The sequence below is a fragment of the Microbacterium sp. genome (assembly GCF_026393345.1).
GTDB lineage: Bacteria > Actinomycetota > Actinomycetes > Actinomycetales > Microbacteriaceae > Microbacterium.
Map to the genome: position 1 here is coordinate 1 of NZ_JAPLAI010000030.1, position 99,597 is coordinate 99,597.

102 protein-coding genes and 3 pseudogenes are annotated in these 99,597 nt (G+C 67.8%); 61 read left to right on the forward strand and 44 right to left on the reverse strand.

All coding sequences use genetic code 11. The features are described 5' to 3' along the window. Positions 1-417: 417 nt before the first annotated feature. From NT132_RS03720 to NT132_RS03735, 4 genes are all read left to right on the forward strand, one after another. Positions 418-996, forward strand: a complete 579-nt coding sequence (locus NT132_RS03720; RefSeq protein WP_297784968.1) for a TetR family transcriptional regulator — start codon at positions 418-420, stop codon at positions 994-996. Between the two features lie 67 nt (positions 997-1,063). Then, complete coding sequence (locus NT132_RS03725; RefSeq protein WP_297784970.1) at positions 1,064-1,870, forward strand: alpha/beta hydrolase; 807 nt, start codon at positions 1,064-1,066, stop codon at positions 1,868-1,870. 53 nt (positions 1,871-1,923) lie between these two features. Next, positions 1,924-2,670, forward strand: a complete 747-nt coding sequence (locus tag NT132_RS03730) for a glucose 1-dehydrogenase (RefSeq protein ID WP_297784973.1) — start codon at positions 1,924-1,926, stop codon at positions 2,668-2,670. A 139-nt stretch (positions 2,671-2,809) separates the two neighbouring features. Then, positions 2,810-3,163 carry a VOC family protein gene (locus NT132_RS03735; protein ID WP_297784975.1) on the forward strand — a complete coding sequence of 118 codons (354 nt, stop codon included), beginning with the start codon at positions 2,810-2,812 and terminating at the stop codon, positions 3,161-3,163. Positions 3,164-3,182: 19 nt separating this feature from the next. On the opposite strand, the gene NT132_RS03740 is transcribed toward NT132_RS03735, so the two are convergent. Further along, entirely contained in the window at positions 3,183-5,408 is a 2,226-nt protein-coding gene (locus tag NT132_RS03740) for an LLM class flavin-dependent oxidoreductase (RefSeq protein ID WP_297784977.1), read from the reverse strand. A gap of 104 nt (positions 5,409-5,512) precedes the next feature. Between NT132_RS03740 and NT132_RS03745 the strand changes: the two genes are divergently transcribed. The 5 genes from NT132_RS03745 (at position 5,513) to NT132_RS03765 (ending at position 8,222) form a co-directional block, all read left to right on the forward strand. Beyond that, a complete protein-coding gene (locus NT132_RS03745) occupies positions 5,513-5,848 on the forward strand; it encodes a helix-turn-helix domain-containing protein (protein ID WP_297784979.1) in 336 nt (111 codons plus the stop codon). A gap of 109 nt (positions 5,849-5,957) precedes the next feature. After that, a complete protein-coding gene (locus NT132_RS03750) occupies positions 5,958-6,119 on the forward strand; it encodes a hypothetical protein (protein WP_297784981.1) in 162 nt (53 codons plus the stop codon). A gap of 137 nt (positions 6,120-6,256) precedes the next feature. After that, positions 6,257-7,021 carry an ABC transporter permease gene (locus tag NT132_RS03755; RefSeq protein ID WP_297784983.1) on the forward strand — a complete coding sequence of 255 codons (765 nt, stop codon included), beginning with the start codon at positions 6,257-6,259 and terminating at the stop codon, positions 7,019-7,021. Positions 7,022-7,042: 21 nt separating this feature from the next. Continuing rightward, the gene (locus NT132_RS03760; protein WP_297784985.1) at positions 7,043-7,744 is read left to right on the forward strand and encodes a YafY family protein; all 702 of its coding nucleotides are present in this window, start codon (positions 7,043-7,045) and stop codon (positions 7,742-7,744) included. A 106-nt stretch (positions 7,745-7,850) separates the two neighbouring features. Then, the gene (locus tag NT132_RS03765) at positions 7,851-8,222 is read left to right on the forward strand and encodes a VOC family protein (RefSeq protein ID WP_297784988.1); all 372 of its coding nucleotides are present in this window, start codon (positions 7,851-7,853) and stop codon (positions 8,220-8,222) included. A gap of 39 nt (positions 8,223-8,261) precedes the next feature. Here NT132_RS03765 and NT132_RS03770 read toward each other — a convergent pair whose 3' ends face one another. Then, the gene (locus NT132_RS03770) at positions 8,262-9,536 is read right to left on the reverse strand and encodes an FAD-dependent oxidoreductase (protein WP_297784991.1); all 1,275 of its coding nucleotides are present in this window, start codon (positions 9,534-9,536) and stop codon (positions 8,262-8,264) included. Between the two features lie 83 nt (positions 9,537-9,619). On the opposite strand from NT132_RS03770, the gene NT132_RS03775 reads away from it, so the two are divergent. The 4 genes from NT132_RS03775 (at position 9,620) to NT132_RS03790 (ending at position 11,582) form a co-directional block, all read left to right on the forward strand. Beyond that, positions 9,620-9,964: a metalloregulator ArsR/SmtB family transcription factor gene (locus NT132_RS03775; protein WP_297784994.1), complete on the forward strand. Its 345-nt coding sequence runs from the start codon at positions 9,620-9,622 to the stop codon at positions 9,962-9,964. Continuing rightward, positions 9,961-10,488, forward strand: coding sequence for a GNAT family N-acetyltransferase (locus NT132_RS03780; protein WP_297784997.1), 528 nt, complete (start codon positions 9,961-9,963; stop codon positions 10,486-10,488). Before NT132_RS03775 ends, NT132_RS03780 begins: the two co-directional genes overlap by 4 nt. A gap of 265 nt (positions 10,489-10,753) precedes the next feature. After that, positions 10,754-10,906 carry a hypothetical protein gene (locus NT132_RS03785; RefSeq protein WP_297785000.1) on the forward strand — a complete coding sequence of 51 codons (153 nt, stop codon included), beginning with the start codon at positions 10,754-10,756 and terminating at the stop codon, positions 10,904-10,906. Position 10,907: 1 nt separating this feature from the next. Next, positions 10,908-11,582, forward strand: coding sequence for a DUF6766 family protein (locus tag NT132_RS03790; protein WP_297785004.1), 675 nt, complete (start codon positions 10,908-10,910; stop codon positions 11,580-11,582). A 13-nt stretch (positions 11,583-11,595) separates the two neighbouring features. Here NT132_RS03790 and NT132_RS03795 read toward each other — a convergent pair whose 3' ends face one another. Beyond that, a complete protein-coding gene (locus NT132_RS03795) occupies positions 11,596-12,627 on the reverse strand; it encodes a response regulator transcription factor (protein ID WP_297785008.1) in 1,032 nt (343 codons plus the stop codon). A 112-nt stretch (positions 12,628-12,739) separates the two neighbouring features. Further along, positions 12,740-13,768 carry a glycoside hydrolase family 6 protein gene (locus NT132_RS03800; protein ID WP_297785011.1) on the reverse strand — a complete coding sequence of 343 codons (1,029 nt, stop codon included), beginning with the start codon at positions 13,766-13,768 and terminating at the stop codon, positions 12,740-12,742. A gap of 116 nt (positions 13,769-13,884) precedes the next feature. On the opposite strand from NT132_RS03800, the gene NT132_RS03805 reads away from it, so the two are divergent. From NT132_RS03805 to NT132_RS03820, 4 genes are all read left to right on the forward strand, one after another. Then, positions 13,885-14,373 carry a VanZ family protein gene (locus NT132_RS03805; RefSeq protein ID WP_297785014.1) on the forward strand — a complete coding sequence of 163 codons (489 nt, stop codon included), beginning with the start codon at positions 13,885-13,887 and terminating at the stop codon, positions 14,371-14,373. A gap of 30 nt (positions 14,374-14,403) precedes the next feature. Continuing rightward, the gene (locus NT132_RS03810; RefSeq protein WP_297785017.1) at positions 14,404-15,234 is read left to right on the forward strand and encodes a universal stress protein; all 831 of its coding nucleotides are present in this window, start codon (positions 14,404-14,406) and stop codon (positions 15,232-15,234) included. A 109-nt stretch (positions 15,235-15,343) separates the two neighbouring features. Then, positions 15,344-15,565, forward strand: a complete 222-nt coding sequence (locus NT132_RS03815; RefSeq protein WP_297785020.1) for a hypothetical protein — start codon at positions 15,344-15,346, stop codon at positions 15,563-15,565. Positions 15,566-16,001: 436 nt separating this feature from the next. After that, a complete protein-coding gene (locus NT132_RS03820) occupies positions 16,002-16,139 on the forward strand; it encodes a hypothetical protein (RefSeq protein WP_297785023.1) in 138 nt (45 codons plus the stop codon). A gap of 18 nt (positions 16,140-16,157) precedes the next feature. Here NT132_RS03820 and NT132_RS03825 read toward each other — a convergent pair whose 3' ends face one another. Together NT132_RS03825 and NT132_RS03830 are read right to left on the reverse strand one after the other, a co-directional pair. Then, complete coding sequence (locus tag NT132_RS03825; protein ID WP_297785026.1) at positions 16,158-16,352, reverse strand: hypothetical protein; 195 nt, start codon at positions 16,350-16,352, stop codon at positions 16,158-16,160. A gap of 21 nt (positions 16,353-16,373) precedes the next feature. Then, positions 16,374-18,386 carry an ATP-binding protein gene (locus NT132_RS03830; RefSeq protein ID WP_297785029.1) on the reverse strand — a complete coding sequence of 671 codons (2,013 nt, stop codon included), beginning with the start codon at positions 18,384-18,386 and terminating at the stop codon, positions 16,374-16,376. 106 nt (positions 18,387-18,492) lie between these two features. On the opposite strand from NT132_RS03830, the gene NT132_RS03835 reads away from it, so the two are divergent. Continuing rightward, complete coding sequence (locus tag NT132_RS03835) at positions 18,493-18,855, forward strand: response regulator (protein WP_297785032.1); 363 nt, start codon at positions 18,493-18,495, stop codon at positions 18,853-18,855. A gap of 1 nt (position 18,856) precedes the next feature. On the opposite strand, the gene NT132_RS03840 is transcribed toward NT132_RS03835, so the two are convergent. The 3 genes from NT132_RS03840 to NT132_RS03850 all read right to left on the reverse strand — a co-directional run bounded on the left by NT132_RS03840 (position 18,857) and on the right by NT132_RS03850 (position 20,597). Further along, complete coding sequence (locus NT132_RS03840) at positions 18,857-19,852, reverse strand: TerC family protein (protein WP_297785035.1); 996 nt, start codon at positions 19,850-19,852, stop codon at positions 18,857-18,859. Between the two features lie 159 nt (positions 19,853-20,011). Then, positions 20,012-20,215: a hypothetical protein gene (locus NT132_RS03845; protein ID WP_297785038.1), complete on the reverse strand. Its 204-nt coding sequence runs from the start codon at positions 20,213-20,215 to the stop codon at positions 20,012-20,014. A gap of 31 nt (positions 20,216-20,246) precedes the next feature. Further along, a complete protein-coding gene (locus tag NT132_RS03850) occupies positions 20,247-20,597 on the reverse strand; it encodes a hypothetical protein (protein ID WP_297785041.1) in 351 nt (116 codons plus the stop codon). Positions 20,598-20,773: 176 nt separating this feature from the next. Between NT132_RS03850 and NT132_RS03855 the strand changes: the two genes are divergently transcribed. Beyond that, a complete protein-coding gene (locus NT132_RS03855) occupies positions 20,774-21,292 on the forward strand; it encodes a MarR family transcriptional regulator (protein WP_297785044.1) in 519 nt (172 codons plus the stop codon). 157 nt (positions 21,293-21,449) lie between these two features. On the opposite strand, the gene NT132_RS03860 is transcribed toward NT132_RS03855, so the two are convergent. Together NT132_RS03860 and NT132_RS03865 are read right to left on the reverse strand one after the other, a co-directional pair. Beyond that, positions 21,450-22,742, reverse strand: a complete 1,293-nt coding sequence (locus NT132_RS03860; RefSeq protein WP_297785047.1) for a cell division initiation protein — start codon at positions 22,740-22,742, stop codon at positions 21,450-21,452. A gap of 47 nt (positions 22,743-22,789) precedes the next feature. Then, the gene (locus NT132_RS03865) at positions 22,790-23,260 is read right to left on the reverse strand and encodes a pyridoxamine 5'-phosphate oxidase family protein (RefSeq protein WP_297785050.1); all 471 of its coding nucleotides are present in this window, start codon (positions 23,258-23,260) and stop codon (positions 22,790-22,792) included. 127 nt (positions 23,261-23,387) lie between these two features. Between NT132_RS03865 and NT132_RS03870 the strand changes: the two genes are divergently transcribed. Both NT132_RS03870 and NT132_RS03875 read left to right on the forward strand, forming a co-directional pair. Continuing rightward, positions 23,388-23,546 carry a hypothetical protein gene (locus NT132_RS03870; RefSeq protein WP_297785052.1) on the forward strand — a complete coding sequence of 53 codons (159 nt, stop codon included), beginning with the start codon at positions 23,388-23,390 and terminating at the stop codon, positions 23,544-23,546. Positions 23,547-23,584: 38 nt separating this feature from the next. Beyond that, positions 23,585-24,382, forward strand: coding sequence for an alpha/beta hydrolase (locus NT132_RS03875; RefSeq protein WP_297785055.1), 798 nt, complete (start codon positions 23,585-23,587; stop codon positions 24,380-24,382). A 9-nt stretch (positions 24,383-24,391) separates the two neighbouring features. Here the strand turns inward: NT132_RS03875 and NT132_RS03880 are convergent, their stop codons facing one another. Continuing rightward, positions 24,392-24,715, reverse strand: a complete 324-nt coding sequence (locus NT132_RS03880; RefSeq protein ID WP_297785057.1) for a hypothetical protein — start codon at positions 24,713-24,715, stop codon at positions 24,392-24,394. 231 nt (positions 24,716-24,946) lie between these two features. After that, a complete protein-coding gene (locus NT132_RS03885; protein ID WP_297785060.1) occupies positions 24,947-25,627 on the reverse strand; it encodes a TetR/AcrR family transcriptional regulator in 681 nt (226 codons plus the stop codon). 195 nt (positions 25,628-25,822) lie between these two features. Here NT132_RS03885 and NT132_RS03890 point away from each other — a divergent pair, with 195 nt between their 5' ends. Then, complete coding sequence (locus NT132_RS03890; RefSeq protein WP_297785064.1) at positions 25,823-25,993, forward strand: hypothetical protein; 171 nt, start codon at positions 25,823-25,825, stop codon at positions 25,991-25,993. Between the two features lie 3 nt (positions 25,994-25,996). Here NT132_RS03890 and NT132_RS03895 read toward each other — a convergent pair whose 3' ends face one another. Further along, positions 25,997-26,971 (reverse strand): linear amide C-N hydrolase, encoded by a 975-nt coding sequence (locus NT132_RS03895; protein WP_297785067.1) that lies wholly within the window; start codon positions 26,969-26,971, stop codon positions 25,997-25,999. A 38-nt stretch (positions 26,972-27,009) separates the two neighbouring features. Here NT132_RS03895 and NT132_RS03900 point away from each other — a divergent pair, with 38 nt between their 5' ends. The 3 genes from NT132_RS03900 (at position 27,010) to NT132_RS03910 (ending at position 28,233) form a co-directional block, all read left to right on the forward strand. Further along, positions 27,010-27,504: a metallophosphoesterase family protein gene (locus NT132_RS03900; RefSeq protein ID WP_297785070.1), complete on the forward strand. Its 495-nt coding sequence runs from the start codon at positions 27,010-27,012 to the stop codon at positions 27,502-27,504. Positions 27,505-27,622: 118 nt separating this feature from the next. Next, positions 27,623-28,078, forward strand: a complete 456-nt coding sequence (locus tag NT132_RS03905) for an SRPBCC family protein (protein ID WP_297785072.1) — start codon at positions 27,623-27,625, stop codon at positions 28,076-28,078. 26 nt (positions 28,079-28,104) lie between these two features. Next, on the forward strand, positions 28,105-28,233 hold the full coding sequence (locus tag NT132_RS03910; protein ID WP_297785075.1) for a hypothetical protein: 129 nt from the start codon (positions 28,105-28,107) through the stop codon (positions 28,231-28,233). 6 nt (positions 28,234-28,239) lie between these two features. Here the strand turns inward: NT132_RS03910 and NT132_RS03915 are convergent, their stop codons facing one another. The 3 genes from NT132_RS03915 to NT132_RS03925 are packed head-to-tail and all read right to left on the reverse strand — an operon-like array spanning position 28,240 to position 28,751. Further along, the gene (locus NT132_RS03915; protein ID WP_297785078.1) at positions 28,240-28,392 is read right to left on the reverse strand and encodes a hypothetical protein; all 153 of its coding nucleotides are present in this window, start codon (positions 28,390-28,392) and stop codon (positions 28,240-28,242) included. Between the two features lie 4 nt (positions 28,393-28,396). Next, positions 28,397-28,543: a hypothetical protein gene (locus NT132_RS03920; protein ID WP_297785081.1), complete on the reverse strand. Its 147-nt coding sequence runs from the start codon at positions 28,541-28,543 to the stop codon at positions 28,397-28,399. A gap of 49 nt (positions 28,544-28,592) precedes the next feature. After that, complete coding sequence (locus tag NT132_RS03925; RefSeq protein WP_297785085.1) at positions 28,593-28,751, reverse strand: hypothetical protein; 159 nt, start codon at positions 28,749-28,751, stop codon at positions 28,593-28,595. A 105-nt stretch (positions 28,752-28,856) separates the two neighbouring features. Here NT132_RS03925 and NT132_RS03930 point away from each other — a divergent pair, with 105 nt between their 5' ends. From NT132_RS03930 to NT132_RS03945, 4 genes are all read left to right on the forward strand, one after another. Next, complete coding sequence (locus NT132_RS03930) at positions 28,857-29,312, forward strand: hotdog domain-containing protein (RefSeq protein ID WP_297785089.1); 456 nt, start codon at positions 28,857-28,859, stop codon at positions 29,310-29,312. A gap of 340 nt (positions 29,313-29,652) precedes the next feature. Next, a complete protein-coding gene (locus NT132_RS03935) occupies positions 29,653-31,638 on the forward strand; it encodes an ATP-binding protein (RefSeq protein ID WP_297785092.1) in 1,986 nt (661 codons plus the stop codon). Positions 31,639-31,839: 201 nt separating this feature from the next. Continuing rightward, positions 31,840-33,282 (forward strand): hypothetical protein, encoded by a 1,443-nt coding sequence (locus NT132_RS03940; RefSeq protein ID WP_297785095.1) that lies wholly within the window; start codon positions 31,840-31,842, stop codon positions 33,280-33,282. 47 nt (positions 33,283-33,329) lie between these two features. After that, positions 33,330-33,944: a DUF1275 family protein gene (locus NT132_RS03945; protein ID WP_297785098.1), complete on the forward strand. Its 615-nt coding sequence runs from the start codon at positions 33,330-33,332 to the stop codon at positions 33,942-33,944. A gap of 21 nt (positions 33,945-33,965) precedes the next feature. Here the strand turns inward: NT132_RS03945 and NT132_RS03950 are convergent, their stop codons facing one another. Further along, positions 33,966-34,181: a hypothetical protein gene (locus NT132_RS03950; RefSeq protein WP_297785101.1), complete on the reverse strand. Its 216-nt coding sequence runs from the start codon at positions 34,179-34,181 to the stop codon at positions 33,966-33,968. Between the two features lie 118 nt (positions 34,182-34,299). Here NT132_RS03950 and NT132_RS03955 point away from each other — a divergent pair, with 118 nt between their 5' ends. Next, the gene (locus tag NT132_RS03955) at positions 34,300-34,527 is read left to right on the forward strand and encodes a DUF1653 domain-containing protein (protein WP_297785104.1); all 228 of its coding nucleotides are present in this window, start codon (positions 34,300-34,302) and stop codon (positions 34,525-34,527) included. A 3-nt stretch (positions 34,528-34,530) separates the two neighbouring features. Here the strand turns inward: NT132_RS03955 and NT132_RS03960 are convergent, their stop codons facing one another. The 4 genes from NT132_RS03960 to NT132_RS03975 all read right to left on the reverse strand — a co-directional run bounded on the left by NT132_RS03960 (position 34,531) and on the right by NT132_RS03975 (position 39,960). Continuing rightward, positions 34,531-35,145, reverse strand: coding sequence for a peptidase M23 (locus NT132_RS03960; protein WP_297785107.1), 615 nt, complete (start codon positions 35,143-35,145; stop codon positions 34,531-34,533). Between the two features lie 175 nt (positions 35,146-35,320). Next, the gene (locus NT132_RS03965; protein ID WP_297785110.1) at positions 35,321-37,636 is read right to left on the reverse strand and encodes a right-handed parallel beta-helix repeat-containing protein; all 2,316 of its coding nucleotides are present in this window, start codon (positions 37,634-37,636) and stop codon (positions 35,321-35,323) included. Next, positions 37,633-38,895 (reverse strand): glycosyltransferase, encoded by a 1,263-nt coding sequence (locus NT132_RS03970; RefSeq protein WP_297785114.1) that lies wholly within the window; start codon positions 38,893-38,895, stop codon positions 37,633-37,635. The genes NT132_RS03965 and NT132_RS03970 overlap by 4 nt, the downstream gene beginning before the upstream one ends. A 78-nt stretch (positions 38,896-38,973) precedes the next feature. Continuing rightward, positions 38,974-39,960 (reverse strand): right-handed parallel beta-helix repeat-containing protein, encoded by a 987-nt coding sequence (locus tag NT132_RS03975; RefSeq protein WP_297785117.1) that lies wholly within the window; start codon positions 39,958-39,960, stop codon positions 38,974-38,976. A 94-nt stretch (positions 39,961-40,054) separates the two neighbouring features. On the opposite strand from NT132_RS03975, the gene NT132_RS03980 reads away from it, so the two are divergent. Continuing rightward, positions 40,055-40,990 (forward strand): nucleoside hydrolase, encoded by a 936-nt coding sequence (locus NT132_RS03980; RefSeq protein ID WP_297785120.1) that lies wholly within the window; start codon positions 40,055-40,057, stop codon positions 40,988-40,990. Further along, positions 40,987-41,742 carry a GntR family transcriptional regulator gene (locus tag NT132_RS03985; RefSeq protein WP_297785122.1) on the forward strand — a complete coding sequence of 252 codons (756 nt, stop codon included), beginning with the start codon at positions 40,987-40,989 and terminating at the stop codon, positions 41,740-41,742. Before NT132_RS03980 ends, NT132_RS03985 begins: the two co-directional genes overlap by 4 nt. A gap of 134 nt (positions 41,743-41,876) precedes the next feature. Here NT132_RS03985 and NT132_RS03990 read toward each other — a convergent pair whose 3' ends face one another. The 3 genes from NT132_RS03990 to NT132_RS04000 form a co-directional block, all read right to left on the reverse strand. Then, positions 41,877-43,439, reverse strand: a complete 1,563-nt coding sequence (locus NT132_RS03990) for an HNH endonuclease signature motif containing protein (RefSeq protein ID WP_297785125.1) — start codon at positions 43,437-43,439, stop codon at positions 41,877-41,879. A gap of 130 nt (positions 43,440-43,569) precedes the next feature. After that, positions 43,570-43,989 carry a hypothetical protein gene (locus tag NT132_RS03995; protein ID WP_297785128.1) on the reverse strand — a complete coding sequence of 140 codons (420 nt, stop codon included), beginning with the start codon at positions 43,987-43,989 and terminating at the stop codon, positions 43,570-43,572. A gap of 87 nt (positions 43,990-44,076) precedes the next feature. Beyond that, complete coding sequence (locus NT132_RS04000) at positions 44,077-44,853, reverse strand: DUF2690 domain-containing protein (protein ID WP_297785131.1); 777 nt, start codon at positions 44,851-44,853, stop codon at positions 44,077-44,079. A gap of 309 nt (positions 44,854-45,162) precedes the next feature. On the opposite strand from NT132_RS04000, the gene NT132_RS04005 reads away from it, so the two are divergent. The 16 genes from NT132_RS04005 (at position 45,163) to NT132_RS04080 (ending at position 70,262) form a co-directional block, all read left to right on the forward strand. After that, on the forward strand, positions 45,163-51,156 hold the full coding sequence (locus NT132_RS04005) for an Ig-like domain-containing protein (RefSeq protein ID WP_297785134.1): 5,994 nt from the start codon (positions 45,163-45,165) through the stop codon (positions 51,154-51,156). Positions 51,157-51,196: 40 nt separating this feature from the next. After that, on the forward strand, positions 51,197-52,171 hold the full coding sequence (locus tag NT132_RS04010) for a MoxR family ATPase (protein WP_297785137.1): 975 nt from the start codon (positions 51,197-51,199) through the stop codon (positions 52,169-52,171). After that, entirely contained in the window at positions 52,168-53,382 is a 1,215-nt protein-coding gene (locus NT132_RS04015; RefSeq protein ID WP_297785140.1) for a DUF58 domain-containing protein, read from the forward strand. Before NT132_RS04010 ends, NT132_RS04015 begins: the two co-directional genes overlap by 4 nt. Next, positions 53,379-55,667: a transglutaminase domain-containing protein gene (locus NT132_RS04020; RefSeq protein ID WP_297785143.1), complete on the forward strand. Its 2,289-nt coding sequence runs from the start codon at positions 53,379-53,381 to the stop codon at positions 55,665-55,667. The genes NT132_RS04015 and NT132_RS04020 overlap by 4 nt, the downstream gene beginning before the upstream one ends. Continuing rightward, a complete protein-coding gene (locus tag NT132_RS04025; protein WP_297785145.1) occupies positions 55,664-56,503 on the forward strand; it encodes a protein phosphatase 2C domain-containing protein in 840 nt (279 codons plus the stop codon). The genes NT132_RS04020 and NT132_RS04025 overlap by 4 nt, the downstream gene beginning before the upstream one ends. Positions 56,504-56,549: 46 nt before the next feature. Continuing rightward, on the forward strand, positions 56,550-57,752 hold the full coding sequence (locus NT132_RS04030) for an FHA domain-containing protein (RefSeq protein ID WP_297785148.1): 1,203 nt from the start codon (positions 56,550-56,552) through the stop codon (positions 57,750-57,752). Continuing rightward, positions 57,752-59,353 (forward strand): serine/threonine-protein kinase, encoded by a 1,602-nt coding sequence (locus NT132_RS04035; protein WP_297785151.1) that lies wholly within the window; start codon positions 57,752-57,754, stop codon positions 59,351-59,353. The genes NT132_RS04030 and NT132_RS04035 overlap by 1 nt, the downstream gene beginning before the upstream one ends. Continuing rightward, positions 59,350-60,093, forward strand: a complete 744-nt coding sequence (locus NT132_RS04040) for a hypothetical protein (RefSeq protein WP_297785154.1) — start codon at positions 59,350-59,352, stop codon at positions 60,091-60,093. The genes NT132_RS04035 and NT132_RS04040 overlap by 4 nt, the downstream gene beginning before the upstream one ends. After that, positions 60,090-64,526 (forward strand): FtsK/SpoIIIE domain-containing protein, encoded by a 4,437-nt coding sequence (locus tag NT132_RS04045; protein WP_297785157.1) that lies wholly within the window; start codon positions 60,090-60,092, stop codon positions 64,524-64,526. Before NT132_RS04040 ends, NT132_RS04045 begins: the two co-directional genes overlap by 4 nt. Positions 64,527-64,666: 140 nt before the next feature. Next, positions 64,667-64,933, forward strand: a complete 267-nt coding sequence (locus NT132_RS04050) for a WXG100 family type VII secretion target (protein WP_297785160.1) — start codon at positions 64,667-64,669, stop codon at positions 64,931-64,933. A 61-nt stretch (positions 64,934-64,994) separates the two neighbouring features. Further along, positions 64,995-65,792 (forward strand): hypothetical protein, encoded by a 798-nt coding sequence (locus NT132_RS04055; RefSeq protein ID WP_297785163.1) that lies wholly within the window; start codon positions 64,995-64,997, stop codon positions 65,790-65,792. A gap of 27 nt (positions 65,793-65,819) precedes the next feature. Then, positions 65,820-66,437 carry a hypothetical protein gene (locus tag NT132_RS04060; protein WP_297785166.1) on the forward strand — a complete coding sequence of 206 codons (618 nt, stop codon included), beginning with the start codon at positions 65,820-65,822 and terminating at the stop codon, positions 66,435-66,437. A 33-nt stretch (positions 66,438-66,470) separates the two neighbouring features. Continuing rightward, positions 66,471-67,673 carry an FHA domain-containing protein gene (locus NT132_RS04065; RefSeq protein WP_297785170.1) on the forward strand — a complete coding sequence of 401 codons (1,203 nt, stop codon included), beginning with the start codon at positions 66,471-66,473 and terminating at the stop codon, positions 67,671-67,673. 1 nt (position 67,674) lies between these two features. After that, positions 67,675-68,226: a hypothetical protein gene (locus NT132_RS04070; protein ID WP_297785172.1), complete on the forward strand. Its 552-nt coding sequence runs from the start codon at positions 67,675-67,677 to the stop codon at positions 68,224-68,226. After that, complete coding sequence (locus tag NT132_RS04075) at positions 68,223-69,173, forward strand: DUF805 domain-containing protein (protein WP_297785174.1); 951 nt, start codon at positions 68,223-68,225, stop codon at positions 69,171-69,173. Before NT132_RS04070 ends, NT132_RS04075 begins: the two co-directional genes overlap by 4 nt. A 15-nt stretch (positions 69,174-69,188) precedes the next feature. Further along, positions 69,189-70,262 carry a hypothetical protein gene (locus NT132_RS04080; RefSeq protein WP_297785176.1) on the forward strand — a complete coding sequence of 358 codons (1,074 nt, stop codon included), beginning with the start codon at positions 69,189-69,191 and terminating at the stop codon, positions 70,260-70,262. A 7-nt stretch (positions 70,263-70,269) separates the two neighbouring features. Here NT132_RS04080 and NT132_RS04085 read toward each other — a convergent pair whose 3' ends face one another. Continuing rightward, positions 70,270-72,270, reverse strand: coding sequence for a VWA domain-containing protein (locus NT132_RS04085; protein ID WP_297785178.1), 2,001 nt, complete (start codon positions 72,268-72,270; stop codon positions 70,270-70,272). 181 nt (positions 72,271-72,451) lie between these two features. Between NT132_RS04085 and NT132_RS04090 the strand changes: the two genes are divergently transcribed. Next, positions 72,452-72,841 carry a hypothetical protein gene (locus NT132_RS04090; RefSeq protein WP_297785181.1) on the forward strand — a complete coding sequence of 130 codons (390 nt, stop codon included), beginning with the start codon at positions 72,452-72,454 and terminating at the stop codon, positions 72,839-72,841. A 38-nt stretch (positions 72,842-72,879) separates the two neighbouring features. Beyond that, positions 72,880-73,023: a hypothetical protein gene (locus NT132_RS04095; protein WP_297785184.1), complete on the forward strand. Its 144-nt coding sequence runs from the start codon at positions 72,880-72,882 to the stop codon at positions 73,021-73,023. Between the two features lie 131 nt (positions 73,024-73,154). Here NT132_RS04095 and NT132_RS04100 read toward each other — a convergent pair whose 3' ends face one another. Continuing rightward, complete coding sequence (locus tag NT132_RS04100) at positions 73,155-73,775, reverse strand: hypothetical protein (protein ID WP_297785187.1); 621 nt, start codon at positions 73,773-73,775, stop codon at positions 73,155-73,157. A 182-nt stretch (positions 73,776-73,957) separates the two neighbouring features. On the opposite strand from NT132_RS04100, the gene NT132_RS04105 reads away from it, so the two are divergent. Further along, positions 73,958-74,719 (forward strand): endo alpha-1,4 polygalactosaminidase, encoded by a 762-nt coding sequence (locus tag NT132_RS04105; RefSeq protein WP_297785246.1) that lies wholly within the window; start codon positions 73,958-73,960, stop codon positions 74,717-74,719. Positions 74,720-74,803: 84 nt separating this feature from the next. Here the strand turns inward: NT132_RS04105 and NT132_RS04110 are convergent, their stop codons facing one another. The 5 genes from NT132_RS04110 to NT132_RS04130 form a co-directional block, all read right to left on the reverse strand. After that, entirely contained in the window at positions 74,804-76,108 is a 1,305-nt protein-coding gene (locus NT132_RS04110) for an HNH endonuclease signature motif containing protein (RefSeq protein WP_297785190.1), read from the reverse strand. A gap of 211 nt (positions 76,109-76,319) precedes the next feature. After that, the gene (gene galU / locus NT132_RS04115) at positions 76,320-77,213 is read right to left on the reverse strand and encodes a UTP--glucose-1-phosphate uridylyltransferase GalU (RefSeq protein WP_297785249.1); all 894 of its coding nucleotides are present in this window, start codon (positions 77,211-77,213) and stop codon (positions 76,320-76,322) included. 103 nt (positions 77,214-77,316) lie between these two features. Next, positions 77,317-77,730 carry a hypothetical protein gene (locus NT132_RS04120; RefSeq protein ID WP_297785192.1) on the reverse strand — a complete coding sequence of 138 codons (414 nt, stop codon included), beginning with the start codon at positions 77,728-77,730 and terminating at the stop codon, positions 77,317-77,319. A gap of 241 nt (positions 77,731-77,971) precedes the next feature. Next, the gene (locus tag NT132_RS04125; RefSeq protein ID WP_297785195.1) at positions 77,972-78,364 is read right to left on the reverse strand and encodes a hypothetical protein; all 393 of its coding nucleotides are present in this window, start codon (positions 78,362-78,364) and stop codon (positions 77,972-77,974) included. Next, positions 78,361-79,671 (reverse strand): UDP-glucose/GDP-mannose dehydrogenase family protein, encoded by a 1,311-nt coding sequence (locus NT132_RS04130; protein WP_297785198.1) that lies wholly within the window; start codon positions 79,669-79,671, stop codon positions 78,361-78,363. Before NT132_RS04130 ends, NT132_RS04125 begins: the two co-directional genes overlap by 4 nt. Before the next feature lie 91 nt (positions 79,672-79,762). On the opposite strand from NT132_RS04130, the gene NT132_RS04135 reads away from it, so the two are divergent. After that, positions 79,763-80,254 carry a DUF4916 domain-containing protein gene (locus NT132_RS04135; protein WP_297785201.1) on the forward strand — a complete coding sequence of 164 codons (492 nt, stop codon included), beginning with the start codon at positions 79,763-79,765 and terminating at the stop codon, positions 80,252-80,254. A gap of 10 nt (positions 80,255-80,264) precedes the next feature. Here the strand turns inward: NT132_RS04135 and NT132_RS04140 are convergent, their stop codons facing one another. Genes NT132_RS04140 through gmd form a run of 3 tightly spaced genes read right to left on the reverse strand, consistent with a single transcriptional unit; the run spans position 80,265 to position 82,558 of the window. Continuing rightward, a complete protein-coding gene (locus NT132_RS04140) occupies positions 80,265-80,531 on the reverse strand; it encodes a Dabb family protein (protein WP_297785204.1) in 267 nt (88 codons plus the stop codon). An 18-nt stretch (positions 80,532-80,549) separates the two neighbouring features. Beyond that, complete coding sequence (locus tag NT132_RS04145; RefSeq protein WP_297785207.1) at positions 80,550-81,533, reverse strand: GDP-L-fucose synthase; 984 nt, start codon at positions 81,531-81,533, stop codon at positions 80,550-80,552. Next, a complete protein-coding gene (gene gmd / locus NT132_RS04150; protein ID WP_297785210.1) occupies positions 81,530-82,558 on the reverse strand; it encodes a GDP-mannose 4,6-dehydratase in 1,029 nt (342 codons plus the stop codon). The genes NT132_RS04145 and gmd overlap by 4 nt, the downstream gene beginning before the upstream one ends. A 195-nt stretch (positions 82,559-82,753) precedes the next feature. Between gmd and NT132_RS14350 the strand changes: the two genes are divergently transcribed. From NT132_RS14350 to NT132_RS14355, 3 genes are all read left to right on the forward strand, one after another. Next, positions 82,754-83,068, forward strand: coding sequence for a transposase (locus NT132_RS14350; RefSeq protein WP_366940357.1), 315 nt, complete (start codon positions 82,754-82,756; stop codon positions 83,066-83,068). 478 nt (positions 83,069-83,546) lie between these two features. Next, the gene (locus NT132_RS04160; RefSeq protein WP_297785252.1) at positions 83,547-83,759 is read left to right on the forward strand and encodes a DapH/DapD/GlmU-related protein; all 213 of its coding nucleotides are present in this window, start codon (positions 83,547-83,549) and stop codon (positions 83,757-83,759) included. Then, on the forward strand, positions 83,756-84,703 hold the full coding sequence (locus NT132_RS14355) for a glycosyltransferase (protein ID WP_366940353.1): 948 nt from the start codon (positions 83,756-83,758) through the stop codon (positions 84,701-84,703). Before NT132_RS04160 ends, NT132_RS14355 begins: the two co-directional genes overlap by 4 nt. 61 nt (positions 84,704-84,764) lie before the next feature. Here the strand turns inward: NT132_RS14355 and NT132_RS04165 are convergent. Together NT132_RS04165 and NT132_RS04170 are read right to left on the reverse strand one after the other, a co-directional pair. Next, positions 84,765-84,958 (reverse strand): annotated as a pseudogene (locus NT132_RS04165) (transposase); the annotation flags it as partial. A gap of 32 nt (positions 84,959-84,990) precedes the next feature. Beyond that, positions 84,991-85,200: pseudogene (locus NT132_RS04170) on the reverse strand (IS3 family transposase); the annotation flags it as partial. A 195-nt stretch (positions 85,201-85,395) separates the two neighbouring features. Between NT132_RS04170 and NT132_RS04175 the strand changes: the two are divergent. Further along, positions 85,396-87,108: a sialate O-acetylesterase gene (locus NT132_RS04175; RefSeq protein ID WP_297785255.1), complete on the forward strand. Its 1,713-nt coding sequence runs from the start codon at positions 85,396-85,398 to the stop codon at positions 87,106-87,108. Positions 87,109-87,454: 346 nt separating this feature from the next. Here NT132_RS04175 and NT132_RS04180 read toward each other — a convergent pair whose 3' ends face one another. The 4 genes from NT132_RS04180 to NT132_RS04195 all read right to left on the reverse strand — a co-directional run bounded on the left by NT132_RS04180 (position 87,455) and on the right by NT132_RS04195 (position 91,311). Continuing rightward, the gene (locus NT132_RS04180) at positions 87,455-88,846 is read right to left on the reverse strand and encodes an O-antigen ligase family protein (protein WP_297785216.1); all 1,392 of its coding nucleotides are present in this window, start codon (positions 88,844-88,846) and stop codon (positions 87,455-87,457) included. 17 nt (positions 88,847-88,863) lie between these two features. Further along, positions 88,864-89,070, reverse strand: coding sequence for a hypothetical protein (locus tag NT132_RS04185; protein ID WP_297785219.1), 207 nt, complete (start codon positions 89,068-89,070; stop codon positions 88,864-88,866). A gap of 265 nt (positions 89,071-89,335) precedes the next feature. Next, complete coding sequence (locus tag NT132_RS04190; protein ID WP_297785222.1) at positions 89,336-90,421, reverse strand: alkene reductase; 1,086 nt, start codon at positions 90,419-90,421, stop codon at positions 89,336-89,338. 59 nt (positions 90,422-90,480) lie between these two features. Continuing rightward, a complete protein-coding gene (locus NT132_RS04195; RefSeq protein ID WP_297785225.1) occupies positions 90,481-91,311 on the reverse strand; it encodes an aldo/keto reductase in 831 nt (276 codons plus the stop codon). Positions 91,312-91,739: 428 nt separating this feature from the next. Here NT132_RS04195 and NT132_RS04200 point away from each other — a divergent pair, with 428 nt between their 5' ends. The 5 genes from NT132_RS04200 to NT132_RS04220 all read left to right on the forward strand — a co-directional run bounded on the left by NT132_RS04200 (position 91,740) and on the right by NT132_RS04220 (position 97,774). Further along, positions 91,740-93,143 (forward strand): sugar transferase, encoded by a 1,404-nt coding sequence (locus tag NT132_RS04200; protein ID WP_297785228.1) that lies wholly within the window; start codon positions 91,740-91,742, stop codon positions 93,141-93,143. A 153-nt stretch (positions 93,144-93,296) separates the two neighbouring features. Continuing rightward, positions 93,297-94,124 (forward strand): glycosyltransferase family 2 protein, encoded by an 828-nt coding sequence (locus NT132_RS04205; RefSeq protein ID WP_297785231.1) that lies wholly within the window; start codon positions 93,297-93,299, stop codon positions 94,122-94,124. Then, entirely contained in the window at positions 94,121-95,161 is a 1,041-nt protein-coding gene (locus NT132_RS04210; RefSeq protein ID WP_297785234.1) for a glycosyltransferase, read from the forward strand. Before NT132_RS04205 ends, NT132_RS04210 begins: the two co-directional genes overlap by 4 nt. Positions 95,162-95,208: 47 nt before the next feature. After that, positions 95,209-96,336 (forward strand): glycosyltransferase family 4 protein, encoded by a 1,128-nt coding sequence (locus NT132_RS04215; RefSeq protein WP_297785258.1) that lies wholly within the window; start codon positions 95,209-95,211, stop codon positions 96,334-96,336. Further along, the gene (locus NT132_RS04220; RefSeq protein ID WP_297785237.1) at positions 96,329-97,774 is read left to right on the forward strand and encodes an oligosaccharide flippase family protein; all 1,446 of its coding nucleotides are present in this window, start codon (positions 96,329-96,331) and stop codon (positions 97,772-97,774) included. The genes NT132_RS04215 and NT132_RS04220 overlap by 8 nt, the downstream gene beginning before the upstream one ends. Positions 97,775-98,117: 343 nt before the next feature. Here NT132_RS04220 and NT132_RS04225 read toward each other — a convergent pair. The 3 genes and pseudogenes from NT132_RS04225 to NT132_RS04235 all read right to left on the reverse strand — a co-directional run. Beyond that, positions 98,118-98,327, reverse strand: a pseudogene (locus NT132_RS04225) (IS3 family transposase); the annotation flags it as partial. Between the two features lie 65 nt (positions 98,328-98,392). Then, positions 98,393-99,220: an IS21-like element helper ATPase IstB gene (gene istB, locus NT132_RS04230; protein WP_297785240.1), complete on the reverse strand. Its 828-nt coding sequence runs from the start codon at positions 99,218-99,220 to the stop codon at positions 98,393-98,395. Beyond that, entirely contained in the window at positions 99,217-99,483 is a 267-nt protein-coding gene (locus tag NT132_RS04235) for a hypothetical protein (RefSeq protein ID WP_297785243.1), read from the reverse strand. The genes istB and NT132_RS04235 overlap by 4 nt, the downstream gene beginning before the upstream one ends. Between the last annotated feature and the right edge of the window lie 114 nt (positions 99,484-99,597).

Sequence of the window (99,597 nt, forward strand, 5' to 3'; positions counted from 1 at the left end):
CAAGGCAGACTGGTTGTGGGTCATCGTGGGATCACTTTCTTGCTTCTTGGCGGAACAATTGGGTCTCCCACGATGACCCCCTCTACGTCAACGACGACGACGGGCCAGCGGGGAATTGACACCACGATATGGGACGCACCCTGTCCGCAGCACGGCGGCTGAGCTCGCGGCGCTCACCGGGCGTTAGTCAGGCGGCAGTCGCACAGCGGAAGCGCACCCTGCCCCGATCGGGCGGGCTGCGCTTCCGCTGCCGCGTGGAGCGGATCATGACCCCGGAACACCACTGCGTTCCCGGGATTCATCCTCGAGACGCCGCTTCCCTCCCGCACCGTACGCCGCCTCCTCCGTGCGTGTTCTAGGGTGCTCCCTATGGGGAGCGATCGGAAGGTGAGCGTGGGGCGCCCTCGCGCTGCGTCCGTGCACGATGTCGCGGCTACCGCGCTTCGGCTGTTCGAGCGCAACGGATACGAGGCGACCACGATGCAGCAGATCGCGACCGCCGCAGGGATCAGTCGGCCCACGCTGTTCCGCTATTTCGGGGGCAAGAGCGACATCGTCTGGGACCGCTACGACGACCAAACCGTCGAGTTGCGGGAATTGCTGGCCAACGCCGACGTGGCGCTTTCCCCCCTCGATGTGCTCGCCGTTGCGTTGCCGCGGATCCTCAATTACGACGCCGGCGATCTCGATCTGCTTCGCACGCAGGTGAAGATCATCGCCAGCGTCCCCGAACTGCGCATCCACTCGGAACAGCGTGCCGCCGACCGGATCGCCATCATTGCCGAATTCATCGCGGACCGATCAGGCTGCGCTCCCGACGACCTGTATCCGCTGGTGATGAGCCGGTGCGTGTGGAGTGCGGGATGGAGCGCGCTGACCTCCTGGGCGTCGGGTCATGCGCAGAGCCCTGCCGATACGCTCGCCGCCGGGTTCGAGGTGCTGCGCTCGGGATTCGCGCTACCCGCGCCGACGGATCAGCCCCGAAGGCCCGCCTGACCCGCCCGCCTGCCCCTATTTCGAGATAGAGTTTCAATATCTGATCCGTGGTGGCGAAGGAGCCGTTGTGACTGCCGAATCCCTCCCCGAGACACAGCGCGTCCGCGTTCGGGGTATTGATGTCGCCTACTCCGACGAAGGATCGGGGCCCGTCGTCCTCAGTGCCCATGGGCTGAGCTCAAGTCGCGAGAACAACCGTCGGATGGGGCTCGCGGAGTTCAGGGAGGTGGCGGGCAGCCACCGGCTGATCTCCTACGACGCCCGGGGCCACGGCGAGACCGAGGGCACTGCCGACGAGGCCGACTATCACTGGTCGAATCTGGCTGAGGATCTGCTCGCGCTCGCCGATTTCTTCTCACCCGATGCTCCGGTGTCGGCCATCGGCTCATCGATGGGCACCGGCACCGTGCTGCACGCCGTCACCTCACGACCGGACCGGTTCGACCGACTCGTTCTGACGGCACCGCCGACGGCATGGCAGACGCGTGCCGCACAAGCATCCGGGTACCGCTCGCTGGCCGACCTGATCGAGAACGGCGAACCGGGCGCGTGGCAGGACCTGGTCGCGCGGATGCCGATACCGGCGATCTTCCAGGGCCTACCCGGTTACCCTCAGCCGCCCGCTGTTGCGGCGGACCTGACCCCGACCGTGTTCCGCGGCGCCGCGGGCGCAGATCTCCCCCCGCTGGACGTGATCGGCGAACGCGTCACGCATCCGACGCTGATCATCGCCTGGGCGGGCGACCCGGGCCACCCGGTCTCGACCGCCGAAGCGCTGCACGCGGCGATCGACGGTTCCGTCCTGCACGTGAGCGAGACACAGGGCGACCTCATGACATGGGGCGCGCGCGCCGCCGAGTTCCTCGTCGCCTGACCATCACCACCACGGCGCGCGCGGCGTGCTGGAACACAGAAAAGGACGGCATCATGCTGCTTGAAGGAAAGACTGCTCTGATCACCGGGGCGAGCTCCGGTATCGGCGAGACCACGGCGAAGCGGATCGCGACGGAGGGGGCATCCGTCCTCGTCGCAGACGTGAACGAGGAGGGCGGCCGACGTGTCGTCGATGAGATCACGGCCGCCGGCGGCGTCGCGACGTTCCTCCGCGTCGATGTCACGGACGCTGACCAGGTCGACGCGATGGTGGCCGAGGTCGTGGCGAAGTGGGGTCGTCTCGACCTTGCCGTGAACAACGCGGGTCTCGCGGAACAGCCCGGCGCCATGCACGAGCTCGCCCTCGACGCGTGGAACAAGACGATCGGGATCGACCTGACCGGCACCTTCCTGTGCATGCGGGCGGAGCTGCGGCAGTTCGTCTCGCAGGGTGGGGGTGTGATCGTCAACACCGCGTCCGGTGCGGGACTCAAGGCGACCCCGAACCTGACGGCGTACTCGGCGGCGAAGCACGGCGTGGTCGGACTCACCCGCACCGCGGCGATCGAGTACATCACGCAGAACATCCGCGTGAACGCGGTCGCCCCCGGCACGATCCTCACCCCCGCAATGCAGAACTTCGGGGATGAGCAGCTGAAGGAATGGTCGGCCTTGATGCCCACCGGCCGGCTCGGCACCACCGACGAGGTCGCGGCCGGGATCGTCTGGTTGCTGTCGGACCAGGCGTCCTACACGACCGGAACCGTGCTCGAGATCGATGGCGGATACATGCAGGTCTGATTCGAAATGCTGGCGAGGGGGCGTGCCCGGGTGGAGCGCCCCCTCGCTCACATCCGCCGCTTCCCACCCGGCACGAAGGCCCCGTTGACGCGCCGTCCCGCCTCCGGCAAAGATGAACTCCGGCAGGGAGGCGCGACGCATGGGCGTGAACGGGATTGGTGGGCTCTTCTTCCGCAGCCGTGACCCGGAGGCCAGAGCGACCTGGTACCGCGACCACCTCGGCATCGAGGCGGGGCAGGACGGGCTGTGGCAGCAGGATGCGGGGATGACGGTGTTCGCGCCGTTCCCCGCGGACAGCGACTACTTCGCCGCCGACCAGTCGTTCATGCTGAACCTGCGCGTCGACGACCTGGCCGCGCTCATCGCAGGACTCGAGATCGCGGGCGTCCGGGTGGAACGCCGGCCGGAGTGGGAGACCACCGAGTACGGCTCCTTCGCGCGGGTGCACGACCCCGAGGGACTGCCGATCGAGCTGTGGCAGCCGCCGGACTGAGCCCCGCCGCGGCGACGACCTAGGCAGCGGACTCCGCGCGATCGATCACCGGGAAGTTGTCGCGGAACACGAGGTCCGGGTCGTAACGAGCCTTCAGGGTCCGCAGGCGCTCCAGCGTCGCGGGCGGGAATGCGTTCGCGAGCTGGCGGTCACCCCGTCGTGTCTCGAAGCTGAGATAAAGCCCCTCGAACTGGGACTCGAGCTCGTTCCACAGCATCTCGAACGTCGCCGACGCCCCGATCGCGGTCACCGAGAAGTTCGCTCCGCGGTGGGCGTAGGCGGTGGCATCCGGGGCGACGTCGGAGATCGCGCCGCCGACCGCGCGCACCTGGAACCACGGCGCGCTGCCGGAGGTGACCAGGTGCGCCGCCGCGGTGGCGGCGGTGGCATCGATATGGGTCAGGAATCCCGACCGGAACCGAGGCTCGCCGCGGCCGTCGTGCGGACCGTCGGGGGCGTTCGCCATGACCGCCGCGTAGGAGGCGAGCTGCACGGACTGCTCGAGCAACGGCCCGAGGGCGAGGAACGGCGTCAGCCGGGAGATGATCGTGTCTGGATCGGCCGCGTCCACCACCCCATACATGCGGGCGACGGGCGGAGCGCCCGCGCTCCCGGGTCCGAGGATGAGGAACATGGTGACGTCGCGCGGTGCCGCCTCCATCAGCGTGCCGAAACGCTCGAGTAGCCCGGCGGTGTCGGTCGCGTCGAAGGTGAGTTGCACCCAGCCGAGGTCGCCCACCGGATGCGCGTCGAACTCGAAGGAGACGACGACGCCCATGTTCGCGCCCGCGCCCCGGATGGCCCAGAACAGGTCCGGGTTCTCGTCCGCGCTGGCGCGCACCACGCGACCATCGGCGAGGAGCACGTCGGCGGCGACGAGGCTGTCGATGGTCAGCCCGTGCTCCCGTCCGAGGAAGCCGATCCCGCCGGCGGTGGCAAGGCCCCCGACGCCCACGCCGCCGTAGTCACCGCTGGAGATCGCCCAGCCGTGCGGCGCGAGCGCCGCGGCGACATCCTGCCACCGGGCCCCCGGACCCACCCGCACGCGCCGGGTGTCCGCATCCACGATGTCGATGTCGTTCATCGCTTTCAGATCGATCACGATGCCGCCGTCGTTGGTGCTGCGACCGCTGATGCCGTGCCCGCCGCTGCGGATGCCGAGTGGCAGGTTCGGATGCCGGCGGGCGAAGGCCAGCGCCTCCCGAGCCTCGGCCACGTCCCGCGGCTGCAGCACGAGCCCGGGCCGGCCGCCGCGCATATAGGTGGAGCGCACCGTCCGGTAGGCGAAGTCGCCCGGCTCGATCGCGATCTCGCGAAGGGATGCGGGCAGCTCGTCGTAGGCGATGCCGTCGCGGCGGAGCGCCCGCGCGCGGGCGGAGCGGGTCTGTGTCACCACACCCGCCGCCGCGCGCTCGGCGGCGACGATCTCCCGGGTGCGCGGCAGTACCTCGGCCGCGAACCGCTGCAGCAGGGTCGGGTCGTCGGCGGCGACGATGAACGTGCCGAAGCCGTGTTCCAGCGCCAGCTCCGCGATCCGCTCCGGGTCCTCGTGGCCGGAGATGTTGAGCAGACGCCGCACCTCGGCGGGCGAACGGCCGGAATCGGTGGCCGCGGCATCGATGCGTGCGTTGCCGTCCTCGATGTCGCCGGGCTTCATGTACGCCAGGCTCGGGAGCCACCCGTCCGCCTTCGCGCCGGTGAGGCGCAGCATCCGCGGCTTGTACGCGCCCAGCCAGATGGGGATGTCGTGCGCGGGAACGGGCCCTCGCTTCGCGCCGCGCACCGGGTAGTACTCGCCGCCCCGGAGCGGAGCGCGATCGTCGGTGTTCCAGGTGGCACGGATGAGGTCGATCGCCTCCGACAGGGCGTCCACGGCCTGCCCCGGCGTGAGGCGCCGACCGCCCATCGCCTCGATCGCATCCCAGAACCCGCCGGCGCCGAGGCCGAGGTTGAAGCGGCCTCCGCTGAGCAGATCAAGCGAGGCGGCGGCGCGGGCGACGACCGGCGCTGGGCGCAGCGGCAGGTTGAGCACGTTGGGGGAGAGCTGGATGCTGGTGGTGGCCGCCGCGACGTAGGAGAGCAGCGTCCACGTGTCGTGGAACGCCGCCTGGTACGGGTGGTCCTGGAACGTCACCAGGTCGTAGCCGAGCTCCTCGCTCAGCCGGGCGAGCGCGACCGGTGCCTGCGGCTGCGCGTTCGAGGGCGTGATGAATGTGCCGAACTGCAACGGATGCCCGTAGTCCATGACCGACCTTCCTGGAGTGGCCCGACAGGTTCGGGTCACCCTCTCCACTGTGATCGCCCGGCTCGGGGCTGGCAAACCACGCGTGAGTGACTTATTCTTCGTAAGTGACAACCACGCAGACCCGGACGACTATTCCGGAGCACGAGTGCCGGGTGTTCCAGCACGCCGCCGAACTCACCGGCAAGAAGTGGAGCGCCGCCATCCTTCTGGCCATGCAGCGCGGGGCCGACAGGTTCTCCGAGATCCGCGGATCGGTGACCGGACTCTCCGACCGGATGCTGGCCGTGCGGCTGCGCGAGCTCGAAGAGCATGCTCTGGTGCGCCGCACCGTGATCCCCACGGTCCCGACGACCGTGCAGTACACGCTGACACCCGCGGGGGATGAGCTCATCCGCATCCTGCAGCCGCTCGTCGACTGGGCGCATCGCTGGGAGACCTGACTCCGCAACCCCTATCCCGCGGGACGCACCTGGGCGTAGCCTGCGAAGGTCGGCGACACGTCCGTCGTCCCCTCGACCCGGGCAGCCGATGCGGGAAGAGGACAGAGCAATGTGGACCGTGCTGATCATCCTGCTCGTCGCGTGGGTGGTGCTCTCCATCGTGGGCTTCGCCTTCGAGGGCCTGCTCTGGCTCGGCGTGATCGGAATCGTGCTGTTCGTCGGCACCGTGATCTTCGGCATCATCCGGCAGCGCGCCCGCCGCACGCCCTAGGTCGCCGGGTCGGCTGGTCAGAGGGCGGTCGCGACGCTCACGACCCACCGGGTGGTTCCCCTGACCGCGGTCAGCTCACCTCGTAGGCGGTGTAGCGCCGTGGTCGGCCGCAGCGAGCCCCCCCGCCAGGAGCCGTCATGACCACCACGCACCTCCTCGCCGACACCGCCGTGCTCACCGGACGCACGATGCGGCACGTCACCCGCAGTCTCGACACCGTCATCACCACCGCGATCATGCCGGTCGGCATCATGCTGCTGTTCGTCTACGTCTTCGGTGGCGCGATCGATACCGGGACCGCCTCGTACATCGACTACATGCTGCCCGGGATCCTGCTCATCACGATCGCCTCCGGCATCTCGTACACGTCGTACCGGCTGTTCATGGACCTGAAAAGCGGCATCTTCGAGCGCTTCCAGTCGCTGCCGATCGCCGGCTCCAGCGTGCTGTGGGCGCACGTGCTCACCTCGGTGCTCGCGAACATGGTCTCGCTCGTCGTGGTCGTGGCGGTTGCCCTCCTCATGGGCTTCCGCACCGGCGCCGGCGTCCTCGACTGGCTCGCTGTGACCGGAATCCTCGTCCTGTTCACGCTGGCGCTGACGTGGATCGCGGTCATCGCGGGGCTGTCCGCCCACACCATCGAGGGTGCGAGCGTGTTCGCCTACCCGCTCATCTTCCTGCCGTTCGTGAGCTCCGCTTTCGTCCCGACGGCGACCATGCCGGGACCGGTGGCCTGGTTCGCCGAGCACCAGCCGGTCACCTCGATCGTCGACAGCATCCGGGCCCTGTTCGCTGGGGAGAGCGTCGGCGCCGACATCTGGATCGCGCTGGCCTGGTGCGTCGGCATCCTCGCCGCGGCCAGCGTGGGGGCGATGGTGGTCTACCGGCGGAGATTCCGCTGAGCCGCGGCTAGGGTCGGAGCCGTGAACCGCACCGACCGCCTCTACGCCCTGGTGGAGGAGCTGCGGGCGGTGGCCCCGCGGCCCCGGAGCGCGCGATGGCTGTCCGAGCGGTTCGAGGTGAGTTCGCGCACGGTCGAACGCGATCTGTCCGCGCTGCAGCAGGCGGGCGTACCGATCTATGCAGAGCCCGGCCGGACCGGCGGGTACTGCATCGACGCGGCACTCACCCTGCCGCCCCTCGGGCTCACGGTGGACGAGGCGCTCGCCGTGTCGATCGGACTCGGGATGCTGGACGGGAGCCCGTTTCGGCGGGCCGCCTCGTCGGCCCTCCGAAAGATGGCAGCCGTCACCGGCGAGGTCGAGGCGGGCCGCACCACCGAACTCGCGTCGCGGGTGTTCCTCCTGGACGACGAGGACGCACCCGCGGAGGCGCCGACGCTCCTGGCGGACGCCTTGCGGGAGAGCGCGGTGCTGCGTCTGGTCTACCGCGCCCGCGAGGGGGCGGAGACGACCCGGGACGTGGAACCGGTGGGCTTCGTCGGCCGTGGCAGGCAGTGGTACCTCGTTGGATGGTGCCGGCTGCGCGACGGACTCCGGCCGTTCCGGGGCGACCGAATCGTCTCGGCGGTCCCGACCGGCGAGCGGGTGGCGCGCCGCGACCTCACCGCGGCGGACATCGCCATCGTCTACGGGAGGCTGCGCACCGTCTCCCGCGGCGACTGAGCGTCACTTTCCGGAATCACTCTCGGAAACACCGACAGGACGCTGTCGCGACGGGGTTCGAGCATGGGGATAACGGGCCCGTCCGGGCCTGCAGAAAGGCACTGCCATGGAGTTCGCATCCGTCCGCATCATCACCAACGACGTCGACCGCCTCGCCGACTTCTATGGTCGCCTCACCCAGACGACGCCGCTCCGCCCGGCTCCCGTGTTTGCCGAGATCCGCACCGGCGGCGGGGTGCTCGCGATCGGCAGTACCGCGACGGTCGCGATGCTCGGCGAGAACGCCCCGCAGCCGGGCCGGAACGACTCGGTCATGATCGAGTTCCAGGTGGCCGACGTCGATGCCGAGTTCGCGCGGCTGCAGCCGGATGAGGTCGTGCTGGCACCGACGACCATGCCGTGGGGCAACCGCTCCGCGCTGATCCGCGACCCCGACGGAAACGTCGTGAATCTGTTCAGCCGGCCTGCCTCCGCCTAGACCCGTTCAGTCAGCTCCGTGCGGCCGGGATGCGGCGGGTCAGCCGCGCACCCGGATCTGCAGCACCGGCGCAGCACAGCAGCTGCCGCCGTCGAACGCTCCGGCGCCGCCGCACACCCCGGTCTCCGGAAGCACGAGGTCGTTCCGGGCTGCGGCCGCGTGGTCGCCGGCGAGGTGGGCGACCACGCTCCGCACCTGCTCGTACCCCGTGAGGGCGAGGAACGTCGGGGCGCGGCCGTAGCTCTTGGCGCCGACGATGAAGAATCCCGGTTCGGGGTGCGCGAGCTCGCGTGCCCCGGTCGCCGCAACCGAGCCGCAGGAGTGGATGTTCGGATCGATCTCGGCGGCGATCCCCGCGACCGCCTCCAGCGCCGGATCCAGATCGAGGCGTAGTTCTGACAGCATCCCGAGATCGGGTCGGAACCCGGTGTGCGCGAACACCTGCGCGACCCCGGTCACGGTGCGGCCGTCCTCCGCGACCACGGTGAACGTGTCGCCGTCGCCTCGGAACTCCGCCACCCGGAAGCCGGTCACGAGCGTGACGAGCCCTTCACCGATGAGCCGTTCCGCGCGCGCGCCGAGGGCGGCGCGTTCGGGTAGGTCATCGTCTGCGCCGCCGCCGAACAGAGCGGTCGCCGCGGGTCGGCGCAGCGCCCAGGTGACGGTGGTGCCGGGTTCACGGCGGACGAGTTCGGCCAGCCGCAGGACGGTGTGCGTCGCGGAGTGGCCGGCGCCGACCACGAGGATGTGGCGTCCGGCGAAGCGGCTGACGTCATCCGGGATGCGGTGGGCCACGGCCGCGGCCGTCTCGCCGACCGCGGGGAGACCGTCGGCGCCGGCCGGTCCGGGGTGCGCCCAGGTGCCGCTCGCATCGAGTACGGCACGAGCGAGGAGGCGCTCCTCGTGCCCAGAGGTGTCCCTCGTGTGAACGACGAAGGGCTGCATGTGACGGCCTCCCTCGACGACCTTGTCGCGGCCGAGACGGCTGATCCCGGTCACTGCGACGCCCGTGCGCACCCGATCGCCCAGCGCCGCCGCGAGAGGTGCCAGATATCCCCGCACCCACTGCGCGCCGGTCGGATAGCCCGCATCCGGCTCGCGCCACGCCGTCCGCGCGAGGAGGCGTCGGGAAGCAGAGTCGATGAGCTCCGGCCATCCGGAGAACAGGCGCACGTGACCCCATTCGGCGACGGCCGCGCCGGCGACCGCGCCGCGCTCGAGCACGACGGCATCCATGCCGCGTTCGGTCAGGTGTGCGGCGGCGGCGAGGCCCTGCGGCCCGGCTCCGACGACCACAACGGGAAGTTCCGCCATCACTCCTCCTCGCATCGAAAAACATCAATACGAGAACTGTGCGGGATCTATCGATGGTTGTCAATGCGTGCGAGACTGGCGGTATGAGCCTGCCGGTCACCCTCGCCTCCGGTGCGTCGTGCTGCACTCCGCGGCGCGCTCCGGCCCTCAGCGTCTCGGAGGCCGAGCGCATCGCGCACGTCTTCAAGGCGCTCGGAGACCCGACGCGGGTGCGCCTGCTTTCGCTGATCGCCGGCGCAGACCGTGGAGAGGCCTGCATCTGCGATCTGACCGAACCGGTCGGACTCAGTCAGGGCACGGTGTCGCATCATATGAAGCTCCTCGCCGATGCCGGCCTCGTGACCCGGGAGCAGCGCGGCCGGTGGGCCTACTATGCGGTCACCGCTGGCGCGCTGGATGCGGCGGCCGAGGCGCTCCACCGGGTATGAGCGTGCTCCGCATCCGCCCGCTCGAAAACTGTGACTGGCCCGCCGTCGAGGCTATCTACCGGGAGGGAATTGCGACCGGGCACGCCACGTTCGAGGCGGAGCCACCGAGCTGGGACGCGTTCACCGCATCCCGCTGCCCGGATCTGCGACTCGTCGCCGTTGATGTCGCCGACCGTGTCACCGGGGGTGAGGGGGAGCGGGTGCTCGGGTGGGCGGCAGCATCGCCGATCTCCGCTCGTGCCGTGTACCGCGGGGTCGTGGAGCACTCGGTGTACGTGGCACAGGATGCGCGCCGCGCCGGAGTCGCGCGCGCACTTCTCGATGCGCTCCTCACGGCGGCGGATGCCGGCGGCTACTGGACCGTCCAGTCGAGCATCTTCCCGGAGAACACCGCCAGCCTCGCCCTGCACGAGCGAGCGGGGTTCCGGCCGGTCGGGACCCGGGAGCGCATCGCGCTCATGACCTACGGCCCTCGCGCTGGCACCTGGCGCGACACGATCCTGGTGGAGCGCCGACGGCCCTGAGCGCCGGCGCGGCCATTCCTGCTCATGCCACGTCGACCGGAAACGACAGCGGATCGATCCTGCCGCTCGTCGGGCCTCGCGCGGACACAACTCCTCACATTCTTTGCCGCCGCCCCTTGCGTCGGGCGCCTGGATCGGTGTCTGAGGAGTTGTGTCCGCCGCCGGCCGCGTATTGGCCGACCTGCCAGGATCTCGCCCGCACGGGTTCCCTTGCCGCGTGTCAAGGGAGTACCGGCGTCGTCCGTGGCTGCGGCAAGGTGAGGCAGTGGAGCAGAAGGAGGAGGTGCCGGTCGTGGCGAGGATGACGCCCGAAGAAGAAGGCCCGCGCGCGGGCGAACGGATCGTCTTCTGGGCCTGGAGCGCCGTGCTCGCCGCCGGACTGATCGTGATGATCGTGATCCCGCTCGGGGAGATGTGAGATGCGCGCGATCCGCGACAACGGACTCAGTATCCTGTTCGGTGCGCTATTCCTCCTTGCCCTGTGCGGTCAGGCGATCGCCGGGTACGCCACCGAGGTGCAGGAGGTGACACGGCACGGGCAGCAGGCGCCCGCTTTCTGGGCGTTCGTGTTCTCCTCCGACTTCCTCGTCGACGTGGCTGAGAACTGGCAGTCGGAGTTCCTGCAGTTCTTCCTGTTCATCCTCGCCACCGTATGGCTGGTGCAGCGAGGGTCGCCGGAGTCCAAGAAGCCCGGAGACGAGGGGCCCGGTAACGATGCCGAGCAGCAGATCGGCGCATACGCGCGGGCGGACGCGCCGGCATGGGCACGCGCTCGAGGCATCCGACAGACCGTGTTCTCCAACTCGCTCCTGCTCGCGATGGGAACGGTGTTCGTGCTGTCGTGGCTGGCGCAGTCGCTCGCCGGTGTCGTGGTCTTCAATGCGGAAAGCGCCGAGCACGGCGAAGCCGCGATCAGCTGGCTCTCCTATCTCGGCAGTTCCGACTTCTGGAACCGTACACTGCAGAACTGGCAGTCCGAGTTCCTCGCCGTCGGCACGATGATCGCGTTCTCGATCTTCTTGCGCCAGCGCGGGTCGAGCGAATCCAAGCCGGTCGGCACACCGCACGAGCGGAGCGCCGTAGAGTCGGAGTAGCCGACCGGGAAGGTTACGGGGCGAGGAGCTCGGTGGTCAGCCGGTAGCCGACGCCGCGAACGGTCTCGATGTAGCGGGGGTTGCTCGGATTGTCGGCGAGCTTGCGACGCAGGTTCGTCATATGCGCCTCGACGGCGCGCTTGTCGGCCTCGCCCACGTAGTACGAGGTGACGTACGACTCACCGCGGAGCACAAGCGTGAGATCCGCCTTGCTGCGCACGCGCCGCTTCGACTCCATGAGGGTCGCCAGCAGGTCGAACTCGGTGCGGGTGAGTTCGACCTCGTTCCCGCCGATGAGCACGATGCGGGTGTCGGGATTCAGCTGCAGGTCGCGGTGGGTGATCCAGTAGCCGCCGCCGGGAACGACGGCACGGGATGCGGGCACGGCAACCTCGGCGCCCGAGAACGCGGGAGGCGCGACCCCCTGCGCCGGGGGGAGTGCCGGCGACGGGTAGGCGGCCGGCACCTGCGCGGGAGGGGCGTACGCAGGCGGGGTGTAGGGGGGCGGCGCCTGGTTCGGCATCGCGGCCTCGGCGGGGAAGTCCCGCGGTGCCGGGTAGTCCTGGCCGGGCATCGTCGGCATGACGCCGGTCGGGGCGGTGCCGCGGGCGCCGGGGAACGAGGGCCCGGAGGACTCCTGACGCGGCTGGGCGCCCGAGCCCGCTTCTGGACGCGGGCGACGCAGCAGCGCCTCGACCCGGGCGCGGAACTCGCGCGGGCGGAAGGGCTTGACGATGTACTCGTCGGCGCCGGCGCCGAGTCCGAGGACCACATCGGCTTCGTCGGCGAGCCCGGTGAGCATGACGATGAACGTGTTGCTCTTCTCGCGGATACGGCGGGCGGCGTTGAAGCCGTCGATCCCGGGCACGTCGAGGGTCGTGATCAGCGGCTGGTACGCGAGGACGGCGCGGACGCCATCGATGCCGTTGCCGACCGAGACGGTCGAGAAACCGGCGGCCTCGAGGACCTCCACCAGCAGGTGGCGCACATCGGGATCGTCCTCGACGATGACGGCGGTCTTCTGTCCCTCTAGAGCATCGCTCATGTATTCAAGGCCTCGGCTTCACGGAGTACGACTGCGGCGCCACATCCATGGGTGCTCCGCGTGTCGCCATTGTTCCACACTTGGCACGCGCACCCGGGGCGCCGCGCTTTCATCAGCGGATGGCATCCCGGGTGAGCTCCACCGAACCGGCCGGCCACCACGCGCCCGCGACAGGGCCACCGTTGCACTCGCCGTCGCTTTCGCCCGGGGGCTTCACCCACAGATTCGTGTCCACCACGTCATCGCCGTAGGTGCCGCCGCTGTCGCCGGTGAGGCGGCCGGACGGGTTGCACCAGACGGCGCCGTCGGGTCCGGCACCGTTGCGGGAGGTGTCGACGATGGCGTGCCCGTGTCCGAGGACCCCGGCGATCTCGTGTGCGTAGGCGAACTCGTCCGACGTGGTGTTGTAGTTCGATACGTTGACCGCGAAGCCACGCACGGTCGTTCCGCGCTCGACGCGTGCGATGAGCGCCGCCTGATCCTCGGCCGTGCGCCAGTTCGAGTGCCCGCCGTCAAGGTAGATCCAGGTGCCGGCCCCGGCGATGCGGTCGACGGCCTGGCGCAGCTGCACGACGCGCTCGTCGACGTTGCCGCAGTCGGGCGCCTGCGCCAGGCTGTCCGGCTCGAGGATCACGATCTTCTGCAGGTCCTTGAGGCTCGCGAGCGCCTCGCCGATCTGCCCGGTCCAGGTGTCGTAGTCGGCGTCGTCGAGTCCGCCGGCGGAGTGCTCGGAGCTGCAGTCGCGTTCCGGGAGGCCGTAGACGACGACCGCCACCGCCGCGTTCTGCTCGCGTGCTTCGGCGGCGAGGTTCAGGATGCGCGTGCCCACCTCTCCCACCGGATCGATCTCCGGGGTGAGCCAGTAGGCGGTCGGTTGCACCGCGAGGTATTCGGCGGCGGACTGCTCGTCGCCGCTCAGCGTCCCGGCGGCGGCGGCCTTCGCGGCCTTGGACTCGTCCGGGGCGACGATGGTCGTGCCGACCCCGGGCGGTGTCGCGGCGAGCGCCTGCAGTCCGGTTGTCACGAACCACCCCACTGTCCCGATGATGGTGAGGACGACGACGCCACCGAGGGCGATGAGGACGATCAGCATCCGTTTCCGGAACTGACGTCGTCGGCGCAGCGAGTGCGAAAGGCTCACCCCAGCGACTCTAGTGGCGCGGCCGCCGCTGCTCGTGCGCCCGGCCCGCACTCGCCGTACACTTCCAGGTCATAGCTGTGCGCGGCGATGGTGCGGCGCTCCGAGAGGAGGCCTGCGTGGAACCGCGCGAGAGCACCGGCCCGTCGCCGGTCGAACCCGCCCTGGGGGAGCCGCTGCGTCGTGCCCTCCGTTCCCCCCGCGTGCTGCTCGTCGTCTACGGCGTCGCGTTGGCGCTGATCGCGGTGTGGCCGGTGCCCGTCGACCGGGGAGCGAGCCGCTACCTGGCGTTCCTCACCCGGCTTGTGCCGCAGCTCACATACGACCGGATCGAGTTCGGCGCCAATATCCTGCTGTTCCTGCCGCTCGGCGTGCTCCTCCCGCTCATCCTCCATCGCTCCCGCTACCTCGTGCTGCCGCTGGCCTTCCTGATCACCGTGGCGATCGAGTCGATTCAGGCGCTGCTGCTCGATCAGCGCACCCCGAGCGTGCTCGACATCATCGCCAACACGGCCGGCGCCTGCCTCGGCATGGTGCTGCTCGCTGCGGCGCAGGCGTCGCGGCGAGCCCGCCGCGAGCAGGAGCGCTCGCACCCACCGGCGCGCTAGCCTGGCCCTGTTCACCGAGAGGGGTTGGCCATGTCGGACACGATCATCGTCGGATTGACGGATGCGGCGGCATCACATCGCGCCGTGCAGTGGGCGGCGCGCCGCGCACACGATCTCGGGCAGCGGCTCGTCCTGTTCTCGGTGGTCGGTGGCGCGGTCGGCGCCGTCGGCGAGGACGCCGTGGTGCAACGGGTCGTTGCCGCGGCCACGGAGCGGGTGGCGGTGACGGTCGCCGAACTCACCGCATCCGGGCTCGAGGTCGAGAGCCGCGTGACCCACGGCGACCCGGTCGCCCTCCTGGTCGAGGCATCGAAGGATGCGGCTCTTCTCGTGATCGGCGGGGAGCCGCGCGGCCGCGGCCGTCGCGGTCAGCACGGCGCGCGGCTCGCCGCCGGTGCGCACTGCCCCGTCGTCGTCGTCCCAGAGGTCGGCGGGGTCGACCGGCACGGCGTGATCGTCGGTGTCGACGGTTCCGAGACCTCGAACGCCGCCATCGCATTCGCCGCGGCGGAGGCGGAGCGACTGCGGCAGCCGCTGCGGGTCGTCGCGGCCTGGATGCCGGTGGCGGTGCCCGGTGACTTCGGGGTGTACCCCGACGTGTACCTCTCCGATCTGCAGGGCATCACCCAGGAGAACGTCGACCGCGTGGTCGAAGCGGTCGCCGCGGACCACCCGACTCTCGAGGTGACGGCAGAGGTGTCGGAGGGTGACCCCGCCGGCGTGATCGGCGATCACGCCGCGCACGCGACGCTCGTCGTCGTCGGGTCCCATGGCCGCAGCGGTTTTGCGCGCTTCCTGTTGGGCTCGGTGAGCGAAGAGGTGCTGTCGCACCTCGTCGCGGTGACCGCCGTGGTGCGCTGACCGCGGAGAAGTTTCCACAGACTCCGTGATCCTCCCCGCGGAGCGGTGAGGGACGCCTATGCTCGTGTGCCAAGTACCGTGCGCACCACCGAAGGACAAGGGAGTCCTCATGGGTCGTGGAGTTCAGATATCCGTCGCCATCCTGCTCGCGCTCGAAATCGTGCTGCTCGCCGCCTGGGCGGCGACGTTGCTCGCCGGCGCCGGGTCGGGGTACGACCTCCGGCTGCCCGGGGTCGTGCTGTTTCTCGCCGCCACCGCAACGGTCATCGCGGCGATCGCCGTGGCCGCGGCTCGGCCGCACTGGCGAACGCGCAGCCGCATCCGTCGCTGACACGCGGACGCGTTGACGGAGGGCGCCGGGGGACGAAGCGGCCCCCGGCACTGGGTGGTTGCCGGAGGCCGCGGGCGCCGCCAGCCCCGGCGTGAGCCGAGGCCTAGGGTTTGGCGGATCTACCGCGTTGACTGTACCGCGCCGACGCCCCAGGGTGCACCACCGCGGTCGGACACGGTGCACGCCCGTGCCCGCGCGCAGCAGAGATCCCCTCCCGGCTGGGGGACCGGAAGGGGATCTCGTACGCGGGGCTTGCGCCTCGCCGCGTCTTCACTCGCCGCCATGACCCGAACACTTTGGCGTGTGGTGTTGCTGCATTCAGTATGCGAGAGGGTGGTCTGTCCCCGCAGAGGCTTGACAGGCCTCGCAGGGCGGAGGTAGACGGGGCGGTGGGTTGTGTCACATCGGCCGGGGAATGTGCCGATAGCATGTGCGCATGACGCGCGACGACATCCGCGACCCGAATGGCGGGCGCTCGAGGTGGCTCATCTACATCGGTGTCGCTCTGCTGACGTTGGGCGTCGCGGCGCTGGTCTACGCGTCGATCATCAGTTATCTCAACGCGATCCTCTGACGCGTCGAGCGTCGCCGATCAGCGCACGTAGCGGGTCGGCGGGTGCCGGTTCTCGGTGAGCTCCTGGACCAGGTCGGTCAGCTGGCTGACGGCATCCTGCAGCGCGTCGAGCGCAGACACCACCGGCGCATCCGGATACATGACGCGGGCGTCCTCGATGTGTGCCAGGGCGGTGCTCAGTCCCTGGCGGATCGGGTACATCCGCTTTTCCATGCCCCTACTATGCCTCGTCGGTCAGGCGCGGATGTCCGCGGTGCCGCGGCCGACGGCATCGGCGAACACCAGGACGGCGACGAGCCCGCCCGAGGGCGGACACTCCAGGCGCACGGTACCGCCGTTGCGTTCGGCGAGTTGCCGGGCGATGGCGAGCCCCAGGCCCGTCCCGGGTGTGTTGGCCTGCACGGCATCGTGCCCGCGGTAGAAGCGGTCGAACGCCTGCGCGAGGCTCTCGGCCGGCATTCCGGGACCGGTGTCGCTGACGGCGAGGGCGATGCGGCCGTCGTGCTCGGCCGTGGCGACCCGCACCGTCCCGCCGGGCGGCGTGAACTTCACCGCGTTCGAGATGAGGTTGCCGAGCGCGCGCGCCGCGTCGTCGGCGGCGCAGTGGGCGACGGCGTCCTGGTCGACGGCGAGGGCGAGCCGGATGCGACGGGCATCCGCCATCGGGCGCTCGACGTCGAGCACCTCGCCGGCCAGTCCACGTAGGCTCAAGGGTTCCAGGGACGCGGCCGGGATCCCGGAGCGCCCGAGCGTCAACAGGTCCTCGACCAGGGTGGTCAGCCGGGCGGTGTTCCGGATGATGATCTGAACCCAGGAGCGCTCGGCGGAGGAGAGGGCGGCCGACTCGGAGAGCAGCTCCGCGTAGCCCGCGATGCTCGTGACCGGGGTCCGCAGCTCATGACTGGTCGTCGCCACGAAGTCGTCGCGCTGACGCTCCAGGTCGACGAGGGTGGAGTGGGCGGCGGCGCGTTCCCGTTCCGCGTCGTGGTGGGCCTGGGCCGCGCGGATCGTCGCACCGACGTCGACCAGCTGGGCCGAGACGCGGGTGATGTCGCCGGGGATGCGGGTGGCCAGCACGCTGATGGTCGTCCCCGCATCGAGATCCTCGTGCATCACCTCGATGCCCTCCTCGATCGAGGTCAGGGCATTCCGGGCGAGCGGGCCCGACCAGACACCGTCCGGTGCGAGCTCGGCGTCGATGGCGGACACCGCGGCCCGGTTCGCCCACAGCACCGTGATGGCGCCGTGGTCCTCCGCTGCGATGATGAGCCCGACCCGGGACGCGACGAAGCCGCCGGTGATCAGCTGCGAGACGCTCAGCGAGGTGCGCGTGGCCTCGCGCGCCTCGTAGCGCGCCGCGATCATCATGATCGTGATCACCCCGAGCACGATCATGTACAGCTCGACGACGAGGACCAATGCGGAGGTGTTGAGCCCCCCGTTGCTGAACGGACCGCCACCGGCGATGGTGAGGGCGAGCACCGCAACCGACGCGACGAGGGCCTCGGTGAGGGCGAGGTGCACCGGGAAGCGGAACGCCGCCCACACGATGAAGGCGAACGGGAGGAACGAGAGCGGCAGGTCCATGCCCGGTGCGAAGACAAACGCGACGGTGAGCGAAACGAGCGCAGTCTGGGCCACCATCTCGGCGCGGGGGGCGGCGTCCGACAGGTGCCGCGGCACCACGGCGAACGAGGCGATGAGCAGGACCGCCGAGACGTGGGATGCGGTCGCGTGGAGCGCCGTGTCGAGGAACGACAGCGTGAGCAGTCCGGTGCCGCCCGGGAACAGGGCGAGGGCGCCGGCGGCCCAGAACCCTGCCGCGAGGCCGCCGACGGCGCACGCCAGGACGAAGCGCAGCGCATCGCGCGCGGTGGACATACGGAAGGTCGGACGGGAGCGGTGCAGCATCAGCGAGACGATCAGCGTCTCGAGCGCGTTCCCGGCGCCGAGGAGACCGCCATGCAGCAGGTCGCGCCCGCCGAGGGCGTTACCGATCGCCGTCGCGACCAGGACGAGCGCGACGACCCGCCACCGGGAATCCCGTCCCGCGCGGAGCATCAGCCACACCGCGACGCCGGCTGCCGGCCACCAGGCGGCGAGGGCGACGCCCGCCGGTTTCAGATGCACCCCGCCCGCGGCCAGCGCCACCATCACCAGTGCGGCGATGAGCCAGCCGTAGCCGGGAAGAGGGCGGGGCGCGGGATCTGGGACGGCCAGCCGTTCGGGTCGGAAAGCACGCTCCATATACGCACCGTATACCGGGCAGGGCGACACCCCGGCCCGGGTCTCGTGATGCATCGGCCCGCCGGGCGCGATACGGTCTGGGTACCAATCAGCGAAGGAGGGGTCGGTGGCCAGCATTCTCGTGGTCGAGGACGACGCCGACGTGGCGGGCCTCATCCGGCTGCGCCTCTCCTCATCCGGGCATCGGGTGGCGGTCGCCCCGGACGGTGAGGCCGGCATCGCCGCGGCGCGTGCCGAGGTCCCCGATCTCGTCATCCTGGACTGGATGATGCCGCGCAAATCCGGGATCGAGGTGTGCGCGGAGCTGCGCGCGGACGAGCGCTTCACCGGCACCAAGATCATGATGCTCACCGCCCGCGCCAAGGACAGCGACGTCGAGCGGGCGTACACCGCCGGTGCGGACGACTACGTCACCAAGCCCTTCTCGGCGCGGGAGCTGTTGTCGCGCGTCGAGAAGCTGGTCGCCTGAGTCAGCGCACGGCCTTCGCCGCATCCCGTGCCGCGCTCCGCCGTGTCTTGGCGAGACTCGCCACCGTCGCGACGAGGACGGTCACGCCGATGAACGTCAGCGAGAACCAGATCGGGATCTCCGGCGCCCACGCCACGCTCTCCCCGCCGTTGATGAACGGCACCTCGTTCACATGTAGCGCGTGGAGCACCAGCTTCACCCCGATGAATGCGAGGATGACGGCCAGTCCCTGCGCCAGGTAGACGAGACGCTCCAGCAGGCCGCCGACGAGGAAGTAGAGCTGACGCAGACCCATCAGGGCGAACGCGTTCGCGGTGAACACGAGATAGGCCTCGTTGGTCAGGCCGTAGATCGCGGGGATCGAGTCGAGCGCGAAGACGAGGTCGATGAAGCCGATCGCGACGATCGTCAGCACCATGGGCGTGACGAAGCGCTTGCCGTTGATCACGGTCGTCAGCCGGTCGCGGTCGTAGTCATCGGTCACGGGCAGGATGCGGCGGGCGGCCCGGACGAGGATGTTCCGGGTGGGGTCGGGTTCGTGTCCGTGGCTCGCGACCTGGCGCCAGGCGAGCAGGAGCAGCAGGGCGCCGAAGACGTAGAACACCCAGGCGAAGTTCTCGATGAGCGCGGCGCCCACCGCGATGAAGATGCCGCGCATGATGAGGGCGATGACGATCCCGATCATCAGTACCTTCTGCTGATAAGCGCGCGGAACCGCGAACCCGGTCATCACGATGAGGAACACGAAGAGGTTGTCGATCGACAGCGCCTTCTCGGTCAGATACCCGGCGAAGTACTCCCCGCCGAACGTCCACCCGGAGAAGACGCCGACGCCGATGCCGAAGAGCACCGCCAGGCCGATGTAGAACACCGACCACCGGGCAGACTCTCGGATCGTCGGCTCATGCGGGCGCCGTACGTGGGCGAAGAACTCGTAGACGAAGAACGCGATCGTCACGACGATCGTGATGATCCAGATCACAGGGGTGATGTTCATGGAAGCTCCCAGGGGCATCGAACGGTGTCCCAAGGTCTCCTCCACCCGTGATGCGGGCCGGTGGACCGGGATGCCATGAAGCATCCGTATTGACGGCCCGACCGCGTGGGAGTACTCCCCTTGCGGTGTCCACCCTACGGCATCGCGTGGACGCGAGTGTCAGAGCAGATGGTCGAGCACGGCGCGCTGCGCCTCGGCGAACGTGGCGAACGTGCCGATGTGCGCTGCCTGGCCGTCCCGGGCGAGGTAGCGTCCACGCGAGGTGCGGTCGACGGATCCGAGGAAGTGACCGTCGGTCGAGGCGACGTAGAAGCCGCGATCGACCTGCGCCCAGGTGGGGGTGATGGATGCGGTGGTGCTCATGATGGTGCTTTCGGGTGAAGAAGCGGGCGGCTCACGCGGCGACGGGCCGGCGCATGGCCGGGGCGGTCACGACGGAGGGGGCGACCTGCTCCTCGACGACGTCCGTGATGTTCAATGCCAGGTTGCCCGCCACGTTGGCCGCTTTCGCGAGCCGCGAGAGCAGCTCCGGGTCGAGCGACTCGGGCTCCGGCGTGCTGAACACGAAACGCAGCGGGATCGACTGCTGGATCCAGATGGACTCGCGTCCGGTTTCGCTCGCCCAGCTGAGCGTGAACGCTTCGCCGCGCCGCAGCTTGGTGGCCATGACGACCTTGACGTGGGCCAGCAGGCGGTCCGGAATCTCAATCGGCGACGAGCTGCTGCCGTAGAACAATTTCCCCATTGCGTTTTCCCCTCGATCAGGCTTCCTATACGGGAACTTACTCACTAAGCTAGCTACATTGCAATCGGGTAATCATGAGAGTCGCCTCATATTAGGGTTCGAGTGACATGTGGACTGAGATCGAGACAACCGCCTGGGATCACACCGATCGCGTCGCCGCGAGAGGGCAACGCGTGATGCACGCATTGCGCCGCTTCGAGGTCGCGGAGGCCGCGATGCGCGAGCGCAGCGCACAGACGATGCAGGTCAGTGAGAACGAGCTCCTGGCGCTGCGCTACGTCATACGCAGGCAACGCGACGGCGAGCCGGTGACGCCGACGGACATCGCGCACTACCTAGGGACCAAGTCGGCCGCGGTGACGATCATGATCGACCACCTCGAGCGCGCAGGTCACCTGCAGCGGCGCCCGCATCCCACCGACCGGCGCAGTCTCGTGCTCGAGGCGACCGAGACGGCGAGCGCCCGGATCGATGAGATCTTCGGCGCCATGTACGACACCATGATGGGTGTCGCCCGACAGCTGGAGGGGCAGGAGGCGGACCGGATCATGGAATTCCTCGACGGTCTGGCCACCTCGCTCGACGGCTTCGTCGCCGACGGCGAGCCCACCCCGCGTCGGCACACCGCGGAGGCGGTCGATGCGGATGCGGCTGCCGAGGCGGCGGTGAGCTCCGGGCAGGCGCTCGCTTCGTAAGTTTCCGCACTGCCGCAGGGAAAAAAGGTGTGGCGCGGCGGCCTCATGATGAGCCAGAATGTGCTCGAGCCGGTACCCCGCGAAGGCCACCGGCTCAGGGGACTACGACACCCACAGAGGGCCCGACAGAGATGTCGGGCCCTCTGGTCGTGTGAGCTCAGCCCTCCTGCGGGTCGTCCCCCGCCTGATCCGGCGCGTCCGCGTCCGTGCCCGCGGCGTGGACGCCGTCGGGCCGGATGAGCTCGCGGACCTCGGCCATGAAGCTCGTGAGGTGCTGCTGCTGCCACCGCAGCTGACGCGTCTGGTCCTCCGCGTCGCGGAGCACCGCGGTGGTGTGGCCGATCACGGTGTCGACGATCTTCTGCGCCTTGATGCGGGAGCGGTCGAGGGTGTCACGGGCGCGCACCTGGGCGTCCGCTTCGATCTGGGATGCCTGGGCGCGCATGAGCCGTTCATAGTCGTCGGCCTTTGCCGAGATGCGCTGCGCGTGGTCGAGTGATGAGGCGACCTGCTCATTGGCGTCGGCGGTGATCCGCTCGGCGTGGGCGACCGCCTGGTTGTGCAGCACGAGGAACTCCTGCTGTGCGTCGTCCTGGCGGCGCGTGAGGGTCTCCTCGAACTCCAGCACGCGGGCGTTCATCTCGCGCAGGTCGCGCTCCGCGTCGGCGCGGAGCTGCGCGGTCTCCCGGGTCACCATGGCGCGAAGCGCCGCCGCGCCCTTCTCGGCCTCGGTGCGCACCGCGGCGGCTTCCTGCTCGGCCTGTGCCACCTTCTCGGCGGCGTGGGCGGACTCGCGCTGGATGCGGGCCTCGTGTGCGGCGAACTCGGTGTCCATGCGCAGTCGCACCTGGTCGGCGTCGTGCTGGGCCTGCGCGGTGATGCGCGCCACGTCGGCGTCGAGCTCGGCCCGCTGCGAGGCGACCTCCTCACGGGCCGACTCCAGCATGCGCTCCGCAAGACCGGTGGCGTTCTGCACCAGTACGTTGGCCTGCTCCTCGGCGACCTTCAGTACCGCCTCGAACTGCTGGCGGGTCTGCGGCTCGTCGGCGCCGTCGGGTCCTTCGACGAGCTGCGTGCTCAGCGCCGCGATCTGCTGCTCCGCGTCGGCGGCGTGGGCGCGGGTGGCGGCCAGCTCCGCGCCGAGTCGTTCGAGCGCCTGCTCGTTCTCGGCACGCAGGGTGTCGATCGTGTCGTTCTGCTCGGTGCGCAGCTGCTCGAGCTCGGCCCGGTACCGCTCGTCGAGCTCGGCCACCTCGGCGGCGCTCCGCTGCACGCGTGCCGTCAGCTCGGCGACGGCCGCGTCCACTTCCTGCTTGTCGTATCCGCGGAAGCCGATCGTGAACGACGGCTGATCGGGCTGCGGCTCGCGCCCGGCGGACTGCATCAACCGGTCGAACGGGGACCCGTTCCGCTCGTCGTCGGCAGGGGATGCGGTGGTCGAATCGCTCATCCATCCAGTGTGCCGCACCCCGCGATGTGTCCGCCGTGAACGATCGGCTACGAGAGTTCGACGGTCTCGTTCTCGCTGCCGGCGCTGGGCTTGCCCCGCAGCAGCGCCACCGCGCGCACGATCACGCCGCCGGGGCTGTGCCAGTACTCGGCGCCGACCGCACTGAACTTCAGCAGGCCCACGGCGGGGTTGTCGATGCCGTCGGGGAACCAGGCCTCAAGCGCCGGATTCCACACTTCTTCAAGCTTCGCGCGATCCTCCACGAATCGGGCGATGCCGGAGAGTGATACCCAGGCGGAGTTCGAGCTGAGGGAGATGCCCGCCTCGGCGTCCCGCGCGAGGTTCGCGGCGGCCGTCGACTCCTTCGACAGCACGAACCACAGATCGCCGTCGAACTCGGTCTCCTGCACGGTCAGCGGGTGGGCCACGAGGCTGCCGTCGGATTCGACGGTGGTCAGCATCGCGAAGCGGAAGTCCTTCATGAGGCGGACAAGGGTTTCGCGGTTGTCATCAGTCATGACGGCAGGCTCGCAGGTCACCCGGGAACGGAGGAAGCGGTTGCGAGCTGCGGACGCAACAGGGTAGTGCGTCGTCGCCGGGGGAAGGGACGGCGCCTGCTCCCGCATGCCGAGCACACTGGGGTGCATGGTCGCTCTCGCTGTGCTCCTCATCATCGTCGGCATCGTGCTGCTGCTGCTCGGCGTCTTCGTCCAGGCGGTGAAGTTCCTGCTCTGGGTGGGGATCATCATCCTCGTGATCGGGCTCATCGCAGCACTCATGCGCTTCATCCGCCGCCAGACATAAGCACCTCGTGCCCCCGGCGGCACGGCAGAATCGTGCACATGAGCGCGATACCCGAGCTGACCCAGACGCCAGAGCCGCAATACGTCATGTCGGCGGACGGGCATCGCATCGCCACCTACTCCTGGGGTGACGACGCCGACCCCACGGTCGTCCTCGTGCACGGCTTCGCCTCGAGCACGCGCGACAACTGGGTGAACACCGGGTGGGTGCGTGATCTGCAGCGTGCCGGATACCGGGTGCTGGCGATCGATCAGCGTGGGCATGGCCGCAGCGACAAACCGCACGACCCGCGGGATTATGCGATGCCGATCCTTGTCGCCGATGTCGAGGCGGTGCTCGACACCTATCTGATCGACACCGCCTCTTACGTCGGGTATTCGCTCGGCGCGCGGGTGGGGTGGGAGGTCGCGCAGGTGGAACAGGAACGTCTGACCCGGGTCGTCCTCGGGGGTGTGCCCGACGGGGTCCCCCTCAGCCGGCTGGACCTCGGCCAGGCGCGGGCGTTCGTCGAGGACGGGGTGCCGGTGGCGGACCGGGTGACACAGAACTACGTGCAGCTGATCGAGCGGGTCGGCGGCAATGATCTACGGGCGCTGCTCGCGATCGCCGAGGGCCTCCGCAGCTCGGGTGTCGCCGATCCCGATCCGGAGTACGCTCCGCGGCAGCCGATCCTCTTCGCGACCGGATCCCTCGACGCGATCATCGAGGGTTCCCGGGCGCTCGCCGCGGCCTGCCCGCAGGGCAGGTTCCTCGAGATCCCCGGCCGGCACCACTTCAACGCGCCGGGATCCCGGGTGTTCCGCGAGACGGCGCTGGAGTTCCTCGCCGCGGGGTGAGTGCGACCCTCAGACGTCGACGACGATGCGGATGAGGGCGCCGTCCAGTGTGATGAGGGCGACCGTGTACTCCGCAATCCGGATGCCGTCCTTCGCTCGCAGCAGCACGAGAACGGCCACGGGTTCGTCGACGTACCGCTCGGTCACACTGACCTGCGCGTGCTTGTCGGCGAGGAGGTCGGAGACCCAGGTGAGCACATCGTCGACACCGCTGTAGGACGACTGGTCGAACGAGGACGCCTGGACGCGGGGGTGCAGCAGCGGCCGCATCGAGGCCATGTCCCCGGTCCGGATGGCCGACTCGAAGGCATCCGCGATCTGCGTAGCGGTCATGCCCACTGGTCGATCCGCAGGATGCGTGCCGCTGCGTGAGCGGTGCGGTGGGATCCGATTCCAGGCATGAGTCTCAGGTTCTTCGATGCGTGCGAGGCCGACGGATGCCGGCGCCGTACCGCCGATCCCAGATCGGCACCTCCGCAGAAAACGTCCCACGGGTGCTTCGGAAGAATAGCAAAACTATAGGTGTCTCTATAACACCGTTCGGGTGCCGCGGGGCGACCACGGTCAGAGACTGGCGCCCGACGAGAGGGTGCGGAGCCACTTCAGCAGCAGCGCCGACTCCGCTGTGGGCAGCGCTGGGGGGTCGAGTTCGAGAGCACTGGTGAGCGCGGCGGCGTGTGTCGCCACCTCGCTGCCCGCGGCGGCGGGCCGGACGGTCTCCGCTCGGCGGATGCCGACGTACGTGGCGTCGCGGAGCGTGGTCGACAGGGCCGGATCGGGCGAGGACGCGGCGATGAGGTGCAGCACCATCCCGGTGATGGTGGCGAGGATGCGTTCGGTGGCCTGCTCCGCGGTGACGCTCAGCAGTCCACTGGCGGCGGCCTGCGTGGTGAAGCGGCGCACCTGCTGCCAGGCGAGGTCGGCGCCCGGGCTGCGACGGCCAGGCGCTACCCGGCCGTACATCAGCACGTAGAAGGAGGGGTTCGCCACACCGAACGCGACGTGCGCATCCCATGCTGCCTCGAGCCGATGGAACTGATCCGCCGCGAGCGTCCGGGTCGCCTCGTCGATCTGCTCGGTGAGGCGCTCGAATCCCGCCTCGGTGACCGCATCCACAAGCCCCCGCTTGTTCTCGAAGAAGTGGTAGAGCGTGGGCAGCTGCACTCCGGCACGGGTGCAGATCTCGCGGACCGAGACATTCTGGTCCGCATCCGCGCTGATGAGGTCGGCCGCAGCATCCAGCAACCGCTGTCGAGAACTTTCGGAATACGCCGGCAACAGAGCCCCCCTCTCGGTGCAGCATTGTGTCACGGCGCTTCCGGCTCATCTGCGTTGTCCCCAGGCGGGTCAGATCCCGGCCGCCTCGTCAAGCCATGCGTTCCCGAGCGTCCCGGATCGTAGGGTCGGCGCATGGGAACAACGGATGCAGACACGACAGGGATGAGCGACGACGAGAAGCGTCACGACCAGCTGACGGCGGCGCCGAACGCGACCGAGGACGATGCTCGGCCGCGCATCGAGGTCACCGAGCACGACGGGGTAACCCGCATCGACATCGCGGACGACGCCCCGGTGCGCCCGGGGGATCCGACGCAGGACCCGGGCGCGTAGCCGTCAGGCGCTGGCGAGCAGGCGCTCGGTCTCGTCGCCCACCAGGCGGACATCCCGCGGGTTCAGGCGCAGCGGCGTGCCGGTGTCGACGAGGGTGTCGAGGTCGATCCAGAAGACGCTGGGGCTGCGAGTCGACTCGAAATAGTAGGTGCGGTTCGTGAGATCCGCGGCGGAGTGCCACCAGGTGGGGTAGACGCTGCCGTCGGTGTACGGGGCGCCGTAGGGGACAGAGACGTTCTGGATCAGCTGGAACACGCCCGCGACGGCCTGCTCGACGTTCTCCGGCTCCGGCAGGTATTTCAGGAAGTACGAGGCGCGCACGAAACGGTCGAGCGAGGCGATGTCGCCCGGCAGGCTCTCGTTGCCGCCGAAGCCCCTGTATCGGGCGCGGTTGGCCAGCTGCTGGTCGAGCGAGGGCGAGTTGCTCATGACGGTGTATTCCGGGCCGTGGTGCACCACGAGGCGTCCGCCGATCGGTTCGATGATCGCCGCATCGCCGGAGGGGTCTTCGATGGCCATGTGGCCGCCCATGTGCTGACCGCGGATGCGGGGCGCCGCGATCCGCACCCGTTCGAGGTCGGCGATCGCCTCCGCCACCGTGGCGTAGGCGTCGAGGATGTACTGCGCCCACTGGATGTGGGCGACGGCGGGCCGGTCGTCCTCCGGGGCGAACACCGCTTCATCCGCGTCGAGGTAGCGCGTGTGGGCGGCGAGACCCTTCTCGTTCAGGCCGTCGATCGTGCCCTGGCCCCACATCGTCACGCCGACGCTCGCATATCGGCTCGTCCAGGTGTGCGCGTGCGCCACGTGGTCGGTCGGTGCGGCGGATGCGGCATCCGTCGCGCCCAGGGGGTCGCCGGTGTGCTCCTCGCCGCGCGGGAAGAACCGGAGCTCGGGGTCGTCGTTGATGGCCCAGTCGAGGCAGCGGCTCACTGTCTTGGCGACGGTGTTGTCATTCCAGAAGATGCGGGTGCACACGCGAGCGAGCCTACGGGGAGCGCGGTAACCTCGCGCGCATGACCGTGCGGCTGCTCCTCCTGTCCGACACCCATGTCCCGGCGCGCGCCCGGGTGCTGCCGGCCGCCGTGCTGGCGGCGGCCGATGCGGCGGATCTCATCGTCCACGCGGGTGACTGGGTCACCGCATCCGTCCTTGACGAGCTGCAGACGCACGGGGATGTGCTCGGGGTATGGGGCAACAACGATGGCGACGACCTACGAGGGCGGCTGCCGGAGATCGCGCGCCGGGACATCGAGGGGGTGCGACTCGCGGTGATCCACGAAACCGGTACCGCGACGGGGCGGGAGGCGCGGATGGATCGCGCTTTCCCCGACGACGACGTGCTCGTCTTCGGTCACAGCCACATTCCCTGGGACACGACGACGCCGAGGGGCTTGCGCCTCCTCAACCCCGGGTCGCCCACCGACCGGCGGCGTCAGCCGCGGCACACGATGATGACGGCCGTGATCGACGATGCCGCGCTGCGAGAGGTGACCCTCGTCGAGCTGTGACGGCGTCGAGGGTAAGACATCCCCGGTACCGGTGCAAGGCCCCGCGCCCCGCGGGGAGCGCCGCGTTCACTGGATGCGGGCGGCGTTCGCTGCCCGATCCCGTGACGAAGGAGGCCTCATGGCTCAGGTGATCAAGACCGTCGACGTCGATGTGCCGGTGTCGACGGCGTACAACCAGTGGACCCAGTTCGAATCGTTCCCGCAGTTCCTGGACGACGTCGAGTCGATCACCCAGGTCGGGGACACCCGCACTCATTGGACCGTGACCATCGCTGGTCAGACGCGTGAGTTCGACGCCGAGATCACCGAGCAGCACCCGGACGAGCGGGTCGCATGGAACAGTGTCGGCGGCGAGGAGAACCATGCGGGCGTCGTGACGTTCCACAAGCTCACCGACACCGCCACCCGCGTGACGGTCCAGCTCGACTGGGAGCCGCGCGGCGCGCTGGAGAAACTGGGCGCCGTCGTCGGCGTCGACGACCACGCCGTAGAGAAGAACCTCCAGAACTTCAAGCGGTTCATCGAGGCCCGCGGCGCCGAGACCGGCGCGTGGCGCGGCGACGTCGAGAACTAACCCCCAAGAGACAAGAGGAGCACGACATGAGCGGATCCACCCCCGACAAGCCCAGCCAGGCCGAAGGTGCCGTGGGCGACGACGACCTGAGCGCCGAGGACGTCGAGCCGGAGCCCGACGCAGAGTCCGGCACGATCGGCGACTCCATCGGCTGACCTCGATCACGCCGGCCGTGCGCGCACCACGTGCGCATCGGTCGAGATGGTGCACAGGACGACGCCCCGCTCCGATGAGGAACGGGGCGTCGTGCCGTGCGGGTCGTCGAGCGGCGGCTCGTCGGGATGGGGTGCTGTGGGCTCTCCGGGGATGCTCATGGGTTCAGCCTCCCGACGGGTTGTCGAGCGGGCGGCCGTTCTCGTCCGTGGTGACATCGGCCGCGTCGGGGGAGCCGCCCGAGGCCGTGTCGGCCTCCTCGTCCTCGCCCGGCGTGCCCTGGGTGTTGTGGATGTCCTTCGAGGTGTCCATCCTCCGAGTACACGCGACCCGGGCGCGGGGCGCGAGGCCTTGACAGGCGTCAGTGGGTGATCACCGCGGCGAGCGCGAGGGCCATGACGCCGGCCGCCAGCAGGATGACACCCACGTACAGCGACCAGTGGATGCCCTGACGCGGGATGCGGGGACGCGAGCGGCGTCGCCGGTGACTCCGGCTGCCGGTACTCCGCGAAGTGCTCATACCGGGAACGATAGGTGGCGGCCGTTGCCCGGGGGTTTCCGGGATGGGCACGGCGGATGACGTTTGGCCATGAACGCCGCCCTGCCCCGGCGTAGGCTCGAGGGGATGAGCGCGAGCAGCAAGCATTCCGAGGACGGCATCAACTTCCACACGCGCAAGTGGGTGAAGCCGGAGGATCTCAACGCCAACGGCACGCTGTTCGGTGGCAGCCTGCTGCGCTGGATCGACGAGGAAGCCGCGATCTACGCCATCATCCAGCTGGGCAACTACCGCGTGGTCACCAAGCTCATCTCGGAGATCAATTTCGAGGCGTCCGCGCTGCAGGGCGACCTCATCGAGATGGGCTTGACGGCCACGAACTTCGGCCGGACCTCGCTGACGATGCGTGCCGTGGTGCGCAACATGATCACGCGCAAGCGGATCCTCACGATCGAGCGGATCGTGTTCGTGAGCGTCGACGAGAACGGGGTGCCGACGCCGCACGGCTACACGGACATCACCTACGACCGCGACCGGATGCCGCGCGAGCACCCGGGGACGGACACCATCCGCCTGCCCTAGGTCCGCGCGTCTCCGATGGGCCCGGCGATCAACGACCCGAACGGCGTTCCACGGCGACGCGGAGCAGCCCTTCCGCCTCCTCCAGGGCGCGACCGGCGCGCCGTGGTCCTCGAAAGGCTTCGCTGGCGGTTACGACCTCATGTCGCATCGGGTCGTGGAGCGCGTGCGTCAGGCGACTCAGTGCTCGAGGTGCTGGAGGAAGCCACGCGATAGGAGGGAGCGCCACCGTCGGCCGGACTCGCGCTCGGACCGGATCCACGTGTTTCCCCCCGTATCGCCGCGGAGGGGATAGATTCGCACCCACGCACCGAGGTCAGGGTCGACGCGGGATGGAGGACGGATGCGAGGCAGAAGTGTCGTCGACCGCCTTTCGAATGCGACGCCCGCCCACCGGCGGTGGGGCATCGTGGCGCTCCTCGTGGTCGTTCTGCTGCTCGCCCTCCTCCTGGCTTTCCTCCGCGTGGAGGGTCACCTCACCTCACCCTGGTGGCCCGCCACGGCGGTCGCGGCGCTCGCGTTCTACCTCGCCCGTGGACTCGGCGAGCGGACGCTCGTGCTCATCGGCGTGTTCCTGTTCGGGGCGGTCGCGAACTATGTCGGCGGTACCGAGGTGGCCGTCGTGCTCGTCTTCAGCCTCGCCAGCGCGGCGGAGACCGCGGTCATCGGGTCCCTCCTTCCCCGGCCGCATCCCCCGGGGACGTTCGGCGTACGCACCGCCGTGAGGATCCTGCTGGCGAGCTTCCTCGGATCGGCGCTGGCCGGTTTGGTCGGAGGCGCCGTCGCCGCGTCCGTGGGGAACAGCGATCCGCTCCTCCTCGGATACAGTGCGTTTGCATCGCACTGGAGTGCGGCGGCACTGATCCTCCCGTTCGCGTTCCTGTCCGCACAGTTCTATACGACCCGGCGTGCTGCCGAACTCGCGGGCGAGGCGGTAGTCGGTCTCCTCGTCGTCGGCGTCATGTTCCTGCCCGAGCAGCGGTTCGCGCTGACGTTCGCCATCTTCCCGGTGCTTATGTGGCTGGTCTTGCGCTTCCCGACGGGGATCGTCATGGCTCAGGTGGGGGTGATCTCCGCCGCGAGCGCGATCGCGCTGGAACTCAGCGCCGCGTTCGATGGGGTGGCGCCCCTCACGTGGACCCCGTACATCCAGACGTATTGGATCGCGATCACCTCGACCTGCCTGATCTTCAGCGGGTTGCGCAACGATCAGGCGGAAGCCGACCTGCAGTTGCGTGCCAGGAACGACCTGCTGCGGGGCAGCATCGTCGACGCGCACGCCGGGTTCCTCTGCCTCGCCCCGTCGTCGCAGTATCCGGGACGCTACGAGGTGATGGATTCGAACGCGCAGGCGCGCGCGCTCCTCGATGATCACCTGGACGACGGCGACGTACCGCTGCATCTCCGGGAGACCAGCGACCTGATGCCGGTCGTGGAGGCGGCGCTCGCCGACACGCTGGACCACCAGTCCTCGCTGCGGGCGGCGAGCGGGAACACGGTCGCCGTGCGGTCCCGGCGCGTGCACAACGCGCGGATCGGTGACCTCGCGATCGTCGAGGTGATCGACGTCACCCAACGACTCGAAGATGAGGAGAGCTGGGAGCGGACGCTCCTCATGGAGCGGGCGAGCAAGCGACAGCTGAAGGAATTGGATCGGCAGAAGGAGGTCTTCATCGGCGCCGTCAACCACGAGCTGCGCTCTCCGGTGACGAATATCCTCGGTCACGCGGACCTTCTCGTCCAGGAAGACCTGCCGGAGGGGGCTAGGTGGCGGGCCGAGGTCATCGTCCGCAACGCCGAACGGCTGGCGACACTGATCAGTGATGTGATCGCCACCACGCGGATGGCGGGGGCACTGCCCGAGCCGGTGCTTCGGCCGGTGGATCTCGGCCGGCTGGTGCGGGATGCGGTCGAGGACATCTCGCCGAACGCCCGCGCCCTGCACGTCGCGGTCCACGTGCTTCCGACCGCATCCGTCGGTGTGGTGACGGGCGAGCTCGATGTGCAGCAGATCGTGGAGAACCTGCTCGGCAACGCGGTGAAGTTCGCGACGCCGGTCAGCATGGTCCATGTCGCCGTCCGTGAGGTGGAGGGGCGGGCGGTCGTCGAGATCGCGAACCTCGGGCATCCGCTCACCCGCGAGGAGCAGAGCCGGGTCTTCGATCGCTTCTATCGCACACCGCAGGCGGTCGCGGATGCGACGCCGGGCAGCGGGGTCGGACTCGGCATCGCCCGCGTGCTCGCGCACCGCGTCGGGGCGGACCTGACGCTCGAATCGAACGAGACCGGCATCACCGTGGTGCGCCTGCGGTTCCCGCGGGCCACCTGAGCGGTCTTCCGGTGCTGGCGGGATTCTCAGTCGGCGCGGGTGCCGCACCCGCTACGATAGGACGAACCGCCGAGCACTGTGGTAGGTAGGACAGAGGACGCCGGGAGCCCGCCCGGAAACCGATCGTCTGGGGGATGGTGCGATGCGCGACACACGTTGGTGCCCGCTGCGTGGCCGCCGTCCGCGGGACGGAGGTCGCGGATGATCTTCGAGCTGATTCGAGACCATGCGCTGCTTGTCTTCGTGCTGGGTCTCGGCATCGTGCTGGTGGCGCTCGCCGTCGGCATCCGCTTCGTTCCCGCAGTGGCTGAGCGTCGTCGGGCGCAGCAGGAGCGGAAGCGGATGCGTCAGCAGGCGATCATCAACTTCCACCGTGGCTACGCGGAGATGGCTATCGCCGCGGGCGCGGCAGAGCCTGTGAACGCCGTGGCGGTGGCGATCGGGGACCCCGTGAAGGACGCTCAGCCGGTGGTGATCGAGGAGCCCACGGCCGTGGGCACACCGGTCCTCGAGGTCGAGTCCGCCGACCGCCCGGTCAGCGACGAACTCACCGACCCGGCCGATTTCCCGGTCGCGTCCGCCATGGCCGCGACGGATCCTGCTCCGGATGCTGACGGAGCTGCCGTCGTCGACCACGAGCTCGCGGGCGCCATGCTCACGGACGCGGGACCCACGGACGAGGCGCCCACTGAGGCGGTACTCATGGACGAAGTACCCACGGGCGCTGTACCCGTCGGCGCGATACCCATGGACGCTGTGTCTGTGGACGATGTGCGTATGGACGAGGTGCCTGTGGACGATGTGCGTATGGACGATGTCCCCGTCGACGCTGTACAGGTCGAGGCGGCGCGCGAGGTCACGCCGGCTCCGGCCCACGACGTCACGGTGCCGGCCCGGTGGACGAGCGCGGCCGCCACGGAACCCCCGCCCGGATATACGCCGCTCGAGATGCCCGAGCTGTGGGAGCCGTCCGCGGCGGATGGGGGCGCGTTCGACGAGTACGCCGATCCGTTCGATGAGCCGCAGTGGACCCAGGAACCGTCCCGTGCCGCAACCGTCGCACCCGTCCACGCTCCGGAGGCACCGCACGCCGCGTCCGAGGTCGACGTGTCGGATCTCTGGGAAGATCCCTCGAACGTGGAGATCAGGATCATCCCGTCACCGGCGGCCGTGGAGCAGTTCGGCACGGTCCCGCGGGAGCCGGTGCCCCCCGTGCCCGTCGCCCCGGTGAACTGGCACGCGCCCGCGGCGTGGTCGACGGACCCCGCCGCGTACCCGAGTGGCCCGCACCCGGTGTGGCCGGCCGCCGCGGCGCCGGTACCCGCAGCGCCTGCACCCGCAGCGCCCGCGTACGCGGCGCCCGTGGCGCTCGGGGTGCACCGCGTGCCTGACCCGACCCCCACCGCGGTGCCCGTTCCACGGACCCTCGCCGACCTTCGTACGGGGGCGCTGGGCAGCCGGACGTTTGACTCGCCGCAGCAGCTCGCCGTCGCCGCGGTGCTGGAGGGCGGCTACAGCGTCGGCGTGATCGCGCGCCTCTTCCGGGTGCCGGGCTGGCGCGTCGAGGAGTGGATCCGCTCGGCCCAGACTGCCCCGCAGCCGCCGCGCCACTATGGCACGGCCGGTCACCGCGCCGGCCGCTGACCCCGCACACCGCGCACGTGGTCCACTCGTTGAGTCGTCGGGGGCTGATGGCCGTTGCGGCACTGGCGGTGCTCGCCGGGTTCGTCGACGGGTTCGGGTACGTCTATCTGGGTGGCTACTTCGTGTCGTTCATGAGCGGCAACACCACCCGCGTGGGCGTGGGCGTCGCCGCGACCGACTTGGCGACGGCAGGGTTCGGGATGCTGCTGATCGTCGCGTTCATCGCGGGGGTGATGGGCGGTACCGCGCTCGCGCGTCCCGCTGGGCGCCACACCTCCACCCTCGTGCTGAGTCTCGTCGCCGTCGCGCTCGCCGCAGGTGCGGTGCTGGCCGCGCTCGGGGCGACCCCGGCGGCCGCCGCCGCGCTCGCCGTCGCCATGGGCGCGGTCAACACGACGTTCTCGGGCGGAAACGAGGTCTCGTTCGGCATCACCTACATGACCGGGGCGCTCGTGAAGATCGGCCAGGGCATCGTGAACGCCCTGCGCGGCGGGAGCCGCACGGCGTGGCTGCGCTACGTCGTGCTCTGGGTATCGATCCTCGCCGGTGCGGTGATCGGTGCGTTCGCACAGCGGACGATCGGCGAGGGGGCGCTGTGGCTCGCCGCAGCGTGGGTCGCGGTCGTGGCGACCGCGCTGCACGTCGTGGCTGCTCGGCGCTGAGCGGAGCGGGTCAGCGCGGGCTTACTCCGTGCCGATGGACTTGTCGGCGCGCTCCCGCGCCTTCGCGATCTGCTCGGCGTACTTCCCTGCGCTGAGCTTGTCCGCTCCACCCGCCGCCCCGTCGAGGAGCTTGTCGCTGATCTGCTCGGCCCGCTCGCTCTTCAGCGCCGCGTCGATCTTGTCCTGGTTCTGGGTGTACAGGGCCTTGCCCTTGGTCACGAAGTCTTCGAGTCCCATGTCGTCTCCTTGTCGTCGTGGCGCTGAGTCGGCGCATCCCAGACATTGTGGCGGCGGGCAACGCTCGCGATGTAGGGCTTGCCAAGGCGGGGGAGGCCGGTCCCGCTACGCTCGCAGCATGACCGATGAGACTCCGGATGCGGTGACCCCCGGCGTCTACGAGCACTTCCGCGGTGCGCGGTACGAGGTGATCGGCACCGGCCGGCACAGCGAGACCGAGGAGTGGCACGTCTTCTACCGGCAGCTGTACGGCGACCGCGGCTTCTGGGTGCGTCCGCTGCGGATGTTCACCGAGGAGGTCGATCGCGACGGCGCTCGCGGCCCGCGTTTCCGTCGGGTGGAGTGAGGCCTACGGGGTGGTGGTGTCGGCGACCCGTTCCCCGGACAGCTGCTCGACCACACCGACCGCAGCGGGCCAGTACCGCGCGTAGTGCTGCGGGTCGCGGTTGATCTGCGTGCGGTGCGCGACGAGGGTGGGCTGCAGCTGCTGCCGTTCCGGGTCGGGCACCTTCCGCAGCATCGCGCGGTAGAAGAGCGTTGCCGCGGTGTACGGGTCGAGGCGCTGTTCTCGGCTGCCCCAGCCGTCCTGCTGCTGGAAGAGTCCGATCGATGTGGTGCGTGACCCGTCGGGATTGGTGATGCCGCCCGTCTCCCAGTCCCCGTAGTCGATGTTGCGCAGCGACGACTCGCCCATCGCGGTCATGACGGCGATGGCTTGATCGCGCAGCGGGAGGCCGAGGTCGCGGCCCGCCGCCATGATCGTCGATGCGTTGTCGAGCTGCTCGGCGTCGTACGATGCGGCGGGTTGTTCGGCCACGGGCCCGGTGGCGATGCTGCTGCCGAGGTCGCCCATGCTCTGCCCCAGGTCGTCGAAGGCGCGGACGGCGGTCCCGATGACGACGACCACCCCGACCAGCAGTACGAGGCTCACCGCGGTGACCGTGGAGATGACGGCGATCCGCATCCGTCGGGCGCGTGCAATGCGTGCCGCGCGCGTGTTCCGGCGCCGCGGGCGCGTCGTCCGGGACGGGCGTGAGGTCGATCGAGACGCCCGCACCGACGGCGCGGCTGAGGAGGTGCCCGCGCGCGTCATGCCTGAATTCTCGCAGCCGAAGTCGGGTGCGGGCTCGGAATGCGGCTCAGCGCCCGCGCTGCTGCCGAGCGCGTGATGACCCGTCCGCGAGCGTCTCTTCCACCCACTGCTCGATGCGCCACGCGGGCACACGGAATAGGCGCGCGACCGACGACGCGGGGTATCCCGCCTCGAGCACCGCGGCGACGGCGAACTGCTGCATCGAGGTGAAATCGCGGCCGGCGAGCAGGGCGCGGAGGTCTTGCAGCGACCGGGGCCCGGTGGTGCGGCCGGGGGATGCGGCGGACCCGGCGCCCGGGGACGGCCGGGAGCCGCCGAGCGGAGGCCGGGCCGTCGCGGGCGTGGCGGCTGCGGCTTTCGTCGAGCGGACCGGCGTCGCGTGTGGCACGGGGGATGCAGGCGCGACGCCATTGCGGGAGGCGAGCTCGGCCCGGAACGTCGCCGCGCGTGCCGCCGCGTCGTCGACCCTCGGCGCCGGCGCAGATGCCACCATCGACCTCGGCGCCTGTCCCGACGGCTGCCCCGTGGCCGGTGCAGCCCCGGGAACCGTGGCCGGCACGGTCTCCTGCCCCGGAGTGCCGTATGCGGCAAGCTGGCCCAGGCCGTAGCGGACGATGGCCTCTTCGAGCAGGTGGCGCAGCTCGCGGTGGTCCCGGCGGCGCGCGAGGATGAACGGCGCTCCCACCGCGGGGACCACGAGCACCAGCAACCAGAGCCAGGCCATCGGGTGCCGGTTGAGCCACTGCAGTGCTTCGGGTCGGAAGTCCCACCCCGCGGTGTCGTTGTCGGCCACGACGGCGTCGGCGTGCTCGATGATCTGCACCGCATCCTGCCCGATGCCGATGATCGTGTTCCCCGTCACGGTCGTGCGGTCGGTGCCGGCGAGCTGAATGGCGTTGCCCTCGTCGATCGTCACCGTGTTGCCGCTGAGAGCGATCCGGGCGTCGTCGACGCGCACACCGACCGTGGAGCCCGTGATGGTCGATCCGGTGACCTTCGCATCGGTGATGTCCCCGTCGATCACGAGGGGGACGCTGCGGCGCGAGGTCAGCCTCGCATCGGTGATGCTGACGGTGTGCGCCTCGCCCCGGATGGCCAGGGCGGTTGACGTGCCGTCCACATCCGCGCCGTCGATCAGCACGTTGTTGCCCGAATCGACGGTGATCCCGCCACTCTCGTTGTCGGTCGCGGTCAGCCCCGACACGGTGAAGCCGGCGGCGAGGGTGGTCGCTTCGCCCGACGGATTCGGCCCGTTCGCCAGCGGCGCGCCCGTGATGCGCAGGCCGAACGCTGCGGTGCGCGCGACGCTGCTGTCGGTGACCGCGACGAGGCTCGAGCCCTGCTCGACCGTGATGCCGTCGCGGCCTGTTCCGTCGACGGCGGTGTCGCTGATAGTGACGCCGATGGATCCGCCGGTCACCTCGATGCCGCTCAGGTCGGCCCGGAGGACCGTGGCCGAGGTCACGGAGCTGTCGATCACGCCGGACAGGAACACGCCGAAGGCCAGGTCGACGTGCTCGGTGTGGCTGAGGGCGGCGCTGGCGAGCCCCACGTCGGTTGCGGTGACGGCGACACCGCCGGTGCGCCCGCTCCAGAACCCGAGCTGCTCGTAGCGGGTGAAGGACGACTCGAAGCGTCCGTTGCGGACGAGCACGAAACCGCGGCCGTCGCTCGTGTCGGTATCGACGGCGCCGAGGTTCTCGTCCCACGAGGTGACGACGAAGGGCTCACCTTCGGCGCCGTTGAGTGCGATCGTGCCGCCCCATCCGACGAGCTCGGTGAAGCCGGTGTCGGTGCTCAGCATGCGTAGCGTGGTGCCGGGCGCGTCGACCTGGAGCCGCGCGCCGGAACGCACGACGACCGGCCGCACCAGGCTGAGGGTCGTCGCGTCGTCCTGGCGCACGGCGCCGCTCGCGATGAGGTCGCCGAGACCGTACGGCTCGTCCCGCGCCGACAGGATGACCGTGCCGTAGTCGGTGAGCGCCCGCGGGTCATCCCAGGCCAGTCGTGAGACGCCGGTGAGCCAGCCGTCTACGGCCGCCACGATGAGGGCGGGAGTGGATGCGGCGACCCGCTCGGTCACGTCCTCGGCCGAGGTCATACCGCCCGCACCGCCGTCGAGCGCAGCGGGGGTCGCCGCAGCCGTGGCTGCCTCCGACGGGGAGGGCGCGGATGGCGTGGGTGACGCGGCCGCCCACGGAGTAGCGCCGTTCCCGGCGAGCAGGTTGCCTGTGACCACGATGCCGACGACGAGCGCGACGGTGAGCAGGACCATGATCGACCGCGTCAGTGTGGTGCGGGTGACGGAGGTGTCGCCGCGCTCCTCCGCGGTGATCGCACCGTCGTCGCGCGGGTCGCTCATGCCGCCGCGCTTCCGGATGCGGGCGCGGCGGGCTCCGCATCCATTGTCGAGCCCAGACTGGCCTCGCTCTGGCCCTCGCCGCCCTGCGAGGAATCCGAGCGGGTGAGCCAGCCCTGCTTGTTCATCGTGAGGAGCGCGAATACTTTGATCGGCAGCGCGACGAGGATGATCACGCCGGTCACGAGCGGCAGAATCGCGATGTCTTCGGGGCGACGCCACAGGTGCGAGAAGCCGCGGATGCCGCGGCCGACGATGACCCACAGCAGTGCCACCGCGAACGAGAGCAGGGCGTGGTCGGAGCGGAGCGCGAGCACGACGTACGTGAGCGCCACGGCCATCGTGAACGGGGTGATAAGGATCTGCATCATCGCGATCTGCGAGATGACCGGCGCCTTGAAGACCCAGCCCTTCGCGATGGCGGTGAGGTAGCAGCGGTAGGAGTTGCGGCTCCAGCGCACCCGCTGCTTGACGAAGGCGCGGAAGGTGCCGGGGAACATCGACAGGGCGCGGGCGCTGTCCTGGTGTACGACGCGCAGGCCCTGCGACAGTACGAGCCAGGTCATGCGGCCGTCGTCGCCGGCGACGCATTCACGACCGAGGAAGACCTCGTGTTCGAGGCGCTCGACCTGCGGCACGATCGCGGAGGTGCGGTAGGCGGCGGTGCGGCCGGACGCGCAGATGACGCCGCCGTAGCGACCCATGGCGGGGGCGTAGTCGGTGTAGCGCAGATCGATGATCCAGTCGGCGACGCGACGCCACACGCTCGAGTGCGGCCGGTACACGTTCTGCCGTGTCGACACCGCACCGACAGCGGGGTCGATGAACGGCATCTGGATGGCATCGTGCATGCCGTCCTCCCACGCCGTATCGGAGTCGACGAAGAGGATGAGCTCGGTGTCGACCATCCGCATGCCGTGTCCGAGCGCCGACCGCTTGCCGTGGTGCTCGAACATGACGACATCGACGTTCGGATACCCGAGGGCTTCGATGCGCGTCTGCGCCTCGACATCGGCCACGTCGAGCACGATGAGGATGCGGGTCGGGTGCTGCCGCACCCAGGTGGCGAGGCACCGCAGCAGGACGTCGGGATCTTCGTGGAAGGACGGGACGACGACGGTCGTGGTGGTGCGAAAGTCGTTGACGACCGGTCGCGTGATCGCCGACAGCACCTTGCGGACGATCCAGTAGCCCCAGGAGATGATTCCGAGTACGCCGAACGGCAGTGCCCACAGCACGTAGTCGATCGGGTTCGCCGGCATCGCCCACCCCCTGTAGACGCCGCGAGCCAGTCTAGGTGGTGCGGCGTTACACCCAGGTGAAAATGGGAGCGTGCGGGCTCAGTCGTCGCTCTCGGTGCAGGCGACGTTGGTGCGGATCGAGGCGCCGGATGCGGTGGAGTTGTTGCAGCCGACGAGGTTGCCGCCGTCGCGGGCATCGCCCACCACCTCGATCGCGTAGGCGTCCGCGGCGACATCGAAGATGTTCGCGAGGAGGACGTTCCGAAGGCCCCAGCCTTCGAGGATCCGGTGGATCTGGATGCCGGCGTCGGATGCGGTCACCTGGTTCGCGCGCAGCATCCAGTCGTTGCCCTTGACGTCGATGACGGAATCGACCTGTGCGTCGCCGGCGATTGAGAGCCGGTTGTTCGAGATGACGCCGTTCGAGGTGCCCTCTTTGACGTCGATCGCCTCCGCCGTGGTCTCGGAGACCGTGTTGCGCAGGAGCACGTTGTGGTCGCTCGCGTCCGGCGCGCACTCCGTGTATTCGCACCAGTTCGGCTGGGCGGTGCCGATGTAGATCCCCTCGCCGTAGGCCGGCATCGTGAGTCCGGTGTGGTGGACGGTCGACCCGACGATCGAGTTGCCGCTGCTGCCGCTGCGCAGATGGATGCCTTCCTGGCCGGTGTGCGACACCTCGAGATCGGTGAGCACGTTGGAGCTCGAGGCATCGAGCATGATGCCCTTCGAGCCGCCGACGACGCCGAACCCGTCGAGCTTCCAATGTGAGGCGCCGTCGAGGTGCAGGGCGTAGCCGCTGTCGCCGCCATCGATCACCGCCCCACGCGACCCGCAGAGTGTGATCTCTTCTTCCCCGCGACCCGAGGCCGTGATGGTGAAGTGTCCCGAGTAGGTGGTGTCGGCGAGTTGCAGCACGTCGCCCGGCTGTGCGGCATCGAGCGCCTCTTGCAGAGCTGTGACCGAGTCGCCGACGGGGTCGGCACCCGGTCCGCATCCGGAGTCGGTGTCGATCGACGCGCAGGCCGTGAGGGCGAGCGCGGCGAACGTCATGACCACGCCCGTCGTCGCCCTGCTGCCCCAGCCCACCCTTGAACAGTAGACGAGGCGGATGCGGGCGCGGAGGCGCTCCCGCAGTACCTATATGATATCTGCTATATAACCGGAAAAGAGGGAAGCGCTCATGGTCGAACGGCTCATCATCGACACGGACACGGCGCAGGACGATGCCTTCGCGATGTTGATCGCGATGCGGCATCCGAACACGCAGGTCGACGCAGTGACGATCAACTACGGCAACGTCGGGTTCGATCAGATGGTCGAGAACGCCCTCTACACGATCGAGGTGGCGGGCTTCGGCGGCACCATCCCGGTGTACCCGGGGGCGCGGTTGCCGATGTTGGCGCCCTTCGACGATTCCTCGTACGTGCACGGATCCGACGGGTTCGGCGGGGCGGGCTTCCCCCCTGCGGTGCAGCGGCCCGAGCAGGAGAACGCCGTGACCGCGCTGCTGCGGCTCATCGACGAGAACCCGGGCGAGTACACGATCGTCGCGCAGGCGCCGTTGACGAACATCGCGTGCGCGGTCGTGGCCGATCGGTCGTTCGCCACGAAGGTCAAGCACCTCGTGGTCATGGGCGGGTCGAACAACGCTGCCGGCAACATCACCGCTGCGGCAGAGGCGAACTTCTTCCACGATCCCGAGGCGGCCGCGATCGTGATGCGCGCCGGCTTCTCCGTCACGCTCGTGCCGTGGAACCTCACCATGGAGCAGGGCGTGTTCACCCTCGACCAGCTTGCGCAGATCGCCGCGCTCGGCACTCCGCAATCCGAGTTCTTCACCCGCGCGAACCAGGGGACGCTCGCCTACAACAAGAAGGCGCACGACATGGATGGCAGCACGCATCCGGATTCGCTGGCCGCGGCGATCGCCGCCGACCCCCGCATCGTCACGAAGGCGACCGACTACTTTGTCGACGTCGAGACCGGAGGCGGGCTCACCGCCGGGGACAGCCTCGTCGACGCGGTACGTCGATCCGGACGTGAGCCCAATGCCCGGGTGATCGAGGAGATCGATGAGGACCTCTTCTTCCAGACCATGCTCAGCGTGCTGTCATGACCTCGCCGTTGCGCATCGAGGTCGGGCAGCCGCTGCGCATCGCGGTGTACGACCGCATCGCTCGCGCGATCCGCGACGGCGACTACGCCCTCGGGGAGCTGCTGCCGAGTGATGCCGAGTTCTCGGCGAGCTTCGGGGTGAGTCGCACCGTCGTGCGTGAGGCCCTTCTGCTGCTCGAGGAGGATCGGCTCGTCCGCACGCGTCGCGGAGTCGGACGGTTCGTCGCGGATGCCGTTCCCGCTATCGGGTGGGAACGGCTGCGCCCCATCGAGCAGGTGCTGGGCGAATCGGGCGGCACCGCCGAGGTATCGCGGGTGTCCGAGGGGGAGCAGCAGGCCAGCGGCTTCGTCGCCGCGGCGTTCGGGGTGGAGGAGAAGGCGCCCGTGTGGGCGCGCGAGAGCGTTCTCCGCCGGTCCGGCAGGCCGGTGTGCGTGAGCTTCGAGTGCGTGCCCGGCGATTCGGCGTTGGCCGCGGAGCTCCGCGGCCGCGGATCATCGGCGCCCGGAACGTTGCTCGGTGAGCTTCTCTCGTTCGCGGGTCGGTCGGCGGTGGCGAGCCGGTGCGAGCTGACGGCGGGAGCAGCCGGTGCGCAGCGCGCAGCGCAGCTGGGTACCGACGAACACGCGCCGGTGCTCGTCATCACGCAGTTCGTCTCGATCGCCGGGTCGCCGGCGTACCTTGCGAAACACGTGCTCTCGCCGGATGCGGGGGCGGCAGAACTCGTGCAGACCTACGGGCCGGGGTCGGTGTAGGCAGCGATCCCAACCGCCGCCGCGAACACCGCGATCGCCCGCGGGCTGGTGCTGGTCCCTGGCTGTCATGGACTGGCACTGAGACCCGTGCGCCCCGGCTACGTCGGGAACGCGTGCGGCGTGAGGAGCACAGATCAGAAGGGCGCATCTTCACTGACGTCGCCCTCGCCCCGGCGAAGGCCGACGTCTGGCGCGAAGTGCACCGATGGAATGGGAGGTTCGTCGATGTAGACCCGCCCCAGTGGCGAGGTGAATTCCATGACCCCGCCGTCGAGTTGTCGCACTTTCCACGGGGTGAACTGCTTCATCGAATGATGTCGCTGGCAGAAGTTGCAGAGATTGCAGACCTCTGTCTTGCCCCCGAGAGCGTGGTCGTGATTGTGATCCTTCTCGCATCTGATGGCCGGCATCATGCAGCCGGGGAATCTGCAGCGGATATCACGGCCGTCGAGGTAGCGGTCCATGGATGCGGGGCGGGTGTAGGTGTCGACGTGGAGGACGATGCCGCTGACGGGGTGGGTGAGGAGCCGATCGAGCGGGGATCTGATCACGCAGGCGAGTTCTCGGGCGGTGTCGGGGTCGACGGGGGAGCGGCCGATGAGGTCGGCGGGGCCGTCGTCGATGCCGAGCAGGGTGGTTGCGGCGACCACGACCTGCACTTTGCCCCGGAGTTTGCCGAGCAGGCCCGGTCCGTCGTCGGTGCGGGTGGGGTCGGCTCCCGGGGACGTGGTGAGGAGCATGTCGGCGAGCAGGTCGGCGCGGATCTGGTCGGTCGTCCGCGTGTCGGACGCGATCGTTGCGAGCGGGTCCGCGGAGGGTTCGCCCATGGAGGGTGCGCCCGCGGCATCCGTGCCGTTCGCGGCACCGTCAGCTCCTGCTCTGGACCGTTCCGCAGCGGCCCCGAACGCGGCACCCGCACCCGCGCCCACACCCACACCCACACCCACACCCGCACCCACACCCGCACCGGAACCCGACCCCGCAACGACGGAGCCGTTCGCGGCTGACTTCGCGCGTTTCCCGAGTTCTTCTTTCGCCTGTCGGCGGGTGTCGATGATGACGCGGGCTTGTTGGGTGAGGCGGTCGTAGATGCCGTCGGCGAGCAGGGTCGGGAGGGTGACGGTCAGGTCGGACATGCCGTCGCAGAGGGGGAACACGCGCACCGCTCGGGTTTCGCGGGCTTCTCGGTGACGTTCTCCCATGGTGCGGGGGTGGAGTCGTTCGGCGACGATGCGGAGCTGTGCGCGGGCGCGTCCGGGGGTCTCACGCTGGCAGTGATCCAGTGCGACCTGTTCGAACCGCGGACGTGCGTCCCGCGGCAGCGTGAGGCCGAGGTCGGTGACCACGTGCACGTGTGAGCGGGTGATGCGGCCCGCGGCCCACGCGTCGAGAGTGGCGGGGTAGTCGGTGACGAGTCGCTGTGCTTCACCGATCTGGTGCTGGACGGAGCGGTCGGTCAGTCGCAGGATGCCGGCGAGCTCGGCGGCGATGGACCGGAGCGCCATGTCGCGGTCGCGAACCCGGGCGGAGCTTCCCGCGGCCTGTTTCTCGGCGAGGTCGGCGGCGCGGGCGAGGGCCCGCACCTGGGCGGCTTCGAGGGCGGCGAGTTCGGTCTTGATCTTCTCGACATCCGCAACGATCTCAGCGAGTGCGGTGGTGTCACCGTCGCTGTAGCCGATCGCGTGGTTCGAATGCATGTTCTAATGTTGCCACGCGCCACCGACATTCCCCATGGAGTTCCGCGAGTTCTCATGAAGACGTGGATAACCGTCATTTCGCCCCGCCTGGGGAGGGGAGGATGCGCGGAAAACGCACGAGACGACCCCGTCAGCCGTGAGTCTCGGTGCAGCCGACGATGTTGCCGCCGTCGCGGGCATCGCCCACCACCTCGATCGCGTACCCGTCCGGTGCGGCGACGCTGTTCCCCAGGATCACGTTCCGCACGCCCCAGCCGTCGAGGAGCTGATCGATCCTGGTCCCGACCCCGGATGTCCGCACCTGGTTGGCCCCGTTCACCGCGATGACGGAATCGACCTGCGCATCGTCGGCCACGGCGAGCCGGTTGTTCGAGATGGCGCCGTTCGAGGTTCCCTCGCTGCCCTCGATGGCCTCGGACTTGGTCTCGAAGACCGCGTTCCGCAGGAGCACATTGTGATCGCTCGCGTCGGGCGCGCACTGCGTGTATTCGCACCAGTTCGGCTGGGCGGTGCCGATGGAGATGCCCTCACCGTACGCGGGCATCGTCATCGCCCCGCCGGCGCTCCCATTCCCGAAGCGGCGCTACCGATTCCCGAACCGCAGCCGAGCCGCATTCGCGGTGGAGCGGGTGCTCCCTCAGATGCAGAGCGGATCCCCGAGGTCGATCCGCTTGCCGTCGACGGTGAAGCTGCCGTCGGCGCAGAGGAGGGTGTCCGCAGACGGTCGTACCAGAAGCGTCGTGTACGCACCCTGCACATCGTGCTCCGTCGCCTCCTGGCGGTCGGGGCCGTCAGGACTTGTTTGAGGGTAGATCGCGATCGAGACAGTGTTTCCTTGATAGAGCCCGTCGTATCGCGTGATCCGACCCCACCCGGCCTGGCATTTATCCGACCAGACGATCTCGAGCAGGGAGTTGTCGGCACGAGTGTCGCCGGTCGCGACGCGCGCGTCGTCCACACACGCCGTTTGCGCGGGGTCCTCACCTGTCGTGACAACGATCTGCGCTCCCGCGGAGGCGGTGGCCTGCGCGGGGATCATCGCTGGGACCACAAGCAGGACGACGACGATGCTGGCAAGGATCCCCGCAACGAACGAGCCGGCGGCGATCCACGTGACCCCTCGCCGGGACACTCCGGACGACCTCGGCATCGTGGGAGTGGACGCGGTCGCGGCGAGGACGGATTCGTTGCGCAGCGCCTTCACGAGCGCGCTGCGGCGATTGAGCCAGGGCACCGGGTCGGAGTCACATGCGCTCGCGAGGCTGGTGACCGTGCGTTCGGACGGCACCTGCTTCCCGGCGAAAGCGTCGGAGAGGACTGTCCGGGAGATGCCGGTCTCGCGCTGCAATCGCTCCAGTGTCGGGCTGCCTGCATCCAGGCGCAGCCGTCGCAGGTCGGCCGCGAAGGCTGTCACAGAGTCCGTCTCATGGTGCTCGGAGGGTGAAGACATCGGTCCCCCAGGTAAGGATGTCGCAGTCGTGCTTGGCACTAGTTATAGCAGTGACACGTGGACCTCCGGTGCGTCCGCCGGACGTGAGAGCGCAGGATCCGGCTTTTCCGGTTTTTCCGGATCGAACGATTTCGACGCCGGCTGGGCCGAGCCGACTGCTTCACTCTCCCTCGCTGGGGCATGGGGAATATTCCCCATACGACCGCGGCGAGGAGTGGGTTCTACTTAGACCCACAACGGCGGGGGGACTGCCGTCTTCTTAGGGGAACAGACGTGCCAAACGTGTTCGGCCTGCTGTTGAGGCATCGCGCCGCCGTGGCGTCAGGGGCGACGCTCACTGCGGCCGCGGTGACGATCTCGACGCTCGCCGTGCTCTACCAGGGCATTCCCACCGCCGACGTCGAACTCGATGACGGCGGCGTCTGGGTGACGAAGAGCACTGACCTGCTGGTCGGTCATCTCAACTATCCCTCACGGCTGCTGGATGGCGCGGCGCGAGCCCGGGCCGGACAGTTCGATGTCCTTCAGGACGGTCCGACGGTCCTCGTGCACGACGAGACGAACGCCACCGTATCGGTCATCGACCCCGCTCTGGTCGAATTCGGCGATGCCGCACCCGTGCCTGCAGGGGCGTCGGTCGCCCTTGGCGGCACCACGGTGGCTGTCCGATCGGGATCGTTTCTTCATGTCCTCAGCGCCGATTCGTTGAGCGGTGCCGCATTCGAGGAGGATGCGGCCACCGCCGATGTCGGCGCTGGCGCAGGCGTTGCCGTGTCGCGGGACGGATCGCGCGTCTTCGCTGCGGGCGCGGATGCGATCACGATCGCGACGGTCACAGGCGCCGTGGCACAGGTATCTTCTTCCGTCGCGCTCGCCGATGTGCCGACCGGAGCCGAGCTCGCGGTCACTGCGGTCGATGAGGGCGGAATCGCTTTCGATGCGGAAACCGGTGTCCTCTACCTGTCGGATGGCACCCCGGTGGCGGTTCCGGACGGCGCCGGCGGGGTGCTGCAACAGTCCGGCGCAGATCAGGATGCGGTCTATCTCTCGACGCCGACCGCGCTCGTGCGGCAACCGCTCGATGGCGGACCACTCGAGGTCGTCGCGACCGTCGACGAGGGCACCCCCGCCGCGCCGGTCTGGCTGAACGGCTGCGTTTACGCGGTATGGAGTGGTTCGGGCGCGTATGTTCGCGACTGCCTCGGAGACGCGGAGCCGACGACGAAGACGATCGAGGTCTCGTCCTCATCGACACTCGTGCTCCGGGCCAACCGCCGCGTCGTTGTCGTCAACGACGTGAACGCCGGATCGGTGTGGATCGTCGACCAGGATGTCGAGAAGGTCGACAACTGGAACGACGTCACGCCGCCAGCCGATGACGACTCCGAGCAGGACGAGAGCGAGGAGGAGGAGCCGCAGTACGAGCTCCCCGAACGTTCCGCACAGAACAATCCGCCGACTGCGGTCGACGATGAGTACGGCGTGCGGGCCGGTCGCAGCGTGGTGTTGCCCGTCACCGAGAACGACAGCGATCCGGACGGCGATCTGCTGTCTGCCACCCCCGCGGGAGGACCGCCGACCGGATACACGGTCGCGCCGGTGCTCGGCGGTTCGGCGCTCCAGGTGGCCGTGCCCGCGAATGCTTCCGGCACGACGAGCTTCACCTACCAGGTCGATGACGGTCGGGGAGGCACGGACGAAGCATCCGTCTCGCTCCCCGTGCACGATTCGAGCGTGAACGCTGCGCCGGAGCAGCGCCGTGTGAACACCGTGCAGGTCGAGGAAGGATCTTCGCTCTCCTATGGTGCGCTGGACGGCTGGGTGGACCCGGACGGCGACGACTTCTACCTCAAGCAGGCCACCGTCCCGACCGACGACACCATCACGTATCGCAGCAACGGCGTGGTCGAGTTCTCGGCGGCGAGCGGCTCGGTCGGCCTCATCGAGGTGGTGCTGACCGTGTCCGACGGGCGGGATGAGTCGCAGGGCGTGCTGCGGGTGAACGTTCGTCCCACCGGCTCGCTCGACCCGGTCGCGAACGCCGATCGGGTCACAGCCGTGCCCGGCGTCCCCGTGACGGTCTCCCCCCTCGCCAACGACCTCAGCCCCAGCGGCGAGCCGCTCTGGCTCTCGAAGCTCGACCCGGTGCCCGGTGTGACGATCACGCCCGATTACGCTGCCGGAACGTTCGAGTTCGCCGCTGATGCTGCCGGCACGTACTACGTGCAATACCTCGTCACTGCCGGGCCCCGTTCCGGCATCGGCCTGGTGCGCATCGACGTGCTCGCCGGCGACGCCGGCGCGCAGCCGCCGGTGGCGGTGCGTGACCTCGCGCTCCTGCCCACCGGGCGCGACGTCTTGGTCGACGTGCTCGCGAACGACTCCGACCCGGCAGGCGGAATTCTCGTCGTGCAGTCGGCGAAGGCGGCGGCGGGCGCCGGAGTATCGGTGGAGGTGCTCAACCACAGCGTGCTGCGGGTGACCGACCTCGCTGGGCTGTCGTCGACCATCGCGATCCAGTACACGGTGTCGAATGGCACGCAGAGCGCGACCGGCGAGGTGACCGTCCTTCCCGTCGCTCTGCCCGAGAAGCTGCGGCCGCCGGTGGCGGTCGCGGACAGCGCCGTCGTCCGCGCGGGGGATATCGTCACCATCCCGGTGCTGAAGAACGACTACCACCCCGACGGCGACACCATGGTCCTCTCGCCAGAACTCGTGGAGACGGATGCGGCAGACCCCGCAGCGATGTTCATTGCCGGCGAGTCGGTACGGTTCCAGGCGGGGAAGACCGCGGGCACCGTGCATGCGACGTATCAGATCGAGGATTCGCAGCAGAACCGCACGGCCGGTTACGTCACCATCCAGGTGCTCCCCGCCGACGAAGGGACGAACTCGCCCCCTCGCCCGAAGCCCGTGACCGCCCGTGCGGTGGCCGGCACGGTCGAGCGCATCGCGATCCCGCTGGACGGGATCGACAGCGACGGCGACTCCGTCGAACTGGTGGGGGTCTCCTCCAACCCGGCAATGGGTCGGGTCACTGTCGGCGACAGCTGGCTGAACTATGACGCTTACCCCACGGCGGCTGGGCGCGACACCTTCACATACACGGTGCGGGACCGACTCGGGGCCACCGCCGAGAGCACCGTGACGGTCGGTGTTGCCGCGCCCGGTTACGAGAACCAGGCGCCGTACGCGGCGAAGGATGTCGTCACGGTGCGCCCGGGCCGCGCGGTGACCGTTGCCGTCACGGCGAACGATTCCGACCCAGACGGTGACAGCCTCGCGCTCAGTGGTGATCTGGTCGTGCCTTCCGGGGTCAAGGCCTCCGTCGCGGGCGGTCGTGTCCTGGTCACCGCGCCGGGCACGACGGGCGACTACACCATCACGTACACCATCACCGATGACTACGGTGCGTCGGCGCAGGGCGTCCTGCTGCTTACCGTGGACGCCGACGCGGCTCTGCGCGCGCCGATCGCCCGGGACGACCGGGCCTCCATCGCCGACATCGGCGACGGGCTGTCGGTGTCGGTGTCGGTGCTCGACAACGACGAGGACCCGGACGGCACCGTGTCCGCGCTCGAAGTGACGGTGGCGTCGGATGCGGCCTCCGTCGCGCGCGACGGTACCGTCAGTGTGCCGCTCGACGATGCCGCGCAGATCCTCCGGTACGCGGTTACGGACGAGGACGGCAACGTCGGTCAGGCGTTCATCTTCGTTCCGGGGACAGGCACGCTCGTGCCCACGCTGCTGAGCACAAAGCCGATCGTCGTGGACAGCGGGGAATCGGTCAGCATTCCGCTCTCCGACCATGTCCGGGTGCGGGAAGGGCGGACGCCGCGGATCGCCACCGCCGATTCCATCCGCACCTCTCACTCGGACGGGTCGGCGCCGATCGTCGACGAGACGACGCTGCAGTACACATCGGCGGCGGGCTACTTCGGAGCCGACACGGTCGGGGTGCTCGTCACCGACGGTACCGGTCCGGATGATCCCGAGGGTCTCTCCGCCTATGTCGCCATCCCGATCACCGTGCGACCGGCCGAGAACCAGTCGCCGACCCTGCGGAACGCCGCAGTGACCGTCGCGCCGGGTGAAGAAGCCGCGACGCTGAATCTCACGAAGCTCGCCTTCGACCCCGACGAGGGTGATCAGCAGAAGCTGACCTTCTCGATCTCGGGTGCCGTTCCGGAGGGCTTCGCCGCATCCACCTCGGGGGGCACGCTCACGGTCTCCGCGGACGCTGACGCCCGGGCGGGGGCGACCGGACAACTCGTCGTGGAAGTGAGCGACGGCACCACGGCGCCGGGCAAGGGAACCGTCACCCTCACGACGGTGACGAGCCAGCGACCCTTCCCGGTCGCGAACGACGATGTCGTCGCACCGGCCGATCAAGGCAAGACGCAGTCCGTCGATGTTCTCGCCAACGACTACAACCCGTTCACCGACCGAGGTCCGCTCACCATCATCAGCGCGCGCGTGGACGGTGGCCGAGGCGAGGCCGAGGTTCAGGGCGACCGAGTGTCGGTGACGCCCGCTGCCGACTTCGTCGGGACCATGATCGTCACGTACCGGATCGCCGATGCCACGAAGGCCGCGGACCGCCAGGTGGAGGGCCGGATCCTGCTCACGGTGCAGGGCAAGCCGGACGCGCCCGGCACCCCCACGGTGACCTCGATCCAGGATCGCACCGTCGTGCTCTCCTGGGCCGCGCCCGCCAACAACGGTGCCGCGATCACCGAGTATCGCGTGGCCGCACCGCAGGGCTACAGCAAGACCTGCGCGTCGACGACGTGCACGCTGGATGGCCTGACGAACAACGTGGATTACACGTTCACGGTGCGTGCCGTGAATGTGGTCGGCGAGTCGCAGCCCTCGCCCGCATCGGCTCCGGCCCGGCCAGACGCGCGTCCCGACACCCCGTCAGCACCGACCACCGTGTTCGGCGACAAGAGCATCACGGTGAACTGGGTGACGCCGAATTCGAACGGCTCCCCGGTGCTGGGCTACAACCTCGAGATCGCACCGGCCCCAGCGAGCGGCTCGCTGCAGAAGACCGCCGTCACCGGCAACTCGTTGGTGTGGAGCGGACTGGAGAACGGGGTCGCGTACCAGGTGCGGGTGCAGGCCATCAACCGCGCCCCCGACCCGTCGGAGTGGAGTTCGTACTCGGCGACGGTCGTGCCCGCCGGGGTCCCGGATGCGCCGAGTACGCCCACCACGACGGCGGCGACGCCGGTCGGGGCGCAGGCGCAGATCGCAGTCAGCTGGGCGCCACCCGCGAACGTGAACGGTGATGTGGTGGCGGATTACACGCTGAACGTGAAGCGTGGCGGGTCGACCCTCAAGACCATCGTCACCACCGCGACGAGCCAGAACGTCGTGGTCGATGCCAACGAGACGGACTACACCTTCTCGGTAACGGCGCGGAACAAGGCGGGCAGCTCCGCCCCGAGCGCGGATTCCGCGCCCCGCCGCGCGGCCGTCGCGCCCGGTGCGCCGACGAATGTGACGGCTGTCCCCGGCGACACCAGCGTGACCGTGACGTTCACGCCGGGTGCCGGCAATGGCAACCGTGCCGCCGACATCACCTACCGGTACCGGGTCGACCAGTCCGGGGCGCAAGGCGTGGCCTCCCCGGGCGGCACGGTCATCGGCGGGCTCGCGAACGGTTCTTCGTACTCGGTCACGGTGTGGGCGGAGTCTTCGGTCGAGGGGGTCGCGAAGAGCGGGGAGGCCTCGTCTGCCGCGGTCGTCCCCTTCGGCAAGCCGATCATCTCGTTCCAGGCGGTGAACCGGAAGGATAACGCAGTCGAGTTCGTCTGGAACGTGAACCCCAATGGGCGCCCGATCACCTCGACCAACGCCCCGGCTGGTGGCGAGGGAACGCTGTCGTGGACCGCGACGGGTCTCCAGCCCAGCCAGAGCTACACGCTGAACCTCAGCTACACGAACGAGGCGGGGACCTCTGTGGATTCCCGGACCGGGCAGGCGAACGATCCGCCGGCCCCAACGCAGTGGAGCGTGAAAGTGGATGCCGCGGATTCATGTCTCGAGGACTCCGATAACGGAGCAAGCCACTTCAACGGCTCTACATGCACCTCAACGTGGGCGCCGAAGAACTCGACTCAGACGGCTACGTGCTGGGCCCAGTGGTCGCACAAAAGCACCAACGGTGACTACCGATGGTTCCGCCTCACCAACAACTGGTACCTCTCCGTGTACACCACTGTCGGCGAAGCGATCCCGGCAGGCATGCCGCCGTGTTAGTTGACAAGCCGGCGCACTTCTCTCAGAACAGGGCACTCACATGACACTCACGCAAGAACAGGCGACGTGGTTCGCCGAGACATTCCAACGACTGAGCGACAACGTCGGGCAGGCGGTGCTCGGCAAGCCGGCAGCCATCCGGCTCGTGCTCACGGCGCTGCTGGCCGAGGGACACGTCCTCCTCGAGGACGCGCCCGGCACGGGCAAGACGCAGCTCGCCAAGGCGCTCGCCGCCACGGTGCAGGGGACGAACAGCCGCATCCAGTTCACGCCCGACCTGCTTCCCTCCGACGTCACCGGTGTGACGATCTACGACCAGCAATCGCACAAGTTCAGCTTCCATCGGGGGCCGATCTTCGCGTCGATCGTGCTGGCCGACGAGATAAACCGCGCCAGCCCGAAGACGCAGTCGGCGCTGCTCGAGGTCATGGAGGAGGGGCGCGTCACCGTCGACGGCGAGGCGCACGAGACCGGGCGCCCGTTCATGGTCATCGCCACGCAGAACCCGATCGAGCAGGCCGGCACCTATAAGTTGCCGGAGGCACAACTCGACCGATTTCTGATCAAGACCAGCATCGGCTACCCCGATCTCGCCGCAGCGGAACAGATCCTCAGCGGGGCGTCGACCCGCGACCGGTCGTCGATCCTGAAGCCGATCATCACCACGACGGCGGTCGCCGAGATCGCCGACGTCCTCACGCAGGTCCACGTGGACCCCGCCGTGCTGCGCTTCACGGCACAGCTCGCAGAAGAGACCCGAGCCGATCCGAACACGCGTCTCGGGGTGTCGGTGCGGGGGATGCTGGCGATGATCCGGACCGCCAAAGTGTGGGCTGCCGAGGAAGGGCGCACCTATGTCATCCCCGATGACATCAAGACGCTCGCTCAGCCTGTCTGGCAGCACCGGCTCGTGATGGATCCGGAGGCGGAGTTCGCGGGAGCGACGGCCGCATCCGTCATCGGGCGTGTGCTGGCGGATGTCGCCGCGCCGCAGTCGAGGAGCACGGCGGCATGATCCGACGGGCGGCCGGCCTCTGGTCCACGCGTATCCTGCCGATCCTGCGACGGTCAGCCCGTCCGTTGCAGATCGGTTCGACGCTGGGCTGGATCGTCGCCGCCGCGGGCGTGGTCGCCGCGCTGCTCGCGTTCGTCTTCGGCTGGAATGAGATGCTCGCGATCTCGATCATCTGCCTCGTCGTGCTCGTCGCAGCCGTCCCCTTCGTGCTGCGGTCCGCCACCTACCGCGTGACACTCGAGTTGGCCTCCGCGCGCGTACAGGTGGGCGAACCCGCGGTGGGCCGGCTGATCGTGCACAACGCGGCGACCCGTCGGGCCCCCGGAACTCGGGTGCAGCTTCCCGTCGGTCACGCCCGCCCGGAGTTCCCCATCCCACGGCTCGCCCCCGGGGACGAGCACGACGAACTCTTCACCATTCCCACGCAGCGCCGCGCCGTCCTGACGCTCGGCCCGGTGACGTCGGTGCGCAGCGATCCGCTCGACCTGCTGCGCCGCCGAGTGACCTGGACGGAGCCGAGCGAACTCTTCGTTCATCCGCGAGTGCTGCCGCTCGACGGCGACACGACGGGCATCCTGCGCGACCTGGAAGGCCTCCCGACGCGCGACCTCGCCGACGACGACGTCTCGTTCCATGCGCTGCGTGAGTACGTGCCCGGAGACGACCTGCGCTACGTGCACTGGCGATCAACAGCGCGGGTCGGTTCGCTCATGATCCGCCAGTTCGAGCAGACCCGACGCTCGCATATGGTGATTGCGCTGTCGACCCGCTCCGACGAGTACGTCGGGGACGAGGAGTTCGAGCTCGCGGTGTCGATCGCGGGATCCATCGGGCTCTCGGCGTTGCGCAGCGGCAAGACGGTGACGTACCTGAGCCCTCGGCGGACACTGGCGCTGCGCTCGAGCAATCAGTTCCTCGACGCGCTCTCCGGGGTCGACACCGGCGATACCGACGAGGGCGTCGCGGGTCTCGGCCGCAGCGTTGGCGCGGCAGCGGTAGGCGCATCCGTGGTGATGTTCGTCACCGGGTCGGGCGCGCCAGCTCTCGATGTGCGTGCGGCGTCGCTGCGGATCCCGGTCGGCGCGCGAGCACTGTGCGTGCGTGCGGCCGTGGGTGAGCAGCTCGCGCGGCGGATGCTGGGAGACGTCGTCATGGTGAGCGTTCCAGAGCTCGATGCGCTGCGCGCGGCGATGCGGGCGGTCACCGCATGAACGGTCTTCGGGCGACGCTGAACGCCGGCGCCATGGCCGCTCTCGTGCTGGTCGGCCTGGTTCCGCTCTCGGCCGCGTACGGCGACGTGAACTTCTGGATCGCCGCGGTCGGCGGCGCGCTCCTCGGCACGATCATCGCGGTGGCCGGGTGGCGGCTGCGATGGCACACGCTGACGATCGCCGCGATCACCGTGGTCGTGTACTTCCTGTTCGGTGGCGTCCTGGTCTTCCGGACTGAATCCCTGGGCGCTGTCGTCCCGACGCTGAACGTGCTCGCCGCGCTCGCGCTCGGGGTGGTGCAGGCGTGGAAGCAGGCGCTCACTCTGCAGACGCCGTTCACCGGATTCGACCACCTGGGCATCGTGCCCTACCTGGTCTCACTCGTCGCCGCCGTCATCTCCGTCAGCCTTGCGCTCCGGGCGCGGCGTGCGTTCGGTACGGCCGTGATTGCCCCTGCCCTTGTGCTCGTCTTCGCGATCACGTTCAGCACATACGACGGCGTGTTCCCCGGCATCGTCGGCGCCGGGTGGGCAGGCACCGCCCTGATCTGGACGGTGTGGCGGATGCGCGTCGCCCGAGCCGGGGAAGGAGGGTGGGCGCCGGAAGGGGAGGAACTCGCATCCCTGCGATCCCACCGCCTGCCGGTGCTCGCGGCGACCGCATCCGTTGTCGTGATCGCTTTGCTCGCCGGGGGCGCGGTCGCCTCCGCTTCTGCCGCCACCGACCGCGAGGTGCTGCGTGACCATGTCGTGCCGCCGCTGGATCTGCACGACTACGCGTCCCCGCTGACGACCTACCGGAAGTACGAGCGCGATGGTGCGGACTCGACGCTGTTCACTGTCACCGGCCTCCCCTCCGGTGCACGACTACGCCTGGCTACCCTCGATCTGTACGACGGTGTGGTCTATAAAGTCTCGGGCTCCGGCGGTGCCGGCTCGGGCGTGTTCACAAGGGCCGGTCGCGAGATCGACACGACGGCTACGGGCAACCCGGCGGTCGTCACCGTGCGTATCGACGATCTCACCGGGGTGTGGGCGCCGACGGTGGGCTACGCCACCGGCATCGCTTTCGAGGGGGAGAACGCGGCCGATCGGGGCGGCGCCCTTCACTACAACACCGCCACCGGCACCGCACTGGTGACGACCGGGCTGGCGGCGGGCGATGAATATCGCCTGCGCGTGAATGTGCCGGCGACGCCATCCGAAGACGAACTGCTGGCGGCCACGGTGGCGTCTGTCAAGACTCCGGCGCCGACAGAGTTGCCGGACGAGGTGACGGCGCTCCTCGACAAGGTGACCGCGGGCGCCTCCTCCGATGTCGAGCAGGTACGCGCCGTCGAGGCGTACTTCCAGACCACCGGCTTCTACAGCAGCGGGCTCGAGGGGCAAGTGACCTCGCGGTCGGGTCACACCGTCGATCGGGAGGCGGACCTCCTCGCGGGTGACCAGATGATCGGCGATGGTGAGCAGTACGCCGTCGCGATGGCACTCATGCTCTCGCAACTGGACTTCCCCGTGCGGGTCGTCATGGGATTCGTGCCGGAGTCGGACGGCGACACCGTCACGGTCAGGGGTGAGGACGTGCAGGCGTGGGTCGAGGTGCCGTTCGAAGGCCTCGGCTGGGTGGCGTTCTCGCCCACACCATCGAAGGACCGCGTGCCGCAGGAGGAGACGCCACAGCAGAGTCAGAAGCCGCAGGCCCAGGTTGCGCAGCCGCCGCAGACCCCCCAGGAGCCCGCGGAGTTGCCTCCGACGACACCGGTCGAGGATGCGGCGCCGCAGGATGCGCCGAGCGATCTGGGTTGGTTGTGGGCGACGCTGCAGATCGGCGGGACGGCGCTCGTGATCCTCCTCGTTCTGCTGGGTCCGTCGCTCGCACTGGCGATCGCCCGCGCTCGTCGCCGCAGCAGACGAGCACGGGAGGGATCGAGCGTGCAACGCGTCGATGGGGGATGGGCCGAGCTCGTGGATGCGGCGCTGGACGTCGGGGCGCCGCTCACGCGTGGCGCCACGCGGCGAGAGCAGGCGCGTGCGCTCGACGACCGCTACCCCCAGGCGGCGGTCGCGACCCTGGCGGTCCGTGCTGACCAGGCCGTCTTCGGTGCCGGCGATCCCGCGGACGATGAGGTGGAGCGCTACTGGGCCGATGTGGCGAGCGCGACCCGCTCACTGCGCTCTGCGACGCCCTGGCACCGCCGCGCGCTGGCACGCATGTTCCCGATATCCGTCGTGCGTCGCATCCGGTTGCCGCGGCTGCCGCGCCGGCGGCGGGGAGCCGCGTCATGAGCGGCGCCGTCACCCTGTCGTGGGGTGCGGAGAGCGACCGGGGGCTGCGGCGCGCTGCCAACGAGGATTCGTTTCTGGCTGAGCCGCCGCTGTTCCTCGTCGCCGACGGCATGGGCGGTCACGATGCCGGCGCGGACGCCAGCCGTGCGGCGATCGACGGGTTCCGCCCGCTGGCGGGCCGCGACAGTGTGACGGTGGAAGAGATCCAGACAGCGTTCGCGGCCGCGGCCCGTGGGGTGGGGTCCATCGAGACGCAGCGATCCGCCGCCGGAACAACACTCACCGGGGTCGCGATCTGCGAGCAGGGCGGGGTCAGCTACTGGCTCGTGCTCAACATCGGCGACTCCCGCACGTATCGGCTCGCCGGTGGGCGACTCGAACAGATCAGCGTGGACCATTCCGCGGTGCAGGCGCTCGTTGACCGTGGGGACCTGGCACCAGAAGCGGCAGAGACCCATCCCGAGCGCAACGTCGTGACACGGGCAGTGGGAGCGGGGTCGACGGGTGCGCCGGACTACTGGCTTCTCCCGGCCCACGCCGGCGATCGCGTCATGGTGTGTTCGGACGGGCTGTCGAAGGAACTCGGGTTCACGCAGATCGAGGCGGCGCTCGTCGCGGAGGCGTCGCCTCAGGCCGCGGCGACGCGGCTGCTTCACGAGGCGCTACTACAAGGCGGCCGAGACAACGTGACGGTTGTCGTGGTGGATGCGCACACGGTCATCGAGGCCGATGAGGATCGAACGCTCCCGGGTGGCGGTTCGCCCGACGAACCCGAGGAAGACACGGTGCCGCGCGCACCGCGCGTAAGAGAAGGGGACGCCGTTGCTGACGTATAGCTCCGGGGACTGGCACATCGTGGCCGTCGGGTCTAGCGTGGCGCTGTTGCCACCCGAGATCGACCAGGCGACGCTCCTGCGTGTATGGCGGGGGATGCGGGAGGGCGATGCTTTCGCGGTCGTGCTAGGTGAGCTCGTGGCGACCGTGGGGGCGAATATGGCGGCACTGCCCGCTTTCGCGATCGTCAGCAGGCAGGATGCGACCGCGCGCATCATCGTGCGGGGTTCGGTGCAGGCTCGGATCGAAACGCGTGAGGGTCGGGTCGAGCACGTCAGCGCGCTCGGCTCGCCGACGTGGACGGATCGCACGATCGATGCGCCGGTGTCGCTATCGGTGGGGACGCCGCACGGCGAATCGTCGCTGCCGCTGAACGACGGTGTGGCCGCCGCGGCCGGCGCGACATGGGCGCTCGATGATGTGACTCCCGCATCATCGCTTCCGGTTGACGAGGCCGTCGCGGTGGCGACCGAACCCGTTCCGGAACCCATCGCGATCGCGCCGATCGAGCCCGCCGCCATCTCGGAACCCGGCGAGACGCTGTTGCCCGCGCCCTCCGAGGAGACCGCAGTGCCGGATGCGGGACTGACGATCACCGAATCGGTCGAGCTGACGTACGCCCCGCCCGTCGACGAACTCCCCGACGAGACCTCGGCGTACGACGACCTCATCTTCGGTGCCACGCGGATGTCGACCGTCGAGGACGCGGCTGTGCGGGACGAGCCGGACGCCGAGGCCGAGTCCGGAATGATCAGCGGTGTTCCGCTCGTGTCGATCCCGCCCGCCGCCGCGGAACCGGTGCTCGGCGACCACGACGGTGAGACGATCTCCGCCGAGCAACTCGCCGCGCTCCAGGCGCAACTCGCGGGGGGCGCGGTCGACCCGCGACCGCCGGGACCACCGGCCGTCGCCAGTCCCGCGCCGACACTGATCGTCTCGTCCGGCGAACGGGTGGTGCTCGATCGGAGCGCGGTGGTCGGGCGACGTCCGCGTGCCGTGCGCGCCACCGGCATGCTGCCGCATCTCGTGACGGTCGCGAGCCCTGACCGCGGGATCTCCAGCAACCACGTCGAACTGCGGGTGGAGGGGACGGATGTCATCGCGGCGGACCTCGACACCATGAACGGCACGCGCCTGCTCCGCCCGGGCGCGGAGCCGGTGCGACTGCACCCCAGTGAGCCCACGCTGCTTGTCTCCGGTGACCGCCTCGACCTGGGTGACGGCGTCGTGCTGTCCTTTGAGGGGATCTGATGCCTCCGCGCCCTCCCTCCCAGCCGCCCGTCCTTCCCGGGTTCGACCACATCAAGCTGCTCGGCCGGGGCGGCTTCGCCGACGTGTTCCTCTACCAGCAGCTGCACCCTCGGCGGCAGGTCGCGGTGAAGGTCCTCCTGAAGGACCGTCTCGGCACGACGAGCGCGGAGGGGTTCACCGAAGAGGCGAACCTCATGGCGCAGCTGGCGACGCATCCCTCGATCGTGTCGGTCTACCAGGCCGGGGTGTCCGACGACGGACGTCCGTACTTGGTGATGGAGTACTGCTCGAAGCCGAACCTGCAGGCGCGCCACAAACGCGAGCGGTTCTCCGAGGCTGAGACGCTGCGGGTCGGGGTGCAGATCGCCGGCGCGGTCGAGACCGCTCATCGTGCCGGCATCCTGCACCGTGACATCAAGCCGGCGAACATCCTCGTCACCGATTATGGTCGCCCCGCACTCACCGACTTCGGTATCTCGGCGACCACGAGCGACGCGTTGAGCGGCATGAGTATCCCGTGGTCACCGCCGGAGTCGCTGCGCACCCCACCGCAGGGGTTCCCCTCGTCGGATGTGTACTCCCTCGCTGCGACGCTCTACACGCTGCTGACGAATCGGAGTCCGTTCGAGATTCCCGGGGCGTCGAACACCGAACTCGATGTGATGGCTCGGATTCAGTCGATGGCGCTGCCCTCCACGGGCCGTCAAGATGTGTCCTCAGCGTTGCAGGCTGTGCTCGAACGAGCCATGTCGAAAGACCCGGCCCAGCGGTACGCATCCGCGATCGAGTTCGCACGGGCACTCCAGCGGGTGCAGATCGAGCACGGCATGCAGGCAACGCAAATCGACGTCCTCGAGGAAGAGCTCCTCGAGGAAGACGAGGAGGACGGCGAGGAACGAACGCGGTTCCGGGGGGTGACCAGCATCGATGCGCAGAGCGCGACGGCGGTCGTGCCGCCACATACGCTGCCCTCCGCCCCGGGGTTCATCGTTCCTTCCCCGCCTACGTCGCCGTCCCTGTTTCCGGGCGGGGATGAGACCCGTGCGAGATCCCTGTCGGGGGCCACGCTGCCGCCGAGGCCCGTCCCCGCAGGAATCACGGCCCCGCCCTCGCCTTTGCCCCTCGACGCGACAATCGTCCGCGCCCCGGAATCGATCTCGGTCGACGACGGGCCATCGGCCGCGCCGAAACGACGGCGACTCGCCTGGATGCTGACCGCCGCGGCCGTGATCGTCGTGGGCGCGGGCGTCGGGATCGCGGTCGCACTCGCTCCGGCCGGGGTGGGTACGCCGAGCGCGCAGGAATCGGCGGCGGCACCCGTCGATCCGGTCAACGAGGAGGTGCCCCCGCAGGTGTCTGCTCTGGCGGGCACCGCGACCTCGGAGGGCATCGCCTTCACCTGGACGAACCCCGATCCCGTCACCGGTGACGTCTACCTCTGGCGGCCGGTGGTGCCCGGTGAGGAATTCCCCTTCGAAGAGACGGAGTCGGCCACGGCCACTGTCGCCCCGGACGGTTCGGGCCGCGCCTGCATCGAAGTGGTGCTGCGACGGGCGGACGGCACCTCGGCAGCAGACAGCGTGGAGGGGTGCGCCCCGTGAACACGATCGACCCGGTCGCGCCGGTTGTGGATTCGGGCTCCGAGCGGGAGCGCGCCGTTTCGGTGGAGTACTGCGGCGAATGGTTTGCGGTCGTGCCGGGGCAGACCTTCTCGATCGGTCGTGAGGCGGATCTTTCCGTCGACGACAACCCCTTCCTGCATCGACGGCTGCTGGAGATCCGCGAGTTCGAAGGGATCTGGCTGCTGCAGAACGTGGGGTCGCGGCTCGCCGTGACCGTCACCGATGGCGCGGGACGCCTGCAGTCGTGGCTCGCGCCGGGCGGCAGGCTGCCTCTCGTCTTCGGCAGCACCACGGTCGTGTTCACGGCGGGACCCACGACCTACGAGATCTCGTTGCACGTCGCCGAGCCGATGTTCAGTGAGACGCTCCCGTCGAGTGCCGAGGGGACGACGACGATCGGCGATGTCACGTTCACGCTCTCGCAGCGCCAGCTCATCCTCGCGCTGGCCGAGCCGATGCTGTTACGCGAGGGGAGCGGCATGGGCGAGATCCCCACCAGCGCGAAAGCGGCCGCGCGCCTCGGATGGGCGATCACCAGATTCAACCGCAAGCTCGACAACGTCTGCGACAAGCTCGACCGGATGGGCGTTCAGGGGCTGCGCGGCGGCGTGCGGTCCTACGCCACGAATCGCCGCATCCGGCTCGTCGAGTACGCGATCGCGGCGCGGCTCGTCACGCGCGCAGACCTGCCGCTCCTCGACCAGGAAGACGACGAATGAAGCTCAAGCTCACCCTGCGGCGACCCGGGGGCGCGGTCGATCTCACCGTGAGCGCGGATGCCACGGCGACCGTCGCCGACGTCGCCCGGATGCTGCTTATCGCGGACCCGCAGAATGCTGGCGCTGTCGACGAGGGCGCGGTGACCCTCCGCGTTTCGGACGTGGCCGGTGCCGACGCTGCGCGCACGGTCAACGGCGATGCCAGCCTCGCGGAGTCCGGCCTGCTCTCCGGCACAGCCGTCGAGGTGGTCCGGGAAAGTGGCAGGTTCTCGTCCGCTGAGGGCGGGCGCGGGGCGCCGGTTGCGACAGTGCGGGTGCTCGCGGGGCCGGATGCGGGGAGGGAGTTCGCGGTGCCGGCGGGAGCGAGCGTCATCGGCCGCGACCGTGCTGCGGACCTGCGGCTGACCGACCCCATGGTCTCGAAGCAGCACGCCAGGCTGAACGTGGGCGAGAGTGTCGAGATCCTCGATCTCAACTCTGCGAACGGTGTCATCGTCGGCGGTTCGCTGGTCACCCGCGCCGCGCTCTCGCCCAGTGATGTCGTCGTCGTTGGGGACACATCGCTGTGCGTCGTCCGGACGCAGCAGCCGCCCCAAGCATCGACGACGCCGCAGGTCGACCACGTGCGTTCGCCACGGGTGGTGCCGCTGTATCCCGGGGTGGAGTTCGCCGCGCCGACTCCACCCAAGGTGCCGCAGCAACAGCGATTCCCGTTCATCGCGCTCGTCGCGCCGCTCCTCCTGGGCGCCGTGCTGTGGGCCGTCACGCAGCAACTGCTCGGCGTGATCATGATGGCTATGAGCCCGATCCTGCTGGTCGGGGCGTTCGTCGATCAAACACTCACCAGCCGCCGCGATCTCAAGGCGCAGCGGAAAGCCTTCGACGAGGGCATGTTGCGTACGCAGGAGCGACTGGAGAAGGCACGCGACGAGGAACGCCGTGTGCGGCGGACGGAGCTGCCCTCGAGCGCAGAGTTGCAGCAGGACTCCCGCCGACTCGGCCCGCTGCTGTGGACGGAGCGGGTGGAGTCGCCACGGTTCCTCGTGGTCAACGTCGGCGCCGGGCGGGCGCTCGCGCGCAATCGCGTCGCGCTCCCGCAGAGCCAGGACACCCTCCCGCACTGCTGGGATCAGCTGCTCGGCCTGCAGTTGGAGTTCTCCACCGTCGATGACGTTCCTGTCGCCGTCGACCTTGCCCTCGCCGGTTCCCTCGGGTACGCCGGACCGCAGGGGACCGTGCAGGCCGTGGCGCGGTCGGCGGTCTTCCAGATCGCTGCCCGACACTCTCCTGCCGAGGTGGCGATCGCGGCGATCGTGTCCCCGGGTACCCGGGCGGAGTGGGAGTGGCTGAAGTGGCTGCCTCATGCAAGCTCTAGCCACAGTGCGCTCACCGGCCCGCATCTCGCCGACGCAACGGGAACCGCATCCGCCCTGCTCGCCCGCATCGAGGGGATGATCGAGGCGCGCACCGAGGGTGGAGCCTCTCTTCGCGGCCCGATCGACCCCGCCAAGAGTGAGGAGCGGCCTGTTCCGGTCGTGCCCGCCGTCGTTCTGGTCGTCGAGAACGGCGCGCCGGTTGACCGTGCGCGGCTCACACGCATCGTGGAGCGGGGACCGGATGCGGGCGTGCATGTGGTGTGGTGCGCGCCCCGGGTGGAGCAGCTGCCTGCCGCATGTCGCAGTTTCGTCGTCATCGACGCAGCAGCGTCGGTCGGTGCCGCGGGTCAGGTGCGTCTGGGGGAGCGAACGTCACCCGTGACCCTCGAGATGCTCGACGTCGTGACCGCTGAGCAGCTGGCGCGGCTGCTCTCACCGGTCGTCGATGTCGGGGTCCCCGAGGCCGACGACTCTGACCTCCCCCGTTCGGTCGCATATCCGACGCTGACCGGGATGGAGATCCTGGGCGAGTCGGATGCGGTCGTGGAGCGATGGCGTCAGAATGGGTCGCTCGTCGCGCGGGATGGGACCGCCCCGGTGAGGCGGAAGAAGGAAGGCAACCTACGGGCGATCGTGGGGCACGCGGGTTCGGAGCCGTTCGTACTCGACCTGCGCGCGGACGGCCCGCATGCTCTCGTCGGTGGCACGACCGGCGCAGGCAAGTCGGAGTTCCTGCAGGCGTGGGTGCTGGGGATGGCTGCCGCGCACAGCCCCGACCGCCTGACGTTCCTGTTCGTCGATTACAAGGGCGGCACGGCCTTCGCGGACTGCGTGAAGCTGCCGCACACCGTCGGGCTCGTGACCGACCTCTCGCCGCACCTGGTGCGGCGCGCTCTGACCTCACTGCGTGCCGAGCTGCGCTATCGCGAGCATCTGCTGAATGCCAAGAAGGCCAAAGACCTGGTCTCGCTCGAGAAGACCGGCGATCCGGATTGTCCGCCGAGCCTGGTGATCGTCGTCGATGAGTTCGCCGCGCTCGTGCAGGAGGTGCCGGATTTCGTCGACGGCGTCGTCGATGTCGCCCAGCGCGGGCGCTCGCTCGGGCTGCACCTCGTGCTGGCCACGCAGCGACCGGCGGGCGTCATCAAGGACAACCTGCGGGCGAACACGAACCTGCGGATCGCGCTGCGCATGGCGGACGCCGATGATTCGGTCGACATCCTGGGCGACAAGATGGCGGCGTACTTCGACCCGTCGATCCCTGGACGGGGCGCGGCCAAGCGCGGTCCCGGACGCATCACCGCCTTCCAGACCGGGTACGCGGGTGGGCGCACGACGGGCGAGCCGCCGGTGCCGCGCATCGACGTCGAGGAGCTCGACTTCGGCGGCCATGCGGTGTGGGAACCGCCCGCCGTCGAGGCGGTGGAGGAGGCCGAGCCCGGTCCCACCGACATCGCCCGCATCGTCGCGACGGTACGGGGAGCTGCGACGATCGCCGCAGTGGCCGAACCTCGCCGGCCCTGGCTCGACGAACTCGCGGCGGTGTACAGCTTCAGCCGCCTCCCGAATCCTCGGACGGATGAGCGGCTCCCGCTGGGTGTGCTCGATCACCCCGAAAGTCAGTCGCAGCCGACGGCCTTCTACGAACCGGATCGTGACGGCAACCTCGCGATCTACGGCACGGGCGGCTCCGGCAAGAGCACCGTCCTCCGCACGATCGCGGTCGCCGCTGCCGCGACGACCCGGAACGGTGGTCCCACCCACGTGTACGGACTCGATTTCGGGTCACGCGGTCTCAGCATGCTCGAAGGCCTGCCGCATGTGGGGGCGATCGTTTCCGGTGACGACGACGAGCGGGTCGTCCGCACCATCCGGATGCTGCGCGACATCGTCGACGAACGTGCCGTGCGCTACGCCGCGGTGAGTGCCGACACGATCGGCGAGTACCGCCGGCTCGCGAACGCTCCGCAGGAGCCGCGCATGCTCCTTCTGGTGGACGGCATCGGTGTGTTCAAGGAGCAATACGAGTTCGGACCGGTGAATCTGTCGCCCTGGTACACCGCGTTCGCACAGATCGCGGCGGACGGGCGCGGTGTCGGCGTGCACATCGTCGTCGCCGGAGACCGGCCCAACTCGGTGCCGAACTCGATCGCATCGACCGTGCAGCGCCGAGTGGTGCTGCGCATGGCGAACGACGACGAGTACCTCATGCTCGGTGTTCCCAAAGACGTGCTGAGCGCGTCGTCGCCCGCCGGGCGGGGGATCCTCGATGGCAATGAGGTGCAGGTTGCGATCCTGGGCGAGAGCAGCAACGTCGCCGTGCAGGCGCGCGAGATGAAGCGTCTCGCGGCCTCGCTCGGGCGTGCCGGTGGGGCACGCCCGGCGCCCGTGCGGCGGCTCGACGACTCGATCTCGTTGGCGTCGCTGCCCGCGGGGTCGCCCGGTCGTCCGGTGATCGGGGTGGATGACGTGACCCTTGGGCCCGCGGTGCTTCCCGGGTTCGGCCCGCTCCTGGTTGCAGGGCCGCCGGCGAGCGGGCGGACCACGGCTCTCGCGACCATCCGTGCGGGGCTGGCGCAATCGGACCCCGCCGTCACGCGCGTACTCGTCTCGCCGCGCCGCTCGCAGTTGGCTCGCGCGGCCTGGGGCGAAATCGCCACCGGGCCGGAGGAGGCGGCGGCGCTCGCACAGCGGCTGGTGGCCGCCGTGGAGCAGGGTACGGGGGAGCGCTTCGCGGTGTTCCTCGAGGCGCTGCCGGAGTTCACCGGGACCTCCGCGGAGTTCGACCTCGAGCGTCTCATCCGTGTTCTCGCACGCGAAGACCACCTCGTGATCGGCGAAGGCGAGACATCGACGTGGCAGCAGGCATACACGCTCGCCGGTCCCATGAAGGCAGGGCGTCGCGGACTTCTGCTCGTCCCGGGCGAGATGGACGGCGACACCTTCATGGGCACACCGCTCGGCCGGTTGCGTCGCGCGGACTTCCCGCCGGGGAGAGGATTCCTGATCGTCAACGGGCGGGCGTCGAAGCTGCAGATCGCGCAGGTGGACGCGTGAGCGCCACATCGTCCGGTGTGGGGATTTCTCCCCATCGACGCATCCTGCAGCCACTCAATAGCTTTGCCTCATCGCACCAGCGGGGGGCGAATGGCCGGTCCGGGAGTCGGGTCGGTACACCGAAGGGAATGGGGTAGATCATGGCCGTTTGGGGACTCGACGTTCAGCAGGTTCGTCAGCTCAGCTCGCAGCTCAATCAGAAGGCAGGCGACATCGACAGCATCCTGTCGACGCTCACCGGCGCGCTCAACGGCACGCAGTGGGAGGGGCCGGACGCCAATCAGTTCCGCAACGACTGGAGCGGTCAGTACACGTCGTCGCTGAAGCAGGTCGCGCAGGCCCTCCGGGACGCCGCGCAGAAGGCGACGCAGAACGCGAACGCGCAGGAGCAGACGTCCAACGCATGACCCGCGAGGGGAAGTGGGCGGTCGGCTCGCTTCCCCTGCGGTCCTGACCGGGGGAGAAACGATGGGCGGAATGTACGGCGCCGATGTCGCGCAGTTGCGGCAACTGGCGACGCAGTTCGAGCGGTCGGCCGCGCAGCTGGATGCGGACCGCATGAGCGTCGGCAATGCGATCCAGGTCAGCTCGTGGATCGGCCCGGTTGCCGTGCGCTTTCGACACGAGTGGGATTCGTCCCACAGTCGACGGGTGCATGACGCCGCACTGCGCCTGCGAGAGGCCGCGTCGGCGCTGCGGCGTAACGCGGACGATCAGGACAAGACGAGTGCGGCCGATGGGCGCTCCGGATCGAGCGCGGGAGGCCGGGGAGGGGGCTCGGGTACGACGCCGGACTTGTCATCGCTCCCCGATGAGATGCGCCGGCAGCTACAGGCGCTGATCGACGCGATCCGCGAGGGCAAGGTCGGCCGGGTTAAGCCCTGGGAGCTGATCGGCCTTCTCGGTAAGGCGGCCTCCCTCAAGGGCGTGGATATGACTTTCTTGAAGTTCTTCGGCGCGGCGTTCGATGGTGTGGACATCGCCAACAAACTCATCGACGGCGATCCGTCGGTGATGTTCAGCGCCTCTCATGCCCTCGCGGATCTCATGGGGCACGCGAAGGACCCCGTCGGAAAGCTCGTCAGCCTGAATCTGCATGCCTGGACGGACGTTATCGAGGAGTCGAGCAAGGCCGATTTTAGCGCGGCGACGCGTGAGCGAGTCGGAAACTACATCGTGAACAACCCCGCCGAAACCATCGGCATCGTCGGGGAGTCCGTCGTTGAGGTGGGCAGACGCTTCGTCGGCTGGTTGCCGATTCCCTAGCCGGACAGACAAGGAAGACGGATCGACATGGTTGATGCAGTGAAGTTGACGGACGATGAGGTGGTTGCCCTCGCGGGTCGCGTGGGAGGTGCATGGATGGGGCCTTTACCGTCTGTCGATGACGGAAACTCGGTGAGCCTCATGCAGGCATTCCTGCGCGGCGAGCGAAGTTTCGCGATGCGGGGCGGGGTCGTCATGTCTTCAGAAGGAGTGACATACTCTCTCGCCGACCTCGGGGACATGTTCGGGGATGCGTTCGGAGTGAGGCCACAGCTGCTCGGTTATGTTGCTGACCGCAGCACGCCGACCGTGCCTGCCGGAACCTCGATCGCGGTGTTCAGGCGCGACGAAGCGAGCCGCATCGTCGCTCTGACGCGGCGCGAGGGGATTACTGAGTTTGCCTTGGTGGACTCAACCAGCGCTCGCCAGATCATTCGGACGATGTGGGAGGCGCCTTCGGCGGCGACCGAGAATACGGGAATGCTCGCGGTCGTCTTGGCCGCCCCCACGGGCGAGTCGTCAGGCCGCACTCTGACCGTGACCAAGGACACCGCCCACGAGGGCACATTCGACGCTGATGGTGTGAACTTCGTCGTGCGTGGCCTCGCAGACGGATCGTTGGAAGAACTCCTGGCCGGGGTGTAGCGGCAGGCATGGGGATGTGGTGGGGAATAACTGATGGCCAAGCCGCATAAGTATGCCTGGAACGGGCTGGATGCTGAGACGTCACTGTCGATCGAGACGATCGCCAACATGGCGCAGCGAGCCGCGCTCGAAAGCACGGGCGATCTACTCAAGGGCAAGCAACGCATCGTCTCGGTGAAGTCGACGGACCGCGAGATCGAGTTCCGCATCAATGATTTCTTGATCTCGTTCAACAAGCTCCTCGTCTTCACGCTGGGGTTCACCGAACGCAACGGCCGGGTCTACGCATCCACCTCGATCGACTGGTACATCACCAACCAGACGACGGTCGGCGGGTTCATCCCGGTGAGCAGCAAGGTGATGGTGGCGCACCACACGTTCATGCAGTTCGTGCGGAACCTCGCCGGGCAGATCCACGCCGCCGACCCGACCGCTCGCGTCACGATCCGAGAGGGCGTGCAGACGCTGGGAGCACCGCAGGCCGCGGCATCCTCGACCTCAGGATCCGCAGTGCCCCCGGCTCCTCTAGCGGCGGCACCGACCGGGGTGCCCGCCCCGCCGCCGCCGCCGATGCCGCCGCCGATGCCGATGCCGATGGCCGGCAGGCTGCCTGTGCCGCCGCCCCCGCCACCCGGCAGTGCGCATCCGGTGCCCCCGCCCCCGCCACCACCCGGTGATGCGCGCTCCGTGCCTCCTCCTCCTCCTCCTGCCGCCGCCTCGACGGCCATCGTCACGGGGGTTCCGCGCGCCACGCTTCCGCCGGTCCCTCCGGTCTCGCTTCCGCCCGCGGAGGTCGCTGTTCCCGCTGCCGCCGCGTCGATGAACGCCGTGGTGGCAGGGATATTCGCCGAAGACGACGATCTGGAAGCGACACGGCTGAACCAGGCGTCCGGCGTGGCCCGTCCGTGGATGCTGACACTTGCGGACGGTCGCCGCATCCCGATGTCGTCGATGCCGGTGGCGGTCGGGCGCGGGCCCGTCGCGCCGGCGAGCCACCCGACGGCAACGGCGCTCGCGGTCAGCGACCCACACTCATCGGTGTCGAAGACGCACGCCGTGCTCGAGGTCCGCGACGGGATGCTGTGGGTCACCGATCTGCACTCGACCAATGGCACGAAGGTGACCAACGATGTCGGCGAGGCCACCTCGTGCCCGCCTGGCGTTGCGATGCCTGTCGGCAACGAATGGACGGTATCGATGGGGGAGTTCATGATCAGCGCTGAGTTGGAGTCCTGAGATGTGGAGCGGCTACGACACGCTCCTCCTCGTGACCGGCATCCTCACGGCGGCCATCGCCCTCATTCCGATACCCACCATCGAGGCGAAGACCCGCATTTCGGCGGTCGCGATCGGTGGAGCGGTCGTCGTGCTCTCGCTGATCCTGGGCAGCCTGGCGAGCTTCACCTATCCGGCGCTGGTGACTGTCGCGCCAGTGATCCCGATCGTCGCAGCCGGGGCGATCGCCAAGTCGGCGTGGGAACGTCAGAAGCATCGGGATGCGGCGAGCCGAGGGGAACCCGGCGCGACCCCGCAGGCAGGTTACTCGGCGGCTTTCGTTGCCCGGTCGGCGCCTGTTTCGCCCGCACATGTGCCGAGTGCGGCCGCCGACGACGATCGTACGCGGGCGTGGACGGCACTGTTCGATCCCGTCACGCCACCCGGAACCCTTGCCGAGATCGCGGCGTCGTACCCGGAGTTCGCCCCGCAGATCGCGGCGCACCCGCAGTGCTACCCGGGCCTGCGGGAGTGGGCCCAGACGCAGGCCGCCACCGATGGAGGCACCCCATGACATATTCCCGTCCGAGCGGTGAGCCGCCGCTGGACCGGCCGTACGCGGGGGCGCCATTCGGGGCGGCCGTCCGGCGGTTCTGGAAGAAGGCCTTCACCTTCTCGGGCCGCGCCAGTCGGTCGGAGTTCTGGCTGGGTTACCTGGGGTGCCTGGCATGGGGTTCGCTCCTGTTCCTGCCCGGCCTCCTGTTGCTGCTCGTGGGTGGTGCGATGGCCGCACTGACTTGGGTGCTCTGGGTGGGGATGCTTCTCCTCGTGGTCTCCTCGCTGTTCGCGGTGGTGATCGTGATCCCGATGATCGCGCTGTCGGTGCGCAGACTTCACGACGCCAATCAGTCAGGCGCCTTGTACCTGCTGAACTTCATCCCCGTCATCGGCGGGGTCGTTCTGCTGCTCCTGCTCGCGCAGCCGTCGAATCCCGCAGGGTCACGTTTCGACGTGCGCTCGTACCCGGAGTTCGTACCGCCTGCCCCCGCGCCCTCGCTCGCGATGCCGGTGCCCGCACCGATGACATCGATTCAGCCGATGTGGGCTCCCGCCTCCGCGGTACCGACGGTTGCCGCAGCGCAGGCGGGTGCGCTGGAAGAGACGCGCAAGTCGGCACCGCTCGCAGCGGCCGGCTGGCTGCTCGCACTGCCCGACGGACGGGTGTTGCCGATCAGCGGTGCGGTCTACGTGGGGCGCGCCCCGGCAGCACCCGTCGGTGAGCCGTCCGCCCTCCTCGTGCCGGTGGACGAGGCTGCGCGTTCGATGTCGAAGACACACGGCCGCATCTCATTGACGCCGCTGGGTCTTCAGGTGACCGACCTGCACTCCACGAATGGCACGGTGCTCACGCGCCCTGGCCACGCGCCGGTGTCGCTTGCGCCGGGGGTTGCCGCTCTCGCGACCGACGGTGCGACGGTGAGGTTCGGCGACTGGGCGGTCGAACTCCGCAAGAACCTGTGACCGCTCGGTGCCGACATGAATGACGAGGCGGAGGCCCGCGAGCGGGCATGGTACGCACTGCACGATCCGGCAACGGATGCGGTGGCGCTCGCCGCCATCGCCGAGCGCCACCCTGAGTTCGCGGGTGCGATCGCGCAGCATCCGAACTGCTATCCGGATCTTCGCGTGTGGGCGGAGAGCCAGGATGCAGCCTCAGCCCTCTCCGGCGTCGCGACCGACCCGGTTCACCCCGACCCGGTTCACCCCGACCCCGCGCATCCAGTTCCCGCGCACTCTGCTCCTGCCCGGAGAGACCGGGTGAAGCCCGCATCGTCGCACCGGGCCGGGTGGATCATCGCGGCGGGGGCCGCGGCGACGATTCTGCTCGGGGGCGGAGCCGTTTGGGCGGCGGTCGCGCTCATTCCGGCCAGCCCCACCCCCTCCGGTGGCACAGAGGTGATGGCGGGGGAGGGAGGGCGTGTGCTTGCGGGGGAGCCGGTGTACATCGGTGACGAGCTGGACTGGTTCCTCCTCGACGAGAACACGCTCAGCGGCTATTTCCCTGATGCTGGCGACATGACGACCACGCCGTCCTTCGCCATGGTGGGGGAGTCTGAGGGGGTGCACACGTCTCCCGACGCGTGCATGTCGTGGGTGATCCCGGACGACTGGATGGTCGTCAATGCGCGCCGGACCACCTGGCCGGTCGCCGGTGGGGAGTCGTGGGCGGGCGGTGCGTACGGCGTGTATCAATTCCCGACAGGGGAACTGGCGGCGAACTACTACGACCGCCTCGCCGGGACGGCAGCGGAGTGCGCCTTGTTCGATACCCTCGGCCCCGATGAGAGCGTGTACGGCACGACTCAGCTGCAGGTGGTCGCGGGATCTGCAGGCGACGGGGCGGTGGTGGTCGATGCCCGGGGCACGGACTCGCTGGGGCGGACGCAGATGACGACCCGCGCGTACGCGCTCGAGGGCAACGTGGTCGTCGCGATCGCCGCCGACCGGACCCAGGAGACCATCGTCGACGCGGAGGGCCTCGTGACGGATCTGCGCGAGCGCATCGCTCAGGCCAGGACGGCGCTCACGGAGAAGATCGGCTACCGCTGAATCGGTGTCAGTCGGCGCGGTACATCGGCTCTGTGTCGATGTACCGGTCGCCCTGCTGGTGGTTGAGGACCTGGACCAACCGTGGCTGACTCGAATCGTGGGCCGACGAGAAATCCGACTCGCACCCCGGCCACCCCGTGGCTGCGGCGAACGCCTCGCAGTCCCAGTCCGCGCCGACGGGGAAGTAGTCGAACAGCATGGTCGCGGCCATCGTGCACCCGTCGTCGAGGTCGGCGAGGAGGCAGATCGCGTACCGTGTCGCCCCGGGACGTTCGGATGCTTCCGAAGAGTCGACCCAGGCCGAGGGGTACTGGTCGCTGATGTCGGCGAATGACACGCACGTCGAACTCGAGCGCGTGCACCATTCGCCGTCGAGTTCGGCCGGCAGACCGGGGAGGGAGGCGGCGCCGGGTTCTTCGACGACGGTGTCCTCTGCCTCGAACGGAATGCGGGTGAAAGATGCGTCCTCCAGGTCGATTCCGAAGATCGATCCGGCACGCGTGCGTGCGACCGTGTCGCCGCCCACATCGCCGGTGGCCCAGAAGGTGAGCAGATGCCCGCGCCGATCGGTCAGCTGGTACGAGGGTGTGCCGAGCACCTGGATGATCGAGTACATCCCGCCGGGATAGGTGTTGGCGGCGGTCCCGCCCGTCTCGCCGATGCGGATGCCTCGAGCGTGGGGCAGGTTCGCCCCTGCGGTGGACAGCTCGGTGTCGTTGCTGATGGGCGCACTGATGCGCACAGCCGTGAGTCCGTGTGCCGGATCGAACTCCGCCCACAGCCACTGAGCGCCGGAGGTGTCGTTCGCCGCGGCAGAGGTCTCGGAGATGACGGACAGGGTCGGCATGACGGCCCGGGCCTCATCCAGGGTCATTCCCAGTTGCAGGGGGCCGACGCTGTCGAAGGTGATCTCCCAATCCCCCACGCGCGTGGATACCGCATCAACGGGAACGCACCTGCACACGATGATCCGCGTAATCGTCCGGCCGGATCCGTCGAGGGTCATGCGGTACCCGATCGGGCTCCCGGGTCGCGTCTGGAACACCACGCTGCGCTCGCCGCCGGCGGTCGTTTCGTCGACGGGGTCGCCGTAGATGGCCTGCGCGTGGGAGGCGGTGTCGCCGGGGACGATGCCCTCCGCCGTCCCGCTCTCGGCGCTCTGGGGTCGAATGGTGACGACGCGGTCGTCGTGCAGCTCGACCGTTCCCCACCCGCACTCGACGAAGACGATCTCGACACCATCGACGGTTTCGGGGTCTGAGACCTTCGCGCCGTCGACGCGGGATCGCACCTCGTCGAGGCTCATTCCGAGGGCGACGCCGTTCATGCCGCGTTCGCTGAGTACGGTGCTCGATGAGGCTGCCGCACGCAGGCGTGATTGGAGTTGTGCGGGGTCGGATGCGGACACCGCGGTGCCGCCGCCGACGCCGCCGATGCACGTCATCTGCTGCTGCGCGGCCTCGTCTTCATCGACGCCGAACCCGACGACGTTGATGGTCACGAGCGGATGGTCGCGGTGAAGTTCGGACGCCACTTCGCAGGAGGACGGTGGGGCGCAGGTGTCGACTCCGTCGGAGATGAGCACGATCGTGCCCGGTTCGCCGTCGGGGAGCATGTCGACCGCCCGTCGCAGTGCGGGGCCGATGGGGGTGAAGCCAGAGGCGGCGACCGAGTCCACCGCATCCGCCATCGCCGCTCGGTCGAGAGTGCCGAGGGGTGCGAGCGTCTTCACGTCCGAGCACCCCGCGGCCCGCTCGGCGTCGGTGTTCCCGGTCCCGGTGCCGAAGACGAGCAGCCCCACCTCTGCCTCGTCGGACAACGCCTCGACGGTGTCGATCGTGGCTTGCTTTGCGACATCCATGCGGGTTTCGCCACTGGCCGTCTCGCGGACCATCGAGCCTGAAGCGTCGAGGATGAAGACGATCGAAGGAACATCGGAGGCGGCTTCTGCGGAAGGCATCTGCCCGGTCGTCACCGACGCGGTGACCGCGAGGCCGGTGAGGAACATGAGCAGGGGTTTTCGGCCCAGCGATGGTCGTCGCGCAGCGTGTTCCGGCACCTCATCCCCCCTGGGGCTCAGGATATGGCGAGATAGACCGCCCACACGATGGGGAATATCGCCCATCGCCCACTGCCCGACGAGGCCGTTACGGTTTCGCTATCCGAGCTCCGATCGATGGGGGAGAGACATGGCAACGTGGGCAGACACCAAAGGCTTCATCGCCGCGAACTACCGGTACGAGGAGGTGAATGACACCCTCCTGAAGCTCGTGTTCGACACGGGTGGCCTCCGTAGCCAGCTGGTCTTCGTGGCGTGGGACAAGAACAGCGAGGGTGTCGAGTGGATCCGGGTGAACTCGCCCATCGGTCCGGTGGGCGAGGTCGATATCGCCCGCGCAGCAACACGTCTGGGCGACATGATCGTCGGCGGGATCGTCGTCATCGGTGACTACGCCTACGTCACGAACGCGGTACCGCTGCTCAACCTCGACGCCAACGAACTGGTCGAGCCGATGGTGCGCGTGCTGTCGATCGCCGATCAGCTCGAGGGTGAACTGCTCGGCCGCGACCAGGTCTAGTGGGCAGCCCACTCTGCGCGGCGGAGGAGGTGAGATTCATGTTCAAGACTGAGGCATCCAAGACGTCGACGGGCAACTGGAACGTGCAGGCCACATGTCAACGGGGCCACACGGTGTTCAAAGACCAGTTCCACGTCAGCGACCCGTACACGTGCCCGTACTGCGGGAACGACGTCTACTGACCGGATCGCTCCCGCGGCAGGGGGACAGGCCGCGGGAGTGATCCCTTCCTGCCGTGTGGCTCGATTGCCCCGCTCTCGGACGACCCCGGATGTGGATCCGCACCAGGACAGCCGCATCCGCGACACCGTCGTCAGGCGCGGCGCCGCCGCACCGCGGTGAGAATAACCCCCGCCGCGACCAGCAGCAGTGCGATCGCGGTGAACCCGCCCAGCTCGCCGCCGAAGCCCGTGCCTGCGATCGCCGAACCCGAGGCGTCCGGTGCCGTCACCGTCGCGGCCACGCTGGCGAGGGTGGTGCCGTCGGCGGCGAGGATGACGACCGTGTGGGCTCCGGGAGGGGTCGATGCGGGGATCGTGAACGAGCCGAGCACGGCGCCGCCGACGGACGGCACCAGCGTCCCGAGCACTACCGGGATGGAGTGGAGTTCGACGGTCAGGGGTGTGGTGTCGGCGAAGCCGGTGCCGGAGATGATGACGGTGCCGCCGGCGACGACCGTGCTGGAACCGAGCGAGAAGGTCGGCAGCGGTGCGATCTGCGCCACAGTCGACGTCGCCCGCACCGGGGCGTACCCGTCGAGGGATGCGGTCACCTGCACGGAGAGCGCGGTGCCGGCCGCCGAGCGGGGAACCGTCAGTGATGCGCCACCGCCGATCGGCACCCCGTCGGCGAACCAGGTGTATGTGAGCCCGGTCGGTGCCGGGGCGAGCGTGCCCCCGGTGGTGGCGGTGACGGTTTCGCCGGCACGCAGCACGCCGCTGATCGTGGCGGTGAGGGTGCCGGAGGTGCGACGAGTTAGACCCCTGGCTTATGTATATCGGTATTGCGGGGCAGCAGTGACAACAATGGGAGACGGCTCAGCGCTGGGAAGAAGGTCACGTATCGAGCAGGAATCATCGAGCCCGGGCTGCGGCCGCACTCGCTGCGGCGGCCCTGCTGCTCGCCGGGTGCACCCCCTCGTCGCCCGCGATCGACCTGCCCCCGGTCGGCGCCGCGCCGGACTATCAACTGGGCGGGGCGTACGACCCCGACCCGCGGGTGGAGATCATCGCTCGAGACAGGACCGAGCACCCCGCAGAGGGCGCCTACTCCATCTGCTGTCTCAACGGATTCCAGACCCAGCCGGGCGAGCGTGACCTGTGGTCCGACGATCAGGTGCTGCGCGATCCCGATACCGGCGACGACGTCATCGATCCCGATTGGCCGGACGAAGTGCTGCTCGACACCCGCACCGATGCGGGGCGCGAGGCGATCGCCGATCGCGTCGGTGAATGGATCCGTGGCTGCGCGGATGCCGGCTTTGACGCGGTCGAGTTCGACAACCTCGACTCGTACACGCGCTCGAACGGACTGTTGACCTTCGACGACAATCTGGGGTTGGCCCGGATGCTGGTCGACGCGGCGCACGCGGTCGGTCTTGCCGCCGCGCAGAAGAACGCCGCCGAAGATGCGGCTCGCCTCCACGCCGACGCCGGGTTCGACTTCGCCGTGGTGGAGGAGTGTGCGGCCTACGACGAGTGTGGCAGCTACACGGACGTGTACGGCGACCGCGTGATCGACATCGAGTACACGGACGAGCTCCCCCGGCCATTCACCGACGTCTGCGCAGACGAGTCGGTGCCCGCGTCCGTGGTACTCCGCGATCGCGGTCTGGTGACCCCGGATGCGGCGGAGTACGTCTTCGAGCTCTGCCCGTAGGCGCGGTCCAAGACTCGATCGACGGGGGTCTGTTTCCTTCCCCGCGACACGGGGAACCGGGGGCCGGATCCGGGAAGTCGCGGATCAGAATGGCGCGGGTTCGTCGTCGGGGATGAAGGTGATGGGGATGGGTGGCTCGTCGATGTAGACCTTGCCGAGCGGGGAGGTCCATTCGTAGACGCCGCCGGCCAGCTGTCGCACTCTCCAGGCGGTGAACTGCTTCATGCTGTGATGTCGTTGACAGAGGTGGCAGAGGTTCCGGGCGCAGGTCTTGCCGCCGAGGGCGTAGTCGATCGTATGGTCGACCTCACATCTGACGGCGGGCATGCGGCATCCGGGGAATCTGCAGTGCTGGTCTCGTGCTCTGAGATAGCGGTCGATCGCCGCGGTGCGCTGGTAGGTGTCGACGTGGAGCACGGCACCCGTCACCGGGTGGGTGAGGATTCGTTCGAGCGGATGCGAGGTGCAGCCGGCGAGACGCCGGGCGGTGTCGGGGTCGATGGGACCGTGACCGACCAGTTCTGCCGGCCCGTCGTCGGTTCCGAGCAGACTCAGTGCCGGGACGACGACCTGGACCCGAGCCCGAATGGCACCGAGCGCCCCGGGCCCGTCGTCACCGGCAGTCGGGTCGGCGTCGGGGACCGAGGTCAGCAGCATGTCAGCGAGGATGTCGGCGCGGATCTCGTCGGTGGTGCGGTTGTCGGAGGCGACGATCTCGTCGGCCTCTGGTGAACGGCGGGCGTCGATGATCGCGCGCGATTGCGCGGTGAGTCTGTCGTAGGCGGCGACGGCGAGCACTGTGGGGAGCGTCGCGATCAGGTCGGACATACCGTCGCGCCCCTCGACGACCGTGACACGTCGTTGCTGGCGGGCGTCGTGGTGGCGGTCGGCGATCGTGCGCGGGTGCAGGCGCTCGGCCATGAGCCCCAGCGGACCTTTCGCGCGGCCCGGGGTCTCTCTCTTGCACACCTCGAGTGCGGCGGTTTCGAACGCGGTGCGGTCGCCGTGGGGGAGGATGCTGCCGGTCTGAGTGATGACGTTCACGTGGCCGCGGGTGATCTCGTTGCGCTCCCAGGCGGCGAGCGTGGCCGGGTAGCTTTCGACGAGTTCGACGGCGTCACCGATCTGTCGCTGCACGGATCGATCGCTCGTGCGCATGATGCCGGCGGCCTCGGCGGCGATGGCCCGCAGTGCCATGTCGCGGGCGCGCACGGTGGCGGACTGGCCGGCGGCCTGCTTCTGTGCAAGCGCGAATGCCCGCGCGAGGGCTCTCGTCTGCGCTGCCTGCCCGGCGGCGATTTGGGTCTGCGCGACCTCGATCTCGTGCGCGATCTGGACGAGCTCGGCGAAGTCCTGGTCGCTGAATGCGATGTGTCCGTCGTCGCGCATCGTGCCCTCGTTCGGTCGGAGGCGGCGCTGGCTTGTGCCACCTCTTCCGCCGCGGGCACTCGGCGGGACTGTCGTTCTGAAGAGTCGTGTTCGGCTCTGAGAACAGTGTCGCACTGACCTCCGACATCGAATCAGCGGCGGACATGCGGATCCCGCCGGGCGCGTGCCGTCGACGACGGACAAGGATGCTGCGGGCTTCGGATCCGTGCAGCTATGCGCTCAGCCGGCCCGTGAGTTCTTTCAGCCACGACTCCAGCGCGGGCCCGAGATCCTCCCGGTCGAGAGCGAGCAGCACGTTCGACTTGATGTAGTCGAGACGGTCGCCGGTGTCATAGCGGCGGCCGCGGAAGATCACTCCCAGCACCGGGCCGGCGAGCGACTCGTCCGCAGCCAGTGCCTCGAGAGCATCCGTGAGTTGAATCTCGCCACCCTTGCCCGGCTGGGTCTGCTCCAGCACCTCGAAGATCTCGGGCTTGAGCACGTAGCGGCCGATGACGGCGAGGTTGCTCGGTGCATCGGATGCGGACGGCTTCTCGACGAGATACTTCACCTTCACGACATCGCTTTCGGGCGTCTCGTCGACGGCGGCGCAGCCGTACAGATGGATTTGATCGGGCTCGACCTCCATCAGTGCGATCACGGTGGCCGACTGGGCGCGTGACACGTCGATCATGCGCGTCAGAAGCGGATCTCGTGCGTCGATGAGGTCGTCGCCCAGCAAGACGGCGAATGTCTCGTTGCCAACGTGCTTCTTGGCGCGAAGGACCGCGTGCCCGAGCCCGAGCGGGTCGCCTTGCCGCACGAAGTGAACGTCGGCGAGCCGACTGGCGGCCATGACCTTCTCGAGTTTCGCCGCGTCGCCCTTCTTCTCGAGCGTGTGCTCGAGCTCGGCCACCCGGTCGAAGTGATTTGCCAGGGCGTTCTTGTTGCGTCCGACGATGACCAGCACGTCGTCGCTCCCTGCGGCGACCGCTTCTTCCACCACGTACTGGATGGCGGGCTTGTCGACGACGGGCAGCATCTCTTTCGGCATCGCCTTGGTTGCCGGTAGGAAGCGCGTGCCGAGCCCTGCTGCGGGGATGACGGTCTTGATGCCAGGAGTGATGGTCACATTCAGAACGCTAGGGAAACAACGTGAACGGAGCGTTTCGATCGCGTGTTTGTTACGGGCGACCTATCCCTCTTCTGCTGTGTTCGAGCGGTGGGTCTCAGTGGCCCACCGCCGGGAGGCAGCCGCCGTCCATGATGAGGCCACCCACGTCGACCGACACGGCGGAAGAACTCACGGAACCGAAGATGCATCCCGCGACGCCGGTGCCATCGCCGGGCGTGAACACCGCACCGAACAGGATGCTGTCCGCCTGCGCCTGGACTTGCACGCCGCGGGGATCGAGCCCCGCCGAGGCGAGCGCAGCGGTCACGGCATCGTTGTCCAGCGTGGCGCCCGATGCACGCAGATCGGTCAGTGCGCCCGAGGCCGCCTCAGCCAGTGCGGCTCCCGCCTGCGCCCCGGCGTCGGTGAGTGGCATGCGTTCGCGATATTGCTCGTTGGTCTGCATGTTGACCTCGGGGTCGTAGACGGTGCAACCGTCCGGCGGCTCGACGCCCGGTTGCGCGGCCACCGCGCAGGTGGGACTCGCAGATGGTGTGGCAGCCGACTCGGACACAGCGACAGTGGCGCAGCCCCCCGAGCGCGAACACCGATGCAACGGCAACCAACCATCCCACCGTCACGCGCGGCCGTCGCTGCTTGGAAAGGTGCAGCGGAGCGCCCGTCATATCGCGATTCACCCGCGTCCCCATCCCCAACGTCCGTCTCGACGTCGTTGACCAGAGCCGGATGCGTCCGAAACAGCTGTCTCCTCAGCCGGTCAGGCCGAACGCTGCCCAGATTATCCCGACGACGCCGCTCAGACTCGCGACAGCTCCCAAGAGCTTGCCCCACCCGTCGATGGTGACCTTGCGTGGCTGGTTTCGGTCGGCGTAGTGCGCCCACGCTCGCATGAACGCCGCGATCGCGCTTTCGACTGCCCAGCACGCTAAGGCAACGAACGGTGCGGTGAACGGTGCCCAGATACCCGCCAGCAGTCCGATGGCGATTGGCGCAGCGCCGAGCCCAGCCCAGGTGAGGATGCGGCCCCATCGTGCCTGCGGCTTCCGAGGCTGCTCGTCAATGTGCTCGTCCTGCGTGGCCGCGCTCGACCCGCCAACCGCCGCAGGATTCGTGTCGGTTGGTCCGGCGGCCGCGGATGTCACGGCCTTCCCATGCCGTAGTACTCCCACCCCGTGGCGCGCCACGCGGCCGCGTCCAGGCAGTTGCGCCCGTCCACGATGACACGCCCCGTGGCAAGCGTCGCCACGTGCTCGGGAGAAAGTTCGCGCCGGTACTCGTCCCACTCCGTGACGACGATGACAGCGTCCGCGCCGCGCAGGGCCTCGTCCGTGTCTTCGACGTAGTTCAACTGCGGATGGATGCGGCGAGCATTCTCGATTGCGGCGGGGTCGGTGACGGTGACCCAGGCGCCGAGGCCGTGAAGCTTTACCGCCACATCGAGGGCGGGGGAGTCGCGGATGTCGTCTGAGTGGGGTTTGAAGGCGGCACCGAGCACCGTGATGTTCTTCTTGAACACCGACCCGCCCAGGCCGTCGACGACGAGCTGCACGGCGCGCTCGCGCCGACGCAGGTTGATCTCATCCATCTGACGGAGGAACGCGACGGACTCACCGCGACCGAGCTCTTCAGCGCGTGCGGAGAACGCGCGGATGTCTTTCGGCAGGCACCCGCCGCCGAAGCCAATGCCGGCACCGAGGAAGCGCCGACCGATGCGGGCGTCGTGCCCGATGGCGTCGGCGAGCTGGGTGACATCGGCCCCGGTAACCTCTGCGATTTCGGCCATGGCGTTGATAAACGAGATCTTGGTCGCCAGGAACGCGTTGGCCGAGACCTTCACAAGCTCTGCGGTCGCGTAGTCGGTGACGATGAAAGGCGTGCCCTTCGAGACAGAGGGGTGGTACACCTCGCGGAGAACGGATGCGGCTCGCTCACCCTCCTCGCCCGCGGGGACGCCGGCAACCAGACGGTCGGGGTCGATCGTGTCTTGCACGGCGTACCCTTCGCGCAGGAACTCCGGGTTCCACACGAGGGGGGCGCCCGTGGGGCTGACGCGCTCAGCGAGCGACGCCGCCGTCCCGACCGGGACCGTCGACTTACCTGCGACAATGTCGCCCTCCGCCAGGTACGGCAGTAGCCCATCAACGGCGGCGTTCACGTACGTGAGGTCTGCCGCATAGCTGTCCTTCTGCTGCGGAGTTCCGACGCCGACGAAATGCACCTTGGCCCCTGCGGCCTGAGACATATCGGTGGTGAAGCGCAGATTTCCAGACGCGATTCCCGCCGTGAGAATCTCCTGCAAACCAGGCTCGAAGAACGGCGCATCCCCCTTGGAAAGCGATTCGATCTTCCGCTCGTCGACGTCGATTCCGACCACGTCGTGACCGATCGACGCCATCGCGGCGGCGTGCACGGCGCCGAGGTAGCCGCAGCCGATGACAGACAGACGCATGGATCTCCTCGTAAGTTGGGGTGCCGACGTATTTAGTCGGCTATTCGTTGATATCAGACTTGTGTTTCGAGTACTCGACGCGAGGGAGTAGATGACCGTGAGCTACCTACCCGAGGCGCTGTATCTGCAGATCGAAGAAGCGATGCCGATCGCCTGCGTCGATTTCGTTCCGGTTCGTGACGTCGACGGGGTGCGTGAGGTGGGGCTCATCTTGCGAGACTCGCCGCATGGACCGGTGTGGTGCCACCTGGGGGGCCGCATTCTGCGCGGGGAGACGATCGCCCAGGCCATTCGCCGTCACGCCGCGGATACGGTCAATCTGGTGCCGGTGCTGCCGCTGAATCCGCAGCCCGACTACGTCTACGAGTGGTTCCCGACGCAAATCGCCCCCACTGATGGGACGGTCTTCGGGAACGACCCGCGCAAGCATGCGATCGGGCTGTCGTTCGTGCTGTCGTTGGACGGGACCCCGGAGCCGCAGAACGAGGCGATCGACTTCGCCCACTTCCCACTCGGTGACCTTCCGCGTGATCTCTGGCCGGGTTGCGGCGAGCTCCTGGAGCGTCTCGGGCTCGCCGAGTGACGAGTCGCCGTCACACGACATAGTCCCCGTTCCACCAGTCCGAGATCGTCGCCATGTACCGTCCCACCTCGATGTGCCGAGCATCCTGGCGAAAACGCTCGAAGGCGGCGTGATCGGAGAACGATCCGTCTTCGACAAGGATGCGGCCCTTGCGAGCGTCGAGAGACAGCTCAACTCGCCACTGTTCGATGCCGGGCAGGACGGCGAGTGACCGAAGCCGGGTGAGGGCTTCGGTCACTCGCTCGTCGTTGACATCGCCGTGCACTCGAAAGAGCACGATGTGTCGATACACGCGTTACTCGCGGATGGAATCGACGTGGTCGTGGTACCAGGCGACGGTGCGCTCGAGACCTTCTTGAAGTGAGATCTTCGACGTCCACCCGGCGTCGGCCAGCTTGGAGACATCCAACAGCTTCTGCGGGGTGCCGTCGGGCTTCGTGGTGTCCCACTCCGTCTCGCCCTCGAAGCCCGTCACACCCGCGATGGTCTCCGCGATCTCCCGAATCGTGACGTCTGACCCCGTACCGACGTTCACCTGATCCGGACCGTCGTAGTGCTCAAGAAGGTGCAGGCAGGCATCGGCCATGTCATCGGCGTGCAGGAACTCACGACGCGGTGTGCCGGTGCCCCAGTTCGTCACCGAGGATGTCCCGGATTTCGCCGCTTCGTCGTACCGCCGGATCAACGCGGGAAGAACGTGCGAACCCTTCGGCGAGAAGTTGTCGTTCGGCCCATAGAGGTTCGTCGGCATGGCGCTGATCCACGGCAGACCGTATTGGCGACGAACCGCCTGGGTCTGCAGGATGCCGGCGATCTTCGCGATCGCGTAGGCATCGTTCGTCGGCTCCAGATGGCCGGTGAGCAGCGAGTCCTCGCGGATCGGCTGTCCGGCCATCTTCGGGTAGATGCAGGACGACCCGAGGAACAGCACCCGCTCGACGTCGTTTGCCAGGGCAGCGTCGAGCACGTTGACCTGGATGCGCATGTTGTCGGAGAGGAAGTCGACGGGATAGGTCGAGTTGGCGAGAATGCCACCCACCTTCGCAGCAGCGAGCACGACGTACCTCGGCTTGACCGAGCCCATGTACTCGAACACCGCGTCGCGGTTCTTCAGGTCGAGTTCGGCTGAGGTCTTCCCGACGATGTTCTCGAATCCGGCTGCTTCGAGGCGGCGCCAGATGGCGGATCCGACGAGCCCACCGTGCCCGGCGACGTAGAACGTCGCATCGCGGTCTAGCTCCGACGGCGAGTAGTCGACACCGTCGATCGCGGTGCTCACGCGGTTCCCCACGAAGCAAGCTTCACGGTGTCGCGATAGTCGGAGCCCTTTTCAAGTTCTTCCACATCGGCGTCAACCATGAGCTTGGCCAGTTCCTTCCCATCGATAGTGGGAACCCAGCCGAGTTTCTCGGCCGCCTTCGACGGGTCTCCGATGAGCGCGTCTACCTCGGTGGGGCGCAGGTAGCGGTCGTCGAACTTGACGAACTCCTGCCAGTCCAGCCCGACTCGGCCGAACGCGGTCTCGAGGAAGTCCTTGATCGTGAGGCCGACACCCGTCGCGAGAACGAAGTCCTCGGGCTCATCGACCTGGAGCATGCGCCACATGCCCTCGACGTACTCCGCGGCGTAGCCCCAGTCACGGATCGAGTCGAGGTTGCCGAGGTAGATGTCCTTCTGCACGCCAGCTTTGATGCGAGCGACGGCGCGCGTGATCTTGCGCGTCACGAAGGTTTCACCGCGGCGAGGGGATTCGTGGTTGAACAGGATGCCGTTCACCGCGAACATGTCGTACGCCTCGCGGTAGTTCTTCGTGATCCAGTAGCTGTACAGCTTCGCCGCGGCATAGGGCGAGCGCGGGTAGAACGGGGTGGTCTCGGACTGCGGGGGAGGCGTCGCGCCGTAGAGCTCCGAGGTGGACGCCTGGTAAAAGCGCGTTTCGACACCGGATAGCCGAACCGCCTCAAGCAGTCGAATCGTGCCCGTACCTGTGGTGTCGGCGGTGTGTTCGGGCTCATCGAACGAAACGCGCACGTGTGACTGCGCGGCGAGATTGTAGACCTCGTCGGGATTGATTTGCGCCATGAGGGTGACGAGGCGTGCACCGTCGCTGAGGTCGCCGTAGTGGAGGAAGAGCTTCGCGTTCGGGTCGTGCGGGTCCTTGTAGAGGTGGTCGATACGGTGGGTGTTGAACGTTGAGGCACGGCGGATTAGGCCATGTACTTCATAGCCCTTCGAAAGTAACAGTTCGGCGAGGTACGAACCGTCTTGGCCCGTGATGCCGGTGATGAGTGCACGTTTAGCCAACTAGAGATCCCCAGTTCGAGTATTCATGACGGCGACGCCCGGGCTCAGCAACCAACGCTCGGGCGGCGTTATACGACAACGACGGCAGTGTATCCAATGGATCGAACAACCATGTTTCAGGAACGGGAGGCTGACCCGCTTTTCCGGACACCTGGGTTGAGGCGATGATCGTCTCAGAGAGTACGTGAGATACCTATTGAACACTCGCCGGAGTTCCGGCGTCGAGCCCTGGACCTGGTCGCGCAGGCGAACCCGGTCGGCCAGACCGCCCGTGATCTCGGGATCAGCGAGTCCTCCCTATGGAACTGGATGAACCGGGACGCGTTCGATACCGGCCGCAAGCCCGGTCTGACGACCAGGCACAAAGAGTTCGTCGAGCTGCGGCGCGGGCTGCGGGTACTGGAAGAGCAGGTCAAGTGGCAACCTATCCGTTCCTCGCACCCCTCAGTAGCCCGATTCATTCCCCTCGCCCAACCGGAGCAGACGCGGTTCAACCTGAGTTTGACCTGAGGGGACGGACTCGTCAATACTGTCCGTGCCGACGAAGCGCATAGCACGTGGCCCATCAGAGCACAGAGCGCGCGCACGTCATGGCTGGTTTTGCCTCTGATCTCGATAGACAACAGACGGTGGGTGTATGAGTCAGACGTATCAGTCACGCCTAGCTCGCGTAGTCAGCGATCCAAAGCGCAGCGCACTAATTCTGAGTGGGAGAATGCGGCGCGTTGCCGCCTCATACGTCATGAATGCTGCCGCCTCTACGCTCATTCCAATAGTGTTACGTACATCTATTTACAGAGTCTGCGGAGCCCGAATTTCTTCCAGTGCCAGGGTATTTGGCGGGGTATTTGCTCGATCTCATCATCTGCGGCTGGGGCCCAGAGTTACTATTAACGTCAACTGCGTGATCGACAACTGGGCTCCTGTGACGGTGGGGGCCCGCACGGGAATCGGGGTCGGCGTGCAATTGCTCACTAGCTCGCACGAGATGGAGGATCCCCGGGTCCGCGCCGGCAAGTCGACCTTCGGTGAAATATCTATCGGCGAAGGAGTGTGGGTTGGTAGTGGTGCGATAATCTTGCCGGGCATCACTATCGGTGACGGTGCAGTGGTGGCTGCGGGCGCGGTGGTCACGAGAGATGTCGATCCCCACACTCTGGTAGGAGGCGTCCCGGCACGAGTGCTGAGGAACCTCCAGTGAGCACGAAGGTCTCGGTCGTTATTCCGACCATGCTCAGGTCGACGCTTTCCGCCGCAGTGGAAAGCGTTGAGCGCCAGACAGTCGACCGCTCGAATATAGAGATAATTGTGGTGGCTGACGTTGGTCCCGATTCTATAATCCCGGAAGGAATTGCAGATCGTTGTGATCGAATAATTCTTACTGGCGGCGGGAAGGGCGGCGGTGGCGCACGTGCAACCGGGGTAAGGGCCGCCACCCACGATCTCGTAGCCTTCTTAGACGATGACGACGAGTGGCTCCCCGCCAAGCTTGAGCATCAGCTCCACGCCTTGGGAAAGGGTGACCCTTTGACCATTGTGAGTTGCCAGGTCATCCAGCACGGGGCTTCGCTAGCCGAACGCGTTGTGCCCGTCGATGTCATTGCGCAAGGCCAAAATATTCAGGACTACCTGTTCCGCCGCCGAAGTGCGTCCATTGGCAGAGCGTCGATGTTCACTTCAACGCTTCTCGCAAGTCGCGAGCTTCTTCTGCGGACTGAGTGGAATAGTTCGCTTCGTCGACATCAAGATTGGGACTGGCTTGTGCGTGTTGGCCGTGTCCCAGGGGTCCAGTTTGTTCAATTGCAGAAGCCTCTGGTTCGGTATTGGACGGGTTCTGCCAACTCGATATCCGCAAGCGCAAACTGGAGAGATTCCCTCAATTGGTATCTCTCGGTAGCCGAGGACTGGCACCCCCAAACCGCCGTCGATTTTCTATTTGCTCAAACATTGCGTTATTCGCTGCAGTCTCGTTCTTTTTCCGGCGTGCGTTCGGTCTTGAGTGCTGCCTTATCGCTGCGCAGAATGCCCTCGTGGTCGTGCGTCATCGTGGGCGCCAGTGGTGTTTTCGGCCGAGCTCAGCTACAGCGAGCGATGCATGCTACAGGACGCGCATACGTATCAAACGGGGAGCGAGCGAATCCCTGACAACTTGACCGCCCCGCGGAATAGGTTCTAGTTTTGGTGGCTACTGGTGACCTTATCCGGCTCATCGCGTTTGAGGGTGTAGTCGGGGTCTGAATCCTCCGGACTCGAGCAGGCTCCGTGCGATGTAGTTGGTGAGGTTGCGGAAGCCCAGGGCGGAGCCGCGGAGGTGTTCGAGCTGGCCGTTGATCGCCTCGGTCGGTCCGTTGCTCGTGCCGTCCGGTCGAAGGACGCGAGCATGTCAGCGGCGCGCTGCTGGGCGTGAAGAACGAACTGGTGACAGATTCGGTTTAGGCCGCGAGTGTGAGCGGCTCGGTTAGCTTGGCCTCGAACTCGATGGGCGTCAACCCGCCGAGGGTGTCCTGGGCTCGCTGGCGGTGGTATTTCCGCTCGATCCAGACGACGATCGCGAACCGCAGGTCCTGCCGGCTGGCCCAGCGCTGCTGGTTGAGGACGTTGGTTTGAAGGAGCGACCAAAAGCTCTCCATGGCGGCGTTGTCCGGCTCTTCGGACTTCCGGTGGGGGTGAGGCTCGCCGGGTGAGTTCGGGCGGGTAGGGGTCGAGGTCCCCGAGGATCAGTAGCGCCAACTGCTGCTCCAACCGAGGACCTCGACGTGTCTCACCATAGTTCGGGGTTCGTTGAGGGGATCGAGGACGACGAGTCCGACATCGGACAGGCCCTAACGACCAAGTTTGTGCCTGTTGGCGAGCCGGGATACGACATCATCCCCGTCTTCGGACAGTCGAACTCTGCAGGGGCGGGTACGGGATATGACACCGTCCGTTTCGATGTGCAGGACTCGCGTGTCGACGCATTCCCCTCCGGCGGGGCGTACGCGCGTCAAATCGTCCGTGCAGGCGAGCCCATGTCGCAGTACGCGCAGGACGCGTCGATCGCGACAGCGCCCCCGGGGATGAGTTTCGCGCTGCCTTTCGCGCGGCAGTATGCCGCGACCCTCCCATACGCGCGGAAGGTGCTCTTGGTGCCGTGCGGGTTCGGAGGTACGGGCCTCTCCACGCCCGACTCCCGCGGCGGGACGCGGAACTGGGCGGCTACCACCACCGGCTCAGATAGTCTCCTGAATGCCACGATCGCCGCTGTCGCCGCAGCTGTCGCTGCCGCCGGCCCTGGTGTCCGCATCCCCTTTGCTCTCTGGCACCAGGGTGAGCAGGACGCATCCAACGGTCGCACCACTGCGCAGTACGCCGCGGACTTCGACGCGATGCTCGCGAAGTTCCGGGCGGCGGTGTCGCCCGATCTCCCTATGGTCGTCGGCCGGTTCACGGCGGAGCAGCGGGCGTTCGGTTCGTCCCAGGTGATCGACGCTGCGGTGCTCGACGCGCCTCGACGCAACCTCCGGGTAAGTGTCGCCGCAGCAGTGCCCTCGGGGAACTCCGATCCGCTGAATGGCGCGGTTCACTTCAGCGCGGGCGGACAGCGGATCCTAGCGAAGAACTACTTCGCTGCGCTCCCGGTGGCGTTCGCGAACGTGCTTCACGAGGCGCCGGTCACGCCCGGCTCAGTGTCGCTGACGCAGGCGGGCACCACGCTCACGGCAGAGTGGGCGACGCCGTTGTGCCGCGCGACGGACTTCAACGTGCGATACAGCACAGATGGTGGGTCGACGTGGGCTAGTCTCACGCGGGCGCAGTCCGTGGCACCCGTTGCCACACTGACCGGGCAGACGCTCGGCCAGACAGTTCAGGTGCAGGTGCGGACGGTGAACGAGGAGGGCGTGTCGGCATGGAGCGCCTCGGCGACAGTCACGCTCAAGCGGACGCCCAACGCTCCCACCGGGCTGAACGCGGGCTCCGCCACGGGCAACGTGCAGCCGCTGGCGTGGGCTGCACCGGCCACAGATAGCAACCACGACGCGGCGACTAGCTACCGCATCGAGTACAAGAAACCGGTCGATGCCACCTGGACACAGGGGCCGGTTATCACTGGCACAACGGGCACGGTGACAGTTCCGGAGTTCGTGACCGAGTACCAGTACCGGATCGTCGCTCTCAACGCGGGTGGCGCGAGCGCCGCCTCCAACACCGTCACAGCGACGACTGGGATGGTTGCCGACATGCGCAGCGGGCTGCTCCGGGAGTATTCGGCGGCCTCGGTGACCGGGGTGTCGGACGGTGGAGTGGTTACATCCGTCCCCGACAGCAGCGGCTTCAGCGGGCCCGATGTGACTCAGGCGACGGCGGGAGCGAGGCCCACCCTGAAGCTGAATGCTGCGAACGGACAGCCCGCGCTCGTCTTCGACGGGGTGAACGACTTCCTCGCAGACAGCAGCAGCCCGTATGCAACGACCGGCGCGGAGACTGTTGTCGCGATCGTGAAGCACACGGGCGGCACGCTTTCATCCGGGGAGGCGGTTCCGGTCATCGGGTCGGGTCAGAACCCGCGCTGATTCAGGTCTACAACCCGTCGTCGGGGAACGTGTTCACGATCAATGCCGGGTCGCTGCGCAGCTCGGGAGTATCCGCAGACGGCGGATTCCAACTCGTGGCCGGTCTGTTCGCAGGGGGTACTGCCGCGATGGGGACGGCCTATGCAGACGGCGCAAGTGCGTCGGGCGGCACGGGAACGAATGCCCGTAACGGCATCGTCCTCGCCGGGTCTGCTCGATCGGGTGGCCCCGCCGTCGACACGTTCGCGTCGGTCGAGATTGTCGCGGTTCGCCTCTACGATCACCAGCTGACCACGGCCGAACTGGCTGCGCTGCGGACTTTCTGTCAGCAGCGGTACGGAACTCCCTAGCCGCGGCTGTCGCGAACGCCGGCCGTCAGGTGCACGACGTGGCCGTGAGGGGCCCGTCCCACCTGACGGCCGGCCGGCTTCCTCACGGCTGCGACCGGCGCACCCAGTTCGGGCGCCGGCTCCGATTTCATCCCCGTCGACATGATCGCTGTGATGAACAGGAATGCCGGAACGACCGCGAAGTTCATCCCGTACAGGTGCAGGGACAGGAATGGCTCAGTCGGAGAGCTGGCCAGGAATGCGGCGACCAGCGCGGGATACACCGGGCGTATCGGGCGCTGAAGCGCCATGAAAACGAAGATCGCGAGCATCACCACAGTGAGGAGACCGCCGAGGAGACCCGTCTCTGCGACCGCTTGGAGGATTTGATTGTGGGCGTGAAGCAATCCCGCATCGAGATATGGCGAAGTGCCGTCTGGCTGGAAAGCCAATGGACCGTATCCCTGTAGTGGGTTCTGCCAGAAGTAGCCCTCAACGAGCGCCCACACCCGGAATCGTCCATTCGTGGCCAGGTCGGAGGTCAGCACGCTCGCATCCTCGCTCGGGACGAGGTTGGCGATCAGCCAGACAAGGATAAGGATGACAGGAGCGGAGACGAGCGCTCGGCCGACGACGGATCCGCCTCGGAAGAACCAGGCGACGACCGCGACGACACCGAGCGAGACGATCGCTACTCGCGACTCCGCGAGTCCGAGGGCCAGCAAGGACATAGCGAAGACAACCCACCTCATCCGGGACCGCACGGCGAAGGCAATGACGATCGCCACAAGCGCGGTCAGGGAGAGCAAGTTCGGGTGAGGCGCGAGACCCCCCAACCTCCACATGAGCCCGAGTACCTGGACGCGTCGCTGGTCGCTCTGAAAGTGCGCGTATGCGAAATCAGGCAAGATGAAGGCCAGCAGGACGCTGCCTGTAACGATGACGGCGGCAGCGCTACCCGCCAGCCGCAGTAGTTGCTCTCGGGTGGACCCGCTTTGATACACGAGGTACACGAACAGCGGCAAGAATGCAAGCGAGGACTCTTCTTGTACGTGGCTCGCGATGGGGCCTCCAGCGAGGAACATGTAGACCAGCTCGAGGATCGTCAAGATCACCGTGACGACGAGCAAGGCTCGGTTCAATTTCCCTTCGCCGCGTCGGTGTGCGAAGAGTGATATCGCCCCGATGAACAGCAGTACTGCAGTGCTTACCAGGACGATCTGACTTGCCACTGCGTCGAGCTCGATTCGCCGCAGTACGGTGATCGTTCCACCGGATGCCACCGTGACCCAGAGGCCAGCCCGGAGTAGTCCGGACCTACTGATTAGGCCGCGCCGCGTGAGTGTGCCCAGGGCGACAATCCACACGATCGCGGTGATAGCTATGAACGCGCCAGCGAATAGGGGCAACGTGATTCGCCTTTCGCTTAGCGGTGCCGACTATCCGAGCGGTACAACCAGAAGACGACGGGAGCGAGCACGCCAAGCACGAGACCACCGATCTCGTACCATCCCCATTCCACCCTGCCCGGGTCGAAGAGGACTTGGGCGATCAAGCCTATGAGCGCGAAGAACGCCCCGATCTGGATGTAGACCAGACCGTCGTCGGAGTCGGGGCTGGACTGGTCGGTCATGACTGAATGGTAGCGGCTCGCCGTTACCCATGCTTCACGGGCAGGCGTAGGAAACAGTCAGGGCACCGATCGCACGGTCAATCAACTTAGTTCAGCCCTCGACAGGCCCAATCTCCCTCAGTTAGGTACAGTTCCGATCCTCACCGAAACGCCGAAATCAGTTCAGCCCCTACACCCTCAGTTAGGTGCGTTTGCCAATCCTCACTGAATCACCGAAATTTGCCGAACCCGCGATCGTCCGCAGCGCGATGAAGCGACCTGATCGTCAGCCGCGAACCTCAGCGAGCGTCGGGTAGTCGATGTATCCCTTGCCGGTGGCGCCGTAGAAGTGCTGCGGCCGCGGCTCGTTCAGCTCCGCCTCGTGCTGCCAGCGGTGCGCGAGGTCGGGGTTGGCGATCACGGCGCGGCCGATGCCGATCGCGTCCGCCCATCCGCCCTCGACGATCGCGGTCGCTTCCTCCCGAGTGGTGGGCGTGGCGAAGCCCGTGTTGGCGATGAACGGCGCGCCGACGGTGCGGCGAATGTGCTGCACCAGGTCGCCGGTCGGCTCGTGGTGGAGCACGTCGACGAACGCGAGACCGAGCGGGGCGAGCCCCTCGGTGAGAGCGGTATAGGTCGCCCACACGTCGGCCGCGTCCTCTTCCATCACGCCCTGGATGTTGCGCTCCGGTGACAGCCGGATGCCGGTGCGATCGGCGCCAATGGCTGCGGCGACCGCGCTGGTCACTTCGATCGCGAAGCGGGAGCGGTTCTCGGGTGACCCGCCGTACTGGTCGCCGCGGACGTTAGATGTCGGTGCGAGGAACTCGTGGATGAGGTATCCGTTCGCACCGTGCACCTCGACGCCATCGAAGCCGGCGGCGATGGCGTTCCGCGCGGCTTGCACGAAGACCTCGACGGTCTCGGACACTTCGTCTGTCAGCAGGGCGTGGGGGACGGGCATGTCGGCCTTCGTCCCGTCGGCCAGATGAGTCGCTCCCCCGGCGGCGATCGCGCTCGGCGCGACGATGCGCGCGGTGCCGGTGATGCCCGTGTGCGAGACGCGGCCACCGTGCATGAGCTGCACGACGATTGTGCCTCCCGCGGCGTGCACGGCGTCGGTGACGCGGCGCCATCCGTCGATCTGCGCCTGGGTGTAGATGCCGGGCTGCCCCGGGTACGACCGTGACTCGGGAACGAGCCAAGTGCCTTCGGTGACGATCATGCCGGTGCCGGCGCGCTGCGCGTAGTGCTCAACGAGTAGCTCGTTCGGCACCCCGTCGGCGCCGGCGCGCAGGCGCGTGAGCGGTGCCATGACGATACGGTTGGACAGTTGAAGAGCGCCGAAGCTGGCGGGTTCGTAAAGATTCACCTAGGCCGCAACCCCCGCGCGTTCAGGATCATTCCGCGGCCCGTCTCGCACGCGTCGAATCAGAACGTCGCGGTATCCGGGTCAGCACCCACGCGCTGCCCGCGGTCGATCGCGTTGATGGCGTCAATCTCCGCATCGGTGAGCTCGAAACCGAAAACATCGAAGTTCTCCGCCATCCGAGCGCGGGTCGACGACTTCGGGAACACGATGATGCCCTGCTGCAGGTGCCACCGGATCACGACCTGGGCGGGGGCGACCGAGTGTGCGGAGGCCGCGGCCGATACGGCCTTCTCACCGAACAGGTCGTACTTTCCCTGCCCGAGCGGGCCCCAGGCCTCGGTGTGGATGCCGAGGGGCTCCTGGAAGGCACGCAGTTCACGCTGCGCGAAGCCCGGATGCAGCTCGATCTGGTTGACCGCGGGCACGGTGCCCGTCTCATCGAAGATGCGCTGCAGGTGCGGCTGGTGAAAGTTCGAGACACCAATGGAGCGGGTGAGTCCCTCACTTCGGAGTTGCTCCATCACGCGGAACGTGTCGACGTAGCGGTCGAGATCAGGGCGCGGCCAGTGGATGAGGTACAGGTCGACAGAGTCGAGGCCGAGCTTCTGCAGGCTGGTGTCGAGCGCGGCACCCGACGTATCGCTGCCTTGCTCCGAGTTCCACAGCTTCGTCGTGATGAACAGCTCGTCGCGCGGGATGCCGGATGCGGCGATCGCGCGTCCGACGCCTTCTTCATTGCCGTAGACCGCAGCGGTGTCGATGTGCCGGTAGCCGACCTCGAGCGCCTCGGTCACGATGCGTTCGGTCTCTGCCGGGTCGACCTTGAAGACCCCGAAGCCGAGCTGCGGGATGCTGTTACCGTCGTTGAGGGAGATGAGGGGGATCGTCATCCCTCCAGTTTCTCACCGGTCACGTCCTTCACGGGGTCGTTGCACGAGCGAAGCGAGTCGAAAAGGGCCCGCGGCCACAGACATCTGTGGTCCTGTCCCCCGAACGGCGGCGCCCCTGCCAGCTACCATCGACCGGGGGCACCATCAATATGACGCTAGATCACTCACGCGACACACCACCGTCACAATCGGCTGCTAGCTTTCGAGCCGACAGTGACGACGAGAGCGCGAAGGGGGACGCTGTGTCGACCGACTCACAGGTCGATGCGACGAAGGAGTCGCTGATCGATATGTCTCCCATCTCAACGTCCGGAGGGAATACTCCCGCTCGCGTTGACGGGGGAGAACAAGGTGAAGGCCGCCATCCCTCCGGCGGCACTCCGAGAGCCCCCCGACAGGCAGACTGGCGGCACCGGTATCGGCGACGGTTGATCGTCAGTGACCTGCTCGCCATCATCTGGGTCGTCTTCGGCACGCAGATCGCCTGGTTCGGCCTTGGCAACGCCCAGCTGTCCATTACTGAGGACAACCGCCTCAGCGACATCTCCTACTGGGCATTCTCGACCCTGCTGGTCGTTTTGTGGATGGGCGCTCTCTCGTGGAGCGACTCTCGCAGCTACCGCGTAATCGGAAGCGGTTCCACGGAATACGTGCGCATTGCGACCTCGAGCGTCCGCCTGTTCGGGGTCATCGCGATTGTTGCGTTCCTTGCCCGGATCGACGTGGCGCGGGGCTTTCTACTGATCAGCCTCCCGCTCGGGGTACTCGTACTGCTCGTCGTACGCTGGCTGTGGCGCCAATGGCTCGTCGCGAAGCGGTCGAGCGGCGAATGGTCGGCTCGGGTGCTGCTCGTCGGATCTCAGGAATCCGTCCGTCAGATAACCCACGAGTTGGCGCGCTCGCCGAGGTCTGGTTACGTCGTTGTAGGCGCCTGCATACCGCATGGGCGCATCGCCGGGACGATCGAGGGAACGAATATTCCCGTGATGGGCAATGTAACCGCCGTCCACGAGGCAATGGACGCAATAGACGCAGATACAGTCGTGATCACAAGCACGGACGAACTGCCCGTCGATAAGGTCAAGGAAATTTCGTGGGGGCTTGAGGCGGGCCGCCAGCATCTTGTGCTTGCCCCCAGCATCATCGACGTCGCTGGTCCGCGACTGCATACGCGCCCTGTTGCTGGGCTACCGCTGATTCATGTCGAAACGCCACGATTCTCGCTAGGGCAAAAGTTTGTGAAGCGCGCCTTTGACGTCTTCACGGCTTCGATCTTTATTGTTCTTCTCTCTCCAATCCTAATCGCCGTAACAATCGCCGTCATGACCACTAGCCATGGACCAGTGATCTACAGGCAACAGCGGATTGGTCAACATGGAAGCCCTTTCTACATGCTGAAGTTTCGCTCGATGCGCGTCGGCGCTGAGCGGGAGCTGAAGGGGCTCCTTGAGGCCCAAGGGACGAGCGAAAAGCCGCTGTTCAAGATCAAGAACGACCCACGTATCACCGCAGTCGGTCGTGTCATCCGGAGATACTCGCTCGACGAACTCCCGCAACTGTTCAATGTCCTTACCGGATCGATGAGCATCGTTGGCCCGCGCCCGCAAATCGCAGCCGAGGTCGCCCTGTACACGGACGCGGCACGGCGCCGCCTCCTCGCCCGCCCTGGGCTGACCGGGCTCTGGCAGGTAAGCGGTCGGTCGAGTCTTGGTTGGGAGGACGCAGTCCGCCTCGACCTCTACTACGTGGAAAACTGGTCCCTTGCAGGCGATCTGGCAATTTTGGCGAAGACCGCGCGCGCCGTCCTGTCACCAGGTGACTCCGCGCACTAGATCTGCAGCACGCGCCTGCAATGCCTAAGGAAAGAGATGCCGTGACAAGAACCCGCTGCAACCTACTCGCTAAGTCACCTCGCGAAACACCTCACGGTGTCGAGACACCCGCGGGGGATTTGCGAACCTCCCCCTCGCTACGTTGGAGTTGTCTTGCTTGAGGTAGTTGCAATCGCGACTTGTTTCAACCGGCGCGAAATGACAGTGGCGGCTGTTCAATCGATCGAGAAGCAGTTCGAGACGATCGAGAACGCGACGGTGCGCTTTGTCGTTGTCGACGATGCAAGCACGGACGGGACTGCTGCTGCCCTTGAGGAGATGAACTCAGTCGAGCTGATCCACGGGACTGGTGAATACTATTGGGGCGGTGGCATGTCAGTTGCAGCGGCTGCGATCGGTCTGGCGGACATGGTTCTGTGGTTCAACGACGATATTGAGCTCAACGAGGGCGCAGTCGCCGCGATGCTCGTCACATCAGCCCGAAACCGAGGAGCCATCGTAGTCGGCTGCATATCACACCCAAAGTCCGATGAGCCGACTTACGGTGGCTACTTCGTCAACGCCGCGCCGTTCAGGCTGTCTTTTGAGTTGGCACCCGTCGGCACCGAACTGGAGGTTCACACTTTCAACGGCAATATGGTTCTTTTTCCCGCCGATGTTCACGCGAATCTCCGTGGCCCGGATCCGTCGTTCACGCACCACTACGGCGATTTCGATATGGGTCTGCGGGCGCGACAAGAGAATGTGAAGATCGTGACATGCCCGGAATACGTCGGCAAGACTGAGCGTAATTCAACGGATGGTACGTTCCGCGATCCGTCCGTGACACGACGGCGGCGGTTGAAATTGCTGCTCGGCCCAAAGGGTTTTCCGATCAAGGAACGGAGGACGTATCTCAGGCGGCATGCGGGATGGACATGGCTGGCCCAATGGGTAGGCTTCTATTTCGTTTGGATCGCACGGATATGCTTCCGACGATGAACGCGAGCCTCATTCACTTAATGGGCGAGTTGAGGCCGAGTGGCATGGAGCGGATGCTGGCGTCCTCCGCCGCCCACTGGCCCGATCGCTACAGGAATGCAATGGTTGTCGGGCAGGGCTCAGATCACTCGTTTGCCTCTGACCTTGAGTTCGCCGGGTACGACGTCCGCTTCGTCCCGAAGCTGACCAGCTTCCGCGGAATGGTTCAGCTTTGGGGACTCGCGCGCTCCAACCGCGACGCCGTGTGGAATATCCATGTGGAGCGCGAGTATGCGATTATGGCAGTCATCCTCCGATCAGCAGGAGCGCGACGAATCGTGCGAACGGTGCACAATGTTTTCCCCCGCGCTGGCGGAAAAGGGCTGATCCGGACGATGGCGAACCGCGTCGGGGACCGGTGCAGTCGCGCAGTAGTCGCCGTTTCGGACGACGTGGCCATTCACGAGCGAGCATTCGGTCGGCGAACGACCACCATCCTCAATTGGGTAGACGACCGCTTCTTCGAAGCAGCGCGCTCGCGCCAGTCGGCTCCGGATGTGGGCGAGATATTCGCCCTCGTCGGAAATTGTTCGTCGATAAAGAACCACGAGTTTGCCCTGTCTGCCTTGCCGCCCGAGGCACGGCTTATCCACCTTGGGGATGAAACTAATGCCGCAGCCGAGGAAATTGCACAACTCGATGACCTGGAGAAACAAGGACGTCTCATCGCGCGCGGAGTGAAAGACCCTGCGCGTTATCTCGCCGAGACCGACATATTTCTTATGCCTTCCCTTCACGAGGGAATGGGTGTCGCGCTGGCTGAGGCGACAGTGTCTGGCTGCCATGTTCTCGCAGCAGACTCACCCGGGCTTCGTTGGTCAAGGGGGCTTCCAGGGGTGGAGCTGCTGCCGCTCGATCAGGCGCTCTGGCGCCGCCGTATTCGCGAGCCCATCCAGGCGATCGCAGGCACACGTTCCGTTGTCGACCTGCTCGCGAGCCGCGGAACCAGAGAATACGCGAAGCTATACGATGAGGTGGTTCGGCAGTGCACGTATTGATCTTGGGGCCCGTCACGCCTGCAGATCTCGTTGAGTACCTGCCCGGAGTGCCAGACGATGAACGAGGGCGAAATTACGGCGCACCGGTTGGGGCGCTATGTACAGCCTTGCTCCGTGTTGGACTGAGCGTGACTGTAATTACGCATGAGCGAGGACTCCCCGGCCTCACCCTACGAGGTCCGCGTATCAACTTCATTCGCGTGGCGTCGCGTGCCTCCCCGAAGCTACAGATCGCAGACTTCTTTGCTCAGGAGCGACGCGCGATGAAGCGCGCCGCTCTTGCTATCGACGCCGACGTAGTGCACGCCCACTGGACGTACGAATGGCAAAGGGTCGCTCTCGATCTCGGCCTGCCCATGGTCGTTACTATTCACGATGCACCATGGACCGTTTTCATACAGAATCGAGGGCCGTACTGGGCGCTGCGCGCGCTGCACTCACTATGGAACCGCGTGAGGACACCGGCGCACACACAGCTCGTGGGAGTTTCGCACTACGTAAGCGATCGTTGGAAGCGGCAACATGTGTGGCCCGGCGATGTACAGGTTATACCGAACGTGGTGGAGGTTGAGGTCGATATGGAAGATCTTCACCAAGATCGGGGCGTCGTCGGTAGTGAAGCCTTCCTTCTCGAGATTGCGGACAGCAGCCGACGAAAGCGGTCCCACCTCCTGGCAGCGCGGTATGCGCGGTTGGGTCTCCCCTGGGTTATGGAATTTGCCGGAAAGGGTCTGGACGAGAGCTTCCGCGCTCGTGTCGCGAAGCGCGCGGAACTACCAAACATCCGCATGCGCGGCCCTCTTGCTCGCGGAGCGACTATGAAGCGGCTTGCGCAGGCGAGGGCGCATGTGCATGCTTCCGCGGAAGAGAGTTTCGGGTTGACGGTCGTTGAGTCGCTAATCCTGGGCGTGCCCGTTGTCGTGGACACGAAGAGCGGTGGTGCCGCGGAGAACCTGAAGAAGTACAACGTCGGTGTGACCGTCGATTTTCGTAGGGCCCGCGACCAGGAACTGACGGCAGCGATCAGCCAAGCAATCGAGGGCGCACCGCTGGTGCGCCAGATGGCTCCCACAGTGCGCAGCGAGCACTCCGGACCAACCGTCGCTGCCAGGTACATCAAGGTATATCGGCGCGCGATCGCCTCATCCTCTGCGCTGGCCAGGCGAAGTGAGTAACGCCCGACGTTTAGGCGCCGGAGGCGCGTGGCTACTAACAGGCCAACTGGGGAGCGTAGTGATCCAGTTCGCGTATGCAGCTCTGACCGCTCGAATACTGACGCCTTCAGACTTCGCGATATACGCGATCGCAGTAATAGTGGCGAACCTAGTCGCGGTGTTCAGCGTCGCAGGACTGGGGCAGGCGGTCGCGCGCCTTGACGTCCTCGACGCCTCGCTTCTGCGAAGCCTGAGCACGGTTTCATTCGTGGTGGGATTGGCCGCGATGCTTATCGTTGCCGCGCCTGCGTCTCTTTGGGCGCTCCTGTGGAATAGCCCATCCTCCGGCCCAGCTATCGCGCTCGCCGGTGTTACTGCACTGTTCGCGCCAGCCGTGGGGCTACTTTCCGGATACATGCGTCGAGTAGGAAAATTCCGAATTCTGTCGATAGTCCAACTAGGTTCTTCGTTGGCAGCTTTCGGCGTGTCCTTCGTCATGGTCCTGGTCTGGCGTTCGTCGCTTTCGCTCGTAGCCTCCGCTGTCATGCTGCAGATATTCTGCTGGATTGCCCTGGCGATAATCTGCCGTCGAAATATCCTTCCCGGGAGAGTCCGGTGGAAAGAAACCGCTCCCCATCTTTCATTTTCCTGGCGTGTGACCGCCGCAAACCTGATGTCATTCGCCCTGGAAAACGTGCCAAAGCTATTAGTTTCCCGGTTCAGTGGACCGGTGCAACTTGGATATTGGAACCGCGCCGACGTCATCGCAACCGTTCCGTTCGACCGACTGAACGCAGCAGTTGCACAAGTGCTTTACCCGGAGTACCGACATGATGCAGGCAACCCGAGTCGCGTCGGGCGCAGATGGCCGGATATGCTGGCCCTCGTCGCGTGGCTAACTGTGCCACTCGCATGCTTCGTCGCTGGCGCAGCGCCCGTTCTTGTGCCTCTGCTCCTCGGGCCGGCCTGGGTGGAAGCGGTCCCGTTCGTCACAGCACTAGCGCTCGCTTCCGCCCTGCGAGGCATTTCTCTGCAACTCGCTTCTGCGCTAGAGGCAATTGCCAGGTTCAAATGGATCTGGGCTGCGCAGGGCGTATTATTGGCGGCCCTAGTGCCTGTGGGGATTTTGACTAGCGTCACGGGAAATATATGGATTGCCATTGGATATTGTGTAGTCTTCCCAGCCGCGCGCCACGCGTTTCAATTGATTATGTGCGTGAGGGCCGGCTTCTTTCCGCTTGGCCTAGTACTGCGAGCATATTTGCAGCCGGGCCTGATTGGCATGTTCGCCTTCGCCACCGCTCGCATGGCCGCCGAAACAACGGGCGCCCTGCCACTCGTCATGCGAGTCATAACGGAAGGCCTACTTGCGCTCGCGGCCGTGTGCGCGATCTGGCTACTTAGACGCCGTCTAGGCATTTGGGCACTGCTGAGCACCTACGGGTTCGGAAAGAACTAGTGCCGACAAGCGACATCCTTATTGCGCAGCTCTGCGTCAGCGCCGCGATAGACGTGCTGAGCCTTACCCGAATAGCGTCACTTGGCGCCCACCTCAGGGTGTAGCTCGGGGAGAGTGTCGAGAGCCTCGCCGTCGGACGGCGTGGGTGCTGGTGCTGGTGCCCATCGATGCTGTTCATCGCGTTGCGGAGTCGCCGGGCCGCTCTCCTGTCGCCGAGCTATCGACGAGCACGTCGAGGTCGAAGCGACCTGGGGCATCTGCCAACGCATCGTCGCCGCCTACCTAGAACCCGACAAACCTAAGGGCAAGCGGGACTGCTGCACGAATAGGTGACAGGTTGTAGTCACGCCGCCAGTGCGGCGGTCGTGTTCATGATGGTCTCGAACTCGATGGGCGTCAAACGGCCCAGGCGGAGTTGGCGCCTCCGGCGGTGGTAGGTCCGCTCGATCCAGGTGACGATCGCAATCCGCAGCTGCTCCCGGGTGGTCCACGAGCGGCGGTCGAGGACGTTCTTCTGCAGCAGGGCGAAGAACGATTCCATGGCGGCGTTGTCGCAGACGGCGCTCACCGGATTTCCTCAACGCCGCTCGCCGGATTTCCTCAGGTCGCGGGGTAACGCTAGCGCAGGTTTGTGCCGCTGGTGACGCGGCGGAGTTCGTCGGCTGCGGCGTGGTGGTTGCGGAGGCGGTAGGAGGCGCCGTCGAGGGTGACGACGACGGAGCGGTGTAGGAGTCGGTCGAGCATCGCGGCGGCGACGGTGGTGTCGCCCAGGATCTCGCCCCAGGCGCCGACGGGCCTGTTCGTGGTGAGCACGATCGAGGTCTTCAGGTAGCGCTGGTTGATGACTTGGAAAAGTGCGGACGCGGCTTCTCCTGGCAGTGGGAGGTAGCCGAGTTCGTCGATGATCAGCAGCGTGGGGCCGGCGAAAAACCGCATCATGGTCGCCCATTTCCCCTCGATCGCGGCGCGGTGGCAGCGGGCGGCGAGGTCGGCGGCGGAGGTGAAGTAGACCCGGTAGCCGGCGTTGACGGCGGCGTGGCCGAGGCCGGTCGCGATGTGGCTCTTCCCGACGCCGGGTGGGCCGATGAGGAGCACGTTGGTGGCGGTGTCGAGGTATCGGCAGGTGGCGAGCTCGGCGAGCAGGTTCTTGTCGATGCCGCTGGCGGCGTCGAGGTCGAAGTCGTCGAGGGTTTGACCGGTGGGAAGGTTCGCGAACCGGAACCGTCCTGCGAGGCGGCGCGCCTCGGTCGCGGTGACTTCGATGTGCAGCAGTCGTTCCAGCGCGGTGGTGAGGGTCCAGCCCTCGGCCTGGGCCTGGTCGAGGACTTTCGGGAGGGCGTCGGCGGCGTCGGCGAGTTTCAGGTCGACGAGGTGGTTGCGCAGCTGCTGGTAGGTGCTCGCCGCCGCTTTCGTCGCGGCGTTCGTTGTGGGGATGGTGGTGGTCATCGGAGAGTGTTCCTGTTCTTCGCGGCCTGCTCGTAGGCGGCCAGGCTGATCACGGTCGAAACGGGCTGGCCGGTGCCGGAGAGCACCTGCGCGGCGCGGAGCGCCGCGGGTCCGGGCGGAATGCGCTCTTTGCGGCGGTGTGGGCGCCCTGGAGGCGTCGACGCCATCGCGATCGTCTCCAGCGCGGTGACATGTCCGGTGTCACGGATCGTGACCCCGAGCCCGGGTTCGGCGACCGGGGCTTGACCCTTGATCTTGGACACGCTGATTCCAGCACGATGCTGGGGGGAGCGAGAATCCAAGGATGGCCAGGAAGAACTACACGGACGAGTTCCGTCGCCGAGCGGTGGACTTGTACGAGTCCACGCCCGGGGCGA

What these genes read in the sequence shown, in the direction of transcription:
- NT132_RS04090 (WP_297785181.1), top strand. Translation starts at nt 72,452, where the DNA reads ATGGCAACGTGGGCAGACACCAAAGGCTTCATCGCCGCGAACTACCGG.
- NT132_RS04060 (WP_297785166.1), top strand. Translation starts at nt 65,820, where the DNA reads ATGGTTGATGCAGTGAAGTTGACGGACGATGAGGTGGTTGCCCTCGCG.
- NT132_RS03925 (WP_297785085.1), bottom strand. Translation starts at nt 28,751, where the DNA reads ATGAGCACTTCGCGGAGTACCGGCAGCCGGAGTCACCGGCGACGCCGC.
- NT132_RS03860 (WP_297785047.1), bottom strand. Translation starts at nt 22,742, where the DNA reads ATGAGCGATTCGACCACCGCATCCCCTGCCGACGACGAGCGGAACGGG.
- NT132_RS03955 (WP_297785104.1), top strand. Translation starts at nt 34,300, where the DNA reads ATGACCGATGAGACTCCGGATGCGGTGACCCCCGGCGTCTACGAGCAC.
- NT132_RS03960 (WP_297785107.1), bottom strand. Translation starts at nt 35,145, where the DNA reads ATGCGGATCGCCGTCATCTCCACGGTCACCGCGGTGAGCCTCGTACTG.
- NT132_RS04135 (WP_297785201.1), top strand. Translation starts at nt 79,763, where the DNA reads ATGACCGTGAGCTACCTACCCGAGGCGCTGTATCTGCAGATCGAAGAA.
- NT132_RS04095 (WP_297785184.1), top strand. Translation starts at nt 72,880, where the DNA reads ATGTTCAAGACTGAGGCATCCAAGACGTCGACGGGCAACTGGAACGTG.
- NT132_RS04025 (WP_297785145.1), top strand. Translation starts at nt 55,664, where the DNA reads ATGAGCGGCGCCGTCACCCTGTCGTGGGGTGCGGAGAGCGACCGGGGG.
- NT132_RS03855 (WP_297785044.1), top strand. Translation starts at nt 20,774, where the DNA reads ATGCACGCATTGCGCCGCTTCGAGGTCGCGGAGGCCGCGATGCGCGAG.
- NT132_RS04020 (WP_297785143.1), top strand. Translation starts at nt 53,379, where the DNA reads ATGAACGGTCTTCGGGCGACGCTGAACGCCGGCGCCATGGCCGCTCTC.
- istB (WP_297785240.1), bottom strand. Translation starts at nt 99,220, where the DNA reads ATGACCACCACCATCCCCACAACGAACGCCGCGACGAAAGCGGCGGCG.
- NT132_RS03730 (WP_297784973.1), top strand. Translation starts at nt 1,924, where the DNA reads ATGCTGCTTGAAGGAAAGACTGCTCTGATCACCGGGGCGAGCTCCGGT.
- NT132_RS04185 (WP_297785219.1), bottom strand. Translation starts at nt 89,070, where the DNA reads ATGACCGACCAGTCCAGCCCCGACTCCGACGACGGTCTGGTCTACATC.
- NT132_RS03850 (WP_297785041.1), bottom strand. Translation starts at nt 20,597, where the DNA reads ATGGGGAAATTGTTCTACGGCAGCAGCTCGTCGCCGATTGAGATTCCG.
- NT132_RS04010 (WP_297785137.1), top strand. Translation starts at nt 51,197, where the DNA reads ATGACACTCACGCAAGAACAGGCGACGTGGTTCGCCGAGACATTCCAA.
- NT132_RS03825 (WP_297785026.1), bottom strand. Translation starts at nt 16,352, where the DNA reads ATGGAAAAGCGGATGTACCCGATCCGCCAGGGACTGAGCACCGCCCTG.
- NT132_RS03765 (WP_297784988.1), top strand. Translation starts at nt 7,851, where the DNA reads ATGGAGTTCGCATCCGTCCGCATCATCACCAACGACGTCGACCGCCTC.
- NT132_RS03840 (WP_297785035.1), bottom strand. Translation starts at nt 19,852, where the DNA reads ATGAACATCACCCCTGTGATCTGGATCATCACGATCGTCGTGACGATC.
- NT132_RS03755 (WP_297784983.1), top strand. Translation starts at nt 6,257, where the DNA reads ATGACCACCACGCACCTCCTCGCCGACACCGCCGTGCTCACCGGACGC.
- NT132_RS03985 (WP_297785122.1), top strand. Translation starts at nt 40,987, where the DNA reads ATGACCTCGCCGTTGCGCATCGAGGTCGGGCAGCCGCTGCGCATCGCG.
- NT132_RS03750 (WP_297784981.1), top strand. Translation starts at nt 5,958, where the DNA reads ATGTGGACCGTGCTGATCATCCTGCTCGTCGCGTGGGTGGTGCTCTCC.
- NT132_RS03815 (WP_297785020.1), top strand. Translation starts at nt 15,344, where the DNA reads ATGGGTCGTGGAGTTCAGATATCCGTCGCCATCCTGCTCGCGCTCGAA.
- NT132_RS04015 (WP_297785140.1), top strand. Translation starts at nt 52,168, where the DNA reads ATGATCCGACGGGCGGCCGGCCTCTGGTCCACGCGTATCCTGCCGATC.
- NT132_RS04065 (WP_297785170.1), top strand. Translation starts at nt 66,471, where the DNA reads ATGGCCAAGCCGCATAAGTATGCCTGGAACGGGCTGGATGCTGAGACG.
- NT132_RS03830 (WP_297785029.1), bottom strand. Translation starts at nt 18,386, where the DNA reads ATGGAGCGTGCTTTCCGACCCGAACGGCTGGCCGTCCCAGATCCCGCG.
- NT132_RS03995 (WP_297785128.1), bottom strand. Translation starts at nt 43,989, where the DNA reads ATGACGATGCCCGCGTACGGTGAGGGCATCTCCATCGGCACCGCCCAG.
- NT132_RS04160 (WP_297785252.1), top strand. Translation starts at nt 83,547, where the DNA reads ATGGAGGATCCCCGGGTCCGCGCCGGCAAGTCGACCTTCGGTGAAATA.
- NT132_RS04055 (WP_297785163.1), top strand. Translation starts at nt 64,995, where the DNA reads ATGGGCGGAATGTACGGCGCCGATGTCGCGCAGTTGCGGCAACTGGCG.
- NT132_RS03820 (WP_297785023.1), top strand. Translation starts at nt 16,002, where the DNA reads ATGACGCGCGACGACATCCGCGACCCGAATGGCGGGCGCTCGAGGTGG.
- NT132_RS03915 (WP_297785078.1), bottom strand. Translation starts at nt 28,392, where the DNA reads ATGAGCATCCCCGGAGAGCCCACAGCACCCCATCCCGACGAGCCGCCG.
- NT132_RS04075 (WP_297785174.1), top strand. Translation starts at nt 68,223, where the DNA reads ATGACATATTCCCGTCCGAGCGGTGAGCCGCCGCTGGACCGGCCGTAC.
- NT132_RS04085 (WP_297785178.1), bottom strand. Translation starts at nt 72,270, where the DNA reads ATGTTCCTCACCGGCCTCGCGGTCACCGCGTCGGTGACGACCGGGCAG.
- NT132_RS04110 (WP_297785190.1), bottom strand. Translation starts at nt 76,108, where the DNA reads ATGCGCGACGACGGACACATCGCATTCAGCGACCAGGACTTCGCCGAG.
- NT132_RS03770 (WP_297784991.1), bottom strand. Translation starts at nt 9,536, where the DNA reads ATGGCGGAACTTCCCGTTGTGGTCGTCGGAGCCGGGCCGCAGGGCCTC.
- NT132_RS03910 (WP_297785075.1), top strand. Translation starts at nt 28,105, where the DNA reads ATGAGCGGATCCACCCCCGACAAGCCCAGCCAGGCCGAAGGTGCCGTG.
- NT132_RS04080 (WP_297785176.1), top strand. Translation starts at nt 69,189, where the DNA reads ATGAATGACGAGGCGGAGGCCCGCGAGCGGGCATGGTACGCACTGCAC.
- NT132_RS03795 (WP_297785008.1), bottom strand. Translation starts at nt 12,627, where the DNA reads ATGAGCGATGCTCTAGAGGGACAGAAGACCGCCGTCATCGTCGAGGAC.
- NT132_RS03930 (WP_297785089.1), top strand. Translation starts at nt 28,857, where the DNA reads ATGAGCGCGAGCAGCAAGCATTCCGAGGACGGCATCAACTTCCACACG.
- NT132_RS03810 (WP_297785017.1), top strand. Translation starts at nt 14,404, where the DNA reads ATGTCGGACACGATCATCGTCGGATTGACGGATGCGGCGGCATCACAT.
- NT132_RS04195 (WP_297785225.1), bottom strand. Translation starts at nt 91,311, where the DNA reads ATGACGATCCCCCTCATCTCCCTCAACGACGGTAACAGCATCCCGCAG.
- NT132_RS03945 (WP_297785098.1), top strand. Translation starts at nt 33,330, where the DNA reads ATGGCCGTTGCGGCACTGGCGGTGCTCGCCGGGTTCGTCGACGGGTTC.
- NT132_RS04050 (WP_297785160.1), top strand. Translation starts at nt 64,667, where the DNA reads ATGGCCGTTTGGGGACTCGACGTTCAGCAGGTTCGTCAGCTCAGCTCG.
- NT132_RS03980 (WP_297785120.1), top strand. Translation starts at nt 40,055, where the DNA reads ATGGTCGAACGGCTCATCATCGACACGGACACGGCGCAGGACGATGCC.
- NT132_RS03880 (WP_297785057.1), bottom strand. Translation starts at nt 24,715, where the DNA reads ATGACCGCTACGCAGATCGCGGATGCCTTCGAGTCGGCCATCCGGACC.
- NT132_RS03780 (WP_297784997.1), top strand. Translation starts at nt 9,961, where the DNA reads ATGAGCGTGCTCCGCATCCGCCCGCTCGAAAACTGTGACTGGCCCGCC.
- NT132_RS03940 (WP_297785095.1), top strand. Translation starts at nt 31,840, where the DNA reads ATGATCTTCGAGCTGATTCGAGACCATGCGCTGCTTGTCTTCGTGCTG.
- NT132_RS03875 (WP_297785055.1), top strand. Translation starts at nt 23,585, where the DNA reads ATGAGCGCGATACCCGAGCTGACCCAGACGCCAGAGCCGCAATACGTC.
- NT132_RS03935 (WP_297785092.1), top strand. Translation starts at nt 29,653, where the DNA reads ATGCGAGGCAGAAGTGTCGTCGACCGCCTTTCGAATGCGACGCCCGCC.
- NT132_RS03900 (WP_297785070.1), top strand. Translation starts at nt 27,010, where the DNA reads ATGACCGTGCGGCTGCTCCTCCTGTCCGACACCCATGTCCCGGCGCGC.
- NT132_RS03865 (WP_297785050.1), bottom strand. Translation starts at nt 23,260, where the DNA reads ATGACTGATGACAACCGCGAAACCCTTGTCCGCCTCATGAAGGACTTC.
- NT132_RS04035 (WP_297785151.1), top strand. Translation starts at nt 57,752, where the DNA reads ATGCCTCCGCGCCCTCCCTCCCAGCCGCCCGTCCTTCCCGGGTTCGAC.
- NT132_RS03965 (WP_297785110.1), bottom strand. Translation starts at nt 37,636, where the DNA reads ATGAGCGACCCGCGCGACGACGGTGCGATCACCGCGGAGGAGCGCGGC.
- NT132_RS03950 (WP_297785101.1), bottom strand. Translation starts at nt 34,181, where the DNA reads ATGGGACTCGAAGACTTCGTGACCAAGGGCAAGGCCCTGTACACCCAG.
- NT132_RS03845 (WP_297785038.1), bottom strand. Translation starts at nt 20,215, where the DNA reads ATGAGCACCACCGCATCCATCACCCCCACCTGGGCGCAGGTCGATCGC.
- NT132_RS03905 (WP_297785072.1), top strand. Translation starts at nt 27,623, where the DNA reads ATGGCTCAGGTGATCAAGACCGTCGACGTCGATGTGCCGGTGTCGACG.
- NT132_RS03775 (WP_297784994.1), top strand. Translation starts at nt 9,620, where the DNA reads ATGAGCCTGCCGGTCACCCTCGCCTCCGGTGCGTCGTGCTGCACTCCG.
- NT132_RS04070 (WP_297785172.1), top strand. Translation starts at nt 67,675, where the DNA reads ATGTGGAGCGGCTACGACACGCTCCTCCTCGTGACCGGCATCCTCACG.
- NT132_RS03740 (WP_297784977.1), bottom strand. Translation starts at nt 5,408, where the DNA reads ATGGACTACGGGCATCCGTTGCAGTTCGGCACATTCATCACGCCCTCG.
- NT132_RS03735 (WP_297784975.1), top strand. Translation starts at nt 2,810, where the DNA reads ATGGGCGTGAACGGGATTGGTGGGCTCTTCTTCCGCAGCCGTGACCCG.
- NT132_RS03790 (WP_297785004.1), top strand. Translation starts at nt 10,908, where the DNA reads ATGCGCGCGATCCGCGACAACGGACTCAGTATCCTGTTCGGTGCGCTA.
- NT132_RS04045 (WP_297785157.1), top strand. Translation starts at nt 60,090, where the DNA reads ATGAAGCTCAAGCTCACCCTGCGGCGACCCGGGGGCGCGGTCGATCTC.
- NT132_RS03890 (WP_297785064.1), top strand. Translation starts at nt 25,823, where the DNA reads ATGAGCGACGACGAGAAGCGTCACGACCAGCTGACGGCGGCGCCGAAC.
- NT132_RS04210 (WP_297785234.1), top strand. Translation starts at nt 94,121, where the DNA reads ATGAACGCGAGCCTCATTCACTTAATGGGCGAGTTGAGGCCGAGTGGC.
- NT132_RS03870 (WP_297785052.1), top strand. Translation starts at nt 23,388, where the DNA reads ATGGTCGCTCTCGCTGTGCTCCTCATCATCGTCGGCATCGTGCTGCTG.
- NT132_RS04130 (WP_297785198.1), bottom strand. Translation starts at nt 79,671, where the DNA reads ATGCGTCTGTCTGTCATCGGCTGCGGCTACCTCGGCGCCGTGCACGCC.
- NT132_RS03970 (WP_297785114.1), bottom strand. Translation starts at nt 38,895, where the DNA reads ATGCCGGCGAACCCGATCGACTACGTGCTGTGGGCACTGCCGTTCGGC.
- NT132_RS03920 (WP_297785081.1), bottom strand. Translation starts at nt 28,543, where the DNA reads ATGGACACCTCGAAGGACATCCACAACACCCAGGGCACGCCGGGCGAG.
- NT132_RS03990 (WP_297785125.1), bottom strand. Translation starts at nt 43,439, where the DNA reads ATGCATTCGAACCACGCGATCGGCTACAGCGACGGTGACACCACCGCA.